General features: G+C 28.8%; 94 protein-coding genes, 2 tRNA genes, 1 other RNA gene and 1 riboswitch (2 of these 98 cut by a window edge). Of the genes, 52 read left to right on the plus strand and 45 right to left on the minus strand.

Features of this window, described 5'->3' with window-relative positions; all coding sequences use genetic code 11:
* Both DAD81_RS06610 and DAD81_RS06615 read right to left on the minus strand, forming a co-directional pair.
* A protein-coding gene (locus DAD81_RS06610) for a hypothetical protein (protein ID WP_111707465.1) crosses the window boundary here: on the minus strand, positions 1–363 show its 5' end (the start). 414 nt of this gene lie to the left of the window's left edge; 363 of the gene's 777 nt are visible here — the first part of the coding sequence; the start codon lies at positions 361–363; the stop codon falls past the left edge of the window.
* On the minus strand, positions 353–1,132 hold the full coding sequence (locus DAD81_RS06615; RefSeq protein WP_111707466.1) for a carboxypeptidase-like regulatory domain-containing protein: 780 nt from the start codon (positions 1,130–1,132) through the stop codon (positions 353–355). The genes DAD81_RS06610 and DAD81_RS06615 overlap by 11 nt, the downstream gene beginning before the upstream one ends.
* A gap of 102 nt (positions 1,133–1,234) precedes the next feature.
* Here DAD81_RS06615 and pepE point away from each other — a divergent pair, with 102 nt between their 5' ends.
* Positions 1,235–1,942 carry a dipeptidase PepE gene (gene pepE, locus DAD81_RS06620; RefSeq protein WP_111707467.1) on the plus strand — a complete coding sequence of 236 codons (708 nt, stop codon included), beginning with the start codon at positions 1,235–1,237 and terminating at the stop codon, positions 1,940–1,942.
* On the opposite strand, the gene DAD81_RS06625 is transcribed toward pepE, so the two are convergent.
* Genes DAD81_RS06625 through tpx form a run of 7 tightly spaced genes read right to left on the minus strand, consistent with a single transcriptional unit; the run spans position 1,934 to position 9,227 of the window.
* The gene (locus DAD81_RS06625) at positions 1,934–2,614 is read right to left on the minus strand and encodes a DUF4369 domain-containing protein (protein WP_157961091.1); all 681 of its coding nucleotides are present in this window, start codon (positions 2,612–2,614) and stop codon (positions 1,934–1,936) included. The two genes, pepE and DAD81_RS06625, sit on opposite strands and share 9 nt — an antisense overlap.
* A 45-nt stretch (positions 2,615–2,659) precedes the next feature.
* Positions 2,660–3,802 (minus strand): 3,4-dihydroxy-2-butanone-4-phosphate synthase, encoded by a 1,143-nt coding sequence (gene ribB / locus DAD81_RS06630; protein ID WP_111707469.1) that lies wholly within the window; start codon positions 3,800–3,802, stop codon positions 2,660–2,662.
* Positions 3,799–5,244: an LptF/LptG family permease gene (locus tag DAD81_RS06635; RefSeq protein ID WP_111707470.1), complete on the minus strand. Its 1,446-nt coding sequence runs from the start codon at positions 5,242–5,244 to the stop codon at positions 3,799–3,801. The genes ribB and DAD81_RS06635 overlap by 4 nt, the downstream gene beginning before the upstream one ends.
* Before the next feature lie 5 nt (positions 5,245–5,249).
* On the minus strand, positions 5,250–5,903 hold the full coding sequence (locus tag DAD81_RS06640; RefSeq protein WP_111707471.1) for a LolA family protein: 654 nt from the start codon (positions 5,901–5,903) through the stop codon (positions 5,250–5,252).
* Positions 5,904–5,923: 20 nt separating this feature from the next.
* Positions 5,924–8,305 (minus strand): DNA translocase FtsK, encoded by a 2,382-nt coding sequence (locus DAD81_RS06645; RefSeq protein ID WP_111707472.1) that lies wholly within the window; start codon positions 8,303–8,305, stop codon positions 5,924–5,926.
* Between the two features lie 52 nt (positions 8,306–8,357).
* Positions 8,358–8,726 carry a diacylglycerol kinase gene (locus DAD81_RS06650; protein ID WP_111707473.1) on the minus strand — a complete coding sequence of 123 codons (369 nt, stop codon included), beginning with the start codon at positions 8,724–8,726 and terminating at the stop codon, positions 8,358–8,360.
* A gap of 3 nt (positions 8,727–8,729) precedes the next feature.
* Positions 8,730–9,227 (minus strand): thiol peroxidase, encoded by a 498-nt coding sequence (tpx, locus tag DAD81_RS06655; RefSeq protein ID WP_111707474.1) that lies wholly within the window; start codon positions 9,225–9,227, stop codon positions 8,730–8,732.
* A gap of 142 nt (positions 9,228–9,369) precedes the next feature.
* Here tpx and DAD81_RS06660 point away from each other — a divergent pair, with 142 nt between their 5' ends.
* The 3 genes from DAD81_RS06660 to DAD81_RS06670 all read left to right on the plus strand — a co-directional run bounded on the left by DAD81_RS06660 (position 9,370) and on the right by DAD81_RS06670 (position 11,669).
* Complete coding sequence (locus DAD81_RS06660) at positions 9,370–9,984, plus strand: fumarylacetoacetate hydrolase family protein (protein ID WP_111707475.1); 615 nt, start codon at positions 9,370–9,372, stop codon at positions 9,982–9,984.
* Between the two features lie 109 nt (positions 9,985–10,093).
* Entirely contained in the window at positions 10,094–11,452 is a 1,359-nt protein-coding gene (locus DAD81_RS06665) for an MATE family efflux transporter (protein ID WP_245949187.1), read from the plus strand.
* Complete coding sequence (locus tag DAD81_RS06670; RefSeq protein WP_111707477.1) at positions 11,439–11,669, plus strand: hypothetical protein; 231 nt, start codon at positions 11,439–11,441, stop codon at positions 11,667–11,669. Before DAD81_RS06665 ends, DAD81_RS06670 begins: the two co-directional genes overlap by 14 nt.
* A gap of 8 nt (positions 11,670–11,677) precedes the next feature.
* Here the strand turns inward: DAD81_RS06670 and DAD81_RS06675 are convergent, their stop codons facing one another.
* The gene (locus tag DAD81_RS06675; RefSeq protein ID WP_111707478.1) at positions 11,678–13,882 is read right to left on the minus strand and encodes an endonuclease MutS2; all 2,205 of its coding nucleotides are present in this window, start codon (positions 13,880–13,882) and stop codon (positions 11,678–11,680) included.
* A 55-nt stretch (positions 13,883–13,937) separates the two neighbouring features.
* On the opposite strand from DAD81_RS06675, the gene DAD81_RS06680 reads away from it, so the two are divergent.
* A complete protein-coding gene (locus DAD81_RS06680) occupies positions 13,938–14,603 on the plus strand; it encodes a uracil-DNA glycosylase (protein WP_111707479.1) in 666 nt (221 codons plus the stop codon).
* Positions 14,604–14,675: 72 nt separating this feature from the next.
* Entirely contained in the window at positions 14,676–15,383 is a 708-nt protein-coding gene (locus DAD81_RS06685) for a DNA-binding protein (RefSeq protein ID WP_111707480.1), read from the plus strand.
* 158 nt (positions 15,384–15,541) lie between these two features.
* Here DAD81_RS06685 and lipA read toward each other — a convergent pair whose 3' ends face one another.
* From lipA to DAD81_RS06715, 6 genes are all read right to left on the minus strand, one after another.
* Positions 15,542–16,417 (minus strand): lipoyl synthase, encoded by an 876-nt coding sequence (gene lipA / locus DAD81_RS06690; RefSeq protein WP_111707481.1) that lies wholly within the window; start codon positions 16,415–16,417, stop codon positions 15,542–15,544.
* 34 nt (positions 16,418–16,451) lie between these two features.
* Entirely contained in the window at positions 16,452–17,681 is a 1,230-nt protein-coding gene (locus DAD81_RS06695; RefSeq protein WP_111707482.1) for an NRAMP family divalent metal transporter, read from the minus strand.
* Complete coding sequence (locus DAD81_RS06700) at positions 17,678–18,244, minus strand: RNA polymerase sigma factor (protein ID WP_394340155.1); 567 nt, start codon at positions 18,242–18,244, stop codon at positions 17,678–17,680. Before DAD81_RS06700 ends, DAD81_RS06695 begins: the two co-directional genes overlap by 4 nt.
* Before the next feature lie 2 nt (positions 18,245–18,246).
* Positions 18,247–19,347 carry a glycosyltransferase gene (locus tag DAD81_RS06705; protein WP_111707483.1) on the minus strand — a complete coding sequence of 367 codons (1,101 nt, stop codon included), beginning with the start codon at positions 19,345–19,347 and terminating at the stop codon, positions 18,247–18,249.
* Between the two features lie 3 nt (positions 19,348–19,350).
* Entirely contained in the window at positions 19,351–19,536 is a 186-nt protein-coding gene (locus DAD81_RS06710; RefSeq protein WP_111707484.1) for a membrane or secreted protein, read from the minus strand.
* A gap of 366 nt (positions 19,537–19,902) precedes the next feature.
* On the minus strand, positions 19,903–22,008 hold the full coding sequence (locus tag DAD81_RS06715; protein WP_111707485.1) for an elongation factor G: 2,106 nt from the start codon (positions 22,006–22,008) through the stop codon (positions 19,903–19,905).
* A 474-nt stretch (positions 22,009–22,482) separates the two neighbouring features.
* Here DAD81_RS06715 and DAD81_RS06720 point away from each other — a divergent pair, with 474 nt between their 5' ends.
* The 5 genes from DAD81_RS06720 to DAD81_RS06740 all read left to right on the plus strand — a co-directional run bounded on the left by DAD81_RS06720 (position 22,483) and on the right by DAD81_RS06740 (position 25,817).
* Positions 22,483–22,914 carry a DUF2141 domain-containing protein gene (locus tag DAD81_RS06720; protein ID WP_111707486.1) on the plus strand — a complete coding sequence of 144 codons (432 nt, stop codon included), beginning with the start codon at positions 22,483–22,485 and terminating at the stop codon, positions 22,912–22,914.
* A gap of 28 nt (positions 22,915–22,942) precedes the next feature.
* Positions 22,943–24,286, plus strand: coding sequence for a 2TM domain-containing protein (locus DAD81_RS06725; RefSeq protein ID WP_111707487.1), 1,344 nt, complete (start codon positions 22,943–22,945; stop codon positions 24,284–24,286).
* A 31-nt stretch (positions 24,287–24,317) separates the two neighbouring features.
* On the plus strand, positions 24,318–24,614 hold the full coding sequence (locus DAD81_RS06730) for a 2TM domain-containing protein (RefSeq protein ID WP_111707488.1): 297 nt from the start codon (positions 24,318–24,320) through the stop codon (positions 24,612–24,614).
* 3 nt (positions 24,615–24,617) lie between these two features.
* Positions 24,618–24,932, plus strand: a complete 315-nt coding sequence (locus DAD81_RS06735) for a 2TM domain-containing protein (RefSeq protein WP_111707489.1) — start codon at positions 24,618–24,620, stop codon at positions 24,930–24,932.
* A 123-nt stretch (positions 24,933–25,055) separates the two neighbouring features.
* Positions 25,056–25,817: a LytR/AlgR family response regulator transcription factor gene (locus DAD81_RS06740; RefSeq protein WP_111707490.1), complete on the plus strand. Its 762-nt coding sequence runs from the start codon at positions 25,056–25,058 to the stop codon at positions 25,815–25,817.
* A gap of 108 nt (positions 25,818–25,925) precedes the next feature.
* Here the strand turns inward: DAD81_RS06740 and DAD81_RS06745 are convergent, their stop codons facing one another.
* Complete coding sequence (locus DAD81_RS06745; protein WP_111707491.1) at positions 25,926–27,833, minus strand: S9 family peptidase; 1,908 nt, start codon at positions 27,831–27,833, stop codon at positions 25,926–25,928.
* A 227-nt stretch (positions 27,834–28,060) separates the two neighbouring features.
* Here DAD81_RS06745 and rpsA point away from each other — a divergent pair, with 227 nt between their 5' ends.
* Positions 28,061–29,920: a 30S ribosomal protein S1 gene (gene rpsA / locus DAD81_RS06750; RefSeq protein ID WP_111707492.1), complete on the plus strand. Its 1,860-nt coding sequence runs from the start codon at positions 28,061–28,063 to the stop codon at positions 29,918–29,920.
* A 311-nt stretch (positions 29,921–30,231) separates the two neighbouring features.
* Here the strand turns inward: rpsA and DAD81_RS06755 are convergent, their stop codons facing one another.
* Positions 30,232–30,651 carry a c-type cytochrome gene (locus DAD81_RS06755; protein WP_111707493.1) on the minus strand — a complete coding sequence of 140 codons (420 nt, stop codon included), beginning with the start codon at positions 30,649–30,651 and terminating at the stop codon, positions 30,232–30,234.
* A 263-nt stretch (positions 30,652–30,914) separates the two neighbouring features.
* Between DAD81_RS06755 and rocD the strand changes: the two genes are divergently transcribed.
* From rocD to DAD81_RS06780, 5 genes are all read left to right on the plus strand, one after another.
* Complete coding sequence (gene rocD, locus DAD81_RS06760; protein ID WP_111707494.1) at positions 30,915–32,150, plus strand: ornithine--oxo-acid transaminase; 1,236 nt, start codon at positions 30,915–30,917, stop codon at positions 32,148–32,150.
* A gap of 278 nt (positions 32,151–32,428) precedes the next feature.
* Positions 32,429–34,198, plus strand: coding sequence for a translational GTPase TypA (gene typA, locus DAD81_RS06765; RefSeq protein WP_111707495.1), 1,770 nt, complete (start codon positions 32,429–32,431; stop codon positions 34,196–34,198).
* Positions 34,199–34,832: 634 nt separating this feature from the next.
* Positions 34,833–35,351, plus strand: a complete 519-nt coding sequence (locus DAD81_RS06770) for a T9SS type A sorting domain-containing protein (protein WP_111707496.1) — start codon at positions 34,833–34,835, stop codon at positions 35,349–35,351.
* Positions 35,352–35,434: 83 nt separating this feature from the next.
* Entirely contained in the window at positions 35,435–36,055 is a 621-nt protein-coding gene (locus tag DAD81_RS06775) for a porin family protein (protein ID WP_157961092.1), read from the plus strand.
* Positions 36,056–36,111: 56 nt separating this feature from the next.
* Complete coding sequence (locus DAD81_RS06780) at positions 36,112–39,537, plus strand: MopE-related protein (protein ID WP_111707498.1); 3,426 nt, start codon at positions 36,112–36,114, stop codon at positions 39,535–39,537.
* Between the two features lie 129 nt (positions 39,538–39,666).
* On the opposite strand, the gene DAD81_RS06785 is transcribed toward DAD81_RS06780, so the two are convergent.
* Genes DAD81_RS06785 through cobU form a run of 6 tightly spaced genes read right to left on the minus strand, consistent with a single transcriptional unit; the run spans position 39,667 to position 44,219 of the window.
* Positions 39,667–40,230 (minus strand): cobalamin adenosyltransferase, encoded by a 564-nt coding sequence (locus DAD81_RS06785; RefSeq protein WP_111707499.1) that lies wholly within the window; start codon positions 40,228–40,230, stop codon positions 39,667–39,669.
* Between the two features lie 7 nt (positions 40,231–40,237).
* Positions 40,238–41,356: an ABC transporter substrate-binding protein gene (locus DAD81_RS06790; RefSeq protein ID WP_111707500.1), complete on the minus strand. Its 1,119-nt coding sequence runs from the start codon at positions 41,354–41,356 to the stop codon at positions 40,238–40,240.
* 9 nt (positions 41,357–41,365) lie between these two features.
* Complete coding sequence (locus tag DAD81_RS06795; protein WP_157961093.1) at positions 41,366–41,914, minus strand: histidine phosphatase family protein; 549 nt, start codon at positions 41,912–41,914, stop codon at positions 41,366–41,368.
* Positions 41,899–42,657: an adenosylcobinamide-GDP ribazoletransferase gene (locus DAD81_RS06800; protein WP_111707502.1), complete on the minus strand. Its 759-nt coding sequence runs from the start codon at positions 42,655–42,657 to the stop codon at positions 41,899–41,901. Before DAD81_RS06800 ends, DAD81_RS06795 begins: the two co-directional genes overlap by 16 nt.
* A 6-nt stretch (positions 42,658–42,663) precedes the next feature.
* On the minus strand, positions 42,664–43,707 hold the full coding sequence (cobT, locus tag DAD81_RS06805) for a nicotinate-nucleotide--dimethylbenzimidazole phosphoribosyltransferase (protein ID WP_111707503.1): 1,044 nt from the start codon (positions 43,705–43,707) through the stop codon (positions 42,664–42,666).
* Positions 43,708–43,715: 8 nt separating this feature from the next.
* Entirely contained in the window at positions 43,716–44,219 is a 504-nt protein-coding gene (gene cobU / locus DAD81_RS06810) for a bifunctional adenosylcobinamide kinase/adenosylcobinamide-phosphate guanylyltransferase (protein ID WP_111707504.1), read from the minus strand.
* Between the two features lie 66 nt (positions 44,220–44,285).
* Positions 44,286–44,491: riboswitch (cobalamin riboswitch) on the plus strand.
* 22 nt (positions 44,492–44,513) lie between these two features.
* Between cobU and DAD81_RS06815 the strand changes: the two genes are divergently transcribed.
* Positions 44,514–46,373 carry a TonB-dependent receptor plug domain-containing protein gene (locus tag DAD81_RS06815; protein ID WP_111707505.1) on the plus strand — a complete coding sequence of 620 codons (1,860 nt, stop codon included), beginning with the start codon at positions 44,514–44,516 and terminating at the stop codon, positions 46,371–46,373.
* A 3-nt stretch (positions 46,374–46,376) separates the two neighbouring features.
* The gene (locus DAD81_RS06820; protein WP_111707506.1) at positions 46,377–47,444 is read left to right on the plus strand and encodes a YncE family protein; all 1,068 of its coding nucleotides are present in this window, start codon (positions 46,377–46,379) and stop codon (positions 47,442–47,444) included.
* 51 nt (positions 47,445–47,495) lie between these two features.
* Here the strand turns inward: DAD81_RS06820 and DAD81_RS06825 are convergent, their stop codons facing one another.
* Positions 47,496–48,008: a DUF7935 family protein gene (locus tag DAD81_RS06825; RefSeq protein ID WP_245949189.1), complete on the minus strand. Its 513-nt coding sequence runs from the start codon at positions 48,006–48,008 to the stop codon at positions 47,496–47,498.
* Between the two features lie 255 nt (positions 48,009–48,263).
* On the opposite strand from DAD81_RS06825, the gene DAD81_RS06830 reads away from it, so the two are divergent.
* From DAD81_RS06830 to DAD81_RS06960, 27 genes are all read left to right on the plus strand, one after another.
* The gene (locus DAD81_RS06830) at positions 48,264–49,673 is read left to right on the plus strand and encodes an OmpP1/FadL family transporter (RefSeq protein WP_111707508.1); all 1,410 of its coding nucleotides are present in this window, start codon (positions 48,264–48,266) and stop codon (positions 49,671–49,673) included.
* Positions 49,674–49,792: 119 nt separating this feature from the next.
* Positions 49,793–51,019, plus strand: a complete 1,227-nt coding sequence (locus DAD81_RS06835; RefSeq protein WP_111707509.1) for a hypothetical protein — start codon at positions 49,793–49,795, stop codon at positions 51,017–51,019.
* A gap of 68 nt (positions 51,020–51,087) precedes the next feature.
* Positions 51,088–53,415, plus strand: a complete 2,328-nt coding sequence (locus DAD81_RS06840; RefSeq protein WP_111707510.1) for an ATP-dependent helicase — start codon at positions 51,088–51,090, stop codon at positions 53,413–53,415.
* A gap of 62 nt (positions 53,416–53,477) precedes the next feature.
* Positions 53,478–54,110 (plus strand): DUF4290 domain-containing protein, encoded by a 633-nt coding sequence (locus DAD81_RS06845; RefSeq protein ID WP_111707511.1) that lies wholly within the window; start codon positions 53,478–53,480, stop codon positions 54,108–54,110.
* Between the two features lie 11 nt (positions 54,111–54,121).
* The gene (murA, locus tag DAD81_RS06850) at positions 54,122–55,429 is read left to right on the plus strand and encodes a UDP-N-acetylglucosamine 1-carboxyvinyltransferase (protein WP_111707512.1); all 1,308 of its coding nucleotides are present in this window, start codon (positions 54,122–54,124) and stop codon (positions 55,427–55,429) included.
* A gap of 245 nt (positions 55,430–55,674) precedes the next feature.
* Positions 55,675–55,887, plus strand: a complete 213-nt coding sequence (locus DAD81_RS06855) for a carboxypeptidase-like regulatory domain-containing protein (RefSeq protein WP_111707513.1) — start codon at positions 55,675–55,677, stop codon at positions 55,885–55,887.
* 323 nt (positions 55,888–56,210) lie between these two features.
* Positions 56,211–56,738: a nucleotide exchange factor GrpE gene (locus DAD81_RS06860; protein ID WP_111707514.1), complete on the plus strand. Its 528-nt coding sequence runs from the start codon at positions 56,211–56,213 to the stop codon at positions 56,736–56,738.
* 12 nt (positions 56,739–56,750) lie between these two features.
* Entirely contained in the window at positions 56,751–57,890 is a 1,140-nt protein-coding gene (gene dnaJ, locus DAD81_RS06865; protein WP_111707515.1) for a molecular chaperone DnaJ, read from the plus strand.
* A gap of 180 nt (positions 57,891–58,070) precedes the next feature.
* Positions 58,071–58,372, plus strand: an RNA gene (gene rnpB / locus DAD81_RS06870) — RNase P RNA component class A.
* 236 nt (positions 58,373–58,608) lie between these two features.
* The gene (locus DAD81_RS06875; protein WP_111707516.1) at positions 58,609–61,389 is read left to right on the plus strand and encodes a bifunctional aconitate hydratase 2/2-methylisocitrate dehydratase; all 2,781 of its coding nucleotides are present in this window, start codon (positions 58,609–58,611) and stop codon (positions 61,387–61,389) included.
* A 222-nt stretch (positions 61,390–61,611) separates the two neighbouring features.
* Entirely contained in the window at positions 61,612–63,879 is a 2,268-nt protein-coding gene (locus DAD81_RS06880; RefSeq protein ID WP_111707517.1) for an aconitate hydratase, read from the plus strand.
* 400 nt (positions 63,880–64,279) lie between these two features.
* Complete coding sequence (gene glgA, locus DAD81_RS06885; protein ID WP_111707518.1) at positions 64,280–65,482, plus strand: glycogen synthase; 1,203 nt, start codon at positions 64,280–64,282, stop codon at positions 65,480–65,482.
* Positions 65,483–65,530: 48 nt separating this feature from the next.
* Complete coding sequence (locus DAD81_RS06890) at positions 65,531–66,796, plus strand: glucose-1-phosphate adenylyltransferase (protein ID WP_111707519.1); 1,266 nt, start codon at positions 65,531–65,533, stop codon at positions 66,794–66,796.
* Between the two features lie 16 nt (positions 66,797–66,812).
* Positions 66,813–68,753 carry an alpha-1,4-glucan--maltose-1-phosphate maltosyltransferase gene (locus DAD81_RS06895; protein ID WP_111707520.1) on the plus strand — a complete coding sequence of 647 codons (1,941 nt, stop codon included), beginning with the start codon at positions 66,813–66,815 and terminating at the stop codon, positions 68,751–68,753.
* A gap of 58 nt (positions 68,754–68,811) precedes the next feature.
* Complete coding sequence (gene glgB / locus DAD81_RS06900; protein WP_111707521.1) at positions 68,812–70,719, plus strand: 1,4-alpha-glucan branching protein GlgB; 1,908 nt, start codon at positions 68,812–68,814, stop codon at positions 70,717–70,719.
* 140 nt (positions 70,720–70,859) lie between these two features.
* Entirely contained in the window at positions 70,860–73,256 is a 2,397-nt protein-coding gene (locus tag DAD81_RS06905; protein WP_111707522.1) for a glycoside hydrolase family 31 protein, read from the plus strand.
* Between the two features lie 104 nt (positions 73,257–73,360).
* On the plus strand, positions 73,361–74,032 hold the full coding sequence (locus DAD81_RS06910; protein WP_111707523.1) for a Crp/Fnr family transcriptional regulator: 672 nt from the start codon (positions 73,361–73,363) through the stop codon (positions 74,030–74,032).
* A 70-nt stretch (positions 74,033–74,102) separates the two neighbouring features.
* Positions 74,103–74,978, plus strand: a complete 876-nt coding sequence (locus DAD81_RS06915) for an anti-sigma factor (RefSeq protein WP_111707524.1) — start codon at positions 74,103–74,105, stop codon at positions 74,976–74,978.
* A 127-nt stretch (positions 74,979–75,105) separates the two neighbouring features.
* The gene (gene fabG, locus DAD81_RS06920) at positions 75,106–75,852 is read left to right on the plus strand and encodes a 3-oxoacyl-[acyl-carrier-protein] reductase (protein WP_111707525.1); all 747 of its coding nucleotides are present in this window, start codon (positions 75,106–75,108) and stop codon (positions 75,850–75,852) included.
* A gap of 54 nt (positions 75,853–75,906) precedes the next feature.
* A complete protein-coding gene (locus DAD81_RS06925; RefSeq protein WP_111707526.1) occupies positions 75,907–77,925 on the plus strand; it encodes a VWA domain-containing protein in 2,019 nt (672 codons plus the stop codon).
* Between the two features lie 61 nt (positions 77,926–77,986).
* The gene (locus DAD81_RS06930) at positions 77,987–78,391 is read left to right on the plus strand and encodes a hypothetical protein (protein ID WP_157961094.1); all 405 of its coding nucleotides are present in this window, start codon (positions 77,987–77,989) and stop codon (positions 78,389–78,391) included.
* A 62-nt stretch (positions 78,392–78,453) separates the two neighbouring features.
* Positions 78,454–82,809, plus strand: coding sequence for a CusA/CzcA family heavy metal efflux RND transporter (locus DAD81_RS06935; protein WP_111707528.1), 4,356 nt, complete (start codon positions 78,454–78,456; stop codon positions 82,807–82,809).
* Positions 82,799–84,019 (plus strand): efflux RND transporter periplasmic adaptor subunit, encoded by a 1,221-nt coding sequence (locus DAD81_RS06940; protein WP_111707529.1) that lies wholly within the window; start codon positions 82,799–82,801, stop codon positions 84,017–84,019. The genes DAD81_RS06935 and DAD81_RS06940 overlap by 11 nt, the downstream gene beginning before the upstream one ends.
* A gap of 223 nt (positions 84,020–84,242) precedes the next feature.
* A complete protein-coding gene (locus DAD81_RS06945; protein WP_111707530.1) occupies positions 84,243–84,632 on the plus strand; it encodes a hypothetical protein in 390 nt (129 codons plus the stop codon).
* A 72-nt stretch (positions 84,633–84,704) separates the two neighbouring features.
* Positions 84,705–89,033, plus strand: coding sequence for a CusA/CzcA family heavy metal efflux RND transporter (locus DAD81_RS06950; RefSeq protein ID WP_111707531.1), 4,329 nt, complete (start codon positions 84,705–84,707; stop codon positions 89,031–89,033).
* Between the two features lie 2 nt (positions 89,034–89,035).
* Positions 89,036–90,181: an efflux RND transporter periplasmic adaptor subunit gene (locus DAD81_RS06955; RefSeq protein ID WP_111707532.1), complete on the plus strand. Its 1,146-nt coding sequence runs from the start codon at positions 89,036–89,038 to the stop codon at positions 90,179–90,181.
* A gap of 89 nt (positions 90,182–90,270) precedes the next feature.
* Complete coding sequence (locus DAD81_RS06960) at positions 90,271–91,098, plus strand: prohibitin family protein (RefSeq protein ID WP_111707533.1); 828 nt, start codon at positions 90,271–90,273, stop codon at positions 91,096–91,098.
* Positions 91,099–91,144: 46 nt separating this feature from the next.
* Here the strand turns inward: DAD81_RS06960 and DAD81_RS06965 are convergent, their stop codons facing one another.
* The 4 genes from DAD81_RS06965 to DAD81_RS06980 form a co-directional block, all read right to left on the minus strand.
* Entirely contained in the window at positions 91,145–91,969 is an 825-nt protein-coding gene (locus DAD81_RS06965) for a carboxypeptidase-like regulatory domain-containing protein (RefSeq protein ID WP_111707534.1), read from the minus strand.
* 107 nt (positions 91,970–92,076) lie between these two features.
* Positions 92,077–92,781, minus strand: a complete 705-nt coding sequence (locus DAD81_RS06970; RefSeq protein WP_111707535.1) for a glycoside hydrolase family 78 protein — start codon at positions 92,779–92,781, stop codon at positions 92,077–92,079.
* A gap of 104 nt (positions 92,782–92,885) precedes the next feature.
* Positions 92,886–92,969: transfer RNA gene (locus tag DAD81_RS06975), tRNA-Leu, on the minus strand.
* 51 nt (positions 92,970–93,020) lie between these two features.
* Positions 93,021–93,093 (minus strand) — tRNA-Lys (locus tag DAD81_RS06980).
* Between the two features lie 117 nt (positions 93,094–93,210).
* On the opposite strand from DAD81_RS06980, the gene DAD81_RS06985 reads away from it, so the two are divergent.
* Entirely contained in the window at positions 93,211–93,720 is a 510-nt protein-coding gene (locus DAD81_RS06985) for a shikimate kinase (RefSeq protein ID WP_111707536.1), read from the plus strand.
* On the opposite strand, the gene DAD81_RS06990 is transcribed toward DAD81_RS06985, so the two are convergent.
* The 4 genes from DAD81_RS06990 to DAD81_RS07005 all read right to left on the minus strand — a co-directional run bounded on the left by DAD81_RS06990 (position 93,712) and on the right by DAD81_RS07005 (position 96,264).
* On the minus strand, positions 93,712–94,209 hold the full coding sequence (locus tag DAD81_RS06990) for a phosphoribosyltransferase family protein (protein ID WP_111707537.1): 498 nt from the start codon (positions 94,207–94,209) through the stop codon (positions 93,712–93,714). The two genes, DAD81_RS06985 and DAD81_RS06990, sit on opposite strands and share 9 nt — an antisense overlap.
* A 318-nt stretch (positions 94,210–94,527) precedes the next feature.
* Positions 94,528–95,118, minus strand: coding sequence for a class I SAM-dependent methyltransferase (locus DAD81_RS06995; RefSeq protein ID WP_111707538.1), 591 nt, complete (start codon positions 95,116–95,118; stop codon positions 94,528–94,530).
* 2 nt (positions 95,119–95,120) lie between these two features.
* The gene (locus tag DAD81_RS07000) at positions 95,121–95,909 is read right to left on the minus strand and encodes an SDR family oxidoreductase (protein ID WP_317047314.1); all 789 of its coding nucleotides are present in this window, start codon (positions 95,907–95,909) and stop codon (positions 95,121–95,123) included.
* Positions 95,896–96,264 carry an RNA-binding S4 domain-containing protein gene (locus tag DAD81_RS07005; protein ID WP_111707540.1) on the minus strand — a complete coding sequence of 123 codons (369 nt, stop codon included), beginning with the start codon at positions 96,262–96,264 and terminating at the stop codon, positions 95,896–95,898. The genes DAD81_RS07000 and DAD81_RS07005 overlap by 14 nt, the downstream gene beginning before the upstream one ends.
* Before the next feature lie 87 nt (positions 96,265–96,351).
* On the opposite strand from DAD81_RS07005, the gene DAD81_RS07010 reads away from it, so the two are divergent.
* Positions 96,352–97,152, plus strand: a complete 801-nt coding sequence (locus tag DAD81_RS07010) for an FKBP-type peptidyl-prolyl cis-trans isomerase (RefSeq protein ID WP_111707541.1) — start codon at positions 96,352–96,354, stop codon at positions 97,150–97,152.
* Between the two features lie 222 nt (positions 97,153–97,374).
* On the opposite strand, the gene DAD81_RS07015 is transcribed toward DAD81_RS07010, so the two are convergent.
* From DAD81_RS07015 to clpB, 8 genes are all read right to left on the minus strand, one after another.
* Positions 97,375–97,995, minus strand: coding sequence for a porin family protein (locus DAD81_RS07015; RefSeq protein WP_111707542.1), 621 nt, complete (start codon positions 97,993–97,995; stop codon positions 97,375–97,377).
* 51 nt (positions 97,996–98,046) lie between these two features.
* Positions 98,047–99,000 (minus strand): transketolase family protein, encoded by a 954-nt coding sequence (locus tag DAD81_RS07020; RefSeq protein ID WP_111707543.1) that lies wholly within the window; start codon positions 98,998–99,000, stop codon positions 98,047–98,049.
* 54 nt (positions 99,001–99,054) lie between these two features.
* The gene (locus tag DAD81_RS07025) at positions 99,055–99,636 is read right to left on the minus strand and encodes a Maf-like protein (RefSeq protein ID WP_111707544.1); all 582 of its coding nucleotides are present in this window, start codon (positions 99,634–99,636) and stop codon (positions 99,055–99,057) included.
* Complete coding sequence (locus tag DAD81_RS21235; RefSeq protein ID WP_111707545.1) at positions 99,637–100,548, minus strand: UbiA family prenyltransferase; 912 nt, start codon at positions 100,546–100,548, stop codon at positions 99,637–99,639.
* Between the two features lie 35 nt (positions 100,549–100,583).
* A complete protein-coding gene (locus DAD81_RS07035) occupies positions 100,584–100,979 on the minus strand; it encodes a hypothetical protein (RefSeq protein WP_111707546.1) in 396 nt (131 codons plus the stop codon).
* A gap of 67 nt (positions 100,980–101,046) precedes the next feature.
* Complete coding sequence (locus DAD81_RS07040) at positions 101,047–103,740, minus strand: hemopexin repeat-containing protein (protein ID WP_111707547.1); 2,694 nt, start codon at positions 103,738–103,740, stop codon at positions 101,047–101,049.
* A gap of 578 nt (positions 103,741–104,318) precedes the next feature.
* Positions 104,319–104,777 carry an SsrA-binding protein SmpB gene (gene smpB, locus DAD81_RS07045; RefSeq protein ID WP_111707548.1) on the minus strand — a complete coding sequence of 153 codons (459 nt, stop codon included), beginning with the start codon at positions 104,775–104,777 and terminating at the stop codon, positions 104,319–104,321.
* Between the two features lie 216 nt (positions 104,778–104,993).
* On the minus strand, positions 104,994–107,585 hold the full coding sequence (gene clpB, locus DAD81_RS07050; RefSeq protein ID WP_111707549.1) for an ATP-dependent chaperone ClpB: 2,592 nt from the start codon (positions 107,583–107,585) through the stop codon (positions 104,994–104,996).
* Between the two features lie 127 nt (positions 107,586–107,712).
* On the opposite strand from clpB, the gene ytxJ reads away from it, so the two are divergent.
* Complete coding sequence (ytxJ, locus tag DAD81_RS07055; RefSeq protein ID WP_111707550.1) at positions 107,713–108,048, plus strand: bacillithiol system redox-active protein YtxJ; 336 nt, start codon at positions 107,713–107,715, stop codon at positions 108,046–108,048.
* 14 nt (positions 108,049–108,062) lie between these two features.
* Here the strand turns inward: ytxJ and DAD81_RS07060 are convergent, their stop codons facing one another.
* Both DAD81_RS07060 and fahA read right to left on the minus strand, forming a co-directional pair.
* Complete coding sequence (locus tag DAD81_RS07060; RefSeq protein ID WP_111707551.1) at positions 108,063–109,253, minus strand: hypothetical protein; 1,191 nt, start codon at positions 109,251–109,253, stop codon at positions 108,063–108,065.
* 113 nt (positions 109,254–109,366) lie between these two features.
* Entirely contained in the window at positions 109,367–110,650 is a 1,284-nt protein-coding gene (gene fahA / locus DAD81_RS07065) for a fumarylacetoacetase (protein ID WP_111707552.1), read from the minus strand.
* Between the two features lie 119 nt (positions 110,651–110,769).
* On the opposite strand from fahA, the gene glyA reads away from it, so the two are divergent.
* Both glyA and DAD81_RS07075 read left to right on the plus strand, forming a co-directional pair.
* Positions 110,770–112,044 (plus strand): serine hydroxymethyltransferase, encoded by a 1,275-nt coding sequence (gene glyA / locus DAD81_RS07070; protein WP_111707553.1) that lies wholly within the window; start codon positions 110,770–110,772, stop codon positions 112,042–112,044.
* A gap of 155 nt (positions 112,045–112,199) precedes the next feature.
* Positions 112,200–112,907 (plus strand): peroxiredoxin, encoded by a 708-nt coding sequence (locus tag DAD81_RS07075; RefSeq protein ID WP_111707554.1) that lies wholly within the window; start codon positions 112,200–112,202, stop codon positions 112,905–112,907.
* An 86-nt stretch (positions 112,908–112,993) separates the two neighbouring features.
* Here the strand turns inward: DAD81_RS07075 and rmuC are convergent, their stop codons facing one another.
* Positions 112,994–114,316, minus strand: a complete 1,323-nt coding sequence (rmuC, locus tag DAD81_RS07080; RefSeq protein ID WP_111707555.1) for a DNA recombination protein RmuC — start codon at positions 114,314–114,316, stop codon at positions 112,994–112,996.
* 85 nt (positions 114,317–114,401) lie between these two features.
* On the opposite strand from rmuC, the gene DAD81_RS07085 reads away from it, so the two are divergent.
* On the plus strand, positions 114,402–114,947 hold the full coding sequence (locus tag DAD81_RS07085) for a 1-acyl-sn-glycerol-3-phosphate acyltransferase (protein WP_111707556.1): 546 nt from the start codon (positions 114,402–114,404) through the stop codon (positions 114,945–114,947).
* 12 nt (positions 114,948–114,959) lie between these two features.
* Here the strand turns inward: DAD81_RS07085 and DAD81_RS07090 are convergent, their stop codons facing one another.
* Positions 114,960–115,343, minus strand: partial view of an MFS transporter gene (locus DAD81_RS07090; RefSeq protein ID WP_111707557.1) — the end only. 759 nt of this gene lie beyond the right edge of the window; the window shows 384 of its 1,143 coding nt (coding positions 760–1,143); its start codon lies off the right edge, out of view — the gene reads right to left on this strand; the stop codon is at positions 114,960–114,962.

Here is a 115,343-nt window from a genome sequence, read left to right on the forward strand (position 1 = left end):
ATAAATATTACTTACATCAATTTTTATATTTTGATTTAAAGTTATTTCATCTAATTCATTAAATCCATCTTCTAAGTAAACAATCATTTTTTTAGCTTTAAGATGATGGTCTGAAATAACAATTATACGTTTACTAAAATTAATAGATGAAAAAACTATTGAATCTCCAAGTGAGGCATTTAAATTAAATTCGCCCATTTTATTACTTGAAGTTCCAGTAACTTTTGTTTTATTAACAATATTAATATCCTTCAGAAAAATTGAATCATATTTTACAATTCCATTTAATTTAACCACTTCTTGTCCAAAAGATTTTAAAACAATTAAAGTGAAAAGAAGGAAGAATAAAACGTTATTTTTCATTGTATGATTTACTTTGGTTATTTAATATTTCAATAACATCCAATACCTTATTGTTATAATATTTATCCATTATATTATATGGTTCGCAATATTCAATAAAAAGAAAAATCTCTTCTTTTGGTATTTTAAGTGTACTTACAAAGTAATCAATTCCTAGTTCTTTTTTAAGGTTTATAGGAAATATTTTTTGTTTATTTAATTTTCTTTTTAAGGCTTTTTCTTTTTCTAATTGTTTGTTAATTCTACTTCCTTGGCCTCCATTAGCCAGATAATTTGGATTTGTAAAAGATTCTGCATTAACTTTTGAGTTATTTCCAAAGTCATTACCTGATAATTTCTTGTCTAAATCACTTAATTTAAAACTAAAATTAGCGTTTGGTGTTCTGTTTATGGGCGTTTTTATTAAATCTAGAGCTAAATTTCCAGTTAATCCACTTAGAAAAACTTCATCTAGTTCATTAACTAGCGGATCAAGTATAATTTTAAGATTTTTTGATAGTAATTGTTGTTTTGAAACCTTAATTCTTATATTTTTATATTCAATTGATGAAAAAAGTAAAACATCGTTTTCTTTAGCCAAAATTTCAAAAGAACCTATATCATTGCTAATAGTACCAAGTTTACTTGTTAAATTAACTATATGTACATCACTTATAAAATTATTTTGGGTATTATTAATTTCACCTTTAAGAATAATTGATACTTCTTGAGAAATAGCATTAGAAGAAAGGAATATGAAAATAGTAAAGTTAATTAGTTTAAGTTTCATTAAAGCAAAGAACGTTTATGAAATCTTAAATTTATATTAATGCATTTGTAAATTTATGTTAATTAGCAAGGAATATAGTACATTTGATTAAATGAGATTTTTATGAAAAAATTAATTATAGCAAGCACATCTACAGTTCATGGAAAGGGTTACTTAGAATATATCTTGCCAGAATTATCAGCCCTATTTAAAGGAATTAAAGAGATTTTATTTATTCCCTATGCAAGGCCAAGTGGAATTTCACATGATGAATATACCAAAATTGCAAGAGGAGCTTTTGCTAAAATTGGAATTGATGTAATTGGTTTACATGAATTTAAAAACCCAATTGAAGCTATTAATAATGCGAGAGGAATTTTTACAGGTGGTGGAAATACATTTTTACTTGTGAAACAATTATATGATACAAAAATTATATCAACATTAAAAAATGTTGTAGAAAACGGTATCCCTTATTTTGGAACAAGTGCAGGTAGCAATATTGCAGGTCTTACGGTTCATAATACAAATGATATGCCTATTATTTATCCTCCAAGTTTTAATACTTTAGGTTTTATTAATTTTAATATAAACCCACATTATTTAGATCCTGATCCAAATTCTAAACATATGGGGGAAACTAGAGAAACTAGAATAAATGAGTTTCATACACTAAATTCAATTCCTGTACTCGGTTTAAGAGAAGGTAGTTGGTTATACGTTAAAGGCTCTAAAATTGTTTTAAAAGGTGATTTATTTGCTAGGTTATTTGAAAAAGGTAAACAACCAAAAGAGTTACCACCAGAAACAGATTTAAGTTATTTAATGTAATTCTAATTGATGTTTAATAATTTCAGAATCGGGTGATAATTTAACTTTATCAGAAATATTTTTAAATGAATTTATTATTTTAAAAGTATCAATAGGTTTTGTTTTTAGTTGATCTCTTAAAATAATTGCAGAAATATATGAATCAGAATTTTCTTGAATGAAGTTGTAACTGAAATCAATAAATTCTTGTTCAATTTTTTTCATAGCTATATTAATTTCTGAAAGTTTCTCGGCATTATTTTCTAGTCGGTACTTTTGAAACTGCGGAAATAAATATTCAATTTTTTTGAATATATTTTTAGATTTTAATTGATAACTAAGCATTTTGTCGTTCAATTCAGAGCCTTTAATTATGGGTGAATCTATAGAATGGCCATTAATATTAATAGTAATTGTTGCATTCTCAATTATTAAAATTGCTTTAGATGAATATTCTTCAAAACTTAAAGCAAATCTTTCAGGATGTTCTACAGATCCTTTAAAACTAAATTTATTATTTTCTATTTTACAAGAGTCTATAATGTAACTTGAGTTTTCAATAATCTTATTTAAATAAATTTTTCGTGGATTAAAATTTACAATAGACCCATCAATGAAAAAGCTATTTTTAATAGCAGCTATTGCTTTTTTTTGTTGCGTAGATTCCTTTTTACAGCAAATTAGTCCTACCAAGCAAATGCAAATTAAAAAAAGATTTCTCATTGCATTTTATAAGTATTAATAGTTTACATATTCAAGAATTTCTATTCCATAACCTGTCATTCCAACTCTTTTTCTATAAGTTTTAGCATTTGATAAAACTTTAAGTTTTTTTATTCCTAAATCATGTAATATCTGAGCTCCAATTCCAAAGTCTTTTTCATCCATTTTTAAATTTGGGGTATAAGATTCGTCGTTATTTTCAGATTCTTTTAAAACAGCTAATCTAGCAAGAAGGTTAAAAGATTGATTTTCTTGATTTATAAAAACAATTGCACCCTTACCTTTTTTATTAATGGCATTAAAAACACCTTTTAATTTATCATCAGGATTTTTTGTTAGAGTTCCTAAAATATCATTGTTTACCAATGTAGAATTTACTTTAACGAGCACCTCTTCATCTGAACTCCATGTACCTTTTGTTAGAGCTAAGTGAACTTGCTTGTTTGTAGTTTGTTTGTATGCTCTTAGGCGAAATTCACCAAAACGTGTAGTAATATTAAAATCTTCAGTTAGTTCAATTAAAGAATCATGTTGCATTCTGTATTCAATTAATTTTTCAATTGAAATAATTTTAATATCATGTTCTTTTGCAATCTCCATTAATTGAGGAAGACGAGCCATTGTACCATCTTCATTCATAATTTCAACAATAACTCCAGCAGGTTTTAATCCAGCTAATCTAGCCAAATCTATTGCAGCTTCTGTATGACCAGTTCTGCGCAAAACACCACCTTGTCTTGCTTTTAACGGAAAAATATGTCCAGGTCTGCTTAAATCATGAGGTTTTGTATTACTGTCAGTTAATGATTTAACTGTAATAGCTCTGTCATGCGCAGAGATTCCGGTAGTAACTCCTTTTCCATGATAATCAATAGAAACAGTAAATGCAGTTCCAAGAGGATCTGTATTTACACCAACCATTAAATCTAAATTTAATTCTTTACACCTATTTTCTGTAATGGGAGCACAAATAAGTCCTCTACCTTTAGTAGCCATAAAATTAATAAGTTCAGGAGTTGCTAATTCTGCAGCAGCTACAAAATCTCCTTCATTTTCTCTATTTTCATCGTCAACAACTATTACTAATTCGCCTTTTTTTATAGAATTTATGGCTTCAGTAATTGTATTTAATTTAATGTTGTTTGTTGAAGTTTTCATTTTGATTTAATTTTTTTAAGTTTATTAAAAAACTTTGTAAGATTCTCTATTAGAGAATCTATGTTAAATATTCCCATTCCTTTTGTAGCTCTTCTTGTTAATAATATTCCAAAAGGTAATAATATTATTGTTGATAGCCAACTTCCTAAAGTACTTGAAATAGCACTTTCTTCAGATAAGTTTTTCCCAAATTGTGATATAAAGAAATAAACAACAAATATTGTTATTGCCATAATCATTGGTAATCCAAAACCACCTTTTCTTATTATTGAACCTAAAGGTGCTCCAATAAAAAATAGAACTAAACAAGCTAATGAAAAAGAGATTCGATAGTTATATTCATAATCGTATAAATTTAATCGCTTCCTTTTATCTTTAAATTGTTTTTTTTGATTTTTAATTCTATCAATTGATCTTTTAACACTCTGAATGGCTGTATTAACTACAGTTTTTTTATTTGATATATTAAAATTGTCTAAAATTTCAGGTTTTAATGAGGCATCAATTAAAGAATCAGGATATTTATATAATTTTTTACCTCTAGCAATAAAATATAGGTTTTCTGCTCGTTCGGCAATGTATTTATCGTAATCAATTTTTTCAACGTTAGATATGGAGTCTAATTGATTGATACTTAACATACCGTGGTGCTGTTTAATATCCGTTTTATCTAAATCTTTTTCATCATTAAAAGAAGAAATATCTATATTAATGGTGTATGTATCAAATTTAGCAGCTGATGCAGGCATCTTTTTCCTTTCAAGGGTAGACATTGAATTGTTTGAATGTTCTTCATAGTAATTTCCATTTTGAAGCGTAAGTGTCATATATTTACTTCCTTCTTCTGTAGAAATTTTGCCTTTTTCTGCTGTAATAACTTTTATTTTTCCTTGAGATGATCTTAAATCTGCAATTTGAACTACTTTTAGCAAGTTTTCTTCTTCTCCATATTTTTCATCAAACTTAATATTAAAACCAGGAATTTCAGTATTAAATGCTCCTGGAACCAATGCTAATGCAGGTTTTTTCTTTTTCATATTTAAGTATAAGTTCTTTTGTTTTAATGTAGCCCAAGGGTACACATTATTTAGAAAAACAAAATTTAAGCAACTTAAAAAAAGTGTTAATATTACTAATGGTCTAATTACTCTATTTAAGGAAATCCCAGCAGATTTAATAGCTGCAAACTCGTAATTTTCAGATAAATTCCCAAGAGCCATAATTGAAGAAAGTAAAATTCCAATTGGTAGGGCAGTGGGAGTAAGAATTAAAGCTAGATATCCTAAAAATTTTAATATAAAAAAGATGTCAATTCCTTTACCTGCAATTTCATCAAAAGCAAGCCAAAGTGATTGCATCACTAAAACAAAAAGAACCACAAAAAATGTGGCTATAAAAGGCTGAAAAAAGCTTTTTAAAATGTATTTATCAAATATTTTCAATGGTATTAATTTGGCTCAGAAATTGTATAATTCATTTGATCTCTGTATTTTGCTTTGTCAAAGATAAAAAGCTTTTCTGATATAGGCTGATTTGTTTTAAAAGATCTTACTTCAAGAGTTGTAACTGTTTTATTTTCACCTGTTTCTATAATATTAAAAATGTGTTTTGTTTTAACATCAATACCAACTAATACATTTAATATCTCAGAATTAGAATCAATAGGTGTTAATTTAACATATTGTATCTTAATACCTTTAACGGTTTTTAAGTCTCCCATATCATAAGTAAAACCATTTTTATAGAATGAAAACATTTTTGAAGGGGTTATAGTTCCTTCATCTTCATTATTGGCATTTTGAATTATAACTTCTTCATCTTCATGAATAATTAAATATGTTTTTTTACCGTCAAAAATTTGCTCTGTCCCCATGTATTTTAAATGGTACAAATCTCCTTTTAAAGTAACTTTACCCATAGTTTCTTGGTGTACATCTGCATCTTCATTATCTAATCTATGATTAAATTCTAGGTAAATATTGTTGTAGCCTTCAACTTTATGAGCAACTTCATCTAAAAGTTTTTTAGCTTCATCGCTATTTTGACTGTATACTGATAAATTGAAAATTGAAATTACAATTAATACTAATATTTTTTTCATTTTATTTATGTTCTTTTACTTTATTGTTTTTCTCCGTCTAATAAAAGGTTAAGAGCCATTTCATCTGGTACTAAAACTTGTCTAGCTTTACTACCTTCAAATTGACCGACAATTCCAGCAGCTTCTAATTGATCAATCAATCTACCTGCACGGTTATATCCTAATTTCAATTTTCTTTGTAATAAAGAGGCCGAACCTTGTTGTGCATTCACAATTACTAAGGCGGCATCTCTAAATAAAACATCTCTTTCGCTTATATCTACATCAAGACTTGTGCCAACTTCTTCACCACTATACTCAGGTAGTATATGTGCTTCAGGATACGCACGTTGAGAACCAATAAAATCTGTAATTTTTTCAACTTCCGGTGTGTCTACAAAAGCACATTGTAAACGTATAACATCATTTCCGTTAGAAAAAAGCATATCACCTCTACCAATTAATTGGTCGGCTCCAGAAGTATCTAAAATTGTTCTTGAATCTATTTTTGAGGTAACTCTAAAAGCGGCTCTTGCAGGGAAATTGGCTTTAATAATACCTGTAATTACGTTAACTGAAGGACGCTGTGTCGCTACAATTAAGTGAATACCAATTGCACGCGCCAATTGGGCTAAACGAGCTATTGGAGTTTCAACTTCCTTTCCTGCCGTCATAATTAAATCAGCAAATTCATCAATAACTAATACAATGTATGGTAAATATTTATGACCGTTTTCAGGATTTAATTTTCTTGATTTAAATTTTACATTATATTCTTTAATATTACGGACCATAGCATTTTTTAACAGATCGTAACGAGCATCCATTTCAATACATAAAGAATTTAAGGTGTTAATTACCTTTGTTGTATCCGTAATAATAGCTTCTTCGGAATCTGGTAATTTAGCCAGATAATGACGTTCAATATGATTAAATAATGTTAATTCTACCTTTTTAGGATCTACTAAAACAAATTTTACTTCAGCAGGATGTTTCTTGTATAATAAAGAGGTTAAAACTGCATTTAACCCAACAGATTTACCTTGTCCAGTAGCACCTGCCATTAGTAAGTGAGGCATTTTGGCTAAGTCTACTACAAAAGTTTCATTAGAAATAGTTTTACCCAAAGCAATTGGTAATTCCATTTCCGAATTTTGAAATTTCGCTGAAGAAATTACAGATTTCATAGAAACCATAGTTGCTTTTTTATTTGGCACTTCAATACCTATAGTTCCTTTACCCGGAATTGGAGCAATAATTCTAATTCCCATTGCAGAAAGAGATAATGCAATATCATCTTCTAAATTTTTAATTTTAGAAATACGAATTCCTGCATCTGGAACAATTTCATATAATGTAACTGTTGGCCCAACGGTTGCTTTTATTTTTGTAATTCCAATATTATAATTGTTTAAAGTTTCAACAATTCTATTTTTATTGGCTTCTAATTCTTCTTGGTCAATAGAAATACTTTCATCATAATCTTTTAGTAAATTTAAGGTTGGAAATTTGTAATTTCCTAACTCAAGAGTATGATCAAATTCACCAAAATCTTTAACTAGTTTACTTGATAAATTTTCTTCTAAATGTTTCTCTTCAACAATATGCTCCACATCTATTGAAACATTATCTTTTGGTTCAGAAGTTTTTATTTTAGGCTTTAAATCTTCTTCATTATTATTTAGGGCAAGTTCAATTTCAGGTTTTTCAACTTCAATTTTAATTTCTTTAGAAATAGTGTTTGAAGGGATTTTATCTTCATTTGATTCTTTTGAAATTGAATTATTTACTTCTGGCTTTTCTATTTCAGATTTATTTGAGACTTCCTTTTTAGCAGGAAACATTGCTTTTAATTTTTCTGGTGTAATTTTAAATCGAATAACTAAATATGATATTAATAAAAATAATAAAATAAGAAATAGTCCTGCTTTACCTAAAAATTGTTGCAGAAAAATATTGAATTCATAACCTATAACACCAGATAATAAAGAATTTTTAGTGTTAAAAAAGCCAAGGGTAATAGATAACCATATCATAGCTAAAATACCCCATCCCCAATTCTTTCTCAAACTATTTAAATTTCCTTTTAAAAAGATAGACATACCAGATAAACACAATAGTACGGGGATGTATATTGAAGAAACTCCAAAACCATCATAAATAAAGAATTGGCTTAAACTTGCGCCTACTTTACCTAAAAGGTTTTTTACAGATACATTTTTATCACTAAAACTATTTAATTGACTTTGATCTTGTTGCCAATTAAAAAAATAAGAGAAAAATGAAATTAATAAAAATATAGAAAATATAACAATAAAGGCACCCAATATTGTTTGTGTTTGTCTATTTCCAAAAAAGGATTTAATCCCAAGAAAACGAGGTTTCTTAATAACTTTGGATATTGTTTTTTTCTTTTTTGCCATTTAAATATATATCCCACAAAAATATAAAATTATTGTGATTGCGTTTAAAATACTAAATAAATTTAGGTATGTAAATAATTAAACCAATTATTACGGCAAATATTGCAGCAAAAAAAGCTGCCCCAGCAGAAATATCTTTTATAACACCTATTTTTTTATGAAAATCAGGGTGTACAAAATCAGCTAATTTTTCTATAGCTGTATTTAAAGATTCTGCTACCAAAACGAGTGCTATTACAAGAATTTGAAACATCCATTCAGTAGCAGAAATTTGCATAATTAATCCAACTATTGTCATAATTATAGCAATAATAATTTGAGCGATAATGCTATTTTCAGAAGTAATAAGAATCTGAAATCCCTTTGCTGCGTATTTTAGCGCTTTTAAGCGATTTAAAATAAAATTCCCTTCTGGTTTCATAAATTAAAGTGCTTTTAATGCAGCTTCATAATCTGGTTCGTCAACAATTTCAGGAACTTGTTGTGTGTAAGTTACTTTTCCTTCTTCATTAATAATTACAATAGCTCTAGAATGTAAATTAGCCAAAGGACCATTTTCAATAGTTAATCCATAAGCTTTTCCAAATTTCCCTTTAGAAAAATCTGATAAAGTGATAACATTTTCTAAACCTTCAGCACCACAAAAACGAGCTTGAGCAAAAGGTAAATCTCTTGAAATACATAATACTTTAGTGTTTTCTAATTTTGCAGCTTCTTCATTAAATTTTCTAACAGACGCAGCACATGTTCCTGTATCTATACTTGGAAATATGTTAAGAACTAATTTAGACCCTTTAAAGTCTTTTAATTTTGCTTTAGATAGGTCTGCTTTAATTAATGAAAATTTTGGAGCTTTTTTTCCAACTTTTGGTAATTTTCCAGATGTTTTAAAAGGATTTCCTTTTAATGTTATTTTAGCCATTTTTATATTTTTTTGATTTATCAATCAAAGTTACTTTAAAAAGTAAAATAACCGAATTTATTTGGTGTTTTTTAATAAAATTATTAATTCTGTTTTTGTAATTTTGATTTTATAAATAGAATTAATTTAAGATAAAAAAATAATGAAAATAATTGGAATTGGTAAGAATTACGTTACTAAAAAAGAAGAAGCGGGTGTAAACAAAGATGGTTTTCAAATAATATTTACTAAACCAGAGTCTAGTTTGGTTACAGGCAATAAAGATGTTAAATATCCTTCATTCACAAATAATTTGGCTTATGAAGTAGAACTAGTTGTGAAAATTGGGAAAACAGGAAAGGATATTTTAGAAGGAGAAGCAGTTTCATATATTTCAGAAATAGGAGTTGGTATTGATTATACAGCAAAAGATGTGCTTACTGCTTGCAGAAATGTAAAGGGACCTTGGGATTTAGCTAAAGGTTTTGATGGTGCAGCGCCAATGTCTTCTTTTAAACCAATTTCAGGTTTTTCAGATGTAGATAATATTAATTTCGACTTAAAAATAAATGGTAAACAAATTCAAGTTGGAAATACTTCTCTTATGATTTATAATTTTGCAGAAATTATTTCTAATGTTTCTAAATATATGACTCTTGAGCCTGGAGACCTTATTTTTACAGGAACTCCAGCTGAGGGAGCAGGAGAGATATTTAAGGGAGATAGGTTGCAAGGTTCAATAGAAGGTGAATTGTTGTTAGATTTTAAAATGGTTTAATTAAGTTACTTTTAATAAATTAAAGGGACAGGAAACAATTTCAATTGAAGTTGTTTCCTGTTTCTTTGTAACTAAATTCTTGTATCTTCGCACTCCAAAATAATTAACCTTGAATTTTAAAAAATATACATCAGAGTTTAAAAACAATATAAAATTGGCCACTCCAATTATGATGGGGTCTTTGGGCCATTTAATGGTTGGGCTTATTGATGATATTATGGTTGGAAGATTAGGTCCTATTCAATTGGCAGCAACTTCTCTTGGTAATAGTTTGTTTTTTATTTCGCTTTCAGTAGGATTGGGATTTTCATTTGCAATTACTCCTTTAATTGCTGAATCTGATGGTGAAAATGATAAAGAAAAAGGGCGCAGTATTTTTCAACATGGAATAATACTTTCAACAATTTTAGGAATAACAATGTTTGCAGTGTTGTTTTTTATGAAACCAATATTGTATTATTTGGATCAGCCAGAAGAAGTAGTTGCTTTAGCAATTCCTTATTATGAAATTGTAGCATTTTCAATGATTCCTTTAATGATATTTCAAGGGTTTAAACAGTTTGCAGATGGTTTATCTGAAACTAAATATTCTATGTGGGCTACTATATTATCTAATATTGTAAATGTTTTTTTAAACTTTATGTTAATATATGGATTGTGGATTTTTCCTCGCTTAGAACTTGTTGGTGCTGCAATAGGAACATTGGTGTCTAGAATTATAATGTTGTTTTTCATATATTATGTTTTATCAAAACAAGAAAAGTTTGCTATTTATCTAAAAAGATTAAAATTTTCAGAATTAAAAAAAGAACGTTTTGGCAGAATTATGAAACTTGGATTTCCTACTGCATTGCAAATGCTTTTTGAAGTAGGTTTATTTACTGCAACTGTACTTTTAGCAGGAACATTAGGAGCTTTTCCACAAGCAGCAAATCAAATTGCCTTAAAATTAGCTTCAACCACATTTATGGTTGCTGTAGGTATAGGTGTGGCAGCAACTATTAGAGTTGGAAACCAAAAAGGATTGAAAAATTTTGTGGAATTACGTAGAATTGCCTTTTCAAATTTTATACTAATATTTATAGTAATGTTTGCTTTTTCAATATGTTTTATGTTGTTTAAAGATATATTACCACGTATGTTTACAGATAATGTAGAAGTGATATCAATTGCTTCTAGTTTATTAATTATTGCAGGGTTTTTTCAATTATCCGATGGAATACAAGCTGTTGTTTTAGGAGCTTTAAGAGGATTACAAGACGTTAATGTACCTTCGGGTATAACGTTTGTAGCGTATTGGATTATTGGATTTCCTATTTGTTATTATTTGGGAAGAACCTTAGAAATGGGTACTTTTGGAATATGGATTGGATTGTTAGTTTCGTTAACTTGTTCTGCAATAATGTTACTAATCCGTTTTAACTATTTGTCTAATAAATTAATTAAAGAAAAAAATGAACTTACCTAAATTTTTAATGGGAGACAATACAGATTGTCCAGATGATATTTTTGTAATACACACTGAATTCCCACGCTTTCTAATTAATTTAGTTGATGATGAAATTGAGTGGTTAGAAGATTTTGCTGGTGAAGATCAACAAGAATTAGAAGTTCAAGTAGCTACGCTAATTGAAGAATCTAGTGAATTTTATGACCGAGAAATGAAACGTTACGAATCTGAATAATTAATAATTTATTTTTTTGATGATTCAACTAATTCAAGTTTATTAATACTTGTTTTAGTAGTGAATACGCCATAATTTATAAACACGTTATTTTTTTCTATTTTATCAATAGTTCCGCAGGAATTACTGTCAATAATTCGTACTTTATCGTTTACTTTAAAAACATAATCGGATTTTTGACGTGCAATTTTTTTAGCTTCAGTATTCTTTTGTATTCTAACTTTAACAACTTCAACTAAAACCTCTTTTTCTGTTGAAATAAGCTTTTGTTCAACCTTTTTATTTTCAACTTTAACCTGTTTCTTTTGGGCTTTGGTTTTTGGTTTTGGAGGATTCTTTTTTAAATTTTTTGTTTTTTCTGAAGCAACCCATTTATTAAACTCCAGGTTTAATTCCTTTTTGTTGTTAGTTTGAAGGTATTTATTTACAATTTCATTAATTTTTCTTCCATAAGCCAACATCTTTTGGTTGCTATCATATAATGCTTGAAAATTTTCAAGTTTTTCCTGAACTTTTTCTTGCTTTTCAGATAATGAATCAGATTTTTCAGTTGCTTTGTTTTTCTCTTTTTCTAATTTTTCAGATGTTTTTTGAAGAATATTTCGCTCTTTTTGAAGTTTTGAAATGGTTTTATCCAATCGTATTTTTTCTCCTTCTACGCGTTTCTTTGCTTTGTTTATTAGACTGAATGGGATACCATTTTTTTGAGCAACTTCAAAAGTAAATGAACTACCAGCTTGCCCAATAAATAATCTAAATAATGGTTCTAAAGTTTTTTCATCAAATTGCATATTTGCATTTGATACATTATCCATTTCACTTGCTAAAACCTTTAAATTAGCATAATGTGTTGTTATAATTCCGTAAGCTCCTTTTGAATGGAATTCTTCTAAAAATATTTCAGCCAAAGCGCCACCAAGTTCGGGATCACTACCGGTTCCAAATTCATCTATTAAGAATAGGGTATTTTCATTACAGCGTCTTAAAAAGTTACGCATGTTTTTTAAACGATAACTATACGTGGATAGTTGATTTTCAATAGATTGGTTGTCTCCAATATCTGTTAATACTTTATCGAAAAAATAAGTAGAAGACCTTTCATGAACGGGAATTAAAATTCCACTTTGTAACATTACTTGTAACAAACCAATGGTTTTTAAAGTAATACTTTTTCCACCGGCATTTGGTCCTGAAATTACTATTATTTGCTGTTTATCATTTAATTCTAGCGTTTGTGGAACAGTTTTTAAGTTCTTTTTGCTATTATTTAATAAAAGAATAGGGTGGTAGGCATCTCTTAAAAAAACCGTTTTTTCATTTGTGATTTTTGGAAGACAAGCATTTAAAGTTTTAGCATATTTTGCTTTTGCACCTATAACATCTAGTTTAATTAAAAATTTTTGATATTCATTTAAGTTAGGTACATAAACTCTAATTACATTTGATAAATCTTTTAAAATTCTAACAATTTCTTGATGTTCTTCATAAGATAAATTCTGTAATTCTCTACTATATTGTAAGGTTGCTTCTGGCGCTATATAAACAATACTACCCGTTTTTGAACTTCCTAAAAGACTTCCTTTTACCTTTCTGCGGTGCATTGCCTGAACGGCTAAAACACGTTGGTTATCTATAACAGATTCTCTAATGTCATCTAAATAGCCAGAACTATTATACTGATTTAAAGCTTTTGTAAAACTAGAGCCAATTTTACCTCTAATTGTATTTATTTCTTTTCTAATACTTTTTAAAAGAGGTGAGGCATTTTCGTCAACTTCAGCAAAAGGAGTTATAACACTTTTTATTGTGTCTGTAATTATTTTTTGGTATTCAATAGTTTCTGAATAATTAAATAATGCAGGATAAATATCTTTAAATTTTTTTAAAAATTTTAAAATTTCAAATACAGTATTCGAATTATTTAAAACTTTAAGAAAAGAAGCAGGCTCTAAATAGCTATTTTCAATATTTAATAAATGAATTTCCTTCTGAATATCATCAAAATAATGGTTAGGTAATCTATTATCATTGTCATAAGAAGATCTATATTCATTCACAAGTTTTAACGCTGGAATCAATTTTTCTTTGGACTGAAAAGGTCTGACTTTTAAAGTGCTGATTTTACCTAATTCAGAAATACAATGTTCACTTACCGATTGCAAAATGGTAAAAAATTCTAAATCAATTAGTGTTTTTTCTGATATGTTACTCATAAAAAGTGCTACTTTTGAACTTGGCAAAAATATGAATTTAACGTGAATACAAATAATGAAAGTTAAAATAGATAATAGTTGGCAAGAACTTTTAAAAAATGAGTTCGAAAAGCCTTATTTTGAGAAGCTTACAGAATTTGTAAAAGAGGAGTATTTCAAAAATACGTGCTATCCACCAGCAAATAAAATTTTTGAAGCTTTTAATTTATGTCCATTTGAGGATTTAAAAGTTGTAATTATAGGTCAAGATCCATATCATGGAGAAGGGCAAGCACATGGTTTGTGTTTTTCTGTAAATGAAGGAGTTAAACACCCGCCATCTTTAATAAATATTTTTAAAGAAATTGAAGAGGATATAAATATTCCATATCCAAAAAGCGGAAATTTGGAACATTGGGCAAAACAAGGAGTTTTAATGTTAAATGCAACATTAACTGTTAGAGCGCATAATGCGGGTTCTCATCAAAAACATGGGTGGGAAAAATTTACAGATGCTGTTATTTCTAAAATTTCTGAAGAACATAAAAACGTTGTGTTTTTACTTTGGGGAGGATATGCAAAAAAGAAAGGATTAAAAATTGATACCAAAAAGCATTATGTTTTAACAAGCGGACATCCTTCTCCATTGAGTGCTAATAGAGGTTATTGGTTTGGTAATAAGCACTTTAGCAAGACTAATGAATATTTAAAAAGTATTGATAGTTCATTAATTATATGGTGATTAATGTCATAGCTGTTTATGGTTATAATAATTAAATTTACGTTTTATTAAATAGAATTAAAAGAGATGAAAATGAAATATATATCAATAGTTTTTAGTGTGTTACTACTAATATCTTGTAAAGAAAAGGTAGAATATTCAAAAATAAACAAAGAGGTAGGAACAAATAAATCTATACATAAAATAGTTGTTAATGAAAAAATTGGAGGGGGAACTTATGCCTATTTAAATGTCTCTGAAGATGGAAATGATTATTGGATGGCAATTCCAAATTCTGATGTAGGTGTTGGTGAAACTTATTTTTATGAAGGTGGAATGGTCATGAAAAATTTTGAAAGTAAACAATTAAAAAAGACGTTTGAAAGTATTGTTTTTTCTGAAGGAATAAGAAAAACTGAGGCTGGCATAAACAAAGAAGTGAAAAATCCACATGCAAATTCAGAACATGAACATTCACCTATTTCAGCCGTTAAAATTGAACAACCAAAAGGCGGTACTAGCTTAGAAAATATATTTAAAAATAAAAAATCGCTTTCAAAAAAAGAAGTGACTGTTAAAGGAAAAGTTATAAAAGTTAATAATGGTATTTTAAAAAGAAATTGGGTACATATTATTGATGGAACTAAATTTGAAAAAGATATAAATTTAACTATTACCACAACTGAAGAAGTAAAAGTTGGTGATACAGTTACTTTTAAAGGAATAGTAACTTTAGATAAGGATTTTGGTTACGGTTATGTTTATAATATATTATTGGAAGATGGCATTTTAATAAAATAAAAAAAAGCGCTAATCAGGCGCTTTTTTTACTAACTCTAATCTAAACTTAAACAATATTGAAACAAAGTTAACCAAACCTTTGTTCGATTATTTTATTCGCAATACTTGTGCCGAAAGACTAGATGATTTGTTAATTAAGTGTTAAAATATATTATATTTTATTCTAAATGTTTTTGTGCTTTATAAGATGATCTTACCAAAGCACTACTTTCAACATGTCTAAAGCCCAGTTCTAGACCTATTTTTTTGTATTTATCAAATTGTTCTGGAGTTATAAATTCTTTTACAGGTAAATGTTTTTTACTTGGTTGTAAATATTGACCAATAGTTAAAATATCAACTTTTGCGTTTGCCAAATCTTGCATTGTCTCAATTACCTCTGCCTCTGTTTCTCCTAAACCTAGCATAATTCCAGATTTTGTTCTACGTTGACCTTGGTCTTTCATATATTTAAGAACCTCAAGACTTCTGTCGTATTTAGCTTGTATTCTAACTTCACGAGTTAAACGTCTAACAGTTTCTAAATTATGAGAAATTACTTCTGGAGCAACTGCTAAGATTCGATCAATATTTGGTTTATTACCTTGAAAATCAGGAATTAGAGTTTCTAGTGTAGTATTTGGATTGGCTCTTCTAATTGCATTTACAGTTTCTGCCCATATAATGGAACCACCATCTTTAATATCATCTCTATCAACAGATGTTATGACCGCATGCTTAATATTCATAAGCTTTATAGATCTGGCTACTTTTTCAGGTTCTTCCCAATCTACATTTTCAGGCCTTCCAGTTTTTACACCGCAAAAACCACAAGATCGTGTACAAATATTTCCTAAAATCATAAAAGTTGCTGTTCCTTCGGTCCAACATTCACCCATATTAGGACAACTTCCACTTGTACAAATGGTATTTAATTTATATTTTTCAACTACACCTCTAAGTTCAGTATATTTTTTACCAACAGGTAATTTTACACGTAGCCATTTTGGTTTTTGTAGTTTTTTATCTGTTGTAATTGTGTTTTCTTCGCTCATTTAATTCAAAATTGACTACAAAAATACAAAGAATTTATAAACTTGTTAAATACCAGATGCTAAATCCTATAAGAAATAAAATTCCTAACCAACTATAAATTTTCATTTGTAATGAAGGCCTCCATTTTTTAGGCATATTTTTTCCTGAAACAAGAACAAAATTTATGATAGCAAAGAAAGGAGCGGTTAAAAAAGAAAGAATGGTCGCAATTTTTATTAAAACGCCCATTTCAGACATGAAAAACAGCAATATAGCAATGGTTCCAAGGGCTAAAAAACTAATCCAAAACCAGTAAGTGTTTTTGTATGATTTATTTGTTAGAAGCTCAAATGTTTTAGACATTGCTCTAGGTGATGCATCTAAAGTTGTAATAGTAGTACTAAACATAGTTGTAAATGCAGCAGCAGCAATAAAAATATATACTTCTTCTCCAAGGCTAGATGTGTATAGTTGAATTAATTGTTGAGTAAATTGAACTGCACTTGTATTAAATGTTTCACCAGAATTATACATTACAATTGCACCTAAAGAAACAAAACAAATGCCAAGTATTAAAGTAGCTGCAAACCCTATATTAAAATCAAAAATTGATTGCTTAGTATTAAATTCAATATTTTTATCTTTTTGCTTTTCAATACACCAAAGAGATTGCCAAATGGAGATGTCTAAAGGAGCTGGCATCCAACCTAAAAAAGCAATTAAAAAACCAACTTCAACACTGCCTTTAGGTAATACCTGAGTTAAACTATATGTGTTGGATGTATTAAAATAGGCAATTATTACAGCAACTAAAGTACTTACCGTTAGCGTAACAATTATTAATTTCATTAAATTATCCAACAATTTATATTTTCCTATAAGTAAAAGAATAAAACAAATAACTGTAATAATTATACTCCAGGTAATAGGGTTGGTTGTAATACCAAATAAATTAGCAGCCAAACCTGCTGTTACAATAGTTACAGCGGCTTGTATTGTAAACATTGTGGCTAAGTTTAATACAAAATAAGCTATTAGAACACCTTTGCCTAGTTTTTTGTAGCCATCTAAAAGGCTTTCTCCAGTTGCGCTTGAATATCTTGGGCCAAATTGAAAAAAAGGATATTTTATTATATGTATTAAAATAAGTGCCCAGATTAAACCAAAACCAAAATCTGCACCAGCCCTTGTAGATTGTACTAAATGAGAAACACCAATAGCAGCGCCTGCAAATAGTAATCCAGGACCTAATTTTTTTAGCCAATTGAAATTTTTAAAGTTCAATTGTTTGAAGATTTTTCAATTATCTGAGCTAATAGTTTTTTAGCTCTTAATAATTTAACCTTAATATTACTCATTGGCTCATTTAGTTGATCAGCCATTTCTTTGTAACTCATTTCTCTAAAATATCTTAAATTTATAATCTCTTGATAATGAGGTTTTAATTGTTTTATGTAATTTAATAGTTGTACTAAATTTTGTTCAATTATTAACTGATCTTCAGGAGATGGAGATTCATCAAAAATTTTATAAGCTTCAGATTCTTTTTTATTTAAAGAAATTGTAGTGGTTCTCTGTTTTCTAATATGATCTAAAAATATATTCTTAGATATTGAAATAAGCCAAGTTTTAAAATTGTATTTATCGTTATATAAATGAATTTTATCAAAAGCTTTAGAAAATGTTTTAATGGTAATATCTTCAGCTTCATCTTCATTATCTGCCATTGATAATTGAAATCTAAAAACGTCACTCCAATAAGTGTTTAAAAGAGTGTTAAAAGCTTTTTGATCTTTTTCACGAGCTTTTTCAATTAATTCTGAAATTTCAATATTTTTTTTCACCAATGCTAAGGTTTTGAAATAAGATTTTTTATAAAGATAAACAATTGAGTGAAAATTAAAAATATTTCAAAAAATGGTAGAAATAGAATTAAATCTTGTTCATTTAGTTTTTTTGCTGAAAACCCAAGTGATAAATAAACAATAAGAAATCTAGTGAATATTAAAGCCAAAACTAGTTTCCAATTAAAAGTAAAGATCAATAATACAGTTCCAGTTACCCAAAACATTATTTGAGAAAAATAAAATAGTGCTAATGAAACTTTATGTGAAAATTTGTATTGATATGAAGTTAAAATATGATTCTTTTTTTGCTGAATCCAATATTTCAACGAAGTTTTTGGATTGGATAAGGTAAAACTATCATTTACAATACAAATTGCAGTGTTTTTACTGTTAGCTACTTCATTTATAAATAAATCATCATCACCTGATTTTATCTGCATGTGATTTACAAAACCTTTATTTTTAAAAAAAACAGATTTAGTATAGGCTAAATTTCTGCCAACACCCATATAAGGTGCTCCTAATTTTGCAAATGAAAAATACTGAACAGCAGTAAGCAGAGTTTCAAATCGGATTAATTTGTTTACAATAGATCCTTTAACTTTTGAATAAGCTCCATAACCTAAAACTATTTGTTTTGATGGGGTAAATGAACTCATTATTTCTTTAACCCAATTTGTAGATATGGGTTTACAATCTGCATCTGAAAACAACAAATATTCATGTGAAGCTGCTTTTATACCTAATGTTAAGGCATATTTTTTACTTCCCCAAAATTGTTCATTAGGTTTAACATCAACAATTTTTATAGGGATTGAAGAATTCTTTTCAAATTTTTCAAAAATATCAAGTGTATTATCTGTTGAGCCATCATTAATAAGTACTAGCTCAAAATTTGGATAATCTTGATTTATAAAAAAAGAAAGATTTTTCTCTATATTTTCAGATTCATTTTTACAACAAATAAGTATTGAAACACTTTTAGTGTTATCTATATTTATTGCTTTTTTCTTTGAAAATGAAAAATTCCCAAAAATAAAAAGGTAAAAGATGGATTGAATACAGACAGTTACTATAAAAGTAACGAACAAATATTCAAGCATAAATTATCTATTTTCACATTGATCTGCAGTTTTACCGCAATAACCACATGGTTCTCCACTTTTATTTAAATGTGGGTTTTGACTTGCACAAGTACCTGCAAATTTACCATCTTTTTTGGCCCAAATTTTAATTGCTAAACCAGCAACACCTAATCCTAATAATGCTAATGTTATAAATAATAATTTCATTTTTTTAACGTAAAAATTTCTATGCAAATATAATGAAATCTATTGAAAAATTAATTTTTTAAGTTTATTCAAATATACACTTTGTATAAAACGCATAAATATTTGTTATATATTGAATATAAAATTGTGATTTTGTTAAAAAAAGACCGTAACGTTTGTATTATTTTAAATATATTATTATATTCGTAAGGAAGATTAATATTTCGAATATCTTTATTATTAAGTATTTAGGAATTAAACCGACTAAAACTGTTAGATTATTAGAATTATTAGAATTGATTGAATTAATAAAATATTAATCTTTGCTACTATAAGTAAAAAGACTCGTCATGTAAAATGGCGAGTCTTTGTTTTTTTGATTTACTATTATTTAGTTAATATTAAAGATTCTTGAACGTTATTTGGAACTAGTTCAAAATTTGAAAATTTAGTACTAAAACTTCCTCTACCTTGAGTAATAGATCTTAAAGTAGTTGAGTATTTATACATTTCAGCTAAAGGAGTTTTAGCTTTTATAGATTGGTATTTTCCATCACTATCCATTCCTAATATTATAGATCTTCTAGCTTGCAAATCTGTCATAACATTTCCCATTAATTCTTCGGGCACTTTTACTGTTAATTCTTGAATAGGCTCTAATAATTTAGGTTTTGCATTAAGAAATGCAGCTTTAAATGCATGAGATGCTGCTATTTTAAAGGAAATATCATTAGAATCTACAGGGTGCATTTTTCCATCAAATAACATAACTCTAATATCGCGAGCGTAAGAACCTGTAAGAGGACCTTCTTCCATAACTTCTAAACAGCCTTTTAAAACTGAAGGTAAATAGCGGGTATCAATAACACCACCAACTATACAATTATAAAAAATAAGTTTTCCACCCCAATCTAAATCAATTTCATCTTTTCCTCTAATATTAAATCCTTCAGGTTCTGGCATTCCTTCATACCAAGGTTCAATTTTCATATGTACTTCACCAAATTGTCCTGAACCACCAGATTGTTTTTTATGTTTGTAACTTGTAGTGGCAGAACGTTGTATTGTTTCTCTATAAGCTATTTTAGGTTGTTCAAATTGAGCGGTTATTCCATATATTTTTTTCAAAGTCCAGTCAATAGTTGCTAAATGTAATTCACCTTGACAAGATAATATTTGTTGTTTAAGTTCTTTTGAATATTTAATTGTTACTGTAGGATCTTGAATATGAATTTTTTTAAGAGCTTCGTTTAATTTTTCTTCATCATTTTTATCTACAGCACTAATTGATTTATTAATTCTTGGAGCGGGAAATTGAATAGGTTTTATAGTTATATCAGAACCTTTTTCTCTAAGAGTATCATTTGTGATGGTATATTTCAGTTTAAGAGTTGCTCCAATATCACCTGCGCTTAATTTTTCAACTGGTTCACGATTTTTTCCATCCATTATATAAAGTTGATTAATAATTTCAACTTCATTATTTCTAGAGTTTTCTAATTTATCATTTTGTTTAATTTCACCCGATTTTACTTTAAAGAAACTAATTTGCCCTAAATTAGGTTCGAATAAAGTTTTAAATATAAATAGTGAAGTTGGAGCGTCTGCTTTACATTCAATTATTTTTCCTTCAACACTTTGTTCAGGTTTAAGGTCGGTAGCTGAAGGAGCAACGTTATCTATGAATCCCATTAATCTTCCTGTTCCCATATCATTTAATGCAGAAACACAGAACACAGGGAACAATTCATGATTTAACATTCCTTTTTTAATTCCTTCTCGCATTTCATCTTCATTAAGGGTTCCTTTTTCAAAATAAAGTTCCATTAAATCTTCATCATTTTCAGCTGCTTTCTCTACTAGTTCATTATGTAATTTATTTGCTATTTCAATTTGATCGGAAGGAATTTCATGCTTTTGAGGTTTGCCTCCTTCAGGGCCAAACTTGTACATTTTCATTTTAAGTACATCAATAATACATTGTGCACCTCCATCCATTAAAGGGTATTGTATTTTAACAGCGTTGTTTCCAGCTAAATTTACAATACTTTTAAAGCTTTCATTAAAATCGGCTTTAGGACTGTCTATTTGATTGATAACAAATAAGGTTGGTTTGTTATAACGATCTACATAATTCCAGATAATTTCAGTTCCAATTTCAACGCCATATTGAGCGTTTATTACAGTTACAATTGAATCTGCAACACACATAGTTGAGGCAATTTCACCAACAAAATCGTCTAAACCTGGAGTATCTAAAATGTTTATTTTGTAATTGCGCCATTCAGTATGAAGGGGAGTGGCAAAAATGGAAGTTTCTCTTTCTTGCTCAATTTCGTGGTAATCTGAAACAGTGTTTTTGTTTTCTACAGTACCACGGCGTTTGACCAATCCAGCTTCAAAGAGCATTGTTTCTGCTAATGTAGTTTTACCACTTTTATTTGCGCCTACAAAAGCAACATTTTTAATGTGTTTATCATCGTATATTTTCATAATGTAACTGTTTTTGTAAAAAGTATTATAAAGTTACAAACTTTTTTAATTAAAAATATGACGAATGTTAGGGTTTTGAAAAAGTGTTTAAACTAAATAATATGTTCTCTTAAAACGTTTGAAATGGGAGTTGTTGATTATTCAAGAATCATTTTTAAATTCAATATAAAGCAATTAAATAATTGCTGGATTTTAGGGTGAAATTAAGGATCATATGTAGCAGTAAATAAAAAATGAGATAATAAATTATAGAATAAAATTAAACATAAGTTTATTTTAAGAGGAATTAAAGGTTTTCTTGCTAATTGCTATGTAAGATTAACTAGGAAATTGTTAAAAATGGATAATCAATTTTTATTTTGACAATTCATCCTTTAAAAACTACAATTCAGAAATTTTTAATTTTAGAAATGAGTTTAAATCCACAATTTTGAAGTGTTAAAAAAAAATATTAACTCATAAATAAATTAAATTATGCAACAATTTTTAATCACAATCGCTTTGCTATTTTCAGGTATAATAGTTGGGCAAAATTCAGAAAAAACAAGTTTAGAAGCTTCAAATTCTATAACTGTCTCAGTAGTAAACGCATTAAATGATAATGGTTTTGTGAATTTTGCTTTATTTAATAAAGAAAATTTTAGAAAACTACCTGTTAAAGCTAGTTCTTCAAATATAATAAACGGAAAAAGTACTACGGTTTTTAATAATGTGCCAGACGGAAATTATGCTATTATTTGTTATCACGATGAAAATGAAAATAAAAGATTGGATTTTGAAACAAATGGAATGCCTAAAGAAAATTATGGAACATCAAATAACCCTCTTAATTTTGGACCTCCTGAGTTTGAAAGTTCAAAATTTGAATTAACAAATGAAAACCTAATTTTAGAAATTAAATTTTAAATTGCAACAGTATTTAATAATAAAAAAGATGAAAACAGATTTGAAATTCTTATTTAAAATATCACTAATAATTGCAGTTATAATATTTATAATTGAAAGATTAGTTTTTAATGGGGGTTTTAATTTGCCTTTTAACAAATTGTTAATTGTTTTTGGAATTCATTATATGTATGCTTTTGTGCTTACTGCTATAAATGGTTATTTTTTTCAATACATTGGAACTAAATTTTCTTGGAAAGAAAACCATAAGAAACGATTAGTAATTGGAGCACTTGGCTCAATTTGCTTAACTATGGTAGCTTTAGTATTGTTAAGGTTTGTAACCTTGGTTGTTATTTTAGGAAATCCTATAGATAGGTTTATAAATGATGAAAATGCATATACATATTACCTTTTTGGGTTGACTATTACAATTGCGGCTTCTTTTATATTTCATACAATATATTTTTATAAAGCTTTAACAGAGACAAAGGTAAAAGAACAACAAATTGTAGCCAAAACAGAAACTGCAAAATACGAATCTTTAAAAAGTCAAATAGATCCTCATTTTTTGTTTAATAGTTTAAATGTATTAACCTCTTTAATAGGTGAAAATCCAAAATTAGCAGAAAAATTCACAACAAAACTATCAAAAGTTTACCGCTATGTATTAGAGCAAAAAAGTAAAGATTTAATAGATTTAGATGAAGAGTTACTATTTGCAAAAACATATATGGAATTGTTGAAAATGCGGTTTGAAGATGCTGTGATATTTGATATTCCTGAAAAAGCAAGTAATTCAGAATTAAAAATAATACCATTATCACTTCAATTATTGTTAGAAAATACTATAAAACACAATGTGGTTTCTGAAGAAAATCCGTTAACAGTTAAAATAATTGAAGAGAATGGATATTTAATTGTAACTAATAATTATAGCCCTAAAACAGTGCTAGAAAAAGGAACAAGGGTAGGATTGAAAAATATTGTAGATCGGTATGATTTAATCACTTTAAAAAAAGTATTTGTCGAAAAAACAGGAGAGACATTTACGGTAAAATTACCATTACTAACTCAAAAAACTAAAACAATGAAAACATCAAATACAATAGAATCTAACAAATATATACGAGCAGTTGAACGTGTTGAAGAAATAAAAGGATTTTACAGCAGTTTAATAGCGTATTGTATAGTAATTCCAATATTAATTTACATAAATCTTAGATATTCATCTCATTTTCAGTGGTTTTGGTTTCCAATGTTAGGTTGGGGGATAGGAATGATTTTTCAGGGTTTTAAAGCCTTTAGTTACAACCCAATATTAGGAAGTGGTTGGGAAGAAAGAAAAATTAAAGAATTTATGGAAACTGATAAAAAACAATACTGGGAATAGCTAAAAAAATCAAACTTTTAAAAAACACATTATGAATACTAATTTTACAGAAGAACAAAAATATATTAAAGCAAAAAAGAAAGTAGACGAAATTAAAAGTTTTTATTGGAACTTGTTTTCTTATTGCGTAGTAATCCCTTTTTTAATATTTATAAATTTAATGACTTCACCAGATCATTATTGGTTTTGGTGGCCAATGTTTGGATGGGGTATAGGACTTTTATTTCACGGTTTTGGAGTGTTTGGAAAAAATGTAATTTTTGATAAAAATTGGGAGAATAAAAAAATAAGAGAAATAATGGATAAAGAGTCTAATAATAAATTTTAGGTCATGGAAAATAATAATTTAGAAAATCAGAAATTTATTAGAGCTCAGAAAAAAGTAAAAGCTATTAAAGGTTTTTATATTCATTTAATTGTTTATTTAAGTGTAAATGCATTTATCATTTTGTCAAGAGTATTGTCTGGGGATGGTTTATCAGCCTTATATGACTGGAGTTCGTATGGAACTTTAATTTTCTGGGGAATTGGAATTTTCTTTCACGCATTTGGAGTGTTTGGAATGGATTTTATTTTAGGTAAAGCCTGGGAAGATAAAAAGATAAAGGAATTAATGGATAAAGATAAAAAGCAGTATTGGGAATAATAATATAAGTTATAAAGTGAAAAAATTAAAGATATAAGGGGACATTGCTTTAAGTTAGGGGTTGTTTCAAATTCAAAAATTAGAAAAGTATTTAACCTGCAACTAAAACAAATATAAAAACAAATGAAAGTAATTATAATTGAAGATGAAAAACCAGCCGCTCGAAGATTGAGTCGTATGTTAAACGAACTTAGTATTGAACCATTAACAATGTTGCATTCTGTTGAAGAAGCGGTAAACTGGTTTTTAAATAATGAACATCCAGATCTAATATTTTTAGACATTCAATTATCAGATGGTTTGTCGTTTGAAATTTTTGAGGAAGTTGAAATAGATAGCGCCATTATTTTTACAACTGCTTATGATGAATATGCTTTAAAAGCCTTTAAACTAAATAGTGTAGATTATTTATTAAAACCAATTGATTCCGATGAGTTGGAAAATGCAGTGCAAAAATTTAAAAACTTATACAATACAAAAGAAAATGTAACTTTTGATTTAAATCAACTTAAAAATATAATTTCTAATACTTCAGGAAATGCTAATAATTATAAAAAACGATTTACTGTAAAAATTGGACAACATATAAAAATGATTTCAACAGCATCTATTGAGTGTTTTTATAGCGAAAATAAAGCAACACATATTTATACTATAGATAACAGAAGTTATTTATTAGAAGAAACATTAGAAAATTTGGAAAATAAATTACAGTCAGAAACCTTTTTTAGAGTTAGTAGAAAATACGTTGTAAATATAAATGCAATTAAAGACATTATTTCCTATACAAATAGTCGCTTAAAATTAATATTACATTCTTATAAAGAAGCTGAAATTATTGTAAGTCGAGAACGTGTAAAAGATTTTAAAGAGTGGATTGGGTAATATTTTTTAGCATTAATTATAAATTTAACGTCATTACGAACGCAGTGAAGTAATCTCATCTTAATAAACAGATTGCTTAGAACCTCGTAAAGACGTTAAATTTTATTTTTATTGTTTAACTGGAATTTCAGATTTCTTTAAATAAGTATCTAAAAACTTAAGGATATTTCCATAAGCTGTTATTTGATTTTCTTTCTTTACAAAACCATGTCCTTCATCTTCAAATAAAACATATTCAACAGGAACATCGTTTTTCTTGGCCGCAGCAACAATTTCATCAGATTCTATTTTTAAAACTCTTGGATCCATAGTTCCTTGCAATACAATTAAAGGTTTTGTAATATTTTCAGCATGAAATAATGGAGAAATTTTACGTAATCTAACCGAATCTGCAGTATGAGGATCTCCCATTTCTTTGTACAAAGCTTCTCTAAAAGCTTCCCAATAAGGCGGAATACTTTTTATAGTTCTAAGCCAATTTGTTACACCAAATAAGTTAACACCTACATCAAACTCTTCAGGAGTAAATGTTAATGCTGCCATAGTCATAAAACCACCATAAGAACCTCCCATAATCCCAATAGATTCTGCATCTATAATTTCTTGTTCAACTAACCAGTTTTTTCCTTCAATACAATCTTTTAAATCTTTATCTCCATGATTTAAGTCATCCATTTGAAAAAATGTTTTTCCGTAACCACTACTTCCTCTATTATTTACGGCTAAAATTGCATAACCATGATTTACTAAATATTGAACAAGTGGATGGTAATATTGACCCGATTGTCCTCCAGGACCTCCGTGAACCATAACCAAAGCAGGAACTTTATTATTCTTGTTTGCCTGATGAGGTTTGTAATAAATTGCAGGAATCTCAACACCATCAAACGATTTAAATCGAATCACTTCAGAATTAACCATGTGAGTTGGGTCAATTTCTTTATTTAAAACATCAGTTAATTTTTCAACTTCTTTACTAGCGATGTCATAAATATATAAATTGTAAGGTGAGTTAGAACCACCCACATAAAAGCGAATTTTGGTTTCATCTCTTGAAAAACCAACACCAATAACACTTCCATTATCAAAAGTTGGCAATTCTATATCATTTCCTGTTTCAGTATCATTAATAAAAACCTTTGTTTTAGCATCTTCGTTTATAGAAGTTATTTGATACTTTCCATTATAACTAAAGTAACTTGAGGTAATATCCCAAGATTTTTCCATAACTTTTTCTTTAGTTTTTGTTTCAATATCGTATTTCATAAGGTATGCAAACTCAGAATCTACATCTGTTGTATAATATAGATCTTTACTATCAAGGCTAAAATCTGCAGCTGAATTTGAACTTAAAATGTCATTTATTTTTGTATAAGATTTATCATTTAAGTTATAAATAAATAAATCACTATCATTTGAATTCACAGTTTTACTAAGTGCTAAATACTGTTTGTCGTTAGAAATTCCATTAAAATTATAACCTTCTAAATTTTCAAAAAGTAATGTTGGTTCAAAAGTTGAGATATTCATTTCATAAACATCAAAAAAGCGTTCATCTCTCTTATTCGATTCAAAAAAGAAACTTTCTTTATTTTTTGCCCAGCCGTAAAAACTGGAATTAGACCCTTTAAAAGGGGTTAAATCAGTTATTCCAGATGAATCTTTCATATAGATATGATTTAATTCATTTCCATTGTCATCCATTTTAAAAAGAATTCTATCATCATTTGGAAAATACGAAATTGAAAAAACAGAAGAACTATCTGATTTAGATTCTGGAATAAATTCGCTTGTTTTTGTTGAAACAGTGAACATATTGTAAACTCCTGTTCTATTGCTGGTTATAAGTAATTTAGACTTGTCTGTGGAGAAGCTTCCGCCATAAACCGATTCATTGTCCATAAATTGATTAATAGAATATTCTTTTAAATTTTGAACCGAATTATCAGTTTCTTTTGTTTCACTTTTACAAGCTATAAGTAGCATTGGCAGTAAATAATAAATAAATTTTTTCATAAAATTAGTTTTTAGATAATTACAATATAGTAATTATCAGTAAATTGAATATTTAATTGACTAAAAACTTATTGCTATTTCAAATACTTTTCACTAAATTTGCACTCCTTTTTACGAGAACAGATTTAAAAAGGAATTTTATTTAATTATATATAAATAATCTCTTTGCGTTATTATCGTTTAAAAATCTGAATAACAATGAGATACAAAAATAATCATCAGCAAATATGTCTGAAGAAACAAAAAAAACTGAAGAGCAAGTAGATGCTCCTAAAGTTGAAAAAACTGAAGCTGCTGCTCCTGCAGAAGCAAAACAAGAAGCTGCTCCTGTAGTTGAAGAAGTAAAAGTAACTCCTGAAGAATTTCTAGAAAGCTTTGACTGGCACAAATACGAAGAAGGAATTGAAGCAGTTGACGAAGAAAATATTAAAGCCTTTGAAGCTGCCTTAGAAGGTACTTTAGGAATGGTTAATGAAAGAGAAGTAATTGATGGAACTGTTGTAAGAAAAACAGAACGTGAAGTAATTATTGACATTAACTCAAAATCAGAAGGTGTTATCTCTTTAAATGAATTTCGTTACAATCCTAACTTAGCTGTTGGTGATATTGTTGAAGTTTTAGTTGACAAGAGAGAAGATAGTACTGGTCAATTAGTATTATCTCACAAAAAAGCAAGAGTTATTAAAGCTTGGGATCGTGTAAACAATGCTCACGAAACAGGTGAAGTAGTTAACGGTTTTGTTAAGTGTAGAACTCGTGGTGGTATGATTGTAGATGTTTTTGGAATTGAAGCATTCTTACCAGGTTCTCAAATTGATGTTAAACCAATTAGAGATTACGATCAATATGTAGAGAAAACAATGGAATTCAAAGTTGTGAAAATCAACCAAGAATTTAAAAATGTTGTTGTATCTCATAAAGCACTTATTGAAGCTGATATTGAAATTCAGAAAAAAGAAATTATTGGTAAATTAGAAAAAGGACAAGTATTAGAAGGTGTTGTTAAAAACATTACTTCTTACGGTGTATTTGTTGATTTAGGTGGTGTTGACGGTTTAGTTCACATTACAGATTTATCTTGGTCTAGAATTAACCACCCAAGTGAGGTTGTTGAATTAGATCAAACATTAAACGTTGTAATTCTTGATTTTGATGATGAGAAAACAAGAATCCAATTAGGATTAAAACAATTAAATGCTCACCCTTGGGAAGCATTAGATGATACTATTAAAGTTGGAGACAAAGTTAAAGGTAAAGTTGTTGTTTTAGCTGATTACGGTGCGTTTATTGAAGTAGCACAAGGAGTTGAAGGATTAATTCACGTTTCTGAAATGTCTTGGTCTACTCACTTACGTTCTGCTCAAGATTTCGTAAAAGTTGGTGACGAAGTTGAAGCGCAAGTTTTAACTTTAGATAGAGAAGAAAGAAAAATGTCTCTTGGTATTAAACAATTACATCCAGATCCTTGGAATAATATTGTTGAAAAATACCCAGTTGGTTCAACTCATACAGGAACTGTACGTAACTACACTAACTTTGGTGTGTTTGTAGAGTTAGAAGAAGGAATTGACGGATTAGTTTATATTTCTGATCTTTCTTGGACTAAGAAAATTAAGCATCCATCAGATTTCACATCTGTAGGTGATAAATTAGAAGTTCAAGTGTTAGAATTAGATGTTGAAGGACGTAAATTAAATTTAGGTCATAAACAAACTACTGAAAATCCTTGGGATGAACATGAAGCTACTTTCTCAATTGATTCAATTCACGAAGGTGTTGTGAAAGAGAAAAGTGATAAAGGTTTAATCGTTAGTTTACAAGACGGAGTAGAAGCATTTGTTCCTAGTCGTTTTACAACTAAAGAAGATGGAACTAAATTAGCTAAAGGAGATACAGACAAGTTTAAAGTTATTGAATTCAATAAAGAATTTAGACGTGTAGTAGCTTCTCATACTTCAATATTTAAAGCTCAAGAAGAGAAAAATATCAAATCAGTTCAGAAAAAAGCTGAATCTGCTGATAAAACTACTCTTGGTGATTTAGGTGGTGATTTAGCTGCATTAAAAAGAAAAATGGAAGGGAAATAGTATTTCTTAATTCATTTAAATATATTAAAAGCTGCATCAATTTTGGTGCAGCTTTTTTTTATGCATTTTATATAGTATTAGTGTTTATTTGACTACCCTTAAACGTCTTTTAATTCTTGTAATTACACTTTGTTTAAATTAAGTTAATGTTCTTGCTTTTTCAGTAATTAATTGCTTAAAACAGGTAATTTGGCGCTTAATTATTTAAGATGTACCTATATGTATTAAAACCAAAAAAAGGCTTCAAGATTTTATAAATCTTGAAGCCTTTTATATTTTAATTTTAGAATAATATCTAAAACTACAATTCTTTATTTTATAGATCTCATATAAGCTGCAATAGCTGCTAATTCATCTCCAGATAAATCTTTTACAAAACCATCTAAATTAGCTTTCATAATAGCTACTTGTCCTGGGTCTGTATCAACAATTGCTTCAGATTCTCCTTTTAAGAATTTTACAATATTCCCTTTTTGCTCAGCATATACTTTATTTATATCTTTAATTGAAGGTCCAATTACTTTTGCATCTGCTTGGTGGCAAGTAGCACAAGTTTTAGACGTAAATAATTGTTTTCCTAATTCTAAATTGTCAACAACAACATCTTTAACCTCTTTTTTTACTTGTTCAACTTTCGTTTCAACTTCTTTTTTAACTTCTTCTTTCTTTTTTTCACCACAACTTGTAAAAATTACAGCCGCTAAACCTAACACTAAAACCGATTTTTTCATTTTTTTAAATTTAATTATTGATACAAACAAATTTATATATTTAATTTTAACCAAGTGTGCTTTTTATGACAAAAAAACTAATAAATATTTGATGTTCTTTAAATTATATTTAGAATTGATAAGATTGTATTGTAATATGATAGTTGAAACAAAATTAAAGCATGTATTCTTCTAAATAATTTTGTAATTTGCGAACTTACTGTGGATGATTTCTCTCCTACAAGAAGGAATTGATAAAATTCAATTTTAAACTTATTAATAAGATGGTTTCAGAAACACTATCATCAGAACAAGCAATCGAATTAGAAAACAATTATGGAGCTCACAACTACCATCCATTACCTGTTGTATTAAGCAAAGGTGAAGGAGTATTTGTATGGGATGTTGAAGGTAAACGATATTATGATTTTTTATCGGCATATTCAGCTGTTAATCAGGGGCATTGTCATCCTAAAATTATAAAAGCTTTAACGGAACAAGCAAGTACTTTAACACTAACGTCTCGTGCTTTTTATAACGATGTTTTAGGTGCATATGAAAAATTTGCAACTGAGTTTTTTGGTTTTGATAAAATATTACCCATGAATACAGGGGCAGAAGCTGTTGAAACAGCCATTAAGTTATGCCGAAAATATGCATACGAAAAAAAGGGAATCCCTGAAAATGAAGCAGAAATTATTGTTTGTAAAAATAATTTTCACGGAAGAACTACAACTATTATTTCTTTTTCTAATGATGAAGATGCACGTAAAAACTTTGGTCCTTTTACTAAAGGATTTATTAAAATAGAATATGATAATTTAAAAGCATTAGAAGAGGCTTTAAATTCAAGCAATAATATAGCTGGTTTTTTAGTTGAACCTATACAAGGTGAGGCTGGAGTTTATGTACCTTCTGAAGGTTATTTATCAAAAGCAAAAGCTTTATGTGAAAAACATAACGTTTTATTTATTGCAGATGAAGTACAAACAGGAGTTGCAAGAACAGGACAATTATTAGCTGTGGATCATGAAAATGTAAAACCAGATATTTTAATTTTAGGAAAAGCATTAAGTGGTGGAGTTTATCCAGTATCAGCTGTTTTTTCAAATAATGAAATTATGGATGTAATTAAACCTGGGCAACATGGTTCTACATTTGGAGGAAATCCATTAGCTTGTAAAGTAGCTATTGCAGCGCTTAAAGTTGTTAAAGAAGAAAATTTAGCAGAAAATTCTGAAAAATTAGGAAAATTATTTAGATCTGAACTTCAAAAATTTGCAACTTCTAATAAATTGGTAAAGCTAGTTAGAGGTAAAGGATTGTTAAATGCAATTGTAATTAATGATTCTGAAGATAGTTCAACAGCTTGGGATATTTGTATAAAATTAAGAGATAATGGATTGCTTGCAAAACCAACACACGGAAATATAATTAGATTTGCTCCTCCATTAGTAATGAATGAAGAACAATTACTTGAATGTGTATCTATAATTAAAAAAACAATTTCTGAATTTTAAATATAGAAATTTTAAATAACTAAAAATGCGGCAATTGCCGCATTTTTAATTTGTAGAAAACTGATGTTTTAATAGAGTATAAGTGTACTCTAAAACAACAATGTAAGAACTTAAATACCATAAATTGTTAGTATATATTTATTGAAATTAACTAAATCATTATAAATCAAAATAATAGGTTTTAATAAATACTTGAAAATTTTAAATATCATAATTGAATTTTTGTTACAATAAACCAAATAAAACAAGTACTTTTGCAGCGCTTTAAAAATCAGAACATGAAAAGTATAAGAAATATAGCTATTATAGCTCACGTTGATCACGGGAAAACTACGTTGGTTGATAAAATTATTGATCAAGCACACATTTTAGATGAACGTAAAGAACGTACAGATTTATTATTAGATAGTAATGATTTGGAACGTGAACGTGGAATAACCATTCTTTCAAAAAATGTTTCTATTACCTATAAAGGTGTAAAAATAAATATTATTGATACTCCTGGTCACGCCGATTTTGGTGGAGAGGTAGAACGTGTATTAAAAATGGCTGATGGTGTATTATTATTAGTTGATGCTTTTGAAGGTCCTATGCCTCAAACACGTTTTGTTCTAGGTAAAGCAGTTGAATTAGGTTTAACACCTATAGTTGTTGTAAATAAAGTTGACAAAGAAAATTGTACTCCTGATTTAGTTCATGAGAAGGTTTTTGATTTAATGTTTGCTTTAGATGCAAGTGATCATCAATTAGAGTTTGCTACTGTTTACGGTTCAGCAAAAAATGGTTGGATGAACTATGATTGGAAAGATGAGACAGATAATATTATTCCTTTATTAGATTCTATTTTAAAATATATTCCAGAAGCACCTTATAAAGAAGGTACTCCACAAATGCAGATTACATCTCTTGATTTCTCATCATTTGTTGGTCGTATTGCAATTGGACGTGTTTTTAGAGGAGATTTAGAACAAGGAAAAGACTATATGCTTTGTAAAGCAGATGGTACTACTAAAAAAGTACGTATTAAAGAACTACATACTTTTGAAGGTTTAGGGAAAAATCAAGCCGATAAGGTAAGAAGTGGAGATATTTGTGCTCTTACGGGTATTGAAGGTTTTGAAATTGGTGATACTATCGCTGATATAGAAAACCCTGAAGCATTACCTAGATTAAAGGTAGATGAGCCTACAATGAGTATGCTTTTCACTATTAATAACTCTCCGTTTTTTGGAAAAGAAGGTAAGTATGTAACATCTCGTCACTTAAGAGATAGATTGTATAAAGAAACTGAAAAGAACTTAGCTTTAAGAGTTGAGGATACTGATTCAGAGGATAAATTCAATGTATTTGGTCGTGGAATTCTGCATTTATCTGTTTTAATTGAAACAATGCGTAGAGAAGGTTACGAATTACAAGTTGGTAGACCTCAAGTAATTATTAAAGAAATTGATGGTGTAAAATGTGAGCCTTATGAAACATTAGTAATTAATGTACCAGAAGAGTCTGCAAGTAAAGCTATTAATTTAGTATCTCTTAGAAAAGGTGACTTATTAGTAATGGAACCTAAAGGAGATTTACAACATTTAGAATTTGATATCCCTTCAAGAGGTTTAATAGGATTACGTAATAAAATTTTAACAGCTACTCAAGGTGAGGCTATTATAAATCATAGATTACGTGGCTTTGATGTTCACAAAGGAGAAATTGGAACTTCAAATAATGGAGCTTTAGTTTCAGGAGATGCAGGGAAAGCAACAGCTTATTCAATTGATAAGCTTGGTGATAGAGGAGTTTTCTTTATTGATATCAATCAAGAAATATATAAAGGTCAGGTTGTAGGTGAAAATAATAGACAAGATGATATGTCTATTAATTTAACTAAAGGTAAAAAATTGACAAACGTTCGTAAGTCAGGTACAGATACAGCTGTAAATATTGCTCCTAAAAGAGAATTTTCATTAGAAGAGTGTATGGAATACATTAAGGATGATGAGTATTTAGAAGTAACACCTCAAAGTTTAAGAATGAGAAAAATTAATTTTAAATAAAAATTAATTTTATAATTATAAAAAAACCAACTTATATCAATAATGATTTAAGTTGGTTTTTCTGTTATAACAGCTATTTTAGAATCTCCAAAAACATCTAAATTGCTCTTATAAAAATCTGCAATTAACAAATAGTCATTTATGTTCATTTTAAAAGAAGCATTTTTATAATTTAATACAAATCGTTTTGTTTCTGGTGGTATTAATTTATTTTCAAAAATATAATCCCAGGTAGCTTTAAGATCTGTAATTGTAATTTCGCTAATATAATTTTTAAAAAAATATTATTGGAGCTGTCAAATTCAAATTTACTTATCACAAAAATTATATAATAATAAGTACAGGTACATAGTTAATTAAGTCTTTCAAAAAAAGTAAATTCATTACTCTCTATTAATTGAAGTTGTATATTTTTTTTAGGTTTTAAATGTTACAAAAAAACACAATTAAGGAAAAATATAATATCCTATAAAACATATTAATTGCACCATTTATAGGGTGAATGATGTCAATTGTGATAAAAGTATGTTATATTCGCAGTAACTAACTAAAAGTATTCTTGCTGTCTCCACAAATTCATTATAAAATGTTTTTGAAGAGGTTTTACGTATTCTTTTAAAAAAAAATATTTTAGATGAAGCAAAAATTACTTTTACTAAATGCCTTATTTTTATTTTTTATTCAATTTACACAAGCTCAAAATAATTCTAATAAATATCTAGTACGTTCAACTACAGGAGTTGCCGGATCTTCAGAAAATATAGCAATAAATAATCAACAATATACTGTGCAACAGAGTTTTGGACAGGTTAGTGTAATAGGTACATTTAGTGCAACTAATTATATGGTTCGCCAGGGTTTTATACAGCCCAATGTATTTGCAAAAATCAGGGACACTTCCATTCCATTAAATTTAGAAGCTATTGCATATCCAAATCCATTTGTAGATGGGATTTCAATTTCTTTCTCTGAACAAATTACAGACAACGTAGAAGTAGCTGTTTTTGATGTTTTAGGAAGATTGGTTTTTTCAAAAAGCTATATAGCAGATCAAAACTTACAAGTACAGTTTAATAACCTTATGGTGGGCGGTTATATTTTAAAAGTAACTGCCAACAGTAAACAATTCGTAAAAAAAATACTTAAAAAGTAATATGGAACCAAACGTTGCTTTAACTATTGATGCTATTTATTTCGAAAAATCACGATCAAACTTTATCTAATCAAAACTTATTTATGAAAAAAAATATTTTAGTGCTACTTCTTTTAATAGGAACAATTTCGACAGCACAACAACTTTATATAGAAGGTGGAAAATCATCAACTTCATTAGATTATAAAAACTCCCAAGGAAATAGTTTAGAAAACATACAAGCAACTAGCAACAGTTATATAACAATAGGTTATAGAAGTCAAATACTTACAAAAAATATGCATTTAAATGTAGGATTGGATTATTCAAGCTATGGAGCTATTGGAAGTGACAATACTTTAGGAAACTATATGGAATGGAACGTAAACTATGTAGGACTAAATGCTGGACTCGATTATAAATTGTTTCACATTAAAAAAGCAAGTGTTTATGTAAAAGGTGCACTATCTGCAGGATTTTTTGTTCAAGGAACTCAAACATTTAACAATAGTGTAATTGATTTAAAAAACAATGATGATTTCGACACTATTTTAATTTCAATGAATGCTGGGGTAGGATTTTCACATCCCATTTCAGAAGACCTTTCTTTTTATGTACAGTATTTGTATGGAAAAAGTTTAGATATGGCTTCGGGAGATGCAGAACTAAAAATTACAAGTAACAAGATTGGATTTGGATTGTTAATTAACATTTCGAAAAGATAAGTAACAGAAAAAAAAGAAAACTAAAATAATCAAATTAATATTTAGAACATTAACTTATGAAAAGACTACTACTTTTAGTATTATTAATAGGAACTGTTTTTCAAGGTTTTTCACAAACCAAAGGGATTAGTTATCAAGCGGTAATCTTAAATCCGCAACCACAAGAATTACCTGGACAAAACGCACAGAATAATATTTTGGCCAATAGTTCTGTATCCATACAATTTACTATTGTTAATACTTCTGGAACAGAAGAATATCAGGAACAGCACAGTACACGTACTGATATGTATGGAATGATCAATCTTTTAATAGGAACTGGTTCTCCAACAAGCAGTACTAATTTTACAGACATTGTTTGGGATGGTACCACAAAGAAATTAAAAGTTGGGATTGACTTTAATGGAGGTAGTAACTTTAGTCCTTTAAGTGAACAGAATCTAACGTATATGCCACAACCTGCAAATCAGGAAACCACTCAATTAATTACGAAAAATGCAGCGTATATTGAAGCAGAAAGTGAAAGAGCAAAAGGAGCTGAACAAACAAATGCAACAAGTATTTTAGCAATAGAAGCTGAACAAACCACTCAAAATGCTGCCATTTTATTAAATACGGGTAAAGTAGGTATTACAACAGCACAGGCAACAACTATTAGCAATACAACTGGAATTAACACTGGTGATCAAGATATTTCAGGCATTGTGGTAAATGCAACAAGTATTTTAGCAATAGAAGCTGAACAAACAAATCAAAATGCTGCCATTTTGTTAAATACGGGTAAAGTAGGTATTACAACAGCACAGGCAACAACCATTAGCAATACAACTGGAATTAACACTGGTGATCAAGATATTTCAGGTATTGTGGTAAATACAATAGGAATTTCAGATGAAAAAAATAGAGCAGAAATAGCCGAAGAAAAAAATGCTACAGCAATTTCAAATGAAAAGGCAAGAGCTTCTTTAGCTGAATTAGCAAACGCAAGTGCAATTACTACTAAAGTAGATAAAAATGTATCAATAACAGGAGGATCAAAAACCAAAATCACGTATGATTCCAAAGGATTGGTAACTTCAGGAACAGACGCAACAACAACTGATATTGCTGAGGGCACAAATTTATATTATTCCGAAGCAAGAGTAGCAGCCAATGCAGCAGTAGCAGCGAGTACGACTCATGCGGTGCAAACAGACAATCCGCATTTAGTAACGAAATTGCAAGTAGGATTGGGGAATGTTGATAATACTTCTGATGCAGACAAGCCTATTAGTACGCTAACACAAACAGCATTAGATGGTAAAGTAGATGAAAATGGAGCTATATCAGGAGGTTCAAAAACTAAAATCACGTATGATTCCAAAGGATTGGTAACTTCAGGAACAGACGCAACAACAACTGATATTGCTGAGGGCACAAATTTATATTATTCCGAAGCAAGAGTAGCTGCCAATACAGCAGTAGCAGCGAGTACGACTCATGCGGCGCAAACAGACAATCCACATTCAGTAACAAAAGCTCAGGTAGGATTGGGGAATGTAGATAATACTTCTGATGCAGACAAGCCAATTAGTACACTAACACAAACATCCTTAGATGGTAAAGTAGATGAAAATGTGGCTATAACAGGAGGATCAAAAACTAAAATTACGTATGATTCCAAAGGGTTGGTAACGGCAGGAGCAGATGCAACAACAACAGATATTGCTGAGGGCACAAATTTATATTATACCGAAGCAAGAGTAACAGCCAATACAGCAGTAGCAGCGAGTGCGACTCATGCGGCGAAAACAGACAATCCACATTCAGTAACAAAATTACAAGTAGGTTTAGGAAATGTAGATAATACTTCTGATGCAGATAAGCCAATTAGTACGCTAACACAAACACAGTTAAATGCAAAAGCAGATTTAACGCTAAGTAATTTATTAAATGCATCTTCAGGAAGAACGAATTTAGGTCTTGCTATTGGAACAGATGTACAGGCTTATGATGCAGATTTAGATGATTTGGCAGATGGTACATTGTCGGCAAATAAAGTTGAAAATGCGATTACCACATCAGGAACTAGTGGTGAGGTATGGACTTCTGATGGTAGCGGTGCAGGAATTTGGAAGGTACCAGCAAATAGTGTTATAAAAGTTGGAGCAGGTTTAGTAATTTCTGGAGCAGGAACCGTTGCGGCCCCTTATAACATTTCGTTACCAACAGGAGGTACAACGGGTCAAGTTTTAACAATTGGTAGTGGAGGTGTTCCCACTTGGGAAGATTCCTCAGCTGGTGGAACCATATACTATTTAGATGTTGATGGTGATGGATATGGAGATGTTAACGAGTCTATTGTTGCTGTTTCTAAACCTAGTGGCTATGTAAGTGATAATACAGATTGTGATGATACTGATATAAGTATCAATCAAGCTGAAACTTGGTATATAGATGCGGACAGCGATGGTTATGGAGTTTCAAGTATGTCGTCATGTATAAGGCCTGCTAATGGTTATTTATTGTCAGAGTTATCTGGCACAGGAACAGATGATTGTAATGATACAGATGCAAATGAGAAACCCGGTGTAACGTGGTATATAGATGCTGACGGAGATGGTTATCCTAGTTCTAGTACAGTATCTTGTGTAAGACCTAGCAATGGGTACTTGCTATCTGAGTTGTTAGGAACAGAAACTGATTGTAAAGATTCCAATTCGGCAATAAATCCAGGAGCAACTGAGGTTTGTGATGGTATAGATAATAATTGTAATGGTTCTATTGATGAAGGGCTTACTTATACAACATATTATATAGATGCCGATGGAGATGGTTACGGAGATAGTAATGATGTAGGAACCTCTTACTGTAGTAATCCAGGAGCAGGATTCAAAACAAATAATACAGATTGTGATGATTCAAATTCAGCAATAAACCCAGGAAGAGCAGAGATTGGAGGGAATAGTATAGACGAAAATTGTGATGGTAATTTATATGTTGTTGGAGATTATGTAGCTGGAGGCGTAGTTTTTTATGTGCCATCAACACCTACAGATTTAAATAGTGATGGTGTAAAAGATTTTGGCTTAGTATGTTCCATAGAGGATTTAACAAGTGTGGCTGTTAAATTCTCAAATGATACTAGTGTGTACACAGGTGTAGCAGATCGTCGAAAAGGTTTCGGAAAATCCAATACAGACTGGATTGCGGCTAATTTAACTTGTATTCCTGTAGATTTAACTTTAGCATATAGAGGTGGTGGCTATTCGGATTGGTTTTTACCTACCCAAGATGAATTAACATCTATGTATAATAATAAGGATCTAATTAATGCTACAGCAGCGCTACATGGTGGAAGCGATTTTCTTGCACCTGGCAACGCTTATTGGAGTTCTTATGTTGTATCTAATGTAACAAGTAGAATTAAATGGACAACTGGAAGTAGTTCGGGTAAGCCAAGAACTGATTTATATGGTGTTCGAGCAATTCGTGTTTTTTAGTTATTAAATTATAACTTGAAATTCTTCTTAATATAAAAAAAACCAAGCTTATGCTTGGTTTTTTTTGGTTTGTTGCAACGTTGAAGATTTAATGTCAAAAATATAGGAATATTAGAGTGACTTTTAGAGTTATTTATAACTTTTGCTTTTAAAAGGAGTTTCTTTAAATCCAGTTACTTGATTTATTAAAACAGTGGAAGTGAAGAAATAATTGCATAAAAGATTTGCAAATTTTGGTAATATTTCTGCAACTTCCTTTTGCTCTTCATTGTGAATTTTAACCATTAATCTAATTGCTTGTTTACACATAGATGAGCATTTGTTTAGGACTCCTACAGGAGAAACTCCACCCGGAAGAACAAAACCTGAAATAGATTTTTCAGTTATTTTTTTTAAATTTCTATAATTTTGTAAAAGTTGTTCGTGATCTTCAGTTGTAATTGCTAGTTTTCCTCTAATAGATCCGTTTAAATGAAAACAAAGTGGTAGAAGCCAATTTAATTCTTCTTCCAATTTTTTAAGTTCTTCGCTTTTAGAATAATTAGCTCTTAAAATTACTAAATCATTAATTGCCCAACCAACCGTGCGTGTTAAATCATCGGTTAATATTTCATAATCACATAGTAATGAATCTTCATAAATATAAGGGTAACATAATTCATCAATATTAGATTTTGGTCGAAGTTTTTTCATTATTATTTTATTTCAATTTTTTATAAAATGTAAACTTATAATTTGGAAGTAAATCTGGATGTGCAATTTTTATCAAATCTTTTAAAACTAAATCTGGTCGGGTAGGAGCTAATTCAAAATACCATATTCCACCAGTTTCTCCTGTTGTATTATTGTAAGAATATATTTCTTTATTGTTAAAGGCTTTCATTTTAGTGTAAATTAAATGTTCTTCGCCTAAATCTTTAAGTGTTTTATACATTCCGGGTGAAATCCAAATGTCTGCATTTTCACTCTTTTCAAAAACATTTTCAACATTTAATGATAAGCTTCCAGTTCCTTTAGAATCTTTCCATAAATAATTAGTGTTTGCATCTTTTAAGAAAGTAGCTTCAAAACTATTTCCGCCAGGTAAGTACCAAACATCTTTATACAGACCACCACAAATAAATGTAGGTTTGTTTTTAGAATTTTTTGCTATTTCTTTAGCTTCTAGGTAATTTTTTTCTATATTTTTAAAAATACTATCTGCCTGTTTTTCTTTATTAAAAAGTGCTCCGTAAAGTTTAATCCATTCAGCTCTTCCAAGAGGTGTTTTTTCTAACCAATCACCATTAATTATTACAGGAATTCCAAATTTTTCAATTGTTTCATACATTTTATTATTACTAGTTACGCCAAAGCCCATGACTAAATCGGGTTGTAAGTTTAATAAAGTTTCTGTATTAATATGTTCAGGGTGCCCTAAATCTACAACCAAATTTTGATCAATTAATTTTCTTGTTTTTTCCGAAGAAATAAAATCTGTATTAGGAAATCCTACTAATTTATTTTCAATATTTAGTAATTCCAAAGCAGGAATGTGGGTAGTGCTTGTTACAACTATAGAATTTATGGGTGTTTTAATATGATTTTTTTTGTTACTTTTTTCTGAAGATAAGTTAAAAACGTATTTATCAGTGGCTCCAGGATATGGAGCTGTTATAATAATTTGAGTTTTGTTATTTGTTTTTAATATGTTAAATCCTGTTGCGTATTTTATATTAGAAACGGATTTAGACTCAATCTTTTTTTGAGTTTTAGAATCGCAAGAAGCAATAAGAATTAAGGTAAAAATTAAAAAAAAAGCAAATTTAAAAAATTTCATAGCGTTTATTTAAAGTAAGGTAATAGAATTATTTTGTTTAATTAGTTTAAATATTTGTCCGTATTCAACTTTTATATCAAAAGAATCTTTTAATTGGATGTGATTTATTTTTGAAAGAATGCTTCTAATAACTCCGGCATGCGTTGTAATAATTAATTTTTTTGCAGATGAAGAAGTGATTTCATTAAAAACTTCATTAGCTCTTTTAGCTAAATCTATATAAGCTTCACCATTTGGTGTTGATTCTATTACAAAATTATTCATCCAAATATTGGATTCTTTTTTTGGTAAATCATCCCATTTTAAAAGTTCCCAATCACCAAAATTTAATTCCATTAAACGGTCATCAGTAATAATATCTTTTGAAAATTTATGAGCTAATTTTACACAACGTTTTAAAGGACTTGAATAAACTACAGTGTTTTCATCAAAAGTAATTGATTTTAATATAACATTTATTTCTTTTTCAAAAGTATTATCAACATCTAAATCTGCTTGACCATAACAAATTCCTTTTTCAATTTTTGGTGTTGTATGCCTAATTAAATAAATTTCCATAAAACCAATACACTTAAATAAAATACAACTTCTGCAACTTGTTGCGTTGCTCCAGCACAATCTCCTGTTTGACCGCCAATCCATTTCTTAAAAAATCTTCCAAAGAGTAACATTGAAATAAATGGAGGGATTAAAGTTAAAAATATCCAATAAGTATCATAAAAAAACAACGGAATTATACCTATTAAACCATTCCAAATAACTATTGGAAATTTTTGAGCGTGACCCATAGGCTTTGCTTTACTTGTAATATCATCTCGCACATAAGGATATAAGTACAATAAAATGGCCGCAATAAATCTACTAACACTATGTCCTGCAATTAATGTAATTATTAGTTGATTTGGTTGATAGTTTAAGCCAGTGAATTTAAATACCAACATGCTAACTAAGCCAATTGTTCCATAGGTTCCTAACCTAGAATCTTTCATTATAGTTAGTATTTTTTCTTTAGTCCAACCACCACCAAAACCATCACAAACATCTGCAAAACCATCTTCGTGAAAAGCTCCTGTTAACCAAATAGTAGAAATAATACTAACAAGGATTGCAATAGTTTGAGGAAAAAGAAACGAAAATCCCCAATAAATTAAGGCTCCAAAACATCCAACAATAATACCTACTAAAGAAAAGTATTTTGTGCTTTTATTCAGAATTTCTGGAGAATGATCTATCCCTTTTGGACACGGAATGCGTGTAAAAAACATGATAGCTGTAAAAAAAATATCGAACTCTTTTTTCATAATAAATTAATCTGCAGGGTTAACAACACCAGCACTTTCAAAACTAGCCATTTGATTTATGAAAAATTCAGCAGATTGAATTATTGGATATGCAATTACAGCTCCAGTACCTTCTCCTAAACGTAAACCCAAATGTAAAATAGGATTGGCATTTAAATAATCTAACATTTTTATGTGTCCTTGCTCATTAGAAACATGACCAAATAAACAATAATCTAAAACGTTTTTATTTATTTTTTGCGCTACCAATAGAGAAGAAGTAGCTATAAAACCATCAATAATTAATGTCATTTTTAATTCGGCAGCTTTAAGCATTGCTCCAGTCATCATAGCAACTTCAAAACCACCAAAGTTTTGTAAGTTTTCTAAAGGATTTTCGCTTACTCCATGAAATTCTTGAACTTTTGTTAAAATATTAATTTTATTAGCTAAACCTTCATCAGTTAAACCAGCTCCAACACCAATACAAGTTTCAATAGATAGTTTTGTAACAGCACTCATTAATAATGATGCGGAAGAAGTATTTCCAATACCCATTTCACCAAAAGAAATTACGTTACTACCATTTGCGTGTTTTTCAGCAACAATTTTAGCAGCTACTTCAAAAGCTTTTTCAGTTTGTTCTTTTGTCATTGCAGGTTCTACAGAATAATCTTTAGTTCCGTAAGCAATTTTAACATTAATTAAATTTGCATTTGGTTCAAAATCATAATTAACACCAGCATCTACAACATTTAAATCAAAACCGTGTTGTTTACAAAAAACATTAATACCAGCGCCACCTTCTAAAAAATTTAAAACCATTTGAGGAGTTACTTCTTGTGGACAAGAACTAACAGGGTAACTGTTAACAATACCGTGGTCTCCAGCAAAAACAAGCATTGTAGGTTTACTTAATTTAGGAGATAATGTATTTTGAATTAAGCATAGTTTTTGAGCTATAATTTCTAAGGTTCCTAATGATCCTAAAGGCTTTGTTTTATTGTCAATTTTATGTTTAATTTCTTTAAGAAAATCTTTGTTAGTAGGGGTAATGTTGAATGCTTTCATAAGGTTATTTATTTAAGTGTAAGTGGTAATCCAGATACCATAAAAATGGCTTTATCTGCTTTATTTGCAATACGTTGGTTAGTCCAACCTTGTAATTCAGTAAATTTTCTTGCAACGTGTGTTTGAGCGTGAACACCCATTCCAATTTCATTAGAAATTATTATAATTTCAGCATTTATTTTAGATAGATTTTCAATTTCAATTGAAGCTAATTCTAATGCTTTTTCTACATTGTTTTCTGAGTCGAAATATAAATTTGTAAGCCAAAGAGTAACACAATCTATTACAACAACAGAATTTTCAGGAATTACTTTTGAAATTTCTTTTTCCTCTTCAATAGTTGTCCAACGTTCATCTCGGTCATTTTTATGACGTTCAACTCTTTTTTTAAAATCTTCATCCCAAATTCTTGAAGTTGCTAAATAGTAAGGTTTATTACTTAAACCCTCAGCTAATTTCTGAGCGTAGCTACTTTTTCCAGATCGTTCACCACCTGTTATATAGTAAATCATAGATTAAAATTTTTGGCAAATGTAATATTTTAATGAAAATATGATACTAATTAATCTTATTTAATTATTTTTACAGCTGATTATGGTTCTCGAAATCTATTAATTTAGAACGAGTTAAAAGGGAAGTTGGTTAAATGCCAATGCTGTTCCCGCAACTGTAAGCTTAGTCGATTATTCGATGATTGTTATTAAACTTAAACCACTGTTAAACCAAACGGGAAGGTAAATAACAAAACGCGAGCCAGGAGACCTGCCAGAATCAGATTAATTAAAACTTTCGGGAGAAAGGTTATTATGATAAAATACTTTTTAACTATTTTTATTTTTATAATTAGCAGCAAAACTTTTGCTCAGCTAGATAGTATTCAACAGTTAAAGCTTGTAAATTTAAATTCGGTAAAATTATATCAGCACTCAAAAGGGTATAAAGTAATTTCTTTAAATGATTCAATAATTTTAAAAAACACAGAGTCTTTTACTTCATTGCTTAGATTTAATTCTCCAATTTATATTAAAGAATATGGTTCTGGAGGAACAAGTTCTGCTAGTTTTAGAGGTACAAGTGCTTCTAATACCGCAGTTGTTTGGAACGGAATAAATATAAATTCAATTAATAACGGACAAATAGGATTTAATGCATTATCTGTTAATTTAATTGATAATATTAATGTTAGAAGCGGTGGTGGAAGTATTGAATTTGGTTCTGGAGCAATTGGAGGAACGGTTCATTTAAATGATCAACTTCACTTTGGAAATTATTTAAAAAACCAATTAGTTTCAACGGTTGGAAGTTTTGATACGTATAATAATTTATATAAATTTTCCTTTGGAAGTGAAAAAATAGCAGCTAAATTTGGTGTTTCTTATAACAAATCTGATAACGATTATAAGTGGTTAGGTACAGATAATTTAAAAAATGAAAATGGAGCTTATGATAACTTAAGTTTTAGTTTAGGTTTTGCTTATAAATTAAATAACTTTAGTAAACTGAGTATTTTTTCTACTAAATACAAAGGAAATCGTGAGTTTTCGGGAACACTTCCAAATCCTTCTGCAGCTAAAGAAAAGTATAAAGATTTAAATTTTAGAAATTTACTAGAATATAGCTACCATAAAAATGAATTTACCCACGCAGTTAAATTTGCATATTTAACTCAGGAATATAGATATTTTGCAGATAAAAAATATGATGATTACAGTTTTGGGAAATCTAAAAGGTATTTGTTGAAATATGATTTTAATTATAAAATTTCTCCAAATTCTATTGTTGAAACATTTTCAGAACTAGAGTCTGTTTTTGGAAAAACAGATCAAATTGAAGAGAAAAACAGAAAACAATTCTCACAATCGCTAATTTATACGCAACAGATTGAAAACATTGCTTCAATAAATGCTAAGATTAGAAAAGATTATAATTCAGATTATAAAATTCCATTTGTTTATGCTTTAGGGGCAGAGTTAAAACCTTTAAGAAATACTTTTATAAGGTTAAATGGTTCTAAAAATTATAGAGTTCCAACGTATAACGATTTGTATTGGCCAGCTTTGGGTAATTTAGATTTAATTCCTGAATCGTCCTTACAAGGTGAGTTTGGTTTAGGTTATAAAACCGATGAATTTAAGTTAGATTTAGGAGTTTACTATATAAATTCTAAAGATAAAATTGTTTGGACTCCCGGAGTAGACCCAGAAAAACCAAACGATTGGACTCCAATTAATGTTGCAGAAGCGGTTAATAAAGGTATAGAATTTACTGCTGCTGTAAACAAGAATATTAATAAACACCTTTTTAATTTTACCCTTAATTACAGTTATACCATTGCTAAAGATAAGAGTACTAATAACTATTTAACTTATGTACCCAAACATTTAACAAACGGAAACTTTAGTTATACCTATAAAAGAGTAAGTGCATTTTATCAGCATTTATTTAATGGCAAAGTCTATACAACAACCGATAATTTAAATAATTATACTGTACCATATTACAATGTAGGGAATATAGGAGTAGACTATAAATTAATTCAAAAAGAAAATAAAGATTTAAGCTTTGGAGTAAAAGTAAACAATGTATTTAATAAAGAATATCAAGTTTTACCAAGTAGACCAATGCCTAATAGGAATTTTAATATAAACATAAACTATAAATTTTAAATTATGAAAATCAGTAAATTTTTACTTAGCTTATTTATACTAAGCACAATATTTGTATCATGTGATGATGACGATGAACCTCAATTACCAAAAGGTGATTATGAAAATGGCTTAATTATAAGTGGTGAAGGTACTTTTAGTGGGATTTCTGGTTCTACATACTATGTATCAAATGACTACGCTACTACAGAAAGTCTTATTTATAAAAAAGTAAATAATGAAGATTTAGGAATCTTTGTTCAATCAATAGCTTTTGATGATTCTAGAGCGTTTATTGTTGTAGATAACGCAAATACAATTGCAGTAGTTGATAGATATACTTTTGAAAAAGTTGGAGCTATTACTACAGGTTTAAAAAAACCTAGATATATGACTATAGTTGGTGATAAAGGATATGTTACAAACTGGGCTGAAGGTGAATATGGAGCCGATGTGGATGATGATTACATTGCTGTTGTAGATTTAAACACTTTAGAAGTTACTAATACAATTTCTGTTTCAATTGGTGTTGAAAGAATTATTGCAACTAATGGAAAGTTATTTGTTTCTCATAAAGGAGGAAATGGAACAAATAATATTGTAACTGTTATAAACATTGCAACAGAAGCAACTACTGAAATTACTGTAAATGATTTACCAGATGATTTATTAATTGATAATTCAGGAAATTTAGTTGTTTTATGTGAAGGGAAAGCAGCTTGGACAGGAAATGAAACACCTGCTTCAATTGTAAAAATAAACACTTCAACAAATGCTATTTCTTCTGAATTAGAATTTGAGGCTGGTGTACACCCAAGCGCATTAGCAAGTAGTTCTTCAAACTTATATTACAATATTGGTAATAAAGTGTATGAAGTTTCTCAATCTGCTACCAATTTACCTACAAGTGAATTTTTAGATTCTAGTGTTACTACTTTTTATGGAATGGCTGTAAATAATGGAGAATTATTTGTTTTAGATGCTAAAGATTACGCAAGTGAATCTGATATAAAAGTATTTGATATGGCTACAAAATCAAACACTCAAACAGTAAAAGGGCCGATTAATGCCTCAAAAATTTACTTTAATTAGTGAAATTATTTAAATATTTATGAAAAAGGTCGCCTATGGGCGGCTTTTTTTTTATATAAAATCTTTCACTTCATTATTAATAAAAGCCAATGCTGTTAAAGATGGAGGGGGAGTTTTCATTATTTTTTTTAGAATAGCTTCACGTAATTCTTCAGCATTTGAAATAGAATCTAGTTCAGCTAAATTTTTAATAATACTGATAGTTGTATTTTTTGAAGTAATTATTACACTCCAGCATTTTTTAGAAATATAAATTTGCTGTGATAAATTATGTTCAAACTCTTGTTCAATAGTATTAATTAAACTTAAGGCGTATGCTTGTTTGTCATTGTTTATTGAAGTAACTCTAATAATTAAATTATTAGGACTCATGCGTTCTAAAAATAAAGACATTCTTTCGTAAGCTTGAAGTTTTATAGGCAATGCTTGTTGCTGATTATCTTTTAAAAGTGAAAGTTGCATTTTACGTTCTTCACTTTTAGTATGATTTAAGAAAAAAAGGTAAGCTACAATTCCTGTAATTATAGCTGGAATTGTATAACTAAAAAGTTCAATAATTTTCATTAACTCCATATTTTATCTTTTGTATAAAAATTTTATCTGCAAAAATAGAATACATATTTCAAATAATAGTAAATATTTAATGATTAAAATTATTTTTTAATATGTAACCGTTGTTACATTTGCATTTTTGTTTTATGATAATTATCAGTAATAAAGACTTTTAATGTTTATAGCTTTGAGAAGAAGGGGTAAAATTAATTTCTTATTCCTTTATTTTAATCATAAAACCAAAATTTTTAACCAAATATATAAATTATGAAAAATATCTTAAAATTAGCTTTTATGTTATTCTCGGCAATAACTTTTGCTCAAGCCGGTCATATAATGCAAGGTGTTGGTTCTGTTAACATGTCAATGGGTGGTGCTTCAACGGCTCAACCAATAGATATAAGTGGAGCTTTACAATGGAATCCTGCAGCAATATCTACTTTTGACAACAAGATATTGAATTTTGATTTAGGATTATTCTTTTCGTCTCCAGAATTGAGTTCATCTTATGGACCATTAACCGGGGTTACAGAAGATGATAGAGGTGTTTCTCCAATGCCTGCACTAGCAATGGTTTGGGGCAATGAAGAGAGTAAGCATACTTTTGGGGTATCTGCATTTGGAATAAGTGGTTTTGGTGTAACATTTCCTCAAAATAATAATTACCCACAAGATAGAATGGGAAACGTTAATCCAAATTTTGATCAATCAGCACCAGTTAATCCAATCAACTTTCCTCAAATGGCAGGAGGTTTTGGGCATTTAGAGTCGGATTATATGTTACTTCAAGTTGGATTTACTTGGGCGTATGAAATTTCAGATAATTTTTCTGTAGGTATACAACCAACTATTAATTACGGAGCATTAGAATTGGCGCCAAACCCAATTGCTTCACCTAGTCAAACTTTAGGATATCCAGAAAGTGATAAAGCGTCAGCAATTGGAATTGGAGCACAAATAGGTGTTTATTATGAATCAGATGGAGGGTTTAAATTAGGAGCTTCATATAAAACAACACAATCGTTTGGTGATTTAGAATTTAAAAATACTTATTTAGATGGCTCGGCCGCACCAGATGTTTCTTTTAATATGGATTATCCTGCAATATTATCTTTTGGTACGGGTTACTCTAATGAAACAATTGATATTGCATTGGATTATAGAATGGTGGATTATGAAAATACTGATGGATTTGCAGAAAAAGGGTGGGAAATTGCTGAAAGCGGACAGATGGCGGGCTTCCCAACAGGAGCTGTTAATGGTTTTGGTTGGAAAAATATAAATATCCTTTCGGTTGGTTTACAATATAAAGGAATAGAAAAAATGCCTTTAAGAGTTGGGTATACATATAGTAGTAATCCAATAGATGAGGAATTAGCGTTTTTCTCAACACCAGCAACAGCAGTTATTGCAAATGCATTTCAATTAGGGTTTGGATATGAAATAAATGAAAACTTTACTCTTAATGGTGTTTTTCATTATGGTAAAAGTGATGGAAAAACTTCAGGTAGCTTGTTAAATCCAACCCCAGCAGTAGATTTTAATGGAGATGGTATGCCTGATGGACCTTGGGATGCAACAAGTAATCCTCTTGGAGTTGTGCCAAATAGTGAAGTTGGTTATGAAATGTCAACAAGTATGATAATGTTAGGTTTTTCATATACCTTTAAAGAATAAATAAAACAATTTTTTCAATTTTTTAAGAACGACTTCAAAGGAAGTCGTTCTTTTTTTGCGATAAACTTTATTAATATTATAAATAATTCTTGTTTATTTGTAATGATAAAAACAACTAAATGCTTCAAAAATATTCAAAAGAACTTTTTTTATTTTCATTTTTGTTATTCATATTTTCAGCAATCTATGGATTGATTTTACGTTGGAATTTTGCATTTCCTTCACAATTAATTTCATACAAAAATTTATTACAAGGTCATTCTCATGTGGCATTTTTAGGTTGGGGTTATTTAACAACAATTGGTGTGATATTTAAATTTTTTATACCAAAAGAAAAAGTTAATAAAAAAGTTTATTTATACACAATAATAATTTGTGTTACAACAATTTTATTAATGCTATTTAGCTTTTTACTTAGTGGTTATAAGGCATTTTCTATAATATTACTCTCTGTATTTGGAGTTACTACATATGTGTTATCCTTTTATTTATTGAAAGATATTAAGGGAAAAGATGTTTCAACAAAATTTGTGAAATTTGGTATTTATTACTATTTAATTTCAAGTTTGGCAACTTGGTTTTTAGCTTATGTAATTGTAACACAAGGAAAAACTAATTTGTATTACAATTCAGTTTATTTTTATTTACATTTTTTATATAATGGTTTTTTTGTATTCAGTTTATTTGGAATTCTTTTTAAAATTATAGAAAAAAAAGGTGTTGTAATTCATTTAAAACATCAAAAGAACTTTTTTACTTTTTTAAATATTGCTGTTATTCCTACATATATCTTATCTGTTTTGTGGAGTACAAAATTAATTATATTTAATGTTGCAGGGTTTTTATCATCTGTATTGCAAGTGGTTGCGTTATTGTATTTATTAATAATTATTAAAAATGTTTTAAAAAAAATAGCTTGGAATGGTTTATTAAAAAGACTTTTAATTTTTGCCGTTACAGCATTTAGTTTAAAAATAATAGCTCAATTGTTATCTTCATTTCCGTATTTTGTAAAGAAATCGTTGGCTTTAAAACCATACCTTATAATAGGTTATTTACATCTTTTTACCTTAGCTTTTATGAGTGTTTTATTAATTTTTATACTCATAAATATTAAAATATTTAAGTTTAAATCATCAATTTCAACTATTGGAATATATTTATTTTTAACTGGAGTTTTTTTTACAGAAATAGTATTATTTACTCAAGGAGGGTTTATTTTAGTAGGAATTAACCCAATAACATCATTTCATATAATAATGCTGCTGTTTAGTTGTTGTATAGTTTTCGGATTGCTTTTAATTTTAATTGGTGAAATGAAAAAAATAGATTATAATGAAAAATAATTATTTGTCAATAACTTTTATTGCTCAACTTAATTTGGAATAGTATTTTTGAATCTTAAAGAATTCCTGTGATAGATTACTTAGAAAACCTTAACGAATCTCAAAAAGCGGCCGTTATTCATAAAGACGGTCCAATGATTATTATAGCTGGCGCCGGATCTGGTAAAACACGTGTTTTAACGTTCCGAATTGCGCACCTTATGAATAAAGGTGTTGATGCGTTTAATATTTTAGCTTTAACATTTACCAATAAAGCTGCTCGCGAAATGAAAGAGCGTATTGGAGGTGTAGTTGGAAAATCAGAAGCCAAAAACTTATGGATGGGAACATTTCACTCTGTTTTTGCTAGAATTTTAAGATCAGAAGGGCACCATTTGGGCTTTCCTTCAAATTTTACAATTTATGATACCCAAGACTCTGTAAGATTAATTTCATCCATAGTTAAAGAGCTGCATTTAGATAAAGATTTATACAAGTCAAAACAAATACTTAGTAGAATTTCATCATTTAAAAACAGTTTAATAACGGTTAAAGCTTATTATCAAAACCCTGAACTTGTTGAGGCTGATAAAATGACACAACGCCCTAAAATGGGGGAAATATACCATCATTATGTAGAACGATGCTTTAAGGCAGGAGCTATGGATTTTGATGATTTATTGTTAAGAACCAATGAATTATTAACACGGTTTCCTGAGGTGTTGTATAAATATCAGAACCGATTTAAGTATATATTAGTAGATGAGTATCAAGATACAAATCATTCACAATATTTAATTGTTCGTGCTTTGGCAGATAGATTTCAAAATATTTGTGTTGTTGGTGATGACTCTCAAAGTATTTATGCATTTAGGGGAGCAAATATTCAGAACATTTTAAATTTTCAGAAAAATTATACAGATGTTAAAATATTTAAGCTAGAACAAAATTATAGATCTTCAAATACAATTGTTGAAGCTGCAAATAGTGTAATTGCTAAGAATAAAACGAAATTAGATAAGCAAGTTTGGACAGCAAATGATGATGGGGAGCCTATAAAGGTAATGAGAACTATTACTGAAGTTAAAGAAGGTAAATTTGTTGCAAATTCAATTTTTGATTATAAAATGAATCATCAGCTTCAAAATTCTGAATTTGCAGTTTTATACAGAACAAATGCACAATCTAGAGCAATTGAAGATGCTTTAAGAGAAAAAAATATAGATTATGTAATTTTTGGAGGTCTTTCTTTTTATCAAAGAAAAGAGATAAAAGATACTTTATCATATTTAAGATTGTTAATAAATCCAAATGATGAAGAAGCATTAAAAAGGGTAATTAACTATCCAGCAAGAGGAATTGGATCAACTACAATAGATAAATTATCAGTTGCAGCAAATCATTATAAAAAATCCATATTTGAGTTATTATGTAATTTAAATCAAACAGATATTAATTTAAATTCTGGAATAAAAACAAAGTTAAACAACTTTGTAACAATGATTAAGCATTTTCAAATTGAAGCTCAAACAAAAAACGCCTTTGAAGTTGCTGATTTTGTAATTAAACAAACCAGATTGGTTAAAGATTTGGAAAAAGATGGTACACCAGAAGGCGTGAGTAAGGTTGAAAATATTCAAGAATTATTGAATGCCATAAAAGGGTTTACAGATGAACAAATGGAAAAGAAAGAAGATAATTCATTGGCTTTTTTCTTAGAAGATGCTGCTTTGGCTTCAGATTTAGATAAAAATAAAAATGATAATACTCCAAAAGTTTCTTTAATGACAATTCACTTGGCAAAAGGATTGGAGTTTCCATATGTATACATTGTTGGGTTAGAAGAAAATTTATTTCCTTCAGCAATGAGTATGAATACACGCAGTGAGTTAGAGGAAGAAAGAAGATTGTTTTACGTGGCTTTAACTCGTGCAGAAAAACAAGCCTTTTTATGCTACTCTCAAAATAGATATCGTTGGGGGAAATTGGTAGATTGTGAGCCAAGTAGATTTTTACAAGAAATTGATGATAAATTTCTTGATTATCTAACACCAAAGAGAGAAGCGCATTCGCAAACTAAATTCATAAATGAAGATATTTTTAGTAGTGTTCCTCAAAATAAAATAAGATTTAAAAAACCGATTCAGAAAAAGCCTGTAAAAAAGACGGCTCCACCTAGGGTAGAATTTAGTCCACCAAAAAACTTAAAAAAAGTTGTTAATAAAAATACACCATCTCCAAATTTATTTGATAGTAAGATTGCGGTAGGAAATATTGTAAATCATACAAAGTTTGGCAATGGAGAAGTGTTAAGTTTGGAAGGGTCTGGAGCAAATCAAAAAGCAGAAATTAGATTTGGTACAGTAGGAGTAAAAAAGTTATTATTACAATTTGCAAAGCTTACAATTATAAGATAAAATATGATTGTAAAACCAATTTTTATATTGTAATTTGCAATAATTAAAAAGTAGAAAGATACATGGAATTTGATTTAGAATACAACGGGGAGCGCCCTCATTTAATTATACCAGAATACGGAAGACACATTCAAAAGTTAGTAGATCATTGTATAGCTCTTGAAGATATTGATGAAAGAAATAAAATGGCCAAAGCTATTGTAGATGTAATGGGGAATTTACAACCACATTTACGTGATGTACCAGATTTTAAGCATAAATTATGGGATCAAATTTTTATTATATCCGATTTTAAACTAGAAGTTGATTCTCCTTATCAAAAACCGTTAAAAGAAGAACTTCAAGCAAAACCAGAACCATTACCTTACCCTAAATCTGCTTCAAGATATAGATTTTATGGGAATAATATTCAAATTATGATTGATGTTGCTTTAACTTGGGAAGAAGGTGAAGCAAGAGAAGCATTGTATTATACAATTGCAAATCATATGAAAAAATGTTATTTAAACTGGAATAAAGATACAGTTGATGATGCAGTTATTTTTAAACACTTGTTGGATTTATCTGATCAAAAAATTGATTTAACAGATAGTTCTGAAACATTGTCAGAATCAAGAGAATTACTTAAAAAAAGAAAGCCTACTAATAAAAATAGACAACAAGATCAGCGCAAAAAAAATTATAAGAAAAAATAATTAGCAGTATCATGGCAACATTTATTATTGAAGGAGGTCAAAAATTAAGTGGAGATATTACTCCTCAAGGTGCTAAAAATGAAGCTTTGCAAGTAATTTGTGCAGTTTTATTAACATCTGAAAAAGTTACAATTAGTAATATTCCTGATATTCGAGATGTAAATAAATTAATTTTTATTCTTGGAGAATTAGGAGTAAAGATTGAAAAGGTAAAAAGAGATACTTATATTTTTCAAGCAGATGATTTAGATTTAAGTTATTTAGAATCAGAAAAATTTAAACAAGATGGAAGCTCATTAAGAGGTTCTATTATGATTGTGGGACCTTTATTAGCCCGTTTTGGAAAAGGATATATACCAAGACCAGGAGGTGATAAAATAGGACGTAGAAGATTAGATACTCATTTTGAAGGTTTTATTAAATTAGGTGCTACATTTAGATATAATAAAGATGAAAAGTTTTACGGTGTAGAGGCGAGTTCTTTAACCGGAACTAATATGTTATTAGATGAAGCCTCAGTTACTGGTACAGCAAACATAGTAATGGCTGCTGTTAAAGCAAAAGGAATTACTACAATTTATAATGCCGCTTGTGAACCATATCTTCAGCAGTTATGTAAAATGTTGAATAGTATGGGAGCTAAAATAAGAGGTGTTGGCTCCAATTTATTAATTATAGAAGGTGTAAAAGAATTGGTTGGTTGTAGCCATAGAATTTTACCAGATATGATTGAAATTGGTAGTTGGATTGGTATGGCTGCTATGACAAAATCTTCAATTACAATTAAAAATGTAAGTTGGAATGATTTAGGATTAATTCCGCGTGTTTTTCAAAAAATTGGAATTAATTTAGAAAGAAGAGGAGACGATATTTTTATTCCAGAACAAGAGAGTTATGAAATTCAAAACTTTATTGACGGATCTATTTTAACAATTTCAGATGCGCCTTGGCCTGGGTTTACACCAGATTTATTAAGTATTATTTTGGTTGTTGCAACGCAAGCAAAGGGAAGCGTATTAATTCATCAAAAAATGTTTGAAAGCAGATTGTTCTTTGTTGATAAATTAATTGATATGGGTGCAAAAGTAATTTTGTGTGATCCACATAGAGCAACCGTTATTGGTATGAATCATGAATCTAGTTTAAAAGGAACTGTTATGACTTCACCCGATATTAGAGCGGGTATATCTTTATTAATTGCAGCACTTTCAGCAAAAGGCACAAGTACTATTCATAATATTGAACAAATTGATAGAGGATATCAAGATATTGAAATAAGATTGCAAGCCATAGGAGCAAAAATAACTAGGGTAGAATAAAAATATTAACAATAAAATTTAAAAAGGATAGCCAATTTGGTTATCCTTTTTTTTTGAATTTTATAATTAAAAGGAATTAGACTAAACTTAAATTTATTACATTTAATTAATAAAATAGCTTATGATAATTTCTATCCATTGGTTAGATTAATTCAATTAATTTTAATCTTTTTAGTGCTTGCTAAATATATTAACAAATTATTTAATCTAGGATTATTAATTATATAGCTTTACTATTTTTAAGTATGAAATCAATTTATTTTATAATCTTATTGATATTTATTAATAATGTATTATATGCTCAATTTGAAGTTAATGGAACAATTACATCGGACACTACTAAGTTAGATGGTGTTAATATAACTGTTTTAAATACAAAAAGAGGAACTATAACCAATAGTAAAGGGCAATTTAGAATTGAAAATATAAATCTTACAGATACTTATATGTTCAGGTAAATACTCCATCCTCAAACCTAGAAAATATAAAATCAATTAATATAAATAAAGATTTAAATCCTATTTTACCAGATTTTTAATGTGGGATAGTGATTAATGAAAATAATATTTTTATTAAAATTTATAAAATACTTTTTGTGAATAAATTTAAATCTAAGAAATACCTTAAAACTCCTCATTTTAGGCGTTATTTCTTTATAAATAATTTTAAATATGTGTATATAAAATATAAGTAGTTGATTTTTTGATGTCATATTGGCATAATTAAAAAAATGGCAATACTTTTGCTAACTTATTAAGTGAGAAATTTTTTAAATAAAATTATGAGTAAAAAGAAGGATTCCAAAGAAGAACAGGAAATAAAAGATAAAGACGTAAATCAATCGGAAACGCAAGAAATTAGCGTAGAAGAGCAACTAAAACTTGATGTTAGTCAAGAAAAAGATAAGTTTTTAAGATTGTTTGCAGAGTTTGAAAATTATAAAAAACGAACTGCTAGAGAACGTATTGAATTATTTAAAACTGCCAATGAAGATTTAATGACAGTTTTGCTTCCTATTTTAGATGATTTTGACAGAGGTTTAAATGAAATGAAAAAAGAAGGAGATACTGAAATGTTAAAAGGAATGGAGCTTATTAAAAATAAACTTTATAATTCATTAACTCAGAAAGGACTAAATCCTATTGAAGTTGAAAACGGATCAGTTTTCGATGTTGAACTTCATGAAGCAATTACCCAAATTCCTGCACCTACCGATGATTTGAAAGGAAAAATAATTGATGTAGTTGAAAGAGGGTATAAACTAGGGGATAAAATAATTAGATATCCAAAAGTTGTTGTTGGACAATAAGATTTAAAATAGATGAAGCAAGATTATTACGAATTATTGGGCGTTTCAAAAAATGCTACACAAGCTGAAATAAAAAAGGGATACAGAAAGATGGCTATAAAATACCATCCAGATAAAAATCCTGATGACAAGTCTGCAGAAGAACATTTCAAAAAAGCAGCTGAAGCATATGAAGTTTTAAGCGACGAAAATAAAAAAGCTAGATACGATCAATATGGACATGCTGCATTTGAAAATGGAGGCGGTGGTGCCGGTGGTTTTGGTGGTGGCGGAATGAATATGGATGACATATTTAGCCAGTTTGGTGATATATTTGGCGGTGCTTTTGGCGGCGGTGGCGGCGGATTTGGAGGCTTTGGCGGTGGCTCAAGAGGAAGAGCCATGGTTAAAGGAAGTAATTTACGTATTAGAGTTAAATTAACTTTAGAGGAAATTGCAAATGGTGTAGAGAAAAAAGTTAAAGTTAAAAGAAAAGTTAGTGCAGAAGGTGCTACGTATAAAACTTGTACAACCTGTAATGGGAATGGTCAAGTTATGCGTGTAACAAATACAATTCTAGGGCGTATGCAATCGGCTTCAACATGTCCTACATGTCAGGGGGCTGGTGAAATTTTAGATAAAAAACCTAAGAATGCAGATGCTCAAGGACTTGTTCAAAAAGAAGAAACAGTTTCTATTAAAATACCACCAGGAGTTACTGATGGAGTTCAGTTAAAGGTGAATGGTAAAGGTAATTCTGCACCAGGAAATAATTCAATTGATGGAGATTTAATAGTTGTAATAGAAGAAGTAAATCACGAAACTTTAAAAAGAGAAGGTACTAATCTACATTTTGATTTGTATGTGAATTTTTCTGAGGCTGTTTTAGGAATTGATAAAAATATAGACACTGTTTCTGGAAAAGTTAAAATTAAAATTGAACCAGGAACACAATCTGGAAAAATACTAAGATTAAGAGGTAAAGGATTACCAAGTATAGATCATTATGGAAATGGAGACTTATTGGTGCATGTAAATGTTTGGACACCTCAAAGTTTATCTAAAGAGCAGAAGAAATTTTTTGAAAATATGAAGTCTGACAGTAACTTTGCACCAAACCCTTCTAAATTTGATAAATCATTTTTTGAGAAAGTAAAAGATATGTTTTCTTAAAAAAAAGGCTGTTTTATTATAAAATTAGCAATTAAATATTTTGTTTTTAAAAAATATAATATATATTTGAAGTGTTGTTAGTGAAATATCTAATAACACTTTTTCTTTTTCATAGCAATTTTCCCACTCAAGTTTTGAGTGGGTTTTTTTGTATCAATAATTAGATTACTTTTGCAAAAATAAGTAGGCTGTCTTATCGCTTTATTTTATATAAAGAGGAAAGTCCGGACACCAAAGAGTGACATAGCGGATAACATCCGTCCAGCGTGAGTTGAGGACAAGTGCAACAGAAAGCAAGTACAGTTCGGCTGTAGTGAAACCAGGTAAACTCTATGTGGTGAAATGTCATGTATATTGAAATTTTAAAGTTACTCGCTTTATTTCAAGGGGTAGGCAGCTCGAACCATAAAGTAATTTATGGTCTAGATAAATGATAAGAACTTTTTAAAGTACAGAATCCGGCTTATAGGCCTACTTATTTTATTATCATATCCTTAATAATTATAACGTTTTCGTAAGGTGTTTTTAAACTATTAAAAATATTTAATCATAATATTATTTATATCTTTAAAAATTGACTGTTTAATTGAATATTTATTTTTGAAAACATCATTTTTTGTACCTTCGCTTCGTTAAAAAAATTAACTAAAATTATTATAGATTTAGCTTTTAACATTCAAAAGATTAAAAGTTGAGATTCTAAATTTCCAGAAATATTATGAACACTTATAAAGACTACATCAAGCAGATCAAAGAAAGAAAAGGTCAAGGACTTCATCCACAGCCTATTGATGGTGCTGAATTGTTAAGCGAAATCATTGAGCAAATTAAAGATTTAAATAATGTAAATAGAGACGATTCTCTTAACTTTTTTATCTATAATGTTTTACCCGGAACTACAAGTGCTGCAGTTGTAAAAGCTAAGTTTTTAAAGGAGATTATTTTAGGCCAATCAATAGTTAAAGAAATTACGCCTTCTTTTGCTTTTGAACAATTATCTCATATGAAGGGGGGACCTTCCGTAGAAGTGCTATTAGATTTAGCTTTAGGAGATGATGCGCAAAATGCAAAAGCAGCGGCTGATGTTTTAAAAACACAAGTTTTTCTTTATGAGGCAGATACAGCTCGTTTAGAGAAAGCATTTAAAAGTGGTAACCAAATCGCTAAAGATATTATAGAGAGTTATGCGAAGGCAGAGTTTTTTACGAAACTTCCAGAGATTGATGAAGAGATTGAAATAGTAACTTTTGTTGCAGGGATAGGAGATATATCTACAGATTTACTTTCTCCTGGGGGTGATGCTCACTCTAGGTCAGATAGAGAGTTACATGGTCAGTGTTTATTTGAACATAATAAAGAGCAACAAAATGAATTAATAGCCTTACAAAAACAACACCCAGATAAGCGAGTGATGCTAATTGCAGATAAAGGTACAATGGGAGTTGGTTCTTCTAGAATGTCTGGAGTAAATAATGTAGCATTATGGACTGGTATAAAATCAAGCCCTTATGTTCCATTTATTAATATAGCTCCGATTATTGCAGGAACAAATGGAATTTCTCCAATTTTCTTAACAACCGTTGGTGTAACAGGTGGTATTGGTATTGATTTAAAAAACTGGGTAAAAAAGAAAGATGCTGAAGGAAATACAGTTAGAGATGAAGCAGGAGAACCTGTTCTTGAAGAGGCATATTCTGTAGCAACTGGAACAGTACTTACTGTAAATACAAAAAAGAAAAAATTATATAAAGGAGATTTAGAGTTAATGGATATTTCTGCTTCATTAACACCTCAAAAAGCTGAATTTATAAAAGCTAAAGGGTCATATTCAGTTGTATTTGGTAAAAAATTACAAACATTTGCTTCAAAAGTTTTAGGTATTGATGTAGTGCCAGTTTATGCAACATCAAAAGAAATTTCTATTGAAGGACAGGGTTTAACTGCAGTAGAAAAAATATTTAATAAAAATGCCGTTGGTACAACTCCAGGTAAAATATTACATGCTGGTTCTGATGTTCGTGTAGAAGTAAATATTGTAGGTTCTCAAGATACTACAGGTTTAATGACTTCTCAAGAATTAGAAATGATGGCCGCTACTATTATTTCGCCAATTGTTGATGGTGCTTACCAATCAGGTTGTCATACAGCTTCTGTTTGGGATAATAAATCGAAAGCAAACATTCCTAGATTAATGAAATTTATGAATGATTTCGGCTTAATTACGGCAAGAGATCCTGAAAACAAATACAAACCAATGACGGATGTAATTCATAAAGTTTTAAATGATATTACTATTGATGATTGGGCAATAATTATTGGGGGAGATTCTCATACAAGAATGTCTAAAGGTGTTGCTTTTGGTGCAGATTCTGGTACTGTTGCTTTAGCACTTGCTACAGGTGAAGCGTCAATGCCAATTCCTGAGTCAGTAAAAGTTACATTTAAAGGGAATATGGCAAGTTACATGGATTTCCGTGATGTTGTGCATGCAACGCAGCAACAAATGCTTACTCAATTTGGTGGAGATAATGTTTTTCAAGGAAGAATCATTGAGGTGCATATTGGAACCTTAACAGCAGATCAAGCATTTACATTTACAGATTGGACTGCAGAGATGAAAGCAAAAGCTTCTATCTGTATTTCTGAAGATGCTACTTTAATTGAATCTTTAGAGATTGCAAAAGGTAGAATTCAGATAATGATTGATAAAGGAATGGACAATCACTTAAATGTTCTTCAAGGATTAATTAATATAGCTAATAATAGAATTAATGAAATTAAATCAGGTGAAAAACCGGCTTTAACTCCAGACGCAAATGCCAAGTATTTTGCTGAAGTTGAAATTGATTTAGATTTAATTGAAGAACCAATGATTGCAGATCCAGATGTAAATAATGCAGATGTTTCTAAGAGATATACACATGATATCATTAGACAATTGTCATATTATGGAGGTACAAAACAAGTAGATCTTGGTTTTGTAGGATCTTGTATGGTACATAAAGGAGATATGAAAATATTGGCTCAAATGCTTAAAAATGTAGAAGAGCAATATGGTAAGGTAGAATTTAAAGCTCCTCTTGTAGTTGCGCCACCAACTTATAATATTGTTGATGAATTAAAAGCAGAAGGTGATTGGGAAGTTCTAGTAAAATATTCAGGTTTCGAATTTGATGATAGTGCTCCAAAAGCAGTAGCGCGCACAGGATATGAAAATATGTTATATTTAGAGCGTCCAGGTTGTAATCTTTGTATGGGTAACCAAGAAAAAGCAGAACCAGGAGATACGGTAATGGCTACTTCAACTCGTTTATTCCAAGGAAGAGTTGTTAAAGATTCTAGTGAGAAAAAAGGAGAATCTTTACTTTCATCAACACCAGTGGTTGTATTGTCTACAATTTTAGGTAGAACTCCTAATTTGGCAGAATACAAAGCTGCAGTAAAAGGTATTAATCTTACTCAGTTTACGCCTCCTCATAAGATGTTAGTAAGAGCATAAAGGAGTATAGTAAATTTTAATTCAAAAGCCTGAGTCTAAGACTCAGGCTTTTTTTGTTTTTCTATTTAGTTTTTTTGTCATGATTATTTAACTTTTATAATCAATTTTTTCTATTTAACTATCAGTATTAAATCTTCTACAAGTCAAAAATCTACTAAAAAGAAATAAAATATTTTGTATATTGTGTTACTAAAATAGAATAACAAAAAAAATAGAAATCTTATGGCTTTTGATATTGAAATGATTAAAAAAGTGTATTCAAACGTTGTACAGCGTGTTGATGCTGCTCGTGAACTTACAGGGAAACCTTTAACTTTAGCAGAAAAAATATTGTATTCACATTTGTGGGATGGAACGTCTAAAAGGGCATTTGTAAGAGGTAAAGATTATGTAGATTTTGCACCCGATAGAATTGCATTACAAGATGCAACTGCACAAATGGCATTATTGCAGTTTATGCAAGCCGGAAAGAGTAAAGTTGCAGTTCCTACTACAACACATTGTGATCATTTAATTCAAGCTAAAAATGGAGCTAGTACAGATTTACAAACTGCTCTTAATACAAGTAATGAAGTTTTTAACTTTTTAGAATCTGTTTCTAATAAATACGGATTAGGTTTTTGGAAACCAGGAGCAGGAATTATTCACCAAGTAGTTTTAGAAAATTATGCATTTCCAGGAGGAATGATGATTGGTACAGATTCTCACACAGTTAATGCTGGTGGTTTAGGTATGGTTGCTATTGGTGTTGGAGGAGCAGATGCAGTAGATGTTATGGCAGGTATGGCTTGGGAATTAAAATTTCCTAAATTAATAGGTGTTAAGTTAATTGGTAAATTATCTGGTTGGACAGCACCAAAAGATGTTATTTTAAAAGTAGCCGGTATTGTTTCTGCAAAAGGAGGAACAGGAGCAATTGTAGAATATTTTGGAGAAGGAGCAACTTCAATGTCTTGTACTGGTAAAGGTACAATTTGTAATATGGGAGCGGAAATAGGAGCTACAACTTCTACTTTTGGATATGATGATTCGATGGAACGTTATTTACGTGCTACAGATAGGAGCGATGTTGCAGATGCTGCAAATAAAGTAAAAGATTATTTAACTGGTGATGCTGAAGTATATGCAAATCCAGAGCAATATTTTGACCAAGTAATTGAGATTAATTTATCAGAATTAAGTCCGTTATTAAACGGGCCTTTTACTCCAGATTTATCTACAAAAGCTGGTGCTGATATGACCGCTGCTGCTAATAAAAATGATTGGCCTTTAAAAGTAGAATGGGGATTAATAGGTTCTTGTACAAACTCTTCTTATGAAGATTTATCTAGAGCTTCTTCAATAGCACAACAAGCTATAGATAAAGGTTTAAAAATGAAATCAGAATTAGGTATTAATCCAGGTTCGGAAAAAGTAAGATATACTGCGGATAGAGATGGTATTATTGGAATCTTTGAAAAGTTAGATGCTAAAATATTTACAAATGCTTGTGGACCTTGTATTGGTCAATGGGCACGATATTCAGATCCATCAAATGCTCCTAAAAATTCAATAATACATTCATTTAATAGAAACTTTGCAAAACGTGCAGATGGTAACCCAAACACACATGCATTTGTTGCTTCGCCAGAAATGGTTGCTGCAGTTGCTATTGCTGGTCGTTTAGATTTTAATCCGATGACGGATAAGCTAATTAATGAGAAAGGAGAGGAAGTAATGTTAGATGAACCAACTGGATGGGAATTACCTCCAAAAGGTTTTGAAGTAAAAGACGATGGTTATTTAGCTCCAGAAGAAGATGGAAGCCATGTTAAAATCGCTGTTAAAGAAGATTCTCAAAGATTACAATTATTAGAGCCTTTTACTCCGTTAGGAAATGATTTAAGGGGTGTTAAATTATTAATAAAAGCTTTTGGAAAATGTACAACAGATCATATTTCAATGGCTGGACCTTGGTTAAGATATAGAGGTCATTTAGATAATATTTCTAATAATTGTTTAATTGGAGCAGTGAATGCTTTTGGTAAGAAAACAAATTTTGTTAAAAATCAATTAACAGGAGAGTTTGGAGGTGTACCAGATACTGCTAGAGCATACAAAGCTGCAGGAGTAAAATCAATTGTGGTTGGTGATCATAATTATGGTGAAGGATCTTCAAGAGAGCACGCAGCAATGGAACCTAGACATTTAGGTGTTGCGGCTGTTTTAGTAAAATCTTTTGCTCGTATTCATGAAACAAACTTAAAAAAACAGGGAATGTTAGGATTAACATTTGCCAATGAAGAAGATTACGATTTAATACAAGAAGATGATACGTTTAACTTTTTAGATTTAAATAATTTTGCTGCGGGAGTACCTTTAACTATAGAAGTTGTTCACGCAGATGGTTCTAAAGATACAATTATTGCAAACCATACCTATAATCAAGGTCAAATAGAGTGGTACAATGAAGGTTCTGCATTAAACTTAATTAAAAAAGAAAACGCATAGATAGCATTAAAAATTTAATATTTTTTTAAAAAGGAGTGTTTTAAACACTCCTTTTTTTATGCATTTTAAGGAGTGAGTGTATTATTATAAAAAAATTAACATGTAAATTGTTGAATTACAAGGTAAAAGAAATAAGATTTTAACCTTTTCATAAATAGATGGTGTAATTACCAAATTTTTTGTAACTTTTTTCTCTAAATTTAAATGTTGAATGAAATTGTTTACAGAAATGAAAACCATTAATTTAGTTACAATAACCACGGTTATAAAAATGATTTTCTTTCCTTTATTAAATAAAAAATTTAATTTTAATAGTAAACATATTCTGATTTAAATTTATAAGATTTAAAGGATAGTATATATAAGAAAATAAAGAATAAATAAAATCGAATATAGTTTTATGAAAGCACTGTTTTACACAAAAGAATTTCCACCATATGTTTATGGAGGAGCAGGGGTACATGTTGAATATTTAGCAGCGGAATTGGAAAAATTAATGAAAGTTGATGTGCGTTGTTTTGGAGATCAAGATGATAAAAAAGATAATTTAACGGTAAAAGGCTTTCCATCTGATAATCCTGCTTTAAAAAATGCAGATAGTAAATTAAAAGCAGTTTTGCAGACTTTAAGTACTTGTATTGAAATGAACGCGGATAATATTGATGCAGATATAGTTCATTGTCATACTTGGTACTCTCATTTTGCAGGTATTGTAGCAAAGTTGTGTTATGGTATTCCTCTTGTAATAACAACACATTCATTAGAGCCGTTAAGACCTTGGAAAAGAGAACAATTAGGAAGAGGATATGATGCTTCTTCTTGGATAGAGAAAACAGCAATTGAAATGGCAGATGCTTTAATTGCAGTTTCAGAAGAAACAAAAGAAGATGTGAAAAAGCATTTTGATGTTGATGAAAATAAAATTAAAGTTATTTATAATGGAATTAACCTTACTGAATATACTGTAACAGATAAGTCTGATACATTAGATAAATATGGAATTAATCGAGCCAAACCATTTATTCTTTTTGTTGGTAGAATTACAAGACAAAAAGGAATTATTCATTTAGTAAATGCTATTAAATATATAGATCCAGAAACACAAATTGTATTGTGTGCAGGAGCACCAGATACTCCTGAGATTTTAAAAGAAATGAAAGATAGCGTTGATGAAGTTAAAAAAACAAGAAAAAATGTAATTTGGATTGATGAAATGCTAGATAAACCAAGTATTATTCAATTATATTCGCATGCAGATGTTTTCTGTTGCCCATCAATTTATGAACCGTTTGGAATAATAAATATTGAAGCAATGGCTTGTAATACAGCTGTTGTTGCTAGTGCAGTTGGAGGAATTAAAGAAGTTGTTGTTGATGGAGAAACTGGTATTTTAGTACCTGTACAGCAGCAGACAGAAGCTCCGTTTGAACCTATTAATCCAGATAAATTCGCAAAAGATTTAGCTAATGGTGTTAATAAATTAATAAACAATAAAGAGCTAAGAGATTCAATGGGAATAAAAGGAAGAAAAAGAGTAGAAGATCATTTTGATTGGGTAGCAATTGCTAAACAAGTAAAAGATTTATACCAATCTTTAATATAAAATCAACAAACAAGTTAATCAAATTTAAAAATATAAAAATTGGAAGATATGTCAGGAAGTAAAGTATTAGCAATTATTTTAGGAGGGGGCCAAGGGTCCAGATTACATCCTTTAACACAGACAAGATCAAAACCAGCAGTACCTATTGCAGGAAAATATAGGTTAGTAGATATTCCAATCTCAAATTGTATAAATTCAGGCATTAAAAGAATGTTTGTATTAACACAGTTTAATTCAGCTTCTTTAAACAGGCACATAAAGAATACATATCACTTTAGTTTTTTTAGTTCTGCTTTTGTAGACGTATTAGCAGCCGAACAAACACCTGGTAATAAAGGATGGTTTCAAGGTACAGCGGATGCTGTTAGACAAAGTATGCATCATTTTAAAAGAATTGATTATGATTATATGTTAATTCTTTCAGGTGATCAATTATATCAAATGGATTTTAACTATATGCTTAAGGCTCATAAAAAATCTAAAGCGGCAATATCTATTGCTACAATTCCAGTTAACGCTAAAGATGCAACCGAATTTGGTATTTTAAAAACCAATGATAAAAATGAAATAACTTCTTTTATTGAAAAACCAGCAGCAGAATTATTACCTGATTGGACTTCAAATGTAAGTGGTGAAATGCAATCTGAAGGAAGAAATTATTTAGCTTCAATGGGAATTTATATTTTTAATAGAGAATTACTTGAAGAATTAATGGAAGACCCTAGTACTAATGATTTTGGTGGAGAAATTATTCCTCAAAGTATTGAAAAGGTGAAAGTTGTAAGTCATCAATTTGAAGGATATTGGACAGATATTGGAAATATAGATTCATTTTTTGAAGCAAATTTAGGATTAGCAGATGATTTTCCAAAATTTGATTTATATAGTAGAAAAAAACGTATTTATACACGTGCTAGAATGTTACCAACAACAAAAGTATCTGGTACAAATTTAAATAAAACAGTTATTGCTGAAGGTTGTATAATAAATGCAGCAAAGATTGAACATTGTGTAATTGGGATTCGCTCTAAAATAGATACAGAATCTACGGTTATAAATACCTATATGATGGGAAGTGATTATTATCAACCATTAGAAGAAATATTAGATGCTAATATTGTATCAATGGGAATAGGAAAAAGGTGTTTTATAAAGAATGCAATTTTAGATAAAAATTGTTGCATAGGTGATGATGTTAGAATTAATGGAGGAAAACACTTAGAAAACGTAGATACTGATTCTTATGCAATAAAAGAAGGAATTGTTGTTATTAAAAAAGGAGCGATAATTCCTAATAGTTTTACACTTCAATAGAAAATAATTATAATTAATGAAGAATCAAAGAAGAGTAGTAATAGAAAATATTTCTCCACAGATTAATGGTGGAGAATTTTCTATTAAAAGAGTAGTTGGTGAAATTGTATCCGTAAATGTTGATTTATTAGTAGACGGTCATGATGTAATAGCAGGTTCAGTTCTTTATAAACATGAGAAAGAAAAAATATGGAGAGAATCTAGATTAAATGATGCCGGAGAAGATAATTGGACAGGCTCTTTTATTGTTGAAAAACAAGGAGTTTATGAATATAAGATAGAGGGATGGGTAGATTATGCTTTAAATTGGAGATATGGTACAATTAGAAAGATAGATGATCACCAACATGTATCTTCTGAATTATTAGAAGGTGTAGAGTATTTAAATAAATTATTAAAAGTTATAGCAAATAAATCAGAAAAAGAATACATTTTAAGATTACAATATATATTTAAAAATACAGAATGTTATAATGAATCTGTAAGAGAAGTTAAAAGTGAAGATTTATATAATTTATTTTTAAAATATCCTGAAAAAAAATTATCTAACGAATCAGAAAAATTATCTGTTTATGTAGATAGGTTGAAAGCTAGATTTAGTACTTGGTACGAGTTTTTTCCTCGGTCTGCGTCTCAAATAGAAGGAGTTCATGGTACTTTTAAAGATTGTGAAAATTTACTTTCTAGAGTTTCTCAGATGGGATTTGATACATTATATTTTCCTCCTATACATCCTATTGGAGAAGTGAATAGAAAAGGAAAAAATAATACAACTACTGCATATGAAGGCGATGTAGGTTCTTGTTGGGGAATAGGATCAAAAGAAGGAGGGCATACCTCAATCCATCCACAACTAGGAACTTTAGATGAATTTAAATCGTTGATTTGGAGGGCTAAAGAAATAGGTATTGAAATAGCAATGGATTATGCTTTGCAAGTTGCACCAGATCATCCATGGGTTACTGAACACCCAAAATGGTTTAAATGGAGGCCAGATGGAACCGTTCAATATGCCGAGAACCCACCGAAAAAATATCAAGATATTTTACCTGTTTATTTTGAAACAAAGGAATATGAGAAATTATGGGATCAATGTTTGAGTGATTTAATTTATTGGATAGAATGTGGAGTTAATGTTTTTAGAATTGATAATCCGCATACAAAACCATATTATTTTTGGAATTGGATAATTTCAAAAATTAAAAATAAATATCCGGATGTAATATTTTTAGCTGAAGCATTTACAAAACCAAAAGTGATGCATCAATTAGGAAAACAAGGTTTTACACAATCTTACACTTATTTTGCTTGGAGAAATAATAAACATGAACTTACTGAATATGTTGAGCAATTAACAAAAACAGATATTAAAGAGTTTATGAGACCAAATTTTTGGCCAAATACTCCAGATATTAATCCTTTTCATTTACAAGGAGCAAATGAATCAAAACATATTCAAAGGTATGTTTTAGCAGCAACTTTAAGTTCAAATGTAGGAATATATGGTCCGGTGTTTGAGCAAATGATAAGTGGAGCAATACTAGGAAAAGAAGAATATATAAATTCTGAAAAATTTCAAATTTGTAAATACAATTGGCATAAGGAAAATAAAGTAACTCATATAATTTCACTTATAAATAATATACGAAGTAGACACGAAGCTTTACAGCAAACCAATAATATTAAATTTTGTAATATTGATAATGATCAAATTATAGCATTTTATAAATGGAATGATGATAAAACAAGTGAAATTTTAGTTGTTATAAGTTTAGATGATCATTACATGCAACAAGGATGGCTGCAATTGCCGCTTCACGAGTTGGGGATTTGGAAGGGGCATAATTTAACAGTAACAGATTTAATTACTCATTCTGCATATGAATGGGCTGATGAATATAATTTTATTGAATTACATCCATCAATGTCATTTCATATTTTTGCAATTAATAAATAATTAACCTAATTTAATTTATTCAAATTTTATATATAATTTGAACAAAAAAGATAATTTTATGACAAACGTTATAGCTTATAGTCAATTTACTGAATTCGATATATTTTTATTTAAAGGAGGAAAACATTTTCGTCTTTATGAAAAATTTGGATCACATATAACAACTGTTGATGGAGTAGAAGGAACATATTTTGCTGTCTGGGCTCCAAGTGCAAATCAAGTATCTGTAGTTGGTGAATTTAATAAATGGAATGATGGCGAACACAAATTAAATGTTCGTTGGGATTCTTCAGGTATATGGGAAGGTTTTATTCCAAATGTAGGAATAGGAAGTTTATATAAATATAAAATACATTCTAATAATAGTGGAATAATAACAGAAAAAGCTGATCCTTACGCACGCAGAAATGAACATCCACCAAAAACAGCTTCTATTGTATGGAGTGATGATTATAAGTGGAAAGATAAAAACTGGATGAAAACCAGAAAAGATCATAATGCTTTAGATGCTCCATATTCTGTATATGAAGTTCATTTAGGATCTTGGAAACGAAAAATGGAAGAAGATAGATTTCTATCTTATGTTGAATTGGCAGATGATTTAGTGGCTTATGTAAAAGAAATGAACTTTACACATGTTGAATTAATGCCAATAATGGAATTCCCTTATGATCCTTCTTGGGGATATCAATTAACAGGGTATTTTGCACCAACATCGCGTTTCGGATATCCAGATGAATTTAAGTTATTAGTTGATAAATTACATCAAAGCGGAATTGGAATTATTTTAGATTGGGTTCCTTCTCATTTTCCAAGTGATGATCACGGTTTAGGATATTTTGATGGATCACATTTATATGAACATCCAGATAGAAAAAAAGGATATCATCCAGATTGGAAAAGTTTAATATTTAACTATGAAAGAAATGAAGTACGTTCATTTTTAATTAGTAATGCAATTTTTTGGTTAGAACAGTATCATGCTGATGGACTTAGAGTTGATGCAGTTGCTTCAATGATATTTTTAGATTATTCAAGAGAAGAAGGAGAGTGGGATCCAAATGAATTTGGTGGAAAAGAAAATTTAGCTGCTATTTCATTTCTAAAACAATTGAATGAAGAAGTTTACAGATCATTTCCAGATGTACAAACAATAGCAGAAGAGTCAACTGCTTTCCCAATGGTTTCAAAACCAACATCTATGGGAGGTTTAGGCTTTGGAATGAAATGGATGATGGGGTGGATGCATGATACATTAGATTTTTTCGGAAAGGATCCAATATATAGAAAATACCACCAAAATGAAATAACATTTAGTTTGGCATATGCGTTTTCTGAAAATTTCATGTTACCACTATCACATGATGAGGTAGTTTATGGTAAAAATTCAATTTTAGGTCGTATGCCAGGTGATGAATGGCAAAGATTTTCAAATTTAAGACTACTATATGGTTATATGTTTACACACCCAGGAACAAAATTATTGTTTATGGGAAGTGAATTTGGACAATATAATGAATGGGATTTTGAAGGTAGTTTAGATTGGAATTTGTTAGAATTTGAACCTCATAAAAATATAAAAAATTATTTTTCAGCTTTAAATGAGTTTTATAGAAGTACACCAGCACTTTATGAAAATGGATTTACTTCTGAAGGTTTTGAATGGATTAGTTTTGACGATAGCGAAAACTCTGTTATATCATATATTAGAAAAGGGAAAGAAGCTTCGGAAAACGTAATTGTAGTTTGTAATTTTACACCAAATATGATTGAAAACTACAAGTTAGGACTTCCTTCAAAAGGAAAACTTAAAGAAATTTTTAATTCGGATGCTGAAATTTTTGGAGGAAGTGGAAATGTAAATCCAAAACAAATAACCATTAAAAAGTCTGCTTGGGATGGTAGAGCTTATTCTGCGGATATTAAATTGTCTCCATTAGGTATTTCAGTTTTTAAGATAAAATAGTTACTATTTGTTATTAAGAGAATTATGCGTTGTAAATATTATATAATCTATAAAATTTACAACGTATTTTTATTTAAATCTATTATAAATTAGATAATTAAATTCACTATTTTTGCGTTTAGAATTTAGAAGAAAGATTTATGATTTTAAGTACAGAATTAGAATATAAAGGGGATCAACGTCCCTCCAAAATAGTTTTTTATCAAAAAAATGTAAATACACTTTATTTTAAAAGTGAAAATAATGTTGTTCTTGAGTTAACTATAGAAAGAGACAGTGTTTTACGATTTAGATATAGTACTACAGGCCGTTTTGATAAAGATTTTTCTTATGGTGTTACAATGCATGCCAGTAAAGGTTACAATCATTTAGAAATTGAAGAAGATGATGACAATTATATAATAACCACCTCTAAATTAATTTGTAATATATCTAAATTAGATATGAGAAAATCTATTTATGATGTTAAAGATAATACTTTAATTTTAGAAGATGAGATTGGTTTTCATTGGGAAGAGAGTTATGCAATAGGAGGAGATATTGTAAAAATGTCACTTGTTTCGCAACAAGCTGAAAACTATTATGGCTTAGGTGATAAACCTGTAGATAATAATTTAAAAGGAAGACGTTTTCAAAATTGGGTTACAGATTCATTTGCTTATGCAAGAGGAACAGATCCTATTTATAAAGCAATTCCGTTTTATACAGCTATCCATCATGGTAAGTCATATGGAATATTTTTTGATAATACATTTAAAACATTCTTCGATTTTTGTCAAGAACGTAGAAATATAACAAGTTTTTGGGCTGAAGGAGGTGAAATGAATTTTTACTTTATTTATGGTCCAGAAATGACAGAGGTAGTTTCTAATTATACAGATTTAACTGGTAGACCTCAAAATATTCCACCTTTATGGGCGTTAGGTTTTCACCAATGTAAATGGAGTTATTATCCAGAATCTAATGTTAAAGAAATAACTACAAAATTTAGAGAATTAAAAATCCCTTGTGACGCCATATATTTAGATATAGATTATATGGAAGGTTTTAGGTGTTTTACTTGGAATAAAAAATATTTTCCAGACCCTAAAAGAATGGTGAAAGAATTAGCAGATGATGGATTTAAAACCATTGCTATTATTGATCCAGGAATTAAAATTGATAATGATTACGATGTATTTAAAGAAGGATTAGAGAAAGATTATTTCTGTAAAAGAGCTGATGGTCCTTACATGAAAGGGAAAGTTTGGCCGGGAGAATGTTATTTTCCTGATTATACAAAACCTGAAGTACGTGAGTGGTGGTCTAACTTGTTTAAAGAATTGATTGAAGATATTGGCGTGAATGGAGTTTGGAATGATATGAATGAACCTGCTGTAATGGATGTTCCAGGTAAATCATTTCCAGATGATGTAAGACATGATTATGATGGGAATCCTTGTAGCCATAGAAAAGCGCACAATATTTATGGAATGCAAATGGCACGTGCAACTTACCATGGATTAAAGAAATTTAGTTATCCAAAGCGTCCTTTTGTAATAACAAGATCGGCTTATTCAGGAACACAACGTTATACTTCAACATGGACAGGAGATAATGTTGCAACTTGGGATCATTTAGCCATAGCAAATCAACAAGCTCAAAGAATGAGTATGTCTGGTTTTTCTTTTGCAGGTTCTGATATTGGAGGTTTTGCTGAACAACCAACAGGTGAATTATTTGCACGTTGGATTCAACTTGGTGTTTTTCACCCATTTTGTAGAGTGCATTCGTCTGGTGATCATGGTGATCAAGAACCTTGGGTATTTGGTAAAACAATAACTGATATTGTTAGAAAATTTATTGAAATTAGATATCAATTATTGCCTTATTTATATACATCCTTTTGGAGATATACAAATGAAGGAATTCCAATTTTAAAGTCGTTGGTATTGTTTGATCAAAAAGATCCACATACACATAATAGAAATGACGAGTTTATTTTTGGTGAAAAGATTTTAATTTGTCCAATTATAGAACCAAATTCAAAAGGAAGAAGAATGTATATTCCTCATGGGAAATGGTATAATTTCTGGGACAATTCTACTGTTTTTGGGGGAGAAGAAGTATGGGTTGATGCAGATTTAGATAGTATGCCTATTTTTGTTAAAGAAGGAGCTATTATTCCTAAATACCCTATTCAACAATATGTTGGTGAAAAAGAAATTGATGAACTTGTATTAGATTTGTACTTTAAAGAAGGGAAAGAAACTTCTGAAGTATATGAAGATGCTCATGATGGTTTTGATTATAAAAAAGGAAGATATAGTTTAAGAAACTTTACTCAAGTTGGAAAAGAAGATTCTCTAACAATTCAACAATTTAAATCGGGTAAATATATTACTGGTTATAATAATATTAAAATTAATATTCACGGTTTACCATTTAAAATTAAAAGTATAGAGGTTGATAATGAAAAAATTGATATTTCTAAAATAAATGGAAATGTTACATTTGATGTAACTAAAGAATTTAGAGAAATATATATAGAAAGTTAAAACAATCTATTTATTATAAATAATAAAAGCCTACTATTTTAATAATAGTGGGCTTTTTTTGTAAGTTTTTCTTTTAATTACGACCATACTCTAAACTTAAATAGATGAAAAAACTTTGGTATTTTGAAAATGTAAACTTATTTAAAATTTTATGTCCACATAAATTTTCGGATTATAAGGATTGCCATAATTTTTCTAATTACTCAAAAAACGATTATATTTATTTTGAAAAAGACGCATCTACAAAAGTTTATTTAATTGAAAAAGGAAAAGTTAAGTTGGGTTATTATACAGAAGAAGGAGCAGAAGTTGTAAAAGCAATTTTATGTAAAGGGGAACTTTTTGGAGAGAAAGCTATTTTAGGTGAAGAAAAAAGAAATGAGTTTGCTCAATCTTTAGATAATAATACTTCAATTTGTCCAATAGGAGTTTCAACATTACATGATTTAATGAGAGATAATCAAAATTTTACTTTAAAAATTTATAAATTCATTAGTTTTAGAATTCAAAAATTAGAGAGAAGATTACAAATCCTTTTATTTAAAGATGCTAAAACCAGATTATTAGATTTTCTTGATGAACTTTGTGAAGATTATGGTGTTTGTTGTGAGGAAACAGGAAAATTAAAGGCAAAACATCCATACACACAAAAAGACATTGCAAATTTAATAGGAACTTCAAGACCAACTTTAAATCTGATAATGAACGAGTTGAAAGTAGATAATATTATAGATTTTAAAGGAAAGGAAATACTTTTTTTAAAAAAAACTGCATAATGTTAGCTAGCTAACATTTTAAAATACTTTACATCGATATTTTTGTAATATAACTTAAAAACAAATTATTATGACAAGAATTTTAAAATTTATAGCATTGTTCAGTATTGCTTTAATGGTTTCAAATTGTTCAGATGACGATGAAGCAACAACTAAAAATTTAGGATTAAACATTTCAGGTTTGGAAAACCTTGGTTCAGATTATGTATATGAAGGTTGGATAATTGTAGAAGGTTCCGCTGTTACTACAGGTAGGTTTTCAGTTAATGACAATGGTGTACTTTCTGAAACAAATTTTATTTTAGATATTGATGATTTAAATGCCGCTTCAACTTTTGTATTAACAATTGAAAAAGTTGTTGGTGATGATCCAGGACCAAGTGATGTTCATATTTTAGCGGGAGATTTTTCTGGAAATTCAGGAAATTTAACTATTGATCACGGAGCAGCTTTGGGAAATAATTTTTCCACTTCTGATGGAAATTATATTTTGGCCACTCCAACAAATGGAGATAATAATGATGAAAATAGTGGAGTTTGGTTTTTAGACTTATCTTCAGGTAGTCCAGCAGTAGGATTAAATTTACCTATACTTCCTGCAGGATGGCAATATGAAGGTTGGGTAGTTACAGGAGGAATACCAGTTACTTCAGGTAAATTTACCAACGTTTCTGGTGTAGATGATTTTAATGGATTTAGCGGAACTATGGGAGGACCTCCTTTTCCAGGTGAGGATTTTTTAAATAATGCACCATCGGGTTTAACTTTCCCTATAAATTTACCTGGAGGAAAAGCTGTTATCTCTATTGAGCCAGTTCCAGATAATAGTCCAAATCCCTTTTTATTAAAACCTTTAGTAGCAGATATCCCTGCAAACGCTACAGACCACACTACATATAGTATGGGTCAAAACTTAAATTTTCCAACAGGTACTTTTACCAGATAAATGAAGAGGTTTTACCTTTTTTTAATTTAATATAATTACAAAAGCTTCCTTATTGGAAGCTTTTTTTGGATCAAATGTGTATATTTGATTCTTAAAAATTAATGAATAATCTATTATATAAAAAAGTATGAAACTTTTAGAGAATAAAACAGCTTTAATTACTGGAGCAACACGAGGAATAGGAAAGGGAATTGCACAGGTTTTTGCAAAGCAAGGTGCTAATGTTGCTTTTACATATAGCTCTTCAGTTGAAGCAGCGGTTGCTCTTGAAAAAGAATTAGAGTCTTTTGGAGTTAAAGCTAAAGGGTATCAATCTAATGCCGCAAATTTTGATGCAGCTCAAGAATTAGCTTCAGAAGTTTTAAAAGAATTTGGAACTATTGATATCTTAATTAATAATGCAGGTATAACAAAAGATAATTTATTAATGCGTATTTCTGAAGCTGATTTTGATACAGTGATGAATGTAAATTTAAAATCTGTATTTAATTTAACCAAAGCAGTTATAAGACCTATGATGAAACAACGTGCAGGATCTATTATTAATATGAGTTCAGTTGTTGGTTTAAAAGGAAATGCTGGTCAGTCTAATTATGCAGCTTCAAAAGCTGGTATTTTGGGTTTTTCAAAATCAGTAGCACTTGAATTAGGATCAAGAAATATAAGATGTAATGTTATTGCTCCTGGTTTTATTGAAACTGAAATGACAGCAACTTTACCTGAAGATACAGTTAAGGAATGGAGAAATTCAATTCCTTTAAAAAGAGGTGGTACACCAGAAGATATTGCAAATGCTTGCGTATTTTTAGCTTCTGATATGAGTGCTTATATTACGGGGCAAACATTAAGTGTTGATGGTGGAATGTTAACCTAATTAATAATGAAATAATTTAACAAGAAAAGAGAAAAGTAAATTAGTAAATAAATAATGCAAACAATTTTCGTTTTTTTAGCTATTATAGTGGCATTAGGAGTTGCTTTTTTTCAATACCTATATAAGAATAAAGAGAAAAGCCAATTAAAATATTGGCTTTCTCTTTTACGTTTTATTAGTATTTTTGGAATTCTAATTCTTCTTATAAATCCTTCTTTTAAAAAAACTATTACCGAATCTATTAAACCTAATTTAATAGTAGCTGTTGATAATTCTAAATCTATTAAGCTAAACTCTAAAGGTGATTTTACTAAAAGTATTGTTAAAAATCTAAAGAGTAATGAAATCTTAAATAATAAATATTCAATAAAATATTATGGGTTTGGGAATGGTGTTTATTTACTAGACTCCTTAAAATTTAATGAAAGTCAAACTAATATTTCGGCTCCTGTTAATGAATTTTCAAAGTTATTTAAAGAAAATAATAACCCTGTTATTTTAATATCAGATGGAAATCAAACAGTAGGGAATAGCTTAGATTTTATTAATTATAAAAGTCCTATATATCCTATTATTATTGGTGATACAACTAAATTTGAAGATATATCTATAGGGCAATTAAATGTAAATAAATACAGTTATATTAATAATAAATTACCTGTTGAAGTATTTATTAATTATTTTGGAAACAAATCTATTAGTAAACAATTTAGTGTTTATAATAAATCAAAAAGGGTATTTTCTAAAACAATTGAATTTTTAAAAAATGAAAATGTAAAAACGGAATCTTTTTACATAACAGCAGAAGAGAAAGGAACTCAATTTTTTACAGCGAAGATTGAAAATTTAGAGAATGAATTAAATGTATTAAATAATAAAAAGAGTTTCAGTATAAATGTAATTGAAGAAACATCAAAAATTTTGATATTATCTTCAATTATTCATCCAGATCTTGGAATGCTAAAAAAATCTATTGAAAGTAATAAACAGCGTTCTGTTTCAATTAAAAATATTTCAGATTTTAAAGGAAATATTTCAGATTTTCAATTGATTATACTTTATCAACCTTCAAAAGATTTTGAGACGGTAATGAAAGAAATTTCAACCAGAAAAATAAATAATTTTGTAATAACTGGTATAAGTACAGATTGGAGTTTTTTAAATAAAGTTCAAAATAATTATAAAAAAAATACTACATCACAAACAGAAGAATACTATGCTGTTCATAATGTAAACTATCCTAGTTTTGTTCTAGAAAATATTAATTTTTCTGAATTTGCTCCTTTAGAAGATAATTTTGGGCCTATTCAATTTAATGTTAAAGCAAATTCATTATTGTATCAAAAAATTGGACCAATCACTACTGAACAAGCCTTATTAGCTACTTTTAAAATTAATGACTATAAACAGGGAGTACTTTTTGGAGAAAATATATGGCGTTGGAGAATGAATAGTTTTCAAGAAAATAAAACATTCGAAATTTTTGATGGGTTTATTGCAAATCTAATTCAATATTTATCTTCAAATTTAAAAAATGAACGATTAAATGTAACTGTTGATCCATTATTTTATGCAAACGAAACTGTTGATATTTTAGCAAGTTATTTGGATGAAAATTTTCAAATTGATACCAGAACAAAGTTATGGGTTACAATTTCAAGTAAAGAAAATAATTATATTAAAAAAATACCTTTTGCTCTTTTCAAAAATCAATATAAAGCGGAATTTTCAAATATCCCTTCTGGAGAATATATTTATTCTGTAACGGTAGATAACCAAAATAGTAAAAGTTCAGGGAGTTTTAAAGTCCTATCTTTTCATGTGGAACAGCAATTTAAAAATTCAAATGATGAATCTTTAAAAAAATTGGCCGCAAATTCAAATGGGAAAATCTATTATGAAAATGATGTAGATAAATTAATTTCAAATTTACAGAGCAACAATAGTTTTAAAAGTATTCAAAAATCAAAAGTTATTGAAACACCTTTAATTGATTGGGAGTGGATTTTAGGAATTATTCTCTTAAGTTTAAGTTTAGAATGGTTTACTAGAAAATATTTTGGAAAAATTTAACCCAGATTAAAAATAACTTGAATTAAAGAACAAGTTTAAAAATTGTATTTTTGTTTACTAAATGAAATTTTCATCTATCATATTGTCCTTAATTATATTCATTCAAAGTGTAGGTTTAAACTTTGAAGATATAAATAAGTTAAATAATTTGGTTAAAGACATTTCTTGTCATTTAGAAGAAGGAGAGACAATTAATGACTTTTTATTTGAACATTATTATAATAAAAGTTCTATTGAGAAAGCCTCTTTAGTTCACCATCATAAACACAAAAATCATGATGAACATGGAGATTTACCGTTTCAACATGATTGTTTAAATTCTCATATGAATTTGGTTTATGTATTTTCTCCAACCATCACAACTATAGAAATTCCAGATATTGTTTCTAAAAGAGATGTTTATGCTTATATAGAAAGAAATACTTCACATTTGGAAAATAGTATTTTTCAACCTCCTAAAGTTTAAGTCTTAAAATATTTAATACCTAAAATAGGTATACACAAAATTTTAAACTTAAATTTTTTTTAATGATTAATAGAATTATTGAATATTCAATCAATAACAAAATGGTTATTGCATTGTTTACATTGGCGTTAATAATTGCTGGTGTATATAGTATAAAAAATGTTCCAGTTGATGCCGTTCCAGATATTACAAATAATCAGGTTCAAATAATTACTCAGGCACCCAATTTAGGAACAGAAGATATAGAACAATTTATTACTTACCCTGTTGAACTTGCTGTTTCAAATTTACCTGATGTGGAAGAGATTAGATCTGTTTCTAGGTTTGGTTTATCAGTAGTAACTATTGTTTTTAGTGACAAAATGGATACCTATTTGCCACGGCAATTGGTAATGGAAAAATTGGATGAGATTAAATCAAAAATCCCAGAAGGATTTGGTGAGCCATTTATGGGGCCAATTTCAACAGGACTTGGAGAGATTTACCAATATACTTTAGAGGTAGACTCCAAATTTAAAAATACTTATAGTATTACTGAATTACGAACCATTCAAGACTGGATTATAAAACGTCAAATGGCAATGGTACCGGGTGTTGTTGAAGTAAATGCTTTTGGTGGCGGTATTAAGCAATATGAAGTTGCGATAGACCCTAATGAGTTAAAAGCTATTGATATTACTATAAATGAAGTATATGAATCTTTACGAAATAATAATCAAAATACAGGAGGTGCTTATATTGAAAAAAACCATCAAGCAAATTTTATTAGAGGTGAAGGATTAGCCAGAAGCATTAGCGATATACAAAACATAGTAATTAAAAATATTAATGGAATCCCTATTAAAATATCAGATATTGCCGAAGTAAAATTTGGAAATGCAATCCGTTATGGAGCGTTAACCAAAGATGGTAAAGGTGAAGCTGTAGGAGGGATGATACTTATGTTAAAAGGGGCTAACTCAAAAAAGGTAATTGATAATATTAAAAATAGAATTGAAGAAATTCAAAAATCATTACCAGAAGGAGTTTCTATAAAACCTTTTTTAGATAGAAGTAAATTAATTGATGAAACTACATCAACGGTTAAAAACAACCTTGCAGAAGGAGCGCTAATAGTAATATTTGTTTTAGTATTCTTTTTAGGTAATTGGAGAGGAGGATTAATTGTGGCTTCTACAATTCCACTTTCATTATTATTTGCCTTTGTTTTAATGAATATTTTTGGAGTTTGGGCCAATTTAATGAGCTTAGGAGCCATAGATTTTGGAATTATTATAGATGGTTCGGTTATTATTGTTGAAAGTGCTGTTTACATGGTTGTAAAAAACCTGAAAAAAGGGACAGTATTAACTCAGAAGGTGAAAAATGAAATAGCTTTTAAATCTTCATCTAAAATGATGAATACAGCTTTTTTTGGACAGCTTATTATCTTAATTGTCTTTTTACCAATTTTAGCGTTGGAAGGAATTGAAGGAAAAATGTTTATACCAATGGCATTAACATTTAGCTTTGCGATGTTAGGTGCAATGGTGCTATGTTTAACATATGTGCCAATGGTTACTTCAATATTTATAAACCCGGGTAACACAAAAAAAATATTTTGGGGAGATAAAACAGTACTTTGGATTGAAAATAATTATGAAAAATTATTGGTTAAAGTTCTTAAAAGATCTAAAGCTGTTATTATTTCTTCTGTTATTTTATTTATTGGAGCAATATTTTTGTTTTCAAAAATGGGAGGGGAGTTTATTCCTCAATTAGATGAAGGAGATATTGCATTTCATGTGCTGTTAAAACCTGGAAGTTCATTATCTGAGACTGTTGATGCAACCACTGCAGTTGAGAAAATTGTTAAAAGTAATTTTCCTGAAGTTGAAAGTATTATAAGTAGAATTGGTGTTGCAGACGTTCCAACAGATCCAATGCCTATGGATATTGCAGATGTATTTGTTATTTTAAAACCTTCATCAGAATGGGTTAGTGCTTCTTCAAAAGAAGAATTAATTGATAAAATGAAAGCAAAAGTATCTATGGTGCCTGGTATAAATTTTGAATTTACCCAACCCATTGAAATGCGTTTTAACGAACTTATTACAGGTGTAAGAGAAGATATTGCGGTAAAATTGTATGGTGATGATCTTAATATTTTGACTGAAAAGGCAGAAGAAATGGGACGAATTATTGCAAATATAGACGGTGTAGCAGATATGAAAGTTGAAGCAACTGACGGTCAACCTCAAATTACAATTAAATATAATAGAAGTAAAATTGCACAATACGGATTGCAAATTAACGAATTGAATAAACTTATTGAAACTTCATTTGCAGGAGGAATTGCAGGAACTATTTTTGAAGGTGAAAGAAGATTTGATTTAGTGGTTCGTTTAAAAGAAGATTTAAGAAAAGATTTAGATAATGTGAAAAATCTATTTATTCCTTTACCTAATAATGCTAAAATTCCATTAAAAGAAGTAGCTGAAATTAGTTATAAGCCTGGCCCAATGCAAATAAGTAGAGATAATACAAATAGAAGAGTCTATGTTGGGATAAATGTTAGAGGTAGAGATATTAAATCTTTAGTTAATGAAATAAAACAAAAGATTGATGTAAATATAGATTTTCCGCCTGGATATTATATAAGATATGGAGGAGCTTTTGAAAACTTAGAACGAGCAACAAATAAATTAAAATTAGTAATACCTATTTCGCTTGCTTTAATATTTATACTAATCTTTTTTGCCTTAAAATCTTTTAAACAAACATTAATGATTTATATGGCAATTCCTTTAGCTGCAATTGGAGGAGTAATTTTTCTTGTTATGCGAGATATGCCATTTAGTATTTCTGCAGGTGTTGGATTTATTGTGTTATTTGGAGTAGCAGTTTTAAATGGTTTGGTTTTAATTAGTGGTTTTAATGAGCTAAAAGAACAAGGTGTTGAGAATATTGATGATAGAATAAGAATGGGGACAAGACGTAGAATTAGACCTATTTTATTAACTGCATTAACCGATATTTTTGGGTTTTTACCAATGGCATTATCTACTAGTTCTGGTGCAGAAGTTCAAAGACCATTAGCTACCGTTGTTATTGGAGGTCTTTTAACAGCTACAGTATTAACATTATTTGTGATTCCAATTTTGTATAAATGGATTGAAAAAAGACAATTTAAAGTGATTAAATTATCAAATTCAAAAATGATGTTTACAGCTTTAATTTTTATAATGGGAATTGGACAGATGCAAGCTCAAGATAAAAAGACAAATGTAATCACTATTGAAGACGCTGTTTCATTGGCAATTAAAAATCATCCAACGCTTAAAGCAAATCAGCTCAAAGTTGAAAAAGAGCGTGTTTTAAAATCAACGGCCTGGGATTTTGGGGATACAAATGTATATACTGCAGGTGATGAGTTGAATGGAAATGATCCAGCAGTTTACACTGTTCTTGGAATTCAGCAAAGTAATATAGATTTATTTGGTATAAGTTCTAAAAATAAATTCGCCAATGATAAAATTAAATTGGTTGAGACAGATAAGGAATTAAATAAAATTTTGATCGTTAAAAAAGTTAAATCTGCTTGGATTAGGGCTTATGTAACAAAGCAAATTTATGAATCTTATAAAAATATTGAATACGTTTATTCGGGTTTACAAAACTCAATAGATATAAGATATAAAACGGAGGCAATTTCTAAGCTAGAATTTAATGCGACTAAGAATCAAGCTAAATTAATTCAATTTGAAAGAGAGAAAGCTAAGAATAATTATAAAATTGCTTTACTGGAATTAAACAATTGGTTTTTTAGTGAAGATTTTTTTGAAGTTAGTTTTAAAGAAACTAATAATTTAAATAAGTTAGTTGAAATGAATGAAAAGCAATTAAATAATCATCCATACATAGCTTTATTAGATGGGGAACAAAATGTGGCGAATTCGGCTATTAATGTTGAAAAATCAAAATTTTTGCCTAAAATTTCTGCGCAATATGGAATTCAAAAAACAGGAAATGAATCTGGATTGTATAGTTACCAAATGGGAATATCAATACCGTTATTTTTTAATAAATTAAAAGCAAAAACAAAAGCAGCTAAAATAGATTTTGAAATTACTAAAGAAGAAAATCAGCAGAAAGAAGCGGTTTTTATGAAATCATTTAATTTAACATTGGAAAAATATAAGTATTTAGAATCTAGTTGGTTATATCATAAAAAAGAAGCGTTAGAGTTGGCAGCAGAATTAAGAGAAGGAGCTGTTTTATCTTATAAAGAAGGTGAAATGAATTACAATTCTTTTATTCAAAATATGAAAGATTCTATACAGTTAGAAATTGATAGTTGGAATATTTTTCAAGATTATCTTGACACTAAATTTCAATTAGAATTTTATTTATCAAAAAAAGAAACAGATGAAAATTAAAAATATAATTATACTCGGTTTTGCAATCGTTTTAATTGGTTGTAAAGAGAACAAATTAAAAACTGAAAATAACAAAGAGCATTCTCATGAAATTGAAGAAATGGGTTATGAATCGAATGAACATGAAGGTAGTAAAGAGCATGAGGAGCATGAAGAAAAAGTGACTCTATCAAAAGAACAAGTTGATGTTTTAGGAATAAAAATAGATTCTGTAAGATTTAGAAATATGGGCTTATTTATTCAAGCAAATGGAGAATTGGCCGTTCCACCACAAAATGAGGCTGTTGTAACTAGTGTTTTTGGAGCTAACATTGTTTCAATAAAAACAATAGAAGGAGATAAAGTAAAAAAAGGGCAAGTGTTAGGCTATATAAGTCATCCAGATATTATTAACTTAGAAACAAGTTATTTAGAATCATATAATAATTTAGCTTTTTTAGAACAAGAATATAAACGTCAAGAAACTTTATATAAAGCTAAAGTAGTATCGGGTAAAGATTTTCAAAAGTCAAAAGCTAACTATTCATCAGCAAAAGGATTAGCTAAGGGCTATGAAAGTCAGCTAAAATTATTAGGATTAAATTTCAATTCTATTAAAAATGGAACTATAATTCAAAACGCACCAATTATAAGTCCTATTAATGGTTTTATTGAAAAAGTAAACATAAAAATGGGCCAATTTGTTGAACCTCAAACAGCATTATTTGAAATTGTAAATAATGAGCATATTCATGTAGATTTGATGATTTTTGAAAAAGATGTTTCAAAAGTAAAAGAAAATCAACTAGTGAGATTTAAAATACAATCTTCTGAAAATAAAGAGTATACAGCTAAGATATTTTCGGTTGGTAAAACTTTTGAACAAAATCCCAAAGCGTTACACATACATGCTGAAATAGAAAATGAACATAATAATTTATTACCTGGAATGTATGTAAATGCAACTATTTTAATTTCAGAAAGTAATGAACGTGCTTTACCTGAAGGTGCTGTTTTTCTTGATGGAGAAGATTCTTATATATTTTCGGCTGAAGAAAATGGTGAAAATTGGTCATTTACACCTGTAAAAGTTTTGGTTAATCATACAAGTATGGGGTATACATCTTTCAAATTCAAAGAAAAAGTATCTGAGAATTTAATTGTTGCCACAAATCAAGCTTATTATTTAATTTCAGAAATGAAAAAAAGTGAAGCTGAACATTCTCACTAGTTTTATATAGCAATAGAGAGAAAAGACAATATTTTAATTGATTTTTCTCTTTATTGTATATTAATGTTTTTTTGTAATTCTATTTCATATAATTAATAATTTCAATAAAATAAATCTAAATATTTTAATATTTCGTTTTGAATTTAGTTAGTATATTTAAAAAATTAACATTTGTAATAAACTTTACATAATATTTTTTTTAAATATTGTAATATTGCTCAATATGTATAAAATTGCTGCTATATTATTATCATTTACTATTTTAATTCAGAGTTTTAACTTTGATTTAGAGGATTTTAATAAAATGCCAAGTCTTGTAAATCATTTTGTTAGTCATTATGAAAAAGGAGATAGTATAAGCGATTTTATTACAATGCATTATGGTGACAAAGCAAATTATCATGAAAAAGAACATAAGGACCATAAAGAATTACCATTTAAACATCAACATTTAGATTCTCATTTTCAATTAGCATATATCTTTTACACGAATAATTTAAGTGTACTGAATAATGAACTCTTTTCTAAAAAAGATATTTTTAGTTACAAAGAATCTTTAACAAATTCTATATCACTTAGTATTTTCCAACCACCACAAAGGTTACATAGTTAAATTATTTTATTTATAACTTTAGGAATCAAATTTATTGATTTTTAATAATATACATTACTAATTAATTAAATTATGTTACAAAAACTTATTAAATTAAGTATTGATAATAAACTTATCATACTATTAATAACTGGCGCAATAGTGGGTTTTGGATTATATTCTTTAACTCAAATTCCAATTGGAGCAGTTCCAGATATTACAAATAATCAGGTTCAAGTTATAACCACTTCAAGAAATTTATCTACACAAGATGTAGAGCAATTTATAACTTATCCTGTAGAATTAGAAATGGCAAATTTACCCGGAGTTGAGGAAATTAGGTCCGTTTCAAAATTTGGTTTATCAGTTGTTACTATTGTTTTTGATGATGCAATGGGAACCTATTTACCAAGACAATTAATTGCAGAAAAAATAAAAACGGCATCTGAAAAAATCCCAAAAGGTTTTGGTACTCCAGAAATGGGACCAATTACAACCGGTTTGGGTGAAATATATCAGTATATTTTAGATACAAAACCTGGGTATAAAAATCGTTATTCTCCAATGGAATTACGAACAATTCAAGATTGGGTTGTGAAACGTCAATTGTCTGGTATTCCTGGTGTAGTTGAAGTAAATACTTGGGGTGGATTTTTAAAACAATATGAAGTTGCCATAAATCCAGAGAAGTTAAAATCTATGAATATTACTTCTTCGCAAATACTAGATGCTATTGAAATGAACAATAGTGTTGCTGGTGGTGGTTATATTGAAAAAACAAATGAAAGCTATTTTGTTAGAGGAGAAGGTTTGATAAAATCCTTGGAAGATATTGAAAACATTGTTATAAAAAATGTGGAAGGTGTTCCAGTTTTAATAAAAAATGTTGCCGAAGTAAATTATGGTTTTGCAACACGTTTTGGTGCAATTACTGGGAATGGAGAAGGAGAGAAGGTACTTGGGCAAGTAATGATGTTAAAAGATGGTGATTCAAATAAAGTAATTAAAGCTGTAAAACAACGCGTTGCTGAAATTCAAAAAACTTTACCTGAGGGTGTTTTTATAAATGGATTTTTAGAACGTAGTGAATTAATAGGTAAGACTACTTTTACGGTTGCTGAAAATTTAATACTAGGAATTATTATTGTAGTTTTTGTGGTTATTTTATTATTAGGAAGTTTTAGATCTGGTTTAGTAGTAGCATCAGTAATTCCATTATCCTTATTGTTTACATTATCTATGATGTATATTTTTGGAATTGATGCAAATTTAATGAGTTTAGGTGCCATTGATTTTGGTATTATAATAGATGGAGCTGTTATTATTGTAGAATTTATTGCCTTTAAAATTACAGATAAAAGGAGTGATTTAATTACCTTATCAAGTAGTGAAAGGCAACATAATATTGATAAAATCACCTATGAAAGTAGTTCAAAAATGATGACTTCTGCAATATTTGGTCAACTTATAATTTTAATTGTTTTTATTCCAATTTTATCTTTAAGTGGTGTAGAAGGAAAAATGTTTAAACCAATGGCTATGGCTTTTAGTTTTGCTTTAATTGGTGCTATGTTCTTATGTTTTACTTATGTTCCAGTAATTTCTTCAATATTTTTAAAGCCAGAAAAAGTCACAAAAAATAACGTTTCAAAACGTTTAATGTCATTCTTCTATAAACTTTATGAACCTGTAATTAAATGGGCTTTATATCATAAAAAAATAGTAATAGTAGCTTCTTTAGCGCTATTAGTTGTTACAAGTTTTATTTTTAGTAAAATGGGAGGTGAATTTATACCAACATTAGATGAAGGTGATTTTGTAATTCAACCAGTATTAAAAACCGGAACATCACTTACTAAAACAGCTGAAATTACTACCCAAATTGAACAAATTCTTTTAGACAATTTTCCAGAGGTAGATCAGGTTGTATCTCGTATTGGTGCTGCTGAAGTTCCAACAGACCCAATGTCTATGGAAGAAAGTGATGTAATTATAAAGTTAAAGCCAAAAAGCGAATGGGTTTCTGCAAATTCTAAAGATGAATTGGCAGATAAGTTTAAAGAAAAGCTCTCCATTATTCCAGGAATAGATTTTGAGTTTACACAACCTATTGAAATGCGATTTAATGAGTTAATTACTGGTGTTAGAGCAGATGTTGCTGTTAAAATATTTGGAGATGATTTGGCTATTTTGGCTAGCAAAGCGGATGAAATTAAAAATAAAATAGCAAATGTTGAAGGAGCCTCAGATATTATTGTTGAAAAAATTGATGGTTTACCTCAAATGACTGTTACTTATAATAGAAAAAAAGTAGCTCGCTATGGATTAAATATAAAAGCCTTAAATGAGATTGTTTCTATGGCATTTGCAGGTACAACTTTAGGTAATGTATTTGAAGGCGAACGTAGATTTGATTTGGTAGTAAGATTGCATTCTGATTATAGAAAAAACATTGAAAATCTTAAAAATTTATATGTTGATACTCCTTCAGGAAACAAAGTTCCATTGCACGAATTAGCAACTATAGAATATACTAAAGGACCAGCAAAAATATCAAGAGATGATACCAAAAGGAGAATTGTTATTGGTGTAAACGTTAGAAATAGAGATATGGAATCTGTTGTACAGGATGTTCAAAAAATTATTGAAAGTTCTGTTAATTTACCAGTTGGGTATTCCGTTTCTTATGGTGGACAATTTGAAAATTTAAATAGTGCAAAGGCACGTTTAAAAATAGCAGTTCCTATAGCATTATTATTAATATTTATTATGCTCCATTTTGCATTTAATTCTATAAAAGATGCATTTATGATTTTTTCGGCTATTCCATTGTCAGCAGTGGGTGGCGTATTATTTTTAGGATTAAGAGGCTTGCCTTTTAGTATTTCGGCAGGAGTTGGTTTTATAGCATTATTTGGTATTGCTGTATTAAACGGAATTGTACTTATAGAGCACTTAAAATCGTTAAAAGAACAAGGAATTAATAATGTAAATGAACGAATTTTAAAAGGTACAAAAGAACGTTTACGACCTGTAATATTAACTGCTGCAGCTGCTGCATTAGGATTTTTACCAATGGCAATTTCTACCAATGCCGGAGCTGAAGTACAAAGACCATTAGCAACTGTTGTTATAGGTGGTTTAGTTACTGCAACCGTTTTAACATTAGTAGTTTTACCAGTTTTATATGCAATTTTTGAAAGTAAAAAATTTAATATGAAAAGAAAGAATAAATCAAAAATTATTGTAATTGTTTTATTATTACTTGTACCTAATTTTGGATTTTCTCAAAAGAAAAATATCTCTTTAAAGGATGCTATTTCTATAGCAATTGATAATAATAAAGAATTAAATATTGATAAGTTAAGATTTGAAAAAAGTTCTAAACTAATAAATAGTGCTTTTGATATTGATAAAACAAATTTTTATTACGCCAAAGACAGAACTAATTTAGGTACAGATGGCAAGCCATTTGGAACTTTTGGAGTTGAGCAAAAAATTGCATTTCCAACCGTGTATTTTACGAAAAAGAAGGCTACAAAAATAAATAAAAATTTAGCGGAGTTAAATTATGAAATATCAAAAAACGAATTGATTAAAAATGTATCTAAAGCTTATTATGAAGTTATATTTTTAAATAAAAAATTAGAACATTTTAAGTACATAGATAGTTTATATACTAATTTTTCTAAGGCAGCAAAAAGAAAATTTGAATTAGGAGAATCCAACTATTTAGAAATGATTACGTCACAATCTAAGTATAAGCAGTACGAAATGCAATTAAATCAACTTAAAAGAGATAAAATAATAGCGGTTGAAAAGCTAAATTTTTTATTGCAATCTGAAGAGGAAGTGAATATTTCGGAAACAGATTTAAGAACTATTAAAGTTGAAGCTATTGATCTTGATAATCATTTAATACAACAATATTATACAGAAAATAAAGCTTTAGTTACTGTTAATAAAGGAATTGAAATACAAAGTTTATTGCCAGATTTACAATTTAATTATTTTAATAGCAAAGATAAAATAGCGAATATAAGTGTAAACAGCTTTCAAGCAGGAATAGCAATTCCAATATTCTTTATGGGGAAATCTTCAACAATTTCTGCTTCAAAAATTGAAGAAGATATAGCCAATGAGTTAACTTTTGATACTTCGTTAAAACTTAATACTAAATTTAAAACGTTATTGGAAGAACTTAATAAAAGTCAATTACAATTAAATTATTATTCTGAAAGTGGCGAGCGATTAGCTACAGAAATATTAAAAACTGCAAACTCGAGCTATAAAAATGGAGAGATTGATTTTTTTCAATATATACAGAGTCTCGAAACTGGACTGCAAATAAAAATTGACTATTTGAATCAAGTTAACGTATACAACAAAATTGCGTTAGAAATTAATTTTTTAAACTTATAGAAATGAAAAAATATATTTTAGTCATCATAAAATTATTAATTATCAGTGTTTTATTAGTTTCTTGTAATTCTTCGAGCACTAAACAAGCCGAAGTTAAGACTGAAGAAACAAATAACAATATAGTTAAAATTTCAAAAGCTCAATTCACAAATTCAAAAATGGAATTGGGGAATTTATCTGAACAAAATTTTAATAAATCTATAAAAACTAATGGTTTTATAGACGTTCCTCCGGCTAATAAAGCCAGTGTTAGTGCTGTTATGGGAGGTTTTATTAAAAAATCAAATTTGTTGGTTGGAAATAAAGTGAAAAAAGGACAATTATTATTAACTATTGAAAATCCAGATTTTATTGAAATTCAACAACAGTATTTGGAAGTGTTTGAGCAGTTGAATTTTTTAGAAAGCGAGTATGATCGTCAGAAAACACTTTATGAAGAAAATATAAGTTCTAAAAAGAACTTTCTAAAAGCAGAAAGTGGTTATAAAAGTGCTAGAGCTGTTTATAATGGTTTAGAACAAAAATTATTATTAATGAATATAAATCCTTCAAACGTTAGGTCTAGTAAAATTTCTTCTATAATGCCCATATTTTCGCCTATTTCGGGAAGTATTACAAAGGTTAATACGAGTGTTGGGAAATTTATGGCTACATCAGATGTTTTACTTGAAATAATTGATGATGATCATAAACATTTAGAATTGGTAGTCTTTGAAAAAGATGTATTAAATGTAAAAGAAGGTCAAGATATTTATTTTCAAACACCAGAAAATTCATTAAAAAAATATAAAGCTGAAGTACATTTAATAGGGAAATCAATTGATGAGCAAAACAGAACAATAAGGGTTCATGGTCATTTAGAAAACGAAAATAAATCTTTTATTGTTGGTATGTTTGTTGAAGCTGAGATTGTAATAAATTCAATTAAAAAAAATGCACTTCCAATAGATGCCGTATTAGAAGAAAATGGAAATTATTTTGTGTTAGTATTAAATTCTAAAGATGAATTTTATTTTAATTTTGATAAAACACCTATTAATGTTGGTGCAAAAAATGAAAATTGGTTGGAGGTTATTGATAATTATAATTTGTTAAATAACAAGCAAATATTAACAAAAGGAGCATTTATTCCTTTAGAAGAAGGTTAAGTAGGGAACAGTAACTAAATATAAATATAAAACAGAATTAATAAAATTCTGTTTTGTATTTTTGTAAATCAAATTTAAACTAAATAGAAATGAGCAACGGACAATTACAATTACCAAAAACTTTAATGCCTTTAATACTTATAGGTATTTTAGCAGTAATTTTTATATCAAAATCAGCAGTTAATATAGATGCCGGTGAAGCAGGTGTTTTATGGAAACGTTTTGATGGAGGGGTAGTAACTGATCAACCACCATTAGGTGAAGGATTTCATATTGTGGCACCATGGAACGATGTTGTTGTTTATGAAGTACGTCAACAAGAACTGTTTGAAAAAATGAAAGTACTTTCATCAAATGGATTAGATATTATATTAGAAACATCATCTTGGTATATGCCAAGACCTGCAGATTTAGGTAAATTACATCAAGAAAAAGGAAAAAATTATTTAGAAAGAGTAATTCAACCTACCCTTAGATCAGCAGCTCGTAGTGTTGTTGGACGTTATACTCCTGAGCAATTATATGCAAGTAAAAGAGATGTTATTCAAAGTGAAATTTATGATGAAGCTAAAAAGATATTAGATGGTCAATATATTGAACTGAATGAAGTTTTAGTTAGAGATGTAACTTTGCCATCAACAATTAAAGATGCTATTGAGCGAAAATTAAAGCAAGAACAAGAATCTTTAGAATATGAATTTAGATTAGTTACAGCTGCTAAAGAAGCTGAAAAGCAAATTATTGAAGCACAAGGTAAAGCTGATGCAAATAGAATATTAAGTGCATCATTAACAGATAAAATTTTACAGGATAAAGGTATTGAAGCAACAATTAAATTGTCAGAATCTCCTAACAGTAAAGTTATTGTTATTGGTAGTGGAAAAAGCGGAATGCCAATTATTTTAGGTAATCAATAGTAATTAAAATATATAAAAAAAAAGGCAACCATTTGGTTGCCTTTTTTTATTCCTTAATATTTTCTTTAATTGTACTTCCTTTTTTTATTGCTTTATAGTTTTCATAACAGAGCAGTACGGCTTCAATTAATTGTAAATCACTTGCCTGTTTAATAAAATAATCAGAGTAATTACATTCGTTTAGAAGTTCATTTAATTCATTGGCATCCATTTCTAAATACTCCATCATTAACTCTCTATTAAATTTTTCTTCTAAAAGTTGGCGTAATTGATCGTTATCACGCATTTTCTTTAGCTTTTTAAGCTGTTTAGGTTTTTTACCAAACATATTGTACACAAAATCTATAGGTCTAAATAAAGCATCTACAGGAGAATTAAATTCTCTTCTTTGTCTAACTCCAACTTCATATGTTTGAGGTAAACCATTTATGTGAATACGAGAATATTTATCTTTAGGTACATTTTTAGCATCAATTTCTAAAACTCCTATTAGTTTATGAGATTTTAAAACAACTTCTTTAATTTTTTCGGTTTTTTCATATAACTCAATAACAAGCTCATTTCCTTTAAGTAAATCGTTTGTTATTTTTAATTTAATGGATTGATGACCCAAATATGAAATATAAATAGTGTCATTTACTGCTGTTGCAATTTCAAAATTTCCAGTTTCATTTGTAATAGTTCCAAATACTGAATTTAAATTAAATAGATGGGCTCCTATTAAAGGTTTTTTATCTGAATGATCTACAATTTGCCCTTTTAAGGAAACTGATAGAGAATTGTTAATTATTGAATCTTTTAAAACTGGTTCTTGTGAAAAAGCAATTGTAGTAATAAAAAATAGAAGTAGATATGATATTCGTTTTTCCATATGCAATTATACTAATTAAAGATTAATTCTTTAGTTAAAGATATAAAAAAAATAAAGCTGTCTTTAGAAATTAAAAGACAGCTTTATTAATAATTTTAAAAAATAAATTAATCAGTTTTAAAATTCCAAACTTGACCAATTGCTTCTCCGCCTTTTCCGTCTTTAACTACAACTTTCCAGTAGTAATCTTTTGACGAAGTTAAATTTTCTGTAGTATATGATTTTCCAGTTTGATCTGCAGATTTTATTGTTGCAGGAGGATTATCAGTTCCAAAATATACATCGTAAGTTAAAGGATCATTATCAACATCAGAAGCGTCCCATTCTAAACTTGCAGTTGTACTAGATACAACAGCACTAATAGTTGGTGATATAATAGAAGGTGAAAAAGGAATATAATTTGATACACCTATACCTTCAGTATAAAATGAATTAGCTGAAGAATAATCGCTAGAATTATTTTTACTATCTTTAGCATTAACTCTCCAATAATAAGCAACACCTTTATCTAATGAAATTGTTCTATTTGTACTAGTATTACTTATAGATTCTACAATATTAGTAAAGTCATTGTTTTTTGAAATTTGAACTTGATAAGTTATATTATCATTATCCGGATCATTAGAAGCATTCCATTTAAAATCAATTGAATTCTCAATACATTTTAAATTATTAGAAGGATAAACTAAACTAGGAGTAGAAGGAGCCTTATTTACAGGTGTTGGGTCTGGATCTGGTTTATCTTCTCCTGAACCACCACAAGACCATAATAACGATCCTAAAGCAATTACTGAAAATATTATTTTTTTCATTATCTATTATAAATTTGGAAATTGTATAAGTTTCAAAAATACATCTTTTTAAAAATCTATCAAAGGAAAGTATTAATAATTTGTAGAGATAAAAAGAGAGTTAGTGCACATAATAGGATTCGAACCTACACGAACTATTGTTCACCAGCCCCTCAAGCTGGCGCGTCTACCAATTCCGCCACATGTGCATTTAAATTTAGGGTAAAAAAAAAGTTAAGTAAAAACTTAACTTTTTTTTGTGACCTGGCTGGGGCTCGAACCCAGGACCACCTCCTTAAAAGGGAGGTGCTCTACCAACTGAGCTACCAGGTCTTAATTTGTTGTGCGTAAATGCGAGTGCAAATATACTACCAATTGTTTATTGTGCAAGTTTTTTTATGAACTTTTTTAAACGATATTTGCATTAATGTAATTTAACACTAAAAATTTATGAAAATTGTACTATTAGGATATATGGCTTCAGGTAAATCTGCAGTAGGTAAAATGCTGGCAGAGAGGTTGAAAATACAATTTATTGACTTAGATAATTACATTGAAGAAAAAGAAAACCTCTCAATAAAAAATATTTTTAATTTTAAAGGAGAAATATATTTTAGAAGAAAAGAAAGTGAATATTTACAAGAATTGATTAATTTAGACTCAAATTATGTAATTTCTTTAGGAGGAGGAACTCCTTGTTATGGAAATAATATGGAAATTATTACCTCAAATTCAAAATCGTTTTATTTAAGCGCATCAATAAATACAATTTTTAATAGAATAAAAACTGAAACTTCTCAAAGACCTTTAGTTTCAACTATTGGAATTGACAATTTACAGGAGTACATTGGAAAGCATTTATTCGAGAGGTCTGCTTTTTATAATAAAGCAGCTGAAACAGTTTCAGTAAATGATAAATCACTTATTGAAATAGTAAATGAGTTAGAATCTTTACTCTAAAATAGCGAAAGAGTTTTTATCTTCAAACACTACATTAATATGTTCTCGCATTGAAGTGGATAAAGAAATTCCTTTAAAATCTGCTTTTACAGGGTATTTTTTATGATTTCTATTAATTAATACAGCCGTTTTAAATTTCTTTAAAGGAACCTCTAAAAAATGTTTTATACCATACATTAATGTAGTTCCGGAGCTTAAAACATCATCAACTAGAACCAAAGGCTTATTTATGTATTTACTAGTTTCAATACTGGTTGAGACTGTATTTAATGGGTTTTTCTTGTCAATAATAACTTCGCATAATATAATTTCAATGTCTGAAATCTTTTTTAATATTTTTACAATTTTTTCAGCAAAAATATATCCGTTACCATTAATACCAGCTATAACAATTTCTTTTTCGTTTGAATTTGTTTCATATATTTGATACGCAATTCTTCGAGTTTTATTTTGTATTTGCTCGTTTGTTAAAATAATTGAACTTCCCATTATTCTTTTTTTTCTCAAAGATAAAATTAAATTTAATATCTAGTATAATAAAGATATTATATACTAGCTTATTTTAGACCAGTTGGCTGAATTGAATAATTAATAAAAGTAAATGCTTTTTGATTTATTAAATATAAAGTTTTTTTTTAAGTGGTTGAATTTCATTACTATAACGTTTTGGAGTAGGGAGGGATGTAATTTATCACCTAATAAATTAAGGAGATATGGTATATTTTATTCTCTCATTTAAATATATATATTCCAGAATATATGGTTGAAGGTTGATTTAAACAATAGGTATTTAGGGGTTTGAGTTTTTTAATGTTTTTTTGAATTAATAAAAAACAATTCTCTTCCTTGTCTAGGTTTTATTGAATTATAACACCTTTCAAGTATTTTAATTTCAAATTTGGAATTAAATAATTGTGTGTATTCTAAAATACTCCCACCAAAAGGAGGCCCCTCATTTGTTAATTTAAAATCGAATAACAATCCAGATAATTTTCCATTTTCATTTAATAAACTAGCCATATGATTGATATACTGTTTTCTTAAAGCAGGATCTAAAGCACAAAAAAATGTTTGTTCTATTATAAGATCATATTTACCTGTATGATTAAAAAAATCATCGTTAATTAAATCTTTCTTTGGAAAATCTGGAAAGCGTTTTTTTAAATTTATTAGTGGTTGATTGGCAATATCAATTACCCGAACATTTTTAAAACCGTTTTCGTGTAAATATTCAGCTTCATAACTATTTCCTCCTCCAGGAATTAAAATTTTTAAATCTTTATTTGTAAGTTGATCAAAATAATTTTTAATAGGAGTGGAGATATATCCAATATCCCAACCCGTTTTTTGATGTTCATATTTTTTTGACCAATATGCTTTATCAAATTTGTTATTCATATTTATAATGATTTAATTAATCCACCATCAATAGCAATATTTGTTCCTGTTATATAAGAAGCATATTCTGAAGCTAAAAAAGCAACCAAATAAGCAAACTCTTCAGGTTTTCCAATTCTTTTCATTGGAATTGAATTTTGTAATTCATCTAAAATAGCATTTACATCAACACCCAGTTCTTTTGCTTTTTTATGGTTTAATTCTTTTATTCTTTCAGTATCAAAAATACCGGTTAAAATATTATTTACAGTTATTCCACTAATTGCAATACTGCTAGCCAAAGTTTTAGCCCATGTTGTTACGGCAGCTCTAATTGAATTTGACAAAACTAGGTGATTAATAGGTTCTTTTACACTCATTGAAGTTGCATTAATAATTCTTCCAAAATTATTTTCTTGCATACTTTTTAAGGCCAAAGAAGTAGTAAATTGAGTTGTTTTAAATAACAAATCAAATGCTATTTGATAATCTTCCGATGTTTTTTCAAACACAGTTCCAGCTTCAGGACCATTAGTATTATTAACTAATATATCTACAGAATTAGATTGAAAATACTTTGAAATGACTGATTCATAATCTCTGTAATCATAAAAATCTACAACTATATAATTATGATTTTGGTTAAATGAAGTATCTAATTCTTGGATTACAGTTTTCAGTTTTGTTTCGTTTCTTGCCATTATTGTAATTGAAGCACCACAACTAGCTAATTGAATCGCAATAGCTTTACCAAGTCCAGAAGTACTTGCTCCAACTAATGCCTTTTTTCCTGTTAAATTAATCTTCATCATTGTATCCTTCTATATCTCGTCTATCTTTTTTTGTTGGTCTTCCTGTACCTTTCTTTCTATAATAATCCTTTGAATATTTTAGTAAATCAAACTTTTCAAACTCTTCTGCAGGTGTAATATCTTTTCTATATAAATCAACTAATTTTGCACCAACCCTATTTGCTGGAATATCTAGAACTTCAATCTTATAATTTATTTGATTTTTACGAATGGTAATCGTTTCTTTATTAAAAATTAATTTTGAAGGTTTAATACTAGCGTTATTTATTTTAACATGTCCCTTTTTGCAAGCCTCAGTAGCTATACTTCGCGTTTTAAAAAAGCGTATACACCATAAATATTTATCTATTCTCATTTAATTGCTATAATAAAGTTAAAATTTATATTTATTCTTTTTCCAAAGGTATGAAAATAGTATCTTGCGCACTTAAAATTAATTTAAATGAATATTAAAAATTTAGTAGTTTTTATTGCTTTTAGTTTAGCAATTTTTTCTTGTAAAAAGGATGATGATAGTGTACAAGATGACTATGATGCAGTTGATCAGGAAGTTATAGATGATGAAGCTATAATTACATATTTACAAACGCATTATTTAGATGAAAATGAAGGTATTTCATTAATTGAAAATGGAGAAACACCTCTAATGGGACAAGTTGAAACTGAAACTATTATTGAAGATGATATTTCATATAATTTATATTATTTACAAAAAAGTGAAGGAGTAGGAAGTAGTCCTGCATTAATAGATTCTGTTAATGTTGATTATACAGGTTTTCTATTAGACGGTTCTGAATTTGACGAAAATAATGCTATCTGGTTTGATTTATCAGGTATTTTATATTCAATCCCTTCTGGAGCAATTGGTTTTGTTCATGCTTTAAAAAAGATGAAAGCTGGTGAGTTATTTTTAAATGAAGATGAGTCTTTTTATTTTAAAAATTCTGGTGAGGGATATGTATTTATGCCTTCTGGTTTAGGTTATAAAAATAGTGCTACAGGTAATATTCCTGCAAGAGCTCCTATGGCTTTTAAATTAACTTTAAACATGGTTAAACAATCTGATCATGATGGAGACGGAGTGCTATCTAAGGATGAGGATATTAATGGAGATGATAATTTTATAAATGATGATACTGATGGTGATGGAATTCCAAACTATTATGATAATGATGATGATGGTGACGGAACTTTAACAAAAGACGAACTTGAGGATAATAAATACCTAGACCCAAATAGTTAAGAAATTAATACAATAATAAAAAAGGCTTTTCAAATTTAATGAGAAGCCTTTTTTATTGAATATTATCCTATAAATAAGTATCTTTTATGGTAATTTATGAACTTTTTTTAAAGAAGTGAAACTAATTTAGGTTTCATAATTTTAGGTAACTTAAACACAAAAAAACTAGTAATAATTTATTTATTACTAGTTTTTCTATGTTTCTATTAAAATATTTCTGAGTTATTCTTTCTTTTTGGTTAAGCTATATGATAAACTGAAAATCAACTGGTCAGGTCTTGAGTCTAGTTTAAAAGTTTTATCAGCTTTTGAAAAATCAGCTTCATTTTCATTTAAACCTCTTTCATATCTAGCGTCAATTCCAAATCGGCCAAATTCAAGAGAAGCACCAATATTTATTCCTACGGAATATTCGTTTTCAACATCTTTAATATCAATACCTTTTAAATCATTCTTTAAAATATATTGAAATGCAGGACCTGCAAATACATGTAAAGGACCAATTACTTTTAGGCCAACCAATACAGGAACATCAATTTTAGAAATTTTGTAATCCTCTGTATTTTCTGAATTTAATTTGTATTGGCTAGTTGTTTTAGTATAAACTAATTCAGGACGTAAATAAATAGCTCCTAGGTTAATTTTACCAAAAACACCAACATTATATCCTGATTTTCTTTCTCCTTTATTTTCTATAATATTTCCAATTTCACTAGAGGCATCTTTTAGTTCTCCATTAGAATTATAGTTTAATCCAGCCTTAATACCAAATCCGTTTTGAGCGTTAACAAACACAATACTAGTTAAAAAAATTAGGGTAAAAAGTAAACTTCTTTTTTTCATATTAATTAATTTTTAGGGTTAATTTATAATAATAACGAAAAAAGAAATATTTTATTTTCTGGCTATTACTTTTTCAACGGCACTAACAATAGCTTTATCGTTTAGTTTGTATTTTTCCATTAATTGGGCAGGAGTTCCAGATTCTCCAAAGCTATCATTTACAGCTACAAATTCTTGAGGTACTAGGTTGTTTTGTACTAATACTCTTGAAATACTTTCACCTAAACCTCCAATTATATTGTGTTCTTCAGCTGTAACAATACAGCCTGTTTTAGCAACAGATTTTAAAATTGAATCTTCATCTAAAGGTTTAATTGTATGAATATTAATAACTTCTGCACTTATTCCTTTTGTATCTAATTGCTCTGCGGCTTGCAAAGCTTCCCAAACTAAATGTCCAGTAGCAACAATTGTAACGTCTGTTCCTTCTGTAAGATTAATTGCTTTTCCAACAATAAACTCTTGATCTTCAGGTATAAATAAAGGTACAACAGGTCTTCCAAAACGTAAATATACGGGTCCTTCATAGTCAGCAATAGCAATGGTTGCTGCTTTAGTTTGGTTATAATCACAGGTATTTATAACCGTCATTCCTGGTAACATTTTCATTAAACCAATATCTTCTAATATTTGGTGAGTTGCACCATCTTCACCTAAAGTTAAACCAGCGTGTGAAGCACAAATTTTTACATTTTTATTAGAATATGCAATAGATTGACGAATTTGATCATATACTCTCCCTGTTGAAAAGTTGGCAAAGGTTCCTGTAAAAGGGATTTTACCACCAATAGTTAATCCAGCAGCAATACCAATCATATTGGCTTCAGCAATACCTATTTGAAAAAAACGTTCAGGGTTTTCTTCAATAAATTTTTCCATTTTTAAAGAGCCAATCAAATCGGCACATAAAGCAACTACATTTGGATTTTTTCTCCCTAATTCAGCCAATCCAGCTCCAAATCCAGACCTAGTATCTTTCTTTTCAGTAAACGTGTATTTCTTCATGTTTTAGTTGTAAATAAAAATCTTTCAAAAATAATGATATTTGACTATTTTGGTTTAGAAATTCAATAATTCTTCATAAACTTTATGAACAGGTAATCCCATTACATTAAAATAACTTCCTTCAAGTTTTGTTACTCCTATATAGCCAATCCATTCTTGAACTCCATAGGCTCCAGCTTTATCAAAAGGTTTATATTTTTTAACATAGTATTCTATTTCTTCATTACTTAAATTTTTAAAAGTAACTTTTGTAGTATCAAAAAATATTTTTTCTTTATCTTTTGAAAGTAAGCAAACAGATGTTATTACTTTATGAGTTTTTCCAGATAATTTACTTAACATTTTAATAGCTTCAACCTTGTTTTTAGGTTTTTCCAAGGCACTATTTTCTAACCAGACAATTGTATCTGAAGTAATTACGATATCATTTTCTTTTAAGTTGGTTTTAAAAAGTTTTGCTTTTTCAAGTGCTAAAAAATTAGTGATTTGTTCTTCTTTTAGTGAAGAATTATAAACCTCATTAATTTCTTTCACTTTTATGATGAAATTAATATCTAATTCTTTTAAAAGTTCCTGACGTCTTGGTGAGCCCGAAGCTAGTATTATATTTTTATTTTTTAATTTCTTTGATAACATTTATTGAGTTTTTATAAAAAGGTAGATGGAACTAATAGCTAAAAATATTATTACCTTTAATATAGTATTTAATTTGTGAAACTTTTTTTGTGAATTAATTAATCTTAATTTTAGAGAAACATAAATTAAAGGAATCCCGATAAATATTAACAAAAATAAACTAAAATATAGATTTATTTCAGAGTAATTCCAAACAAAAATGAGTGTCATAAATATTGGTGGAAAACACAAATAAGAAGCTAAATATTTTATTCTGTTTCTACCGAAAACTAAAGGTAAGGTGTTTAAATTTAGTTGATTATCTTTATTGATATTTTCTATGTCTTTAATTATTTCTCTAATTAAATTGAGAAAAAAAACAAAGACAATAAGAATAGAAATAATAAAAGTAACCGTTTGATTATTAATATTATTATTTGAATAGTTTATATCAAAAAAGACTAATAAACTAAGGCTTAAGCTTAATAATATTGAAATTATAAAATTCCCTAAAAATGGAATTCCTTTAAATTTTTTGGAATAATAATAGAGTAGTAGTGAGGCCCCAATAAAAAGTATAGATAGTGATGGTTTAGAAATAGTTAAACATAATTGAATTCCTAAAATTAATCCTATTGAATTTATGTATAAGTACCAACGTTTTGCTTTTTCTAATGATACTAAATTAGAAACTGTTTGTTCTTTAGGTTTGTTTATCTTATCAATTTTATTGTTGTTTATATCATTAATTAAATATCCTCCAGTTGTTATAAATAAAACAGAAATAAGTAATTGATAAAATTGAATATAACTTAAGTTTGTTTCAATAGAATAATAATTAAACAATTGAAACCTAATTAGAAAAAATGTATATGCAACTAGTATTACATTTTTTATTATTATTTTTTGAACTGATACTCGGTTAAATATCATAATTCAAAATGTATTGTGCGTTTAAGATTTTTTTTCTATTCTGGTTCGTCATCTTGTGGCTTTATATAAGCAGCATCAATAATAGTAGTTAGCTTTAATAATTGATTTTGTAATGATTTTGCATCGCCTTCAACTTTTAATATAAAAATAGGGTTTTTGCTTATTTTTTCTGTTATATGAAGATTTTTTTTACTTTTTAATTGAACAACTTCAAAATTATATTTTTTAAGTATAGAATTTAAATTTTCTGAAGCTTTTTTATCAATAGCATAAAACTTTCCTTCTTTATATATTAATTCACTTTTCGTTTTTCCATAGATGACTAACTCTTTTTTATTAAAATTAGCATCTTTATTTATGGGTTTGTCTTGTTTAGCCATAGAACAATTTATTAAAAATAATGAGATAGTAATTACTTTTAGAATATTCATTTTTCACTTTTAAATAAATATGCTTGCGCTTTTGTAAACGCAAGCATATAAATATAGTATTTAATTTTTAAGATATAATTGGTCTTGGGTAGTATATTTCAACCTTCCATTGATTTGCAGGGTTAATTTTAACATACTCATTTCCTTTAAAGAAGTATATTTTATTACTCTTACCATTCCATAAAGCACAATCTAGCCCGTTTGTAAAAGGAGCAGCTAAACCTGGCCAATTTCTTGTAATTGGTTTAGGATAACCTGCTTCTACTTTAAAACTATTGCTTGGGTTTACTTTAATGTATTCATTTCCTTTAAAGAAATAAATTCTTTGATTGGTACCACTCCAAATAGCAGCATTTACACCTGATGCAAAAGAAGCTGGAAAACCTTGCCAATTTCCTGCAATTGGTTTTGGATATCCTGGATCTACTGCCCAACTATTATTTGGATCTACACGCAAATATTGACTTCCTTTAAAGAAATAAATTTTATTGTTTTTATCATTTCCAACAACAGCATCTAAATTTGAAGTAAAAGAAGTTGGAAAACCAGGCCAATTTCCAGCAATGGGTTTTGGGTATCCTAAGTCTACTTCCCAATTTTTATTTGGGTTTACACGCACATATTGATTTCCTTGAAAGAAATAGGCCCTTCCATTTTTATTGGCCCAAAAAGATGCATCTAAATTTTGTCCAAAATTATTTGGAAAACCAGGCCAATTAGAATCAATATTTAAAGCAGCAAAAGCTTGTTTTAAATCTGGTCTTTTTCCTATTCTATTAGTTGCTATTAATTTTGGATAACCAGTACCTCGTTTCCAATTATTAAATGGATCAATTCTTACATAATTTTCACCTTTAAAAAAATAAACTTTTTTATTAGTACCACTCCATACAGCTGCAGCAATATCATTGTTAAATGAACCACTTAAACCTTCCCAATTACCTGCAATTGTTCTTGGATAGCCAGATTCTACTGTAAAATTGTTACTAGGGTTTACACGAATGTATTGATCGTTTTTAAAGAAATATATTTTGTTGTTTTTACTATTCCAAATAGCAGCATTTACACCAGATGCAAAAGAAGTTGGGAAACCAGGCCAATTTCCTGTAATTGGTTTTGGATATCCTGGATCTACCGCCCAATTATTATTAGGATTTACACGTAAATATTGGCTTCCTTTAAAAAAGTATACTTTGTTATTTGTATTACTCCATAAAGCAGCGTTTATTCCATTGGTAAAAGAAGCTGGAAAACCAGGCCAATTTCCTGCAATTGGTTTTGGATATTCAGGTTCTACGCTCCAATTTGCATTTGGGTCTATTTTTACATATTCACTTCCTTTAAACATGTAAATTTTATCGCTTTTTCCATTCCATAATGCGGCATCAATGCCTCTACCAAAAGAGGAAGCAGGTAGTCCTTTCCAATTAGATTTTCCAGATTGTTCAATATTACCGCTAAATCGCATTTGATTAGAACCAGTATTTCGCATTATATTTCTTGCAGTTCTAGGCGTTAATAATGTTTTTCCTCTAGCTTTTAATCTTCCTTGAATACATGCAATAGAACCAGTAACTATTGGGCTAGCACTTGATGTACCACTAAAAGAACGTGTATACCAGAGGTTATCATTACCACCTTGTTGTAAATCACCATAACCAGTACTAGCAACATTTCTTCCCCAACCTTGTACATCTACTCTAGAACCCCAATTTGAAAACCCTAAGGCTGTTCTATCATTACTTGAAGAAGGAGAACCTGCTCCAACCATAATAGCTCCACATTGTGGATTTCTTAAGTTAAATGGGTTTTTCCAATTAGAAGGAAAACCTATATCTTTATGATTAAAAATATCGCTATCTAAGTCTTCAGCTCCATTTCCAGCAGCTTCAACTACAATAATACCTTTTGATGTTGCGTATAAAATAGCAGCAAAATCGTCTGGCCACCATTCAATAGCTATATAACCATCTTGTGAAATATTGTCATCTGCAGCTGGTCCAGATCTATGAACTTCCAGTAAAATTATATCTCCTGCATTTAATTCGTCTGCAGCATTTATAATTGCTTGAGAAGTACCTAATCCTCCATGATATGATATTGCACTAATATGAGAGTTATGAGAAATTCCAGTAACTCCAAATCCATTATCATCAGCACCCATAATTCCTAACACTGCGGTTCCATGGTTTTCAGAACCTGCTCTGTTTACTCCTTCTAAAAGGCCTCCAGAATTTTCTTGTAAATCTTCATGGCTAAAATTAAATCCTCTTTCTATATCAATAATGTCAATTCCTTCACCTCTTCCTCCTCCAAATTGCCAAGCAAATTTAGCATCAACTCCTAGTGGAGCGTTGTTTAAATATCCCTGATTTCCAGAAAAATCTGGTGTGTTAGAAGGTTCTGATGATGCAGGTTTAATATATGCAGCTTCAACTAATTCATCTTTTAATAGATCGTCGCGCATTTTCTCTAAATTTTTGGCATTAGAAATATTAAAAAATGATTTTGGATCGAATTTAATTTTTTTGAATTTTTTTGTAATTTCTGAGGAAATTTTAATACTTTTTCCTTTTCTCGAAAAAATTGGGTTTAGTTTAATTTTTTCTTTTCTAAACAACTTTTGTAACGACTCAATTTTAGCCTTTGAAACTATTTTAGAAGAAATTTCTTTATTAGATTTCATTCTAATTTTAGCATCTTTCTTAAAGATAACTACTAATTCTGGTTTCTCTGATTCTGTAATAACTTGTTTTGCCATTTTTAATTATTTTTTGGTTAGTAAATAGAATTTTCCCCAAAATTTTGAGAGGAGGAGAGAAGATGAAATTTTGGAAATATTTTGTTTTTAATTAAATGAAAAAAAATTTCTTCCGTTGAATATCTCACAAATTTGCATAGAGGTTTATTCAATAAATTATTACTCCTTTTTTGAGGATTATGAGCTATAAGTTAATCAATAAAAAGGATTTTACCAAGTTAAAGTGTTGAAAAATAAATAAATAGGTGAAAATTCAGGAGTAGATTTCACTCTTATTATTAAATTAAGGGCTCTACTTTATTATAGCTTTTAGAAGAAATATAAAAAATATAATGATGATTAAGAGATACAAAATTTTACTCAGAAAATGATTTTTAATTTAAAAACATTGCTAAAACTAAGTTTTTTAGGTGTAATAATTTTGGTTGTTTTAGTACTAATTTAATAGCCTGTATTTTGCCTTTTATTTTCTTAAAAAGAGGATAAATATTAAATTTTAACAAAGAAAAGATGATTCAATAAGTATTTTTATTTTAAACCTGAAGTTAAAACTTAGTAAAATAATGGAATAAATTTATTTAATTAAATTCTTTTTTTATTCTTGCTAAATCTTTTTTATTATCACGGTCTTTCATTACTTCACGTTTATCGTAATTTTTCTTTCCTCTACATAATGCAATATCCAATTTGGCCCAACCTTTATCGGTTAAGAACAGCTTTAAAGGGATAATAGTAAGTCCAACATTTTGAACTTCTTTTTGTAGTTTTTTAAGTTCTTGTTTATTAAGCAAGAGTTTTCGTTCACTTTTAGGACTATGATTGTAAGAATGACCATACAAATATTCTTCAATAAACATATTAATTACAAACAGCTCTCCTTGCTCATTAAATTCACAAAAACTTTCTGTAATACGCGCTTTACTTTCACGAATTGACTTTATTTCAGTTCCAGTTAATTGAATCCCGGCAGTATATCTATCTAAAATCTCGTATTCAAAACGAGCCTTTTTATTTTGTATGTTAATTCTCTTCTGCATATAACTACAAATGTACTATAAATTTTAAAGATTAATTTTAGAAAAACATTACTTTTAATATTTATAAAAGGGGCTGTCTAAAAATATAATTTTTCATCATCCTAAACTTGTTAAAGGTTCTCATATTTATTATTAATTTAATGAGATTCTGAAATAATTTCAGAATGACGAACTTTATTACTTTTTAAACAGCTTCTTTCTTAGTTTTAATATTAATTATTTGTTTCTAAATACAATTTTATCATCAAAAGCATCTAATAAAATATGGCTTGTTGCCGTAACTTTACCAGAAAGTATTTCTTTAGATAATTCATTTAAAACATCTTTTTGTATTACTCTTTTTACCGGTCTTGCTCCAAATTGAGGGTCAAATCCTTTTATAGCTAATGCTTCAACTAAATCTTCAGTATATTCAAGATGAATGTCTTTAGCTTTCAACATTTTAATTAAACCGTTTAATTGTAGTCTAACAATTTGTTCAATCTCATTTTCATTTAAAGGAGTAAACATAATTATTTCATCAATTCTGTTTAAAAATTCAGGTCTAATAGTTTGTCTTAAAAGGTCAATAACTTCAACTTTAGTATCTTCGGTTACTTGCTCTCTTTTAGACATGTCCATCTTATCAAATTTTTCTTGAATAATATGTGCGCCCATATTTGAAGTCATGATGATTATAGTATTTTTAAAATCAGCTACACGACCTTTATTATCTGTTAATCTTCCTTCATCCAATACTTGCAATAAAATATTAAAAGTATCAGGATGAGCTTTTTCAATTTCATCTAATAAAATAACAGAATAAGGTTTACGTCTAACAGCCTCGGTTAACTGTCCACCTTCTTCATAACCTACATATCCCGGAGGCGCTCCTACTAAACGACTTACAGCATGACGTTCTTGATATTCACTCATATCAATCCGTGTCATAGAGTTTTCATCATCAAATAAATACTCAGCCAGTGCTTTTGCTAACTCCGTTTTACCAACCCCAGTTGTTCCTAAAAACAGGAAGGAACCTAGTGGTTTTTTATCATCTTGTAAACCAGCTCTAGATCTTCTTACCGCATCAGAAACAGCTATAATAGCTTCTTCCTGCCCAACAACTCTATCATGTAATTCTTCTTCTAGATGTAATAATTTTTCACGATCACTTTGTAGCATTTTTGTAACAGGAATCCCTGTCCATTTAGCAACTACTTCAGCAATATCATCACGTGTAACTTCCTCTTTTATTAATGCGGAGTCTTGATCTACGGCAATTTCTTTTTGAAGCTCTTCTAAGTGTTCTTGTTCTTCTTTAATTTTTCCGTAACGTAATTCTGCCACTTTTCCATAATCTCCTTCACGTTCAGCACGTTCGGCTTCTAACTTATAGTTTTCAATAGCTTCTTTACTTTCTTGAGCGGCATCAACTAATTCTTTTTCACTAACCCATTTTGCATTAATTTCGTTTCTTTCTTCTTTTAAATTAGCAATTTCTTTTTTAAGAGAAGTTAATTTTTTTTCATCTTTTTCACGTTTAATTGCTTCAATTTCAATTTCATACTGCATAATTTTACGGTCCAGAACATCTAATTCTTCTGGTTTAGAATTTATTTCCATACGTAATTTAGCGGCAGCTTCATCCATTAAATCAATAGCTTTATCTGGTAAAAAACGATTAGAAATATAACGTTGAGAAAACTCAACAGCAGCTATAATAGCATCATCCTTTATTTGTACTTTATGGTGGTTTTCATATTTTTCTTTAATCCCACGTAAAATTGAAATAGCACTTTCTGTGTCAGGTTCATTTACTATTACCTTTTGAAATCTTCGTTCAAGAGCTTTATCTTTTTCAAAATATTTTTGATATTCATCTAAAGTAGTGGCTCCAATAGCTCTTAATTCACCACGCGCCAAAGCAGGTTTTAAAATATTAGCAGCATCCATTGCACCTTGACCACCACCTGCACCTACAAGTGTGTGAATTTCATCAATAAAAAGTACAATTTCTCCGTTTGCAGAAGTTACTTCTTTAATAACAGATTTTAAACGCTCTTCAAACTCACCTTTGTATTTTGCACCAGCAATTAAAGCTCCCATATCTAAAGAATATATTTGTTTACCCTTTAAATTTTCAGGAATATCACCTTTAATTATTCTGTGAGCCAATCCTTCTGCAATTGCTGTTTTACCTGTTCCAGGTTCACCAACTAGCATTGGATTGTTTTTGGTTCTACGAGATAAAATTTGAAGTATTCTTCTTATTTCTTCATCTCTTCCAATAACAGGGTCTAATTTTCCTTCTTTAGCAAGCTCATTTAAATTTCGAGCATATTTATTTAATGAGTTATAATTTTCCTCAGCACTTTGAGAAGTAACTTTACTTCCTTTTCTTAACTCTGAAATGGCTGATAACATCATTTTACTATTTACACCTTGATCTTTTAAAATTTGTGCTGAAGTATCTTTATTTTTTAGAATTGCTAATAATAAATGTTCTATTGAAACAAATTCATCACCCATTTTTTTGGCTTCATCTGCTGCTGTATTTAACATTTTAGAAGCATTTCCTGAAAGCGTTGTTTCACTACCACCAGTTACTTTTGCATAACTTTCTATAGTTTTATCTATTAAACTTTGAAGCAAATCAAAATTAACTCCTAGTTTTTTAAATATAAAAGGAGTTACATTCTCATCAACATCAAAAATTCCTTTTAATATATGTGAACTCTCTATTTGTTGATGTCCTAAACCTTGCGCAATCTGCTGTGCTTTTTGAATAGCTTCTTGCGATTTTATTGTAAAATTATTAAAGTTCATAACGTATTGTTTTTTTGTTTATATATTTGAACGCTCAAACAGTGTTCCATTTGATGAAAACAAATCAAACAAGTCATAATGTCTTGTTTTATGGGGCTTCAGAAGACAAAATGTCTATATTATAATTATGAATTGGTCAGAAATTACAGAGATAAAACAACTTGAAGAAATCATTAATTCTTCAAAAGAAAAACCCGTATTAATTTTTAAGCACAGCACACGTTGTGGAATTAGTAGGTTTGCATTAAAAAGCTTTGAGAGAAGCTACGATATAGATGAAAACAGTCTAGATCTTTATTTTTTAGATTTAATAAGTTACCGACAAATCTCTAGTGCTATTGCTGAAAAATTAGGAGTATACCACGAGTCACCTCAAGTGATTGTAATTTTAAAAGGAACTGTCATTTATTCCGCATCTCACGGTGATATTTTGGTAGAAGACATAAAAAAAGCAATTGGTTAAGATTGCTTATTTTCTTAATTTCTAAATTTATTAGAAATTATGATTTGTTTTATCTTAGTTTTTAAATTTTCGCCAGTATTATATACCATTTCTTCATTAGAAGGAAAAGGAATGTATTTATAGTTAATTAGGTTTAAGTATTTTTTATCTAAAGCTTTTTTATTGCCGTTAATTGTGGCAAATTTATTTTCAAAAACAAACTCACTTGCTAATGGAAAAGATTTAATTAACTGATTTGTTTTAAGGTTATAATATTTAACGATCCCAACAACTTTTGTAGATTTTGTTTGAGTAACTTCATTTATTTTACAACTTACCTTTTTATAGATATCTATTTTTATACTATGTCCTAAACTATCTTTTTTAATTTGTCCATCAGCATTTTTTAAATATTTCCAACCATCTTTAATTTCTTTTTTATTCTCAAACTGTTTTTCATTTACATGTTCTGCAGAAATATTAATTTGTCTTAAATTTATTTCTAATTGATAATCATAATTTAAATTTGATTGTTTTTGATTATGATAAACGGTCCATAAATCATTTAGGTTGTAGGTTTTGAAATCTAATAAATCTCTTTCTAAACGAATAGGGATTATTTTATTAGATTTATTTTTCATTGTTACTAAAATAAAATCAGTTCCTTTATATTGAGCATCTTCAATTAATAATTTAGTATCCTTATAATCTGGATTAAGTTTGTATAGGTAGTTTAAATCTTCAAAAATATCTCTAAAATCATATTTATAAATGGCATTGGAAAGTGCTGTTTTGGCATTTGTGTATAAATATTCTGTGAAATTATTTTTTGAAGAAATTATTTCATTTGAATAGTCTATAAAATTAAATGAAGCATTTTTTTTCTTTTTTAATATAGGTAGTGGAAGTAGAGGCCTTATAAATTCTTGTCTGTTACTTAAACTATTATATAAATTGAAAATTTCTTCTAAGTTTGCTTTATTACCTTCTTTTTTTAAAAAATCAATTCTGCTTAAATCTCTTTTAACTATTTTTTTGTAGGCTTCTTCAAGCATTAAAACATAAGGTTGATTGCTTTTTTTTGTTTTATTATTTCTTAAGTTTTTAACAGCAATATTTATGGCTTCATCATAATTTCCATAATTTAAAGCTTCTTGAGTTTTTTTTACACTACTACATCCAATAGTTGTAATAATTAATAAGAATAAAGGTAGTTTTAGCCTCATAATAAAAATGTTTAGTGTTATGTGTAGTTAATTTCAATTTCAATGCCAAAATAAACTAAACAACCCTAAAAAAATTTCTTTTTTAGGGTTGTTTTTTTATTATTTAGATATTTTTATTTTGATTCAATTCCAGCAATAACTTTTCCAGTACACTTACCAAAACCAATTCTAACTTTATCATTTTTACAATAACCTCTTAAAATAACATTATCTCCATTATTTAAAAAGGTACGTTTAGTGTTATCTTTTAACGTTATTGGATTTTCACCGTTCCAAGTTAATTCAAATAGAGATCCAACACTGTTTTTATCTTCACCAGAAATTGTTCCACTTCCAAATAAATCTGCTGCACGAACATTACAACCGTTAATTGTTTGATGTGCTAATTGTTGATTCATTGTCCAATAAATATTTTTAAAATTAGAAGCACTCAACAAGTTTAAATCACCATTTTCAGTTTCAAGGTATGTATTTAGGTTTATATCAAAACTATTTGTAGTTTCTTCAGGTTTTAAATAAGGTAATAAACCTTCTTGTTTAGGACTTTCACATCGCCAAGGTTCTAAGGCATCTAAAGTAACTATCCAAGGTGAAATTGTAGAAGCGAAACTTTTACTTAAAAAGGGACCCAATGGTTTAGATTCCCATTGTTGTACATCTCTAGAACTCCAGTCATTTAAAAGTACCATTCCAAAAATATATTCTTCAGCTTCATTAACAGGAATAGGTTCTCCAAAGTGATTTGCCGCAGTTGTTATAAACGCAGTTTCAACTTCCATATCAAGTTTTTGTGACGGGCCAAATGAAGGCGTAGAGGCATTTTTAGATAGCGTTTGACCAACGGGTCTTTTTATTGGTGTTCCAGACACAACAACAGATGAAGCACGTTGATTTAAGCCCAAAGGCATATGTAGCCAATTGTTTTCTAAAGGACCATCTTTTAGATCATAAATATCTGATACATTTTTAGCGTGATGTTTACTTGAATAAAAATCAGTGAAATCACCTATATCAATAGGAAGTAGCATTTCAACTTCATTTACATCAAATATTATTACGTCTCTATGTTTTTTATTATCTCTTAATGTTGAATTTTCATTGTCAAATACATCAGCGATTCTATTTCTAACCAAACGCCAAGTTTTTCTACCATCAGCAATAAAGTCATTTAATGAGTCTTGCATAAATATATCATCGGTTAGCGGAATCCCATTAAAGTATCCTAATTGGTGAAATGCACTTAAATCAATAGCAAATTCGCCAATTCTAGTTCCAATAGTAATTATGTCATCTTTTGTAATAAAAACTCCAAAAGGTATATTTTGTATTGGAAAATCACAGCCATGAAGTACGTTTAGCCATGATTTTCTATCCGGATTATTAGCTGATAATTTCATATATATAAGTTATTAAAGGTTGTTAATATTTTTCTAATCAAATATAGAAGTAATTTATTAATTCCAAAATGAAATTACTATTTTTGCATTTAATTTAACTTTTAAAAAAGTAACTACTAATGCAACGTGATCAAATTATTTTCGATTTAATTGAAGACGAAAGAGAAAGACAAACTAACGGTTTAGAATTAATTGCCTCAGAAAACTTTGTTAGTGACGAAGTTATGGAAGCTCAGGGTTCTATTTTAACTAATAAATATGCTGAAGGATATCCCGGTAAAAGATATTATGGAGGTTGTGAAGTAGTTGATGTTATTGAACAAATAGCAATAGATAGAGCTAAAGAATTATTTGGAGCTGAATATGTAAATGTTCAACCACATTCTGGTTCTCAAGCTAATACAGCTGTTTATGCTGCTTGTTTAAAACCTGGAGATACGATTTTAGGTTTCGATTTATCACACGGTGGACATTTAACACATGGTTCTCCTGTGAATTTTTCAGGTAAATTATATAACCCTGTTTTTTACGGTGTAGATAAAGCAACAGGAACAATAGATTATAATCATTTAGAAAAACAAGCTAAAGAGCATAAACCAAAATTAATTATTGCTGGTGCTTCTGCTTACTCTAGAGATATAGATTTTAAGAAATTTAGAGAGATTGCAGATGAAGTTGGTGCTATTTTAATGGCAGATATTTCTCACCCTGCAGGTTTAATTGCTAAAGGAATTTTAAACGATCCTATACCTCATTGTCATATTGTTACTACTACAACTCATAAAACTTTACGTGGGCCAAGAGGAGGAATGATTATGATTGGTAAAGATTTTGAGAACCCTTTTGGTTTAAAATTAAAAAGTGGAAAATTAAAAATGATGTCAACTTTAATTAACTCATCTGTTTTCCCAGGAAATCAAGGAGGGCCATTAGAGCATGTTATTGCCGGAAAAGCAGTTGCTTTTGGAGAAGCTTTAACAGATGAATTTTTGCATTACCAAATTCAAGTAAAGAAAAATGCTGCAGCTATGGCTGAAGTTTTTGTAGCTAAAGGATATAAAATTATTTCTGACGGGACAGACAACCACTGTATGCTTATAGATCTAAGAAGTAAAGGTCTTAGCGGAAAAGATGCTGAAAATGCATTAACAAAAGCTGATATTACTGTAAATAAAAATATGGTTCCTTTTGATGATAAATCACCATTTGTAACTTCAGGTATTAGAATTGGTACTGCTGCAGTAACAACTCGTGGTTTAAAAGAAGCAGATATGCTAAAAGTTGTAGAACTTATTGATGAAGTCATTAATAATTTTGAAAATGAAGAAGTTTTAGAAAGTGTTGCTCAAAAAGTAAATGAAATGATGTCAAGTAGACCAATATTTACTTGGTAATATTTATTTTAATAATATAAAATATGAAAAATCCTGCTATTAGCAGGATTTTTTTTTAACCTATTTTTAACTTCCATAAGTAATTAAAGTTACAAGCATCCTTATTTATATTTAATAATTTTAATAAAAATTAATAGATAAAAAGTTAAATAGATATGGAAACACAAGAAACAGTTTCAATGCCAAGAATAGGAGATAAGGCTCCTGAATTTAAAGCAGTAACTACTCAGGGAAATATTCACTTTCCAAATGACTATAAAGGAGATTGGGCTATATTATTTAGTCATCCTGCAGATTTTACACCGGTATGTACTTCTGAATTTATCACGTTTGCATCTTTAGAAGAAAAATTTGCAAAAGCAAATTGTAAATTAGTTGGGTTATCAATAGATGGTTTATATAGTCATATTGCTTGGTTGCGTTCAATTAAAGAAAAAATTGAATATAAAGGAATGAAAAACGTAGAAGTTAAATTTCCATTAATTGAAGATATTTCAATGAATGTTGCCAATATGTACGGTATGGTTCAACCAAATGAAGCTACAACGCAAGCCGTTAGAGCTGTCTTTTTTGTAGATCCAAAAGGAATTATTAGAGCCATAATTTATTATCCATTAAGTTTAGGTAGAAATTTTGATGAATTGTACAGAGTAGTTGTAGCATTACAAACAGCTGATAAATTTGGAGTTGCAACTCCAGCAGATTGGAATCCTGGAGACGATGTAATTATTGGCCCTGCAGGTTCTTGTGGAACTGCTAATGACAGAATGGAAGGTAAAGAAGATATGGATTGTAAAGACTGGTATTTTTGTACTAAAAAGTTAGATAAAGAAACTGTTTTAAAGAAAGTACTTAAAAAGTAAATTATTTGGTCATATTGAGCCTCTTGAAATATAGCAATTTATTGAAATTATTCAACAGGCTCAGTTTGGCTAATATTCAAACTTTTTTAAACTTCATCGTCTAAAGCTCTTTCTAATAATTTATCATTAAAAGTTTTAGATCCTTTAGCTCCTAATTTTTTAATATTTTCTACTTTTCTAATTAAGTTTCCGGTTCCTGTTAATTTCTTCATTGAAGTATCATAAGAACCTTGAACCGTTTTAAGTTGATTACCAACTTTTATTAAATCATTTGTTAAATTCACAAACTGATCATACAATCTTCCAGCCTGTATTGCTATTTCTATAGCGTTTCTTTGTTGTTTTTCGTTATTCCATAAACTATCAATAGTTCGCAAAGTAGCCAATAGCGTAGTAGGTGTAACAATTACTATATTCTTTTCAAAAGCTTTATTATAAAGCTGATTATCGGCATTTAAAGCCACAGCAAAAGCAGGTTCTATAGGTATAAAAAGTAACACAAAATCTGGTGAATCAATTTTATAGATATCTTCATATTTTTTTTCACTTAACTGTTCAATATGTCTTTTTAAGGAATTTACATGATCTTTAATAGCTTGTTCTTTTTGGTATTCATCTTCAGCATTAACAAATTGTTCATAAGCTGTAAGAGAAACTTTAGAATCAATAATCATTTTTTTATCATCAGGTAAATGAATAACAACATCAGGTAGTATGCGTTTACCTACTTCGTTAACAAAACTTTGTTGAACAAAATACTCACTATTTTTTTCTAAACCAGATTTTTCTAATACACGCTCAAGTACTAATTCACCCCAGTTTCCTTGGGTTTTACTTTCACCTTTTAAAGCTTTGGTTAAATTAATAGTTTCTTTACTCATTTGCATATTTAGTTCTTTTAAACCAAATATTTGCTGCCGAAGTGCCGCATGGTAATCTATACTTTCTTTATGTGTATCTTCTACTTTTTTTTCGAAATTTTGAATTTTATCTTGTAAAGGATTTAAGATATTTATTAAATTTTCTTTATTCTGTTCTGTAAATTTTGAAGATTTTTCTTCTAATATTTTATTTGCTAAAATTTCAAAATCTTTGGTGAATTTTTCTTGAAGCATTGAAACTTCTTCTTTATTTTCTTTTAGCTTAGTTTCAAGGTTTTTTAATTCTGAAATTTTTTCAGTTAATCTTAAATCTATACTATGTTTCTCATTACTCAACAACTTTTTATCATTATTTAAGTTATTTATAACATTTAAGTTAGATTCTTTTTCTTCAAGTAAAAGTTTATGTCTAATTTCAAGTTCAGAAATTGATTTGTAAGCCTTGTTTTTAGTTATAAGTTTTCCGATTACAAAACCAACTAATAAGAATATTACAGCAATTATTAAGTAAATAATAGTTTCGTTCATTTCAATTATAATTAGTTTATAAAATTAGGATTTTTATCTTTGTTCTCTCAATGCTCTCAACAATTTCAGGATTGACTTATTAACAATGAAAACAATAACAAAATTTATATTTCATAATTTATTTGGTTGGAAAACTATTGGTTTGCTGCCTACTGATATTAAAAAGTATATAATAATTGGAGCTCCTCATACACATTGGAAAGATTTTTTCTTGGGTTTAGCTATTAAATTATCGCAAAACACTCCATTAAATTTTATAGGTAAAGCTTCTTTATTTAAGCCCCCTTTTGGTTTTATTTTTAAAGCGTTAGGAGGCACTCCTGTAGATAGAACCAAAAGCGCAAATAGAGTAGATGCTATTGTAAATATATTTAATACAAGAGAACAATTTATTTTAGCATTATCTCCTGAAGGTACTAGAAAAAGGAACGATAAATGGAAAACTGGTTTTTATCATATTGCAAAAGGAGCCAATGTTCCTATTGTAATGATGACCTTTGATTTTGAAAATAAACAGGTTAAAATTTCTGACCCCTATTATTTAACCAATGATATGGAAAAAGATTTTAAATATATTTATGATTTTTATAAAGGAATAAAAGGTGAAATTCCTGAAAATTTTAATTTGTAATTTCTATAATATTTAGCTCATTTTATTTTTATAAATGAATAACATTTTTGAAATAGGAATAAAAGAGAGTCCTGCAAAAACAAAAATAAAGAAAGCTGATTTTAATCCCAAAGCATGTGCTAAATAACCAATTAAAGGTGGCCCAATTAACATACCAACAATTGCATAGGTAGAAATTATTGATATTGCCATTCCAGGAGAATATTTATTTGAAGTACCTGCTAATATAAATGTCATTGGAAAAATAGGAGCTGTACCAATTCCAACCAAGCAAAAACCAAAAAGAGATGGCCAAAACGAAGGGAAAAATATTGCAGTTGAAATACCTATAGCAATTAAAATAGCACTTAATATATATGTTTTAGGCATTCCAATTGCATCCATTAACTTGTCTGA

Origin of the sequence: Lutibacter citreus (genome assembly GCF_003260195.1) — a bacterium.
GTDB classification, from domain to species: domain Bacteria; phylum Bacteroidota; class Bacteroidia; order Flavobacteriales; family Flavobacteriaceae; genus Lutibacter; species Lutibacter citreus.

What these genes read in the sequence shown, in the direction of transcription:
- DAD81_RS21235 (WP_111707545.1), bottom strand. Translation starts at nt 100,548, where the DNA reads ATGATATTTAACCGAGTATCAGTTCAAAAAATAATAATAAAAAATGTA.
- rmuC (WP_111707555.1), bottom strand. Translation starts at nt 114,316, where the DNA reads ATGAACGAAACTATTATTTACTTAATAATTGCTGTAATATTCTTATTA.
- DAD81_RS06860 (WP_111707514.1), top strand. Translation starts at nt 56,211, where the DNA reads ATGAGTAAAAAGAAGGATTCCAAAGAAGAACAGGAAATAAAAGATAAA.
- DAD81_RS06985 (WP_111707536.1), top strand. Translation starts at nt 93,211, where the DNA reads ATGAAAATTGTACTATTAGGATATATGGCTTCAGGTAAATCTGCAGTA.
- DAD81_RS06725 (WP_111707487.1), top strand. Translation starts at nt 22,943, where the DNA reads ATGAAAACAGATTTGAAATTCTTATTTAAAATATCACTAATAATTGCA.
- DAD81_RS06685 (WP_111707480.1), top strand. Translation starts at nt 14,676, where the DNA reads ATGAAATATATATCAATAGTTTTTAGTGTGTTACTACTAATATCTTGT.
- lipA (WP_111707481.1), bottom strand. Translation starts at nt 16,417, where the DNA reads ATGAGCGAAGAAAACACAATTACAACAGATAAAAAACTACAAAAACCA.
- DAD81_RS06890 (WP_111707519.1), top strand. Translation starts at nt 65,531, where the DNA reads ATGTCAGGAAGTAAAGTATTAGCAATTATTTTAGGAGGGGGCCAAGGG.
- DAD81_RS06945 (WP_111707530.1), top strand. Translation starts at nt 84,243, where the DNA reads ATGTATAAAATTGCTGCTATATTATTATCATTTACTATTTTAATTCAG.
- DAD81_RS06950 (WP_111707531.1), top strand. Translation starts at nt 84,705, where the DNA reads ATGTTACAAAAACTTATTAAATTAAGTATTGATAATAAACTTATCATA.
- DAD81_RS06815 (WP_111707505.1), top strand. Translation starts at nt 44,514, where the DNA reads ATGATAAAATACTTTTTAACTATTTTTATTTTTATAATTAGCAGCAAA.
- DAD81_RS06940 (WP_111707529.1), top strand. Translation starts at nt 82,799, where the DNA reads ATGAAAATTAAAAATATAATTATACTCGGTTTTGCAATCGTTTTAATT.
- DAD81_RS06800 (WP_111707502.1), bottom strand. Translation starts at nt 42,657, where the DNA reads ATGAAAAAAGAGTTCGATATTTTTTTTACAGCTATCATGTTTTTTACA.
- DAD81_RS07035 (WP_111707546.1), bottom strand. Translation starts at nt 100,979, where the DNA reads ATGAATATTCTAAAAGTAATTACTATCTCATTATTTTTAATAAATTGT.
- DAD81_RS06990 (WP_111707537.1), bottom strand. Translation starts at nt 94,209, where the DNA reads ATGGGAAGTTCAATTATTTTAACAAACGAGCAAATACAAAATAAAACT.
- DAD81_RS06795 (WP_157961093.1), bottom strand. Translation starts at nt 41,914, where the DNA reads ATGGAAATTTATTTAATTAGGCATACAACACCAAAAATTGAAAAAGGA.
- DAD81_RS06910 (WP_111707523.1), top strand. Translation starts at nt 73,361, where the DNA reads ATGAAAAAACTTTGGTATTTTGAAAATGTAAACTTATTTAAAATTTTA.
- DAD81_RS06715 (WP_111707485.1), bottom strand. Translation starts at nt 22,008, where the DNA reads ATGAAAATATACGATGATAAACACATTAAAAATGTTGCTTTTGTAGGC.
- smpB (WP_111707548.1), bottom strand. Translation starts at nt 104,777, where the DNA reads ATGCAGAAGAGAATTAACATACAAAATAAAAAGGCTCGTTTTGAATAC.
- DAD81_RS06935 (WP_111707528.1), top strand. Translation starts at nt 78,454, where the DNA reads ATGATTAATAGAATTATTGAATATTCAATCAATAACAAAATGGTTATT.
- DAD81_RS06820 (WP_111707506.1), top strand. Translation starts at nt 46,377, where the DNA reads ATGAAAATCAGTAAATTTTTACTTAGCTTATTTATACTAAGCACAATA.
- DAD81_RS07075 (WP_111707554.1), top strand. Translation starts at nt 112,200, where the DNA reads ATGGAAACACAAGAAACAGTTTCAATGCCAAGAATAGGAGATAAGGCT.
- DAD81_RS06740 (WP_111707490.1), top strand. Translation starts at nt 25,056, where the DNA reads ATGAAAGTAATTATAATTGAAGATGAAAAACCAGCCGCTCGAAGATTG.
- glgB (WP_111707521.1), top strand. Translation starts at nt 68,812, where the DNA reads ATGACAAACGTTATAGCTTATAGTCAATTTACTGAATTCGATATATTT.
- DAD81_RS06720 (WP_111707486.1), top strand. Translation starts at nt 22,483, where the DNA reads ATGCAACAATTTTTAATCACAATCGCTTTGCTATTTTCAGGTATAATA.
- DAD81_RS06735 (WP_111707489.1), top strand. Translation starts at nt 24,618, where the DNA reads ATGGAAAATAATAATTTAGAAAATCAGAAATTTATTAGAGCTCAGAAA.
- DAD81_RS07010 (WP_111707541.1), top strand. Translation starts at nt 96,352, where the DNA reads ATGAATATTAAAAATTTAGTAGTTTTTATTGCTTTTAGTTTAGCAATT.
- DAD81_RS06970 (WP_111707535.1), bottom strand. Translation starts at nt 92,781, where the DNA reads ATGAAAAAAATAATATTTTCAGTAATTGCTTTAGGATCGTTATTATGG.
- DAD81_RS06965 (WP_111707534.1), bottom strand. Translation starts at nt 91,969, where the DNA reads ATGGAAAAACGAATATCATATCTACTTCTATTTTTTATTACTACAATT.
- clpB (WP_111707549.1), bottom strand. Translation starts at nt 107,585, where the DNA reads ATGAACTTTAATAATTTTACAATAAAATCGCAAGAAGCTATTCAAAAA.
- DAD81_RS06875 (WP_111707516.1), top strand. Translation starts at nt 58,609, where the DNA reads ATGAACACTTATAAAGACTACATCAAGCAGATCAAAGAAAGAAAAGGT.
- DAD81_RS06785 (WP_111707499.1), bottom strand. Translation starts at nt 40,230, where the DNA reads ATGAAAAAACTTCGACCAAAATCTAATATTGATGAATTATGTTACCCT.
- pepE (WP_111707467.1), top strand. Translation starts at nt 1,235, where the DNA reads ATGAAAAAATTAATTATAGCAAGCACATCTACAGTTCATGGAAAGGGT.
- DAD81_RS06855 (WP_111707513.1), top strand. Translation starts at nt 55,675, where the DNA reads ATGAAATCAATTTATTTTATAATCTTATTGATATTTATTAATAATGTA.
- DAD81_RS06955 (WP_111707532.1), top strand. Translation starts at nt 89,036, where the DNA reads ATGAAAAAATATATTTTAGTCATCATAAAATTATTAATTATCAGTGTT.
- DAD81_RS06930 (WP_157961094.1), top strand. Translation starts at nt 77,987, where the DNA reads ATGAAATTTTCATCTATCATATTGTCCTTAATTATATTCATTCAAAGT.
- DAD81_RS06775 (WP_157961092.1), top strand. Translation starts at nt 35,435, where the DNA reads ATGAAAAAAAATATTTTAGTGCTACTTCTTTTAATAGGAACAATTTCG.
- DAD81_RS06845 (WP_111707511.1), top strand. Translation starts at nt 53,478, where the DNA reads ATGGAATTTGATTTAGAATACAACGGGGAGCGCCCTCATTTAATTATA.
- DAD81_RS06830 (WP_111707508.1), top strand. Translation starts at nt 48,264, where the DNA reads ATGAAAAATATCTTAAAATTAGCTTTTATGTTATTCTCGGCAATAACT.
- DAD81_RS06835 (WP_111707509.1), top strand. Translation starts at nt 49,793, where the DNA reads ATGCTTCAAAAATATTCAAAAGAACTTTTTTTATTTTCATTTTTGTTA.
- murA (WP_111707512.1), top strand. Translation starts at nt 54,122, where the DNA reads ATGGCAACATTTATTATTGAAGGAGGTCAAAAATTAAGTGGAGATATT.
- DAD81_RS07000 (WP_317047314.1), bottom strand. Translation starts at nt 95,909, where the DNA reads ATGATGAAGATTAATTTAACAGGAAAAAAGGCATTAGTTGGAGCAAGT.
- tpx (WP_111707474.1), bottom strand. Translation starts at nt 9,227, where the DNA reads ATGGCTAAAATAACATTAAAAGGAAATCCTTTTAAAACATCTGGAAAA.
- DAD81_RS06995 (WP_111707538.1), bottom strand. Translation starts at nt 95,118, where the DNA reads ATGAATAACAAATTTGATAAAGCATATTGGTCAAAAAAATATGAACAT.
- glgA (WP_111707518.1), top strand. Translation starts at nt 64,280, where the DNA reads ATGAAAGCACTGTTTTACACAAAAGAATTTCCACCATATGTTTATGGA.
- DAD81_RS06880 (WP_111707517.1), top strand. Translation starts at nt 61,612, where the DNA reads ATGGCTTTTGATATTGAAATGATTAAAAAAGTGTATTCAAACGTTGTA.
- glyA (WP_111707553.1), top strand. Translation starts at nt 110,770, where the DNA reads ATGCAACGTGATCAAATTATTTTCGATTTAATTGAAGACGAAAGAGAA.
- rpsA (WP_111707492.1), top strand. Translation starts at nt 28,061, where the DNA reads ATGTCTGAAGAAACAAAAAAAACTGAAGAGCAAGTAGATGCTCCTAAA.
- DAD81_RS06895 (WP_111707520.1), top strand. Translation starts at nt 66,813, where the DNA reads ATGAAGAATCAAAGAAGAGTAGTAATAGAAAATATTTCTCCACAGATT.
- DAD81_RS06705 (WP_111707483.1), bottom strand. Translation starts at nt 19,347, where the DNA reads ATGCTTGAATATTTGTTCGTTACTTTTATAGTAACTGTCTGTATTCAA.
- DAD81_RS06755 (WP_111707493.1), bottom strand. Translation starts at nt 30,651, where the DNA reads ATGAAAAAATCGGTTTTAGTGTTAGGTTTAGCGGCTGTAATTTTTACA.
- fabG (WP_111707525.1), top strand. Translation starts at nt 75,106, where the DNA reads ATGAAACTTTTAGAGAATAAAACAGCTTTAATTACTGGAGCAACACGA.
- rocD (WP_111707494.1), top strand. Translation starts at nt 30,915, where the DNA reads ATGGTTTCAGAAACACTATCATCAGAACAAGCAATCGAATTAGAAAAC.
- DAD81_RS06960 (WP_111707533.1), top strand. Translation starts at nt 90,271, where the DNA reads ATGAGCAACGGACAATTACAATTACCAAAAACTTTAATGCCTTTAATA.
- typA (WP_111707495.1), top strand. Translation starts at nt 32,429, where the DNA reads ATGAAAAGTATAAGAAATATAGCTATTATAGCTCACGTTGATCACGGG.
- DAD81_RS06770 (WP_111707496.1), top strand. Translation starts at nt 34,833, where the DNA reads ATGAAGCAAAAATTACTTTTACTAAATGCCTTATTTTTATTTTTTATT.
- DAD81_RS07040 (WP_111707547.1), bottom strand. Translation starts at nt 103,740, where the DNA reads ATGGCAAAACAAGTTATTACAGAATCAGAGAAACCAGAATTAGTAGTT.
- DAD81_RS06790 (WP_111707500.1), bottom strand. Translation starts at nt 41,356, where the DNA reads ATGAAATTTTTTAAATTTGCTTTTTTTTTAATTTTTACCTTAATTCTT.
- ribB (WP_111707469.1), bottom strand. Translation starts at nt 3,802, where the DNA reads ATGAAAACTTCAACAAACAACATTAAATTAAATACAATTACTGAAGCC.
- DAD81_RS06670 (WP_111707477.1), top strand. Translation starts at nt 11,439, where the DNA reads ATGAACTTACCTAAATTTTTAATGGGAGACAATACAGATTGTCCAGAT.
- DAD81_RS06645 (WP_111707472.1), bottom strand. Translation starts at nt 8,305, where the DNA reads ATGGCAAAAAAGAAAAAAACAATATCCAAAGTTATTAAGAAACCTCGT.
- DAD81_RS06680 (WP_111707479.1), top strand. Translation starts at nt 13,938, where the DNA reads ATGAAAGTTAAAATAGATAATAGTTGGCAAGAACTTTTAAAAAATGAG.
- DAD81_RS06650 (WP_111707473.1), bottom strand. Translation starts at nt 8,726, where the DNA reads ATGAAACCAGAAGGGAATTTTATTTTAAATCGCTTAAAAGCGCTAAAA.
- cobT (WP_111707503.1), bottom strand. Translation starts at nt 43,707, where the DNA reads ATGAAAGCATTCAACATTACCCCTACTAACAAAGATTTTCTTAAAGAA.
- DAD81_RS07060 (WP_111707551.1), bottom strand. Translation starts at nt 109,253, where the DNA reads ATGAGGCTAAAACTACCTTTATTCTTATTAATTATTACAACTATTGGA.
- DAD81_RS06615 (WP_111707466.1), bottom strand. Translation starts at nt 1,132, where the DNA reads ATGAAACTTAAACTAATTAACTTTACTATTTTCATATTCCTTTCTTCT.
- DAD81_RS07025 (WP_111707544.1), bottom strand. Translation starts at nt 99,636, where the DNA reads ATGTTATCAAAGAAATTAAAAAATAAAAATATAATACTAGCTTCGGGC.
- DAD81_RS06780 (WP_111707498.1), top strand. Translation starts at nt 36,112, where the DNA reads ATGAAAAGACTACTACTTTTAGTATTATTAATAGGAACTGTTTTTCAA.
- DAD81_RS06915 (WP_111707524.1), top strand. Translation starts at nt 74,103, where the DNA reads ATGACAAGAATTTTAAAATTTATAGCATTGTTCAGTATTGCTTTAATG.
- DAD81_RS06825 (WP_245949189.1), bottom strand. Translation starts at nt 48,008, where the DNA reads ATGAAAATTATTGAACTTTTTAGTTATACAATTCCAGCTATAATTACA.
- fahA (WP_111707552.1), bottom strand. Translation starts at nt 110,650, where the DNA reads ATGAAATTATCAGCTAATAATCCGGATAGAAAATCATGGCTAAACGTA.
- cobU (WP_111707504.1), bottom strand. Translation starts at nt 44,219, where the DNA reads ATGATTTACTATATAACAGGTGGTGAACGATCTGGAAAAAGTAGCTAC.
- DAD81_RS06660 (WP_111707475.1), top strand. Translation starts at nt 9,370, where the DNA reads ATGAAAATAATTGGAATTGGTAAGAATTACGTTACTAAAAAAGAAGAA.
- DAD81_RS06745 (WP_111707491.1), bottom strand. Translation starts at nt 27,833, where the DNA reads ATGAAAAAATTTATTTATTATTTACTGCCAATGCTACTTATAGCTTGT.
- DAD81_RS07020 (WP_111707543.1), bottom strand. Translation starts at nt 99,000, where the DNA reads ATGAAGAAATACACGTTTACTGAAAAGAAAGATACTAGGTCTGGATTT.
- DAD81_RS07005 (WP_111707540.1), bottom strand. Translation starts at nt 96,264, where the DNA reads ATGAGAATAGATAAATATTTATGGTGTATACGCTTTTTTAAAACGCGA.
- DAD81_RS06710 (WP_111707484.1), bottom strand. Translation starts at nt 19,536, where the DNA reads ATGAAATTATTATTTATAACATTAGCATTATTAGGATTAGGTGTTGCT.
- DAD81_RS06640 (WP_111707471.1), bottom strand. Translation starts at nt 5,903, where the DNA reads ATGAAAAAAATATTAGTATTAATTGTAATTTCAATTTTCAATTTATCA.
- DAD81_RS06905 (WP_111707522.1), top strand. Translation starts at nt 70,860, where the DNA reads ATGATTTTAAGTACAGAATTAGAATATAAAGGGGATCAACGTCCCTCC.
- DAD81_RS06675 (WP_111707478.1), bottom strand. Translation starts at nt 13,882, where the DNA reads ATGAGTAACATATCAGAAAAAACACTAATTGATTTAGAATTTTTTACC.
- DAD81_RS07085 (WP_111707556.1), top strand. Translation starts at nt 114,402, where the DNA reads ATGAAAACAATAACAAAATTTATATTTCATAATTTATTTGGTTGGAAA.
- ytxJ (WP_111707550.1), top strand. Translation starts at nt 107,713, where the DNA reads ATGAATTGGTCAGAAATTACAGAGATAAAACAACTTGAAGAAATCATT.
- dnaJ (WP_111707515.1), top strand. Translation starts at nt 56,751, where the DNA reads ATGAAGCAAGATTATTACGAATTATTGGGCGTTTCAAAAAATGCTACA.
- DAD81_RS06730 (WP_111707488.1), top strand. Translation starts at nt 24,318, where the DNA reads ATGAATACTAATTTTACAGAAGAACAAAAATATATTAAAGCAAAAAAG.
- DAD81_RS06925 (WP_111707526.1), top strand. Translation starts at nt 75,907, where the DNA reads ATGCAAACAATTTTCGTTTTTTTAGCTATTATAGTGGCATTAGGAGTT.
- DAD81_RS07015 (WP_111707542.1), bottom strand. Translation starts at nt 97,995, where the DNA reads ATGAAAAAAAGAAGTTTACTTTTTACCCTAATTTTTTTAACTAGTATT.